This window comes from bacterium, assembly GCA_020444325.1.
Lineage (GTDB): Bacteria > Bacteroidota > Ignavibacteria > SZUA-365 > SZUA-365 > BM516.
Genome location: JAHLLD010000014.1, coordinates 1 through 115,343, shown reverse-complemented (window position 1 = coordinate 115,343; position 115,343 = coordinate 1). Strand labels below are relative to the sequence as shown.

Here is a 115,343-nt window from a genome sequence, read left to right as displayed (position 1 = left end):
GAAATTCTGTCCGAGAGTCATGTCTGACGGAGGTATAACTTCTCCACTGAACAACTTGCTTATTGCATGCGGTGCTGTGACAGTTGTTTGCGCTTCGGTCCAGTTGCCGCCGACGTCGACCGCACGATAGGTGATTGTGTATACACGCCCGCTTCCGGAACCGGAGCGCTCCGCTCGGAGTGCGAATGACAGATCGTAGGTTCCCGTCTCAGCGAGTTGAATATCATCCGGGGTGTCACCATCACCGATTCCGTTTTCCGCTTCGCTGCTGACAATCGAAACAAGCGTGACTTCCGGAGTTCCGCAATTGTCAGTCGCCGTGACTGTGACATTCACAGTCTGCATCTGGTGATTGCATGGCCAGAGGTATGTGGGCGAAGTGCTGATGCTGAGCTGTGGGGGAGTAATATCGTCAACGACGACGAGCTGAGTCTGGTAGGTAGGGGCACTGACACCGTCGTCGTACTTCCATGTGATAGTGTATGTCCCCTGCTCGGTGTAGGAGAGCGGATCATCCGTCGTGCCGTATATCGTGCCTGCAACCTCGCTGTTCGCTGTCGGAGTTGTGTTCACTGTTACGGAACATTCCCCGACCAGAGAGGGGAGATTATCCAGATCCGGGGTGGGGGATTGATAACAGCTGTTCAGGAAGATGGAAACTGTATTTGCACCGAAATTGCTGACCGCAAGGTCAAGCCCACCTGTCTCATTCAAATCCGCGGCCGCTATCCCGCGCGGGTCGTTTCCGACAGGAAGATTCGTCGCTGTACCGAAGCTGCCGTTACCGTTTCCAAGCAGGATGCTGATGTTGTCGGATTCCCCATTGGCGACGACGAGATCAAGCTCATCGTCACGGTTGACGTCGGCTGTGATTATAAAATAGGGGAATGTGCCGATGTCGTAGTAGGTAGGGGAGCCGAAATTTCCACCGCCGCTTCCCAGCATGACCACCGCCTTGCTGTTCACCGAAATTGCGGCGGCAATGTCGGTGATCCCATCGTTATTGAAATCTCCTGCGGTAACACAGTATGGCTTCTGATTGACAGTGTAAGAGACCGGGGAAGCGAACGCTCCTTCTCCATTTCCGAGGTGCACCGTTATACTCGGCGAGTCACCGTTCGAGACTATCAGGTCAAGCGTCCCGTTTCCATCGCAATCATTCAGTACGACAAAGTTCGGGTTTGATCCGGCCGCTATGAATACGGGGCTTGCGAAACTGGCCGGCCCGGTGCGTAACACGATGGCAATATTGTCCGTTCTCTCACAGGCAATAACCAGATCTGTCCAACCGTTTCCGTCGAGATCCCCTGAGACGATGGAGCGAGGGTAGCTTCCACTGCCGAGGGAGGTGTGTGTGGCGGTGCCGAAGGTGCCATCACCGTTGCCAAGTAAAATCGAAAATGTGCCCGCATACCAGTTCGCCGTGGCGACATCGGGTACATTGTCGCCGTTGTAGTCACCAGTTGCGATTGCCATGACCGGTCCGTTGCCGACTGCGAAAGATGCAGCACTTCCGAATGTCCCATCCCCATAACCAGGCAGAATGTAGATATTGTCTGAAGCGTAATTGGCGATCAAGAGATCAAGATGTGCATCTGCATCGAGATAGGCAGCGTTGACCGAGTAAGGATAGCTTGCAGTTGAGATCGTGGTTGGTGTGGATAGGTTTGGTGTTGAACATTGCGCTTGCAGCTTCGCCGTAAGGAACAACGCACAGGCTGCCATTACGAACAAGCTCCCAATTCTTAACCCCATTTTCATAAAGCCTCCAGAATATCAGGAAAATAAATCGGTCCGAATCTATGTGAACTCGGGTTGCGATCACAGTCCCCCTGTGCAAGAGAAACGAAACAACCAATCCCCCCCAGCTCATCTGAGGATGGCTGAAGATTGGGCGTTCAATCATGTGATGTCTGTAGAATGCTCATGTGAAAGATATGCATTGCACTTCAGAAAGGCAACGATCAGGATAGAATACTCCGAGATATAGTGCTTTCGCCCGATCGAAACCTGGTTTTTAGAGATGTATTTGCTCCACTGCATGGTCTGTATGACATCGGAAAGTCTGCTGATTTGATCAAAACTAACTATCACGCTTGGTACTCATCCCCCCCCGGTCTTCTCCAGCACCATCACGGACTGATGCACGAGTGAGTTTTCGTAGGTCAACTGAAATCCGGTGGCCATGTCGTCGTTGAATCGTGTTTCTTCTCCGAGTGCGACGCTCGGGTGGAGTTCGGACTCGATGTCGGAGAGGCGATCCATGAAGTCTACCGCGCGGAAGGATGCTTCTGTCGGTTTCGGCATGGGCACGTCGGGGTCGAGATGGACAGCTTCGATGGCGACGGCGCGAAGGACTTTGGGGAGATATGAGGCGCAGATGTTACGGCGGTTGAAGATGTCTATGCCGAGCAGCTGTTTCCCGATCAGGATGGCGAAGCCGTTGCTCTCGGGAACACCCTGGAACAGGCGTGTCAGGGCATCGATGTCTTTCTCAAGGTGCTCGTATGTGTCGGCGAGGGAGAGGGAAGGGGAGTTGACGTTATGCGCTCCGTCGATGGAGGAGACTTCATTCCATACGCGGGACTGGTTTGCCGTGTGTCGTCCGCTGGTGCGCAGCGAATATGCGACGCTTTCGGATTTCGCAGCGCGGACGCTGCGGGGCGCGACGCTGCGGGAACCGCGGAAGGTGCGGGATGTGTAGTGCCAGCGGCCCTGCTCGACGCAGCTTACCGGAACGACGGTACGGCTCCGCGGGGCGAGAAACACCGAGGTGTTCAATACCCGCGTCTGCTTCGCTCCTTCGAGCATGTCGCCATCCATCATGAATATGAATTGATCAGAGTTGTTAAGGACTTCAAGGCTGTTTACGTCGCCTGCATCGCTGACTTCCCTTACCTCCACACTCCCGGAAGCAATCGCCTCTTCGCATGCCAGGTATGTCAGCGTGTCCATCGTCGGTGTCGCAAGGTGCACGCAGCTGATGGCTCCGTGCTGTTCTACTCGCAGTGATTTCAGATAGTTCATTGGTGTACCTCCTTTGAGATACATAATGTAGACATGAATGGAGGTTACTTCCGTATCATCCGGTGATACTTCGGGCGCAGCGGTGCCGGGAGCAATGCACAGTTGGGGAAAGCTGTCCTCTGCAGATGATGTACGTCCCTGATTTGAAGTCACGCATTGTACTTTGTCCCTGTCATCCTCATATTATATCCGTATCGAATTCAGCGATTATTGCGGAGGCGAACGGGAACATGCTGGACATTCAAACGAAACTGAAACGGCAACTGGAGATCGTGGGACTCGCGGTAGAAAATGAACGGGAACTGCGGCCGGTGGACCTGGCGGAGATGTACGGCTGCGAAGAGCTTACCATCAAACGTGATTTGAGTGAACTACGCGGCAGTGGGATCGACGTTCATTCACATCGGAATGGAGGCGTGCGCATCGATACTCCGATTCCGCCGCGTCGACTCAGGGAACTCGTGGCGCAGTACCTCTCACTCTGCGTGGCGCAGAGGGGAGTGGACAATGCCGTCGGACTCATGGTGCGAAAGCGTGGCGTCCGTGCGCTGCATACTGCGGTGCTGCTGCAGCGCTGCATCGAACAGCGGCGTATCGCCGTGATCGACTACAGGAAGGAGGCAGGGGATAAGAACGGCTTACGGGAAATTGCACCGCTGCTGCTGTTCCAGAGCGACCGCTACTGGCGTGTGCTCGCCATGCACGATGACCGCATCAAGCAGTTCCATCTCAACAAGATTGCATCTGTCAACCCCGGCAGCAGGCGCTTTCGTCCAGTCCCCGCATCGGACATCGAGGCGCTGTTCCGGCATTCCTTCAAAAGCTGGATCGGCACCGAGGAATATCGTATCCGTCTGCACCTCTCACCGCTCTGGGCGCAGCGCCTGAAACCGCGTCAGTTGTTCGAATCGCAGCTTGTGACCGAAGAGTCCGACGGCGCCATCGTTCTCGAGGCGTCCGTGAATTCACTCGACGAAATTGCTTCCTGGGTCGTCAGTCGCGGCGAGGGTGTCACGGTTCTCGATCCTCCTGCACTGCGCGAGAAAGTCATCACGCTCGCGCAAGGTGTCCTGCGGAACTATCAAGTGTGATCTGCATGCAGTCAGTTTATGAAGATGAGTATCATACGATGATACTTATCGTCCTCTATGCTGATTTTTCTTGACATCGCTGCTCCGCGGATATATATTGGTCCCCCAATCATCACCAACATACCGCATCTGCCTCTGAATCCTCGCTACTGCCCGTTCATATTCCTTCCCCAGAACACAAAGGCAGAGGACAGAGGTAATACAAAACACATAACGAAACCGTTTTCACCATGAGAAGTCTGCATGGAATGCAGCATCATGGGTTGTATAGGGATGTATGTTCTTTGACATATGAAAAAGTGCCTTTTGTCATTGTAAAAATGGCAGGGACTGCAATAATCGAAAAATGAGAAAACGTTATTCCGCGAAAATTATCGAATCATATCATTATTAAATTCATTTCTTCGGGTGAGAATATCCGTCACGTTTTCGTGAACAAAACTCACAATCTGATAGCTGGGATTGTGCTTCCTGCATAATTCTACGCTCTGATCCCATCTGGCATGGTAGTTGCACTTTCCCATAGTGACACTTTCTACCCCATCAAATATTATCCCTTTTATCATCCTGTTGCACGGGGGAGTCGATTTATATCACTCAAACGACAGGAGGAGTCATGCGCTACATCATCAATCCCGCCATCATCATTCTCCTGACTTTTTTCCCCGCAGTTGTGCTTTTTGCGCAGGAGGAAAATTCCGATCTCGCCATGGCCGAATCGTTCTTTGATCGTGAGGACTGGGAAAACGCCGCCCGTTCTTATGACCGTGTGATTCAGGCCGAATCCGAAACACCGTTTGTTCTCCATCGCCTGGCGTATTCACTGCTCAAGTGCGATCACAACATGAAAGCACGCGTCGTGCTCGAGCGCCTGATCGCGCTGAATCCCGACGATGACCTCGCGCACTATAATCTCGGCATCCTGTACTGGTCCACCGATCGTCCGCTGCTCGCCATCCCTTGTTTCAAATCAGCAGTGCGCATCGACTCGGCCTGGGCGGACGCCTGGTACTGTCTCGGACTTATTTACGTGGATCTCGAGCGTCCCGACGACGCATGGCGCATGTGGGACAGGGTTCTGCCGCTTGACGCGGATATGGCCGCTGACCTACATGAGCGTGTCAGCTATCTCGAGCGGTATTTGAACGATCCTGTCCAGGAATGGTGACGATATGCTGAAAAACCGTGAAGCGTTCCGTGAAGCGACGGACCTGTGGATCGACAAGATAGCCTCTGCTCTCTTGAGTGAGGAGGAAGACCTTGAAACCATGAACGAACTCCGTCAGCAGATGAACCTGCGTCTGTCAGGGAAGCGCGCCACCGGTACCGGGGCATTGCACATGCTGATGCAGTGGCCGCAGCTTCCTTATATAAGGAAGAGCATGCAGCTGACCGCCATGCTCGATCTCAAGCCGAAGAATGCATGGGTCATGTACGGCTTCGTCTTAGAGCCGATTGAAAGCTGGGCGGATCATCATATCATCCTGAGCTGGAGGAAGTCCTTCAGGCGGAAAGAAAAATTCAGTGATGACTCGGCCAGGTACACGGAGACCAGGGGCTACGTAGAATATATTCCCGCAATGGCGGACTTGCAGCCAGTCGATGACGGTATAGATATCAGTCTGAAGGCGCAGCTTCCCGGGGGACGCCCGATCGACGTCTGGAAAAAATTCCCTCTGAAGCAGCGGGAAGAACCGATGTGGATGCGGCAAATGCACAGACGCCAGGAAGCGCTTGCCCAGACACATGCAATGTCAGAATATCTTGCCGTCCAGCGCGGAGACAAACCGTCGCGGTACAGAACATCGCCACCCGATGAATGCGACCTGTGTGGACGATCGTTCCGTGATCTCGACTATCTCGTCGATGGACGCGTGGGAAAGGGACTCCGCTGGGCGGACATGTGCGTCAATTGTTTTGCAGTGAACGGGGGTGTGGTCGGCTGGGGGAGTGGACAGATGTATCAAAAACAATCCGATGGGAAATGGCTGCTCGTCGGCGGCTACCCTCCCGATCGTGAGGAACTCTGACGACATTATGCGGCGTCCCGTGTCTGCGGGACGCCGCTTTTGTTTCACCGACTGTCAGGAAAGATGCGCTGCAGCAGGATATCCCGGTGCTCGATGGGGAATTCCGTGCTGCATACGTCCGGCGCCGTTGTGAGCTTGAATCTCGACTTCAATGTAAACAGTGCGCGGAGGAAGAAGAGCTGCTGCGCGGCGCGGCGGTCGAACACGGAGACGGGACAGCGCCAGACCGGCACCCATGCGTTTTCCGTTTCGATTTCCAGCCAGGATTGTCCCTGCGGTAGAACGCAGAGAAACTGATTCTCCGGGCCATAAATGATGCTGAGGTCGAGTGCCCGTGCAGTGCGCAGTTGCCCTTCTTTCAGCCAGACCATGCCGACAAAGTGAATGGGCTGCAATTCCGAGTGGTACATGCGCTCGATCATATCCAACGCCATGTTCTCCTCGAGTTCTTCCACATCGCGCAGATGATGACCGTCCCTCAGCGTGAACGCCCGCTGCAGCATCGCGCAGCCGGGACGCGATTCGGGATCACTGGAGCGTGCCAGTGTATTGTACGCCTGCACCGCGCTATCATATTGCCCGAGCCGGAAATGTGCCAGCGCGAGGTAATACATCGAACGGCAGTTCCCGGGATCGAATTTCAGGCTGTGCTGAAGCGAAGGGACCGCGGCGGCGTAGGCACCGACTTCAGTGAATACAATACCGTTGTGCTGTGTGACTTTCGGATCGTCGGGGAGGGGAATGTTGAGGGACATGGGGATACTCCTTTTTAGCTGTTCAAAAAATCGTGGCCGCAATAGGGATCAAATCGCCACGGGAGTCTTGGCTCCGTTGAGAAGGTGCTTATTTGGATTGAGGGACAAGATAGCACGCGTCGGCAGTCACTCGCGCTCGGGGAATCGAACCCGTGTCTCGGAAACAGCGCCACAGGTCGCGCATGTTTTCTATGTGATTGCGCAGCAGCAGCCAGTAGACGCTCCCGGTTTCCTCGTACTGTTCGTCGGCATGAAAGAACATCTGCTGATACGCCGCCTCGCTGTCGTAAGGGAGAAGCAGAACCGGGATGCTCTGCTTTTTACTCGGACGCGACGCGACAAGCAGGTAGAGTTTCTCTATCACCTCATCCGTCATCGCGATGCAGCCAACCGAGGCGCATTTCCCGTGAATGAAAATATCTCCGCCCTGTGACCAGCGTTCCCCCTTCGAAGCGCTGTGCTTCTTATACCGCGCATCATCAACCTGATTGGGATAATTGATCTTCATTGAAAGGTGATAGCTGCTGGCGGAATTGAGAAGAGAGATGTGATAGATGCCTTCCGGCGTGCGTCCATCACCCTCGCGTGCCTTGAATCCGGGCGTCACATCCATCGCACAGACCTCAAAGCTTGCGATCGTGTCCTGTCCGCCGTCCAGTCGGACCACATGGAGCATAGGGGGACGCTTGGTCACGACGAAGCCGATGTCTGCCTTATCCCAGCCCCCGGCGCCAAACACCGAATCCCAGAATGCAGCGTGTGATGCTCGAAGCTTGCTCAGCTGGGCAGGGGCGGGTGCCGTACTGATAAACAGCATCAGGGTAATGAGCGCAATACGTAGATGGGATTTCAATGTGGACTCCGTTTTAGCTGTTTGTGTCTGGCCGCAATAGGATCAAATCGCCAAGTAGTATGATATGTCATTCTCTAAACATGATCAATGCAAATATCCTGCCATCCTATTCAGGTTGTATTTTCAGTGGAATTGTCAAGACAGACGTGAGAAATCTGCACGCTGCAGTGACAACATTGCACACTGGCAGGGTGATGAGCAGTAGTCGAATAGTGAGATGATGGTTGCATCAATGCTGGCTTTGTGCAACCTTAGCAGAATGATTGAGGTATTTAATCCACCGGTCGTTTGTCCCGTCGGCAGCGGTGCGCTGCCTGCCAGTCGACTCATTGACGATCACGGGGAGAGACGACTCCGGGATGCCGTAGCCAAACCAATCCAATGGTACAGACGCACGTTATTCCCGCTATACCATACTGGCATGCTAGGCAGGATGGGGCCTTCACGAAGAACGGAATCGCAGCAGCGTGCGGCTTGGAGAGAGTTGAAGAGCATTCTTCCCTGATCTGTGGGTATGGCTTGCTACAGCATTTTCCACGCTCCCTGGAATATGCATGCGTCGTGCACGGAGCGGGGTGAAGGGGCTTTCGCCCCTTCACATTTTCTCGATGCATATCACTTCAGCAGAGTCATCCGGCGAGAAAGTACCTGTTCGTTCCACTGGAGGCGGTAGTAGTACACTCCTGACGCGAGATTCATTCCATCAAATATGATGTGGTGGTGACCTGGAGACCTCATCTCATCGACAAGCCGCCTGATTTCGCGACCGAAATGATCATATATTGTCAGTTTTACTTTGCCAGCCAGAGGAATTGTGTACGCGATTTCCGTGGTTGGGTTAAACGGATTCGGGAAGTTCTGAGAAAGCCAGAGCTGACCGGGAAGTGCATCGACGGGATGACTCTCCTTCGCTGGCAGGCATTGTCCGAGATAGTCGCCATGCTTGAGATGACCCTCCGCGGCACTTGGCCCGATACAAAGTGTGTTTCCGCCTGTGCACTTGTGGCAGACCAAAATACGTACAGGGTTGTTCCCGCAGACGATATTCTGTACGACTATGTTGATGTCCTGCTCGCCGGTGCAACCAAATGCGTTTGTCCCGATTGCTGTATACGTGGTTGAGGCGAGGGGACTTACTGTGATGGACTGCTGGTTCTGTGCAATGAGCGTTGATCCGTCATACCAATCATATGACATTGCAGGAGAGGCAGTCAGTGTCACAGATGAAGGACCATAGCCCAGGTACAGGGTGTTGACATCGCCACCGGGGTTCACGGGGACTGCAGGATCTGAGGTGATTGTGAATTCCGGAGGCTGACCGATGAGGGTCACTTGCGCATCGCAAGAGGCACTTTGCCCGAGCGCATCTCGCACGGTGAGCGTGATCATAGCCGGTGAGGCATCCGAGCAGGTGAACGCAGACTTTGAAATCTCCATACTGACAATACCATTGTCGTCCGAGCTGCCTCCATCCACCTCCACGGCTTGAAGAGTTGTTACCTCGCCACTCAGTGTGATCGTGATATCCCTGCACACTGCAACAGGCGGATCATCAGCATCAATGGTCAGATCTGCTCCGTTGTCTGATCCAAAAAGCACAGGACCAGTCGAGACAACACGAATGCGGTACCCCGATCCTGAGGGAATGTTCGAAGGTATTGTAGCGGTCAAGGGCCCTGCACTTCCACTACCGATAACTGTGGGATCCGAAAAATCACCGTTCGGATCGCTCAATTCAACCAGATACGAATTGTTGCAGTAGAAAAATCCGTCCGTGACAAATGCGATGCTGAGCGTAGACTGTGGTAACAGGGGAGCAGTGACTGCCGGAGTGATTACAGGAGCACTGATGCTGCTGCACGCTGTTGTCGTATTCATAAGGAGGGAGAGATTGTCAGTACTAAAATTTGTAGTAACAATATCGGGCTTCCCGTCTCCGTTGATATCGCCGGGGCACGTTAGTCGAGGATTAATGTCTGTCGGGACGGACACGGATAGCTGAAAACCGCACTGAGGATCGCCAAGCAGGATGCGGACACGATTCGATACGTTTTGTGACAGCGCAAAATCGCGGTATCCGTCCGCATTGAAATCCCCTTCGCCAATCGTAGTAATACTCCGGCCTGAGTTGGTTGTATAGGTGATGACGGACGCGAATCCTCCCAGCCCATTTGAAGGCAGGATGTGAAAATCAACCGATCCGACAAATGTACACGCGATATCGGGATACGAATCATTCGTGTATTCACCAACCAGGGAGGACTCAATTTCATCGGGCAAACTTATTGTGACAGGGGCTGTGAAGCCAGCCTGTCCGTCCCCGAGATAAAACAGAGCGCTTTTTGAACCTTTGAGCGGGATGAAGACATCAGGTGCTCCGTCACCATTGAAATCCGCGACTTCTAACCCGCGTGGCTCAGCGCCCAGTGCGTACGACGTTGCGGCGCCGAATGTTGCATCGCCGTTGTTAAGCAGAAGCGAGAAATCATTTGAAAATGTGTTGATGGCAATCAGGTCCGCATCAGCATCACCGTCAACGTCGGCTGCACGGATAACATGCGTATTCTGCCCGGCTGCATAGTGGACCGGTGCCGCAAATGAGCCAAGTCCATCACCCTTCATTACCGATATTCCGTCAATCCATCGATGTCCAGCGGCGATATCCAGGTCGCCGTCGCCATCGAGGTCCTTGAGAACAATTCCGCGGACATTTCCGTGTGCCGGGTACTGAACCGGTGTTTGGAAATCACCATTGCCAGTACCGAGGTAGACTGAGACATTCTTCGAGCTGTAGTTCCCTGTGATGACATCAGGGTTCCCGTCATCGTTCACATCGGCATTGAGGATGCTGGCCGGTGCGGCGATCCCTCCAAATGATATTTTGTCCCGATATGTGAACCCTCCAGTACCATCACCCTCGTAAATGTATACATCACTGGAATACATATGTGAGACGAGGAGGTCTGGCTTCCCGTCGTTCGTCACGTCACTGAATGCTGTTTCCGTGGGATAATCGCCTGCGGGTAGCTTTGTCTTAACGCTGAAGGTCCCACCAGATGCACCCAGGAAGACCGTGACATCATCGGAGTACGCGTTGCATACCGCCAAATCGATAATTCCATCGCCGTTGATGTCGGCGCTGCCGATTCCATTTGGAGCACTTCCGGTGGTAGAATAATCCGTGCGGTTCGAAAATCCCCCGTTGCCATCGTTTAGACGTATGGCGACGCTGTGCAGGCTCCAGCTAACGATGGCGAGATCGTCCATTGAGTCCCCATTGAAATCCCCCGTTGTTACCTGTTGGCAATATGTATGGCCGGGGTACTCAACTGCTGAAGCGAATTTTCCTGTCCCGTCATTCATCAGCACTGTCACGCTGTGGCCGTTCCAGTTTGAAACCACAACATCGAGATACGCATCGGAATTGAAATGACCCAGTGCCACACCGCTGGAGTGATGGTCGGTAAGGTACGAATCACTCAAGCTGAAAATCCCCGCTCCGTCTCCGAGGTATATTTCCGCGTTCTGTGCGTTGGTCGTGAGGTCTGCAACGACGACATCCAGCTTCCCATCATTGTTCATATCAGCTACGGCGACGTGTCCGCGTCCTGTTGAAGGCAATCCGGTAGGAACACCGAATGTCCCATCCCCATTGCCAAGATACGCTTTAAACGGTGCACCTATGACGAGGTCCGTATGTCCATCACCATCCAGGTCGGCAAGTTTCAATGAACTTGTAGGTCCACCAGTTTCTACGCATTCTTTTATGTCAAAATTACCACTCCCGTCTCCTTCGAGGAAAAAGAGATTGAATGATGTGGCGCATGCGACGATAAGATCTTGTTTTCCGTCCTCGTTGAAATCACCAAGTTCAAAATCAATGGCATTGTGTCCCCCGGGTGGGAACGTGTTGGTGACAGAGAAGCTCGCTCCTTCACATGTGGGCTGCGCTTGCAGCGATGAAGGAATGAAGAAAGCAACGAGAAAAAGTAGGGGTACGAGTTCTCTGAGTTGGTGAATGCAATGTTGTCGTATCATAACTACTCCTGATTCGGTGAGAGGTGCACATAGAGTCTACTTAAGCCGTGCCATTCTGCGAGTAAGCGTCTGTCCGTTCCATTCCAGTCGATATATATAGGTACCGGTTGGCAGGTCGGATCCATCGAATACTGCATGATGAATACCGGCGGGAGAGTAGTTGTCGACGAGACGGTATATTTCCTGGCCGAGCAGATTGTACACGACGAGGCGAACCATTCCCGCTTCGGGGAGGCTATACTCTATCCAGGTCGTTGGATTAAATGGATTGGGGCGGTTCTGAGCAAGTGAGAGAAACTCAGGTGAGATGCTGCGCTGCTTTTGCGTCTGACATGCTCCTATGTAATCACCGAGACCGAGATGGGCCTGTACCGCGTTCTCCGCAACACATATTGTTTTCCCCTCATGGCACATCATGATCTTGACTTGATTTGCATTGTTGTTGCAGCGCCAATCCAGCACCTCGATCGAGATAGAGGCCGAGCCAGTACAGCCGTACTCGTTGGTTACAGTCACCGACTCCGTATACGCCCCGGCTTCTGAAACAGCGAATGTCGGTGATTTGATATCAGTACTACTGAGTCGAGGAGAAGCGGCCCATTCGTATGTATCACTTTGAGAGCCGGAAGCGGTCAGCGTCACTGTTTGCGGCCCGAATCCCAGGTAAACAGTGTTCTCCGCGTGATTCAAAACAGTAGGGGACGGGGCAACCTCGATGACCGGATCGGGTACGGCGCCGATGACGTTGACCGTCGCTGTGGTTGTAGCGACGTTGTTGTGGGCGTCGACTGCGGTCAGCGTGACAGTGTTCGCACCGATGTTCAGGCATGTGAACGTGTTGGGGGAGACTGAGAGCGAAAAAGCGCTGCAGGCATCAATCGAGCCACCATCTACATCATCGGGCATGATTTCTGCAGCCCCATCCACGAGAGTGACAGACGCAGCCTTGCTGATTACAGCAGGTGCGGAATTGTCTATTACCGTGATATACCCGGTACAGGTGCTGGATACACCGTAGGTATCTGTCACAGTGAGATTGACTTCAGTTGTCCCAATCGGGTACGGCCCAGGTGGCGTTTGCGTGATGGTAGCGATGTTGTCGTCCGGATCACTGGAGCCATTGTCCATTGATGCGTATGCAGTGCAGGTACCTGTTGCCGCAACAGTCATGGAGGCATGGCAGTTCGCAACGGGAGGATGATTGAATACGAGAAGCGCCAGGAAGCCATCCCACAAGGAGGTCGGACTATTGTGAGGATTAATTGGGTCGCCCCAGCTAGCGTAACTGGTGCCGCAGACCACGAGATTATAATTGGAATCGAATGCTATCCCCCAGCCTCCGTCGTATATGTTTGAGCCGATGAAAGTGTTCCACAACCGCTGTCCTGCAGTATCTACTGCAGCAAGGAAGCAATCAGATCCACCGTCATATGAATCCAGTGGCGTTCCCCATGACACGCCGTATGTCTGTCCTACAATGTATAACGTGCCGTCAGGATGTCTGATTATTTCTCGCCCATCGTCTCTGGATCCACCTCCCAGAAACGTGTTCCAGACTACGTACCCTTCTTTGCTGACTTTGGCTGCAAATGCATCAGTCATTTCTTCCAAATATCCTTCGGTCCACGCTACGATAGGTGTGCCCCATGTTGCGGAACTATGACCAACAAGAAATATGTTATCATCGCCATCTACGGCCAGATGAATGCCCCTGTCATCTCCGGCACCTCCAACGAAGGTGTTCCAGACGAGACCTCCGCTGCTGTCCAGCGCAGCGACGAAGACATCCATGCTTGCAGAAAACGCCTGCACAGGATTCCCCCAGCTTGCATTTCCTGCGCCTGCCACGTAGAGCATCCCGTCCCCGGTTACGGAAATATCACTCTCGTTCGCATCAAAACCGTCGCCGCCAAGAAACGTATTCCACAGCATCTCTCCGTCACTATTGAGTTTTGCCACGAAGTGATCAGAGGAGCTCGAACTGTGCTCTCGAATCGGGGCACCCCATCCAGGATAACCCCAACAGTATCCCGTGATGTAAATATTCCCATCGGCGTCAAGCGCAACAGATTCACCGAAATCCTGATTGTAGCCCCCAGCAAACGTATTCCATATTAGTGAACCGCTACTGTTGAATTTCACAACTTGGATGTCAGCCATTCCCCCACTGGTGTATTGATTAACCGGATTGCCCCAGTTTGCGGTAGTGGATCCGATTGCGATAATGTTACCATTGTCGTCTATTGTGACATCATTGAGGCTGGCGCCTGCCGCCGGGATGTAAGTGTGCCATAGCAGGGCACCGCTGCTACTGAATTTCGCGAGGAAGCCATTTTTCGAGCCTCCTGAAAACGGGATGATTGAATTGTCCCATCCCTCTTGCGCGAGACCAACGACATAAATGTTGTCCTGGGCATCGACGACGGTAGCACGTGCGACATTTGTCCCCACGCCCCCGAAAAAAGTATTCCATTCCAACATCAGGTTCGTGGATGACTGGGCTGTCATAGTCGTGGGATATAGAAACACAGTTATCGCAGCAAGCAGAATGCAGATTCGTATCATGATTCCTCCAAGGGAAATGAAATGGTGGGCGTCGGAAATTATCCTCGGAGAACTTTACCGAGGAGATAGAGGATATCGTCTTGGCGAATATCAGGGATGCCGGTGCACACAGGTATTTTTCCGCGATCTAGCGCAGTACAGTTTTTGAGAATGAAGAGTGCGGTGCACACGGATGCAGCTACCGCTGCAATGTGACCATCCTGGTATGGACTTCGCCGGCAGCATCAAGTAGAAGGACGTACCTTCCTGCCGGGAGTCCGGTACCATCAAATTGGGTTGTGTAGCGTCCGGGATTCATGTTCTGGTCAATCAGCGTTCTTACTCGTCGTCCCAGAAGGTCATAGATGGTGAGATGGACCCAGCCAGAGCGCTGGAGGCGATATGGAATGGATGTCTGAGAGACGACTGGGTGTGGATAACAGCCGCCAAGCAGAGACACATCAGTCATGTTGGTTGCCGAGCCTGGATCGATGTCCAGAAGCCCAGAATGCCATGTTTGTATATAATTGTTTTTGTAGGATGGGTATGAGATACAGGACGTCCATCCGGTCATTGGATCAACGAACGAAACTCCGGTATGGTATTTGTCCATATCAAGGTAGCTCCAAGAAGCTCCATCGTCAGTGGTGTAAGCCGTTCCAGGCAAGTAGTCCCCGACCATCACAAAGGTGCTGGCGGTTCCGGGAACGTACGCGAGACAGGTCCCGGATACCTGAGAAATCGCAGGCTGAACAATCTCCCAGTTTACTCCTCCATCCGTCGTTCGTGCTACAGTCGTTGCAGCGAGCCCCGCAACATTGTCGAGACAGGAAATCGCCAATCCATGAAGTCCATCGCGGAATGCGAGGCTTGTAATGATTCTTGATTCCATTGAAGGAATGCTAACCACATCCCAGTGGTGCCCCCTGTCAGTACTCCGATGGACTCTCCCCATTGACGTTGGGACCCAGATGGTGTCTCCGACAGCTGCCATCGCATTGCTGCTCGACATGAGGATGTTCATTTCACCGCTTTTATACTGTGGTCGATTTTCCACAGGAATGCTTTCCCAGGTTTGACCACCATCATCGGTTACTTTCACAGACCACGAATTAACTTCTACTCCGACGAGCCCTGTAAAAAAATGAATGAACAGTGTCTGAATATTGTGAAGTTGCTCCGTCCATGTCTCTCCGCCGTCGGTGGTGTGTAATATCCCTCCCAGGTTATCACTGGATTGACACATGCAATTGGAAGTAATCCATGCAGTGAATTCATCTAGAGCGAATACGTCCATAAAAAACAGACCATCCGTTTCCGGAACCCGAATTGCCGTCCATGTCGTTCCTCCGTCTGTTGTCCGCAGTACTCTCGGGAAGCCCACAGCTGGGCCAAGTGCGTGCGTCGTATCTGCCAGCGCCCAGACCACATCTTTATTGACGGCCTTCATAGAATAGATCATGTATTGTTCTGGAAGAGAAGGAGTTTCCTGCGGTAGCCATTGTGATGATGCCTGTGCACCAAATAGGAGAACTAGCAGTATTATCATTGGAATTCGCTTCGTATACATTGGTGGATTCCCGGGATTATTTATGAAAATCATGAAACAGGGCGGTCGGAATGATTCTACCTTCGATCAGCTGACCATTCACTTTCTTTCGGCATCCAACAACTGGCGTATTACACCGTCCTCAGTTTGCCAGGTGAGTTCCCATAACATCTTGCCCTCATCAGGAATCGTGATGATCTGTTGAGCGCTGTGGCCCTCCGTAGACTCCAGATCAGAAAGTTCAAGTGTGGGTACCTGTTCCTGTCGCCAATTGCCTTTAAGCGCTGCTGTTTCGCCAGTGCTTGTTGCTTCGAAATACACCATTCGTTTTTGTGACGAGTCCCAACTGTACATTCCTATCCAGTCGACTGTGAAGTCACCCTGCGCATGGAGTACTCCTTTCATCTGTATGGTGTTGGTGTTAAGCACCGTACTACAGTCCATTTCAACGGGCCAGTCGAATTCCGTTCCGTCTCCCATGGTCTGATGAATGCGACCCTCCCAGTGACCCTTCAATAGTGCAAGCTTCGCAGCAACATCTTTCGGGGGACGCAGCATATCGGTTGGACTCCCGAGATCGGTTACCGGTACTTCTGCGCTAACTGCTGCTAATTCAAGGCTGCCTGTCCAGACTTTTCCGTTTCCCCCCAATATGGTGCCAAGGGCAATCTTTTCAGCTTCAACAGGGACGTCGAGTACGATGGTGTAGCTGCTCCAATCCGTTGTCCCTCTGATTGCGCGTCTCTGCATGTTGTCAAATGCAAGGATTTTATGATTCTTGCCATCCACTCTCATCCACAACATTGCTCCAGCATTCACGTCCTCAGTTTTGACATATGCAGAAAGTTGAATCCTCTTCGAGCGATAGTCCTCGGCATCGATAGTACACATCCATGTTCCAAATCCATTGGATTTAGCTCCATCACCGATCATGTACCCGACATCATCGCTGTCATACGGCGCGGTTGGATCTCCCCCACAATCATACGCACCAGATGAAACCCCTTCTGTATACAAATCCCAGTCTTCGAGTGCCTGTGCTGTCATCAGCGATGAGCACAGTGCGAAGACTACGGTTGAAGCAAGAACCCGGAAGCAGTTGGTTATTAGCTGCGTGCGCATGATGTTGTCTCCTCAATTCTCTATGATGTCTGTGAACTCGTGTTTCATAGGTTTCATTTTGATAGCGAACTCCATGATCGGCTTCTTTTACGCAATGAGATTATTTCACAACTGTCAGCTTCCGTGTGCAAATGACACCATCGCAGATCATTCGATAGAAATAGATTCCCGTTTTAAGGTGGTCAAGATTGGTTTTCAATGTGTGACATCCAGCTGCGTACACTCCGTTGGTCAAGAGTGAAATCCGCTGTCCGAGGATATCGTACATGGCGAGATAAACCGCCCCCCTGTGTGGTAGCGTGAATGAGATATTCGCAAGGGTGGAGGCTGGCTCTGGAAAATGATTGTCAAGGCTGGGCAGGTCTGGTGGATTTGGTACAGTCCGGGTCGTGGTGGACAGTGGACTCCCAGCCCACTTTTGGATGAAGCCGTTAGGGTGTTCCAGTGTAGTCTCACAACTGGTCCAGCCGGTAGCTGGATCGACGAACGCGATACTGTTGTGGTTATCATCATCCAGTTTATCCCATGTGCTACCGTCATCATTGCTGTAAGCTGCCCCGGGTGCGTTTGAGTCTATCGCTGATGCGACCATCATGTATGTCGATCGCGCACCCGGTATGTAGGCGATGCAGGCTCCGGAAGGACCGTCGAGCTGGTATACAATGGTCTCCCAGTTTTGTCCTCCATCGCTGGTTCGACTCATGCGTGTCTGAGCCGGATTGAATCCAACATTCTCCAGGCAGGACACGACAATGCCGTGCTGGGAATCTTTGAACGCTATGCTGGTGATCGCTGCATCTGAAGGCAGGGAGGTCTCCGACGCAGACCAGTGATGGCCTCTATCTGACGAGTGAAACACCCGGCCCCGTGATGTTCCGATCCAAACATTGTCACCGGTAATCGCCATCGCATTGTTGCTTGCGTAGAAGATCATGTACTCTCCTGTGAAGAACTCCGGATAGTCCTTCGCTGCAACGCGTACCCAGGTAGCTCCACCGTCCGTACTTGTATGTATGATATGGCGGTTGACTTGCAGACCATCATGCGCATTAAAAAAATGCAGATACACACAGGGGGTATGTGGCAGTTGCTCGATCCATGTCACGCCTCCGTCGATCGTTTTATAGATGCCGCCGTCTCCCGTCCTGAGGTCGTTGACTGCAACCCAGGCTATGTTGGCGTCAATCGCTGTGATGTCTGTGAAAAACATTCCATTCGCTTGCGGAATTGTCTGCATCTCCCATGTGTCTCCGCCATCAATTGTTCGGAGTATGCGGGGAGAACTGGCTGTTGGCCCTTGCAACACGATCGTATCGGCAACTGCCCACACCACATTCTGATCTAGGGGCTTCATGGATGCGACGTAGAAATTAGGTGGCAAGGATACAGCACCCTGTGAAAGCCATTGCGCGTCGAGTTGGGCTGATGTGAAGGAAATAATAATTGCAACGAGGAAACTGAGCTTCATTGACATGGAACCTCCGGGGAAAGTCAAATCTGAATGTTCAGTGGTATCGAGGCCGTGGATTCGATTGCTGCAGGGCATATAGCAGTTACATGCGGAGTGGGGTACTCCACTGGGTGAGGCGTGGGGGTGTGATCTGAAGCAAAAGCAGTAGAATGACATAATATTATCGGAAAAGCGGTTCCCAATGTCAATGGGTAGTACTACCCATTATTCGTGGCTGGATGGATCAATCCATACGCTTCGGCGAGATGGAGAGCTGGATATTGCGACCACAGGCCGCCAGCTAGCTGACGGCCTGTGTCCCAGAAGTTCAGGTTATGATCGCCCCTCCTCAATGGTCTTACGTTATCTCCCCCTCACCCACCCACCACCAGATACAACGCCACCACCCATAACAGCACACTGAGCACGAGCAGGGTGAGGGACAGTCTTCGATTCTTCCATTGCATGGCTGCCTCCTGCGATTAAAACGGCAGGCCGAATCCGAGCTGCAGGTAGTAGGGCAGCATGGCGTCTTCGTCGTCGAACTGGGCGTCGGTCAGGCCGAGGCGCAGGGTCAGCTCGGCCCAGTCGCCGATGGTTTTTCCGGCCTGGATGCCGTAGTAGAAATTCCCGCCGGTCGGGACGTACCAGCCGTCGCGGATTCCGACGTAGCCGTACTGCTTCATGACATCGGAATGCGTGAGCTGTGTCGCGACGGCTTTGTCGAAACCGAATTCGAGTGCGGCGTGCCAGGAGGGATCGTAGTATCCCACCAGGGCAGAGAAATCAGCTCCGAAGCTGACGATGCGCACCAGGTCGTTCTGGTAGCGGCGGAAGTTGGATGCGACTTTGACGGTGGCGGAGAAGCCTCGCCATTGGGCGACTTCCATTTGCGCACCGAGACGAAGGGTGAAATCGTCGACGGGCTGATTCCCCATGGGGAGGGAGGCGTGCAGGCCGACGACCAGGGGACGAGATACATCAAACGCGCGACTGTACGAAAACTGTGTCACGGCCCCGTAGTCGTATCCGATATTCAGCTGAAGGCGGTTCGGTTGCTCGGGACGCATGGACCTCCAGTTGACGTCCTGCGAGAGGGCGGACTGTGCCGTGACCACGAGGATGGCGAGTGTTATGAGTATGGTCTTCATGGGATTATCCTTCTATTAAAATTCTTATCGAACGGTATTGAGATAAGCTTTGGCGATCGGATAGAGGTTGTCCCAGCCGAAGGAGGGGATACTGTGTCCGGTGCCGAGGATTTCAACCAGCTGAACGTTGGGAAAGGCGGATGAAACGAGCTCTGCGTGTGATCTGCCGTAGGCCTGGTTCAGCTCGCTGTAGGCGAAGAGCACGGGTTTGTCGTACTTCTGCAGATTCGTGGTGAAATCAAACGAATGTTCGGTCGCGTACTCTGATGCAGCGATGGCGTACAATCCACCCATCCGCCAGAAAGGAGTTGGTCCTGCAATACCGAGCTTGTTGCCTTCCGCATATTCAGCGGCGCCCTGAATGGCGGCTTTGTAGTCGAGCTTTACGTGATCGCTTCCGGTGATGATTTGATCCACGAAGACGCGATCGTTGAGCGTCTCATCGAAGGGATCGATGATCTGCCAGCGCTCGAGATACTCCTTGGTATCCGGCCAGGTCAGTCCACCCGGTTCCATCAAAATGGCCCCGCTGATGTCCTCCGGGTAGTCGTTGATGTAGGCAGACGCCAGCATGGCTCCCCAGGACTGTCCCATGAGAAGTACTTTTTGTCCTGACGACCTGTAATGCCCGATCACCGCGCGGAGGTCGGCAACGGCCAGGTCTGGTCCCTGTGCATCATACATTTCCCTGCCGTGCCGCCTGGAAAGGCCGCATCCACGCTGATCATAGAACACGACGAAGAAGCCGTCGTCAGCAAACGCAGCGAGTTTGAGCATGCTGCGGTAGTCGCCTCCGGGACCTCCATGCAGAATGACGAGCATGGGGTCGGTCGGATTGCCAAACGTCTCTGCATGCAGCAGGGTGCCGTTGACCTCAATGGAAGGAAGTGAAGGATCTTCGTCCACCGTCAGCGGCACCAGTTGTCCCTGAGCTTCAGGCTCCAGAATGTCGCATGCGCTGAACGTGACCGCCGCGGCTGCCGCAACGATGAGGAGGATTGTGAGAATGAGTTGATTCATGATTGCTCCAGATTATCGGAAATGAGAGAGTTGACCGAGTGTCTGGGGCAAATGTACGCGGCGAGTGAGGGCGGATCGGTTCAGCGTGTAAGATGGAACCTGCCGGGGGAGTGCCATCCTGCAGGATGACACCCCGAAAGGCTTATCCTGGGGGAAGGCTCATCCTGGGGCTAGGTCAATCCTGGTCGTGGGAGCGTGAGGCGACGAACTGGGAGGGAGTCTGGCCGGTTTCGTTCTTGAAACAGCGGTTAAATGACGATTTTGAGCTGAAACCGCAATCGTATGCAATCGAGAGCAGCGTGAACTGCTGGTTTTTCCTGGCTGCGATCTGGCGCTTGAACGCCTCGATGCGATAGGAATTCACGAAATCGTAGAAATTCTTCTTTTCCCTCTGATTGATGACCTGCGAGAGGTGGTTGGGTGGCACTTCGAGGGTGGACGCAAGATCATTGATCGAGAGATCACTCTTCTGGTACATGTTCTTTTCCTCCATGAGAGCGATAAGTGCCGCATGGAGTCCCTCCGCCGCCTCGTCGCTGAGTCCGGATTTCGTGTATTTCTTCGGCTGTACTTCGGACTCTATTCCCGCCTTCACCTCTTCCGCTGTTTGACCTTCTGCTTCCTCCGTGGGTGCCGCGGGAGCAGATTTCATATCTGCGGGAGAAAATATGTTTCCCTGCCGGACGCCGAAAAATCCGATGAGGAAGATAAAGGTGACCACGCCGCTGAAGGTCAGCGGTTCATTGTGGAAGAGCAGCAGCAGAAGCCAGATTCCTCCCATCCCGTAGGTCAGGATCTCCAGCCAGCGAAGACTGATTTTGTCCAGGTCCGAGAAACTGTCCCGAATGGCGATTCTGTGTCGGCGGAGCAGCACCGCGGAAAGGATCACATACACTACGCCGGAAATCGTCGTGGCCCATAATCTGAGGATATTGAATAATTCGAAACCCGCTCCCCTGGCCTCGTATACCGCGATTTTCTGATCAGACGAGAGGGGGAGAATGAACACCGCCAGGAGGTAGCCGTACATCACTGCCGCGGGGAGCAGGTGCAGCAAAAGCAGCTTCCTGTTGCGTGGGAGTTGTCCTGTGACAAAGGAGACATAATAGAAGAGGAAAACCCCGTGCAGCATCGGAAGGGGAAGTTCGAATCCCAGCAGGAAAGGCACCCGGTAGCTGTCCCCGGTATAGTACAGGTTGAACAGGAAGAGGTGGACGATAATCAGGAACATCCACGCCGTCAGTATCCTGTCGGACAACGTTTGCTGTTTCTTGCTGATCAGCAGGAATTCGATGAGGACGGCGACGCCGATACCGGCGATGAAAAATAGGCTCATGATCCTGGATAGGGGATGTGGGATGCTGCACAGGACAAAGAACAGGGAAAGCGTATCGCATCGAAGCTACGTCATGGTGCTCTCTTTATCAAACTGGCGCATCCTGATCCAATTGCATTCTTCAGTCGAATTGCCGGTGACCGGACTACATTCGTGTTGGGGATTGGTGTATTTTGATTTCGTACGACCGGGATGTTGCCTGCGTTGACGAATACCAAAAACAGAAGGGTGCTGCCATGCAGTTGGAAAACGAGTTTGCAGAAGACCACGTGCACGAAGATATTCGCCTGGAGTACGCGATGACCGAGTTCCTCCATAAGGCGCTGCGCTATGAGGAAAAGCGTCTGGGATGGAGGATGCATCCCATAGAGGATCATCCTGAACTGTCATGGCTCGCGACCGATAGTTCGCAGCTGGAGGTGTATCGTCACACGTACAAATGGACGGGGAAGTTTCGGCAGTTTTTTGATGGACTCCTCCAGACATCCGGGGGGCAGGATGAGATTCAGCTCGGCGATATGAAGCACGGTTTGCTGCGTAAGCTCAAATCCATCGGACTGGCATACATCGGCTTCCTGAGAGAAGAACTGCAAACGTACGGTGAACAGCCATATCAGGCACCTCCGCTTTACAGGGATATCGAGGACAGGATCACTGAGCTCGAGAAATCCTTCAGCCAGCAGCCGTTCGAGGCGGTCTCTCCCGTAGAATTACTCCCGTAATGCCCTGAGCATCGGGAAGTTGCTATTCCCTGCGTGGTCGGATTCTATTATGAACGCGTTCTTTTTCCGGCAATTGAAATTTTTTGTGGAGTACCATGGGCAAATCGAGACGTTCCAGGCTTGCAGCGGGGGTGCTGCCAAGGGGCATTCGCCTTCTGCATGAGGACGATCATATCATTGTTGTGCATAAGCCGGCGGGATTGCTGACGATGGGAACGCAGTCGAACAAAACATCGACCGTCTATGCCGTGCTGACCGATTACGTGCGCAAGGGATATTCGAAATCCCGGAAACGCATTTTCATCGTGCATCGCCTGGACAAGGATACCTCAGGCGTCCTCGTGTTCGCAAAAAGTGGGGAAGTAAAGCGTCAGTTGCAGGAGGGGTGGCAGGATGTGGAGAAACGCTACGTGGCTGTCGTTCATGGCGTGCCGAAGAAAGTATCCGGAATCGAGGTGTCCTACCTCGCGGAAAACGCCGCGCATATCGTCTACGTCACCAACGATCGCGAATATGGGAAACTCTCGAAAACCAGCTGGCGCATACTCGAATCACATGGTGATCATTCGCTCCTGGAGCTGCGCCTGCTGACCGGCCGCAAGCATCAGATCCGCGTTCACCTCGCGGAGATGGGACACCCGGTTCTGGGAGACCGCATGTATGGACATCCCAAAGGCGGCAGGCGCGGACTGGCTTTGCATGCGCGGTCCCTCTCATTCATCCATCCCGCTACCGGCGAACGCGTGACCTTCGAAGCGGAAGCACCGCAGGATTTGCTGCAGCTGCGCTGAGGATTCCCCTGCGCTGAGGATTTCCCTCCCCCCTCGCATCATCAATTCGTTTCAGCGGTTTCGAGTGCGACGGCTTCTTCCGTCTGCTCGTCCTGTGCCTGCATCACGAACTGCACTTCGGCGCTGAGGCGGACGTCCTCGCTGACCATGACGCCTCCGGTTTCGAGGGCGGCGTTCCAGTTCAGTCCCCATTCCTTGCGGTTGAGCACTCCATTGAGCGAAAATCCTGCCTTCTTCTGTCCATAAGGATCAGTCGTCATTCCACCAAGCTCGACATCGAGCACGACTTCCTTCGACACGCCCTTCATGGTGAGCATGCCCTTGAGCTCGTAAACGTCCTCACTGCGCTTTGTCATCTCGCTGCTCTCGAAGCTCAGCTGGGGATGATTGTCGGTATCGAAGAAATCAGCACTGCGCAAATGCGCGTCGCGGTCCGGGTTATTGGTGAAGATGGAAGTGGCGTCGATCGTAAGCGTCACATGCGCACCCTCAAAGTCGCTGCCGTTCGATACGATACTGGCGTCGAAGTTGCGGAATTCGCCTTTGACATTCGTGATCATCAGATGCTTGACCTTGAACATCAGCTCGCTGTGTGCGGGATCGAGTTTCCAGGTTGTCTGCGCTTTCATGGTACACCTTCTATATATATGAGTTTGAGTTGCGTGCGTGTTACTGTCTCAATGACAACTGCAAACTACGTATAGATGCCTGCTCGTTTCATTCACATAGGTGAAGAAACGCTGCTGTGGTGGATAAAAGGGGAATACAGGATACGGGCGGAATGCAGGACGCTGTGAGGGCTGGATCAGAGCTCGTTCGCGAGCTTTTTGCGGATGCGGCTGAGGGACTGCGGTTTGATGCCGAGGTAGGATGCGATGAGGTATTGCGGGATGCGCTGGATGAAGTCCGGGTGGCGTCGGGAAAAGTCAAGATAACGCTGGGCGGCTTCTTCCGTATTCGTGCTGGCGAGACGGTGTTGGAGGGCAACGAAGGCGTTGGTGATGAGGACGCGGAAGAAATGTTCGAGAAGATGGCTGGACTTGCAGACATGGTCATATGCCGCGCGGTCAATCACCTGCACGTCGCAGTCTTCAAGCGTTTCGATGGTATAGATCCCCGGTTCGTCCTTGAAGAAGCTGTAGTGATCGGTGATCCAGTAGTTCTCCAGCGCAAATTGTACGGCGTAGAAATCTCCCTTCGGATCGATCATCGAGGAATACGCAGCCCCCTTCGTCAGGAAATACACGTAGCGGCAGTGTTCCCCGGGCTGGGCGAGCAGCGTCTTCTTTTTGAAGGACTGTGGCTGCATGTGCTCTGCGAGCAGCGCACACTCCTTGTCCGTCGGCTCGCGTCCGATAGTCCTGACGATATTTTGTCGCAGACGCTCTGTCATCGAGGCATTCCGTTCATGCTGTTATGGTTAACTGCAACGAGTAACACGTCGCTCATGGGATCACAATTCATCGTCAAAATCGGACTCCTCCAGCAACTTGAGCGCTTTGCGCGCTGTGTCCATCGCGAGGTACATGTGGTCTTTGTCATCGGCCAGACTGACAAAGCCATGTTTGATATAGAACGCGCGGGCCATTTCATTTTTTGCATGTGCCTCGATCGCTTGAGCGCCAATGTTGTTCGACAGGGAGAGGGACTTTTCAATAGCGGCCCACAGCAGCACACCGCCGTACCCCTTCTCCCGATGCGCAGCGGATACCGCCAGGCGTCCTATGCGTACCGCGGGAATGGGGTGGTGGGGGAGTCCCTTGATCAGATTTTTCTGGATGTCGATCGTCTTGATCTCCGCCATCGAGATCGCATAGAATCCCAGTATCCCGAAATCATTTTCCTTATGCAGCACATACGTGACGCTCATACCCTGCTTCATGTGCTTCCATGCTCTTTTTTGAAGGAAGTCATTGAGCTCGGGAACACCACAATCGAAGGACTTCCGGTTGAAGTCCGGCGACAGTTGTGAAACGCAGAGATCAGCTGCCATGGGATGATGTTGTTTTCCTGCGATGGCGCCTGGCGGCGTTCAGGAGAGCCTCCGTCGGTTCTTCAGGGTTTTCCAGCAGCCGCATGAAAATTTCAGAATCGGCAACGGAAAGCTCCGTGTCCCGGTACTCTCGCAAAACCCTCTGGGCGACGGTCAGGCTGTTGGAAACAATGAAGCTCATGAGGCTTTGTCCCGTCACCGCAGCAGCCGCCTCCAGCAGCGCCTTCTGCTTCGCATCCAGGCGAAGATCGATTCTGCGGTCCTTTGCAGGTTTCTTTTCTGTATCATCAGTCCGTACCGTTCGTTCTTCCATTATCATCTCCACTTCATTGCTGGTATTACGGAAATATTCCGTAATACGCTACTCGATAATTCAGATTACGGCATATTTCCGTATATGTCAAGTAGTTTTTTATCCCCGGATACCCAGGCGCATGTGGATTCCCGAATCCCGACACTACGAAAAAGGGCCGCGTGTGCGGCCCTTTTTTGGTGACACTGCTGAGATTGATCAGCGATTTTCGACGTACTTGGCGTTCTGGACACCGGTGTTATTCTTCGGGAGTCCGATCGCGGCACGGATGGCCTGGATTTCATTGCGCAGTTCGCGGTTTTCGGCTTCCAGCGCTTCCATGCGCGCATCGCCGGACTGCGCCACAGTGCGCTGCTGCCCGGATACCTGCGTTTCGAGACGCGCGATGCGCTCTTCCTGCGACTTGAAGATCTGTACCCATTCGTTCGTCTTCACGCCGATGAGCACGTTGACGACGTCGAGTTCGTCGTTGGTGGTAGCGCTCAGTGCGCGGCCGAGGATACGGGGCAGGTGTTCGATGGTCAGATCCTCGGCTTTGACGCCGACGCCGAAACCATTGTTGTTACCAGAGGCGACGATGTAATCTCCTGCATCGACCTTGCCACACACCATGACGGGCACCTGTCCGATGAATGCGACCTTTTCGTAATTCTTTTCCTCGCCCGACGGCGGGATGTTGCCGATGACCACGGGAGCCATGGAAATGGACATCACCTGGTCCGCGCCATCTGTGGTGAGGCTGATCTTGCCGTCCTTCACGCCCACAATCTGTCCGTACGCGAAATGGTCGTCCGTATTGGCTTTCGGCATCCACTCGGCGTAGTCGGCACCCTTGCTGCCGTACGTGACACCACCGTCCTTGCACTTGGCTTCCAGCTCCATGCGCGCCGCGAACGTGGCGAGCGAAGCGATATCCATCTGAAGCAGGGAGAGCCAGTCATCCTCGAGGGCCTGACAGACCAGCGGCTCGAACTTGCTTATCAGCTCGGAGACGTTGGGATTGAACCAGTTCTTCGGATTGGCGATGTCGAGGGGATTGACCGAGGGCCACTTGATGCTGGGCCAGGAGCCGCCGTCGAGGTGCACACTCGGCCATGTAAAGCTGCTGAAGCTGCCACCCGAGAGCCGTGGCGTCGGCCACGAACCGGGATCGAGACCGAAGTACTTCATATTGAAGCTGAGTCCGGCATTCGGATCGAAGCCGAGCAGTTTCCAGTAATCGATGACCGGCTTGAGGTTGCTCCAGTACTGTTGGTTGGCCTGTCCGGGAATGTACTTGAAGCCCTCGATGCGACCGGTGATCTGTGCGGAATTTGACGTGCCGCTGTAAAAGGTAATGAAGTTGTTCTGCTCGTCGGTCGCGCCGTTGCTGATCTTGATGCCGATGCCGTCGGCGTCGTTGCCGTTGGTGTTGCCGAACAGCGCCACGTGATTCAGTCCGTCGCTCGCCGTGGGATCGAAAGTGAGGTCACCGGCAGCGGACACTTCAAACAGTCCGAACGTGCTCTTCCCGCTCACATCCAGCGACCCATCAATCATCGTGTTGCCCTTGATGTAGGCATTGCCGCCGACATCGAGATCGTTGCCGATGCTTGCATCGTTCAACACGTCAAGGTCATGGCCGACATCGAGGTCGTTGCCGATTTCCGCATCGTGGTCCACGTCGAGGTCCGTGGCGATATGGACATCACCGTTGACATCCAGCTTGGCGGCAGGAGATGCCGTGCCAATGCCCACATCGCCGTCGGCGGTCAGGCGCATGCGCTCGACGTCGTTCGTACGGAAGACCAGCGCAGCGTTGTCAGTGGTGCCCACGAAATCCTGCGAAGGATCAGTGCCGCGGTTGCCGACCCGCTGCCAGACAGCGGAAGGGAGTCCGCTCGGCGCGACATTCAGTTCCGACGGGGCGAGTCCGCCTGCCGTGGCGGCATACATCGCGTAGGGAACGGAAAGCAGCTGCGAAGTGCCGAGCAGCGTGTAATCCGATCCGCCGCGCTCATCGATTTCGACGCGCAGCCAGTAGTTGTCGCGGAACCACTCGATGCGGGAGAACGACGATGTGGCATTCACGCCTTCGCCCAGATGAAGGGAGAACTGTCCCGCCGCGTCGGTCATGACGCGATGTGTTTCCGTGAAGACAGGTTCGCCTTCGGCGCTGCCACGCAGGATGCTCAGGCGAAGGGACAATTCGGCATTCGACAGCACCGAGCCGTTGGCGTCGCGTGCAACTCCCTGGTAATTCATGGCCGATGGTGATTGCGCCAGCGCGGTTGCGCCGAGCACGAGAAAGAGTGCTAAGGTGAGGGCTTTGTATTTCATGATGATTCGTTCTCTATATTAATGGACTTTCCTGATCTGATAACTTCCCGCGGGCCTGCCCTGGGCATCGCTGACGCGGAGGATGTACGTGCCTGACGGCAGTTCGTCGAGCTGCAGCTGCGCCTGTCTCGCGGCGGGTTCTACCGGGAGCGTGCGCAGCTCTCGTCCGCTGAGGTCATACAATGTCAGTGCCCGCACAGGATGCTGTGTGCCCAGGTCTACCGACAGTCCCGATTGCGTCGGATTCGGGTATACCTCGACATTCCATGCCTCCGGCAGGGCTTCCACCACCGTCACACGCAGGTGTGCGGACTGGAATCCTTCCCTGTACTGCATTGTGGGAGTACGATAATATCCTGTAGCGAGATCGCCGAGCGTCCACGATAGGGACAATCCCGGTGCGCGGGCCGTTTCTCCCGCTGGAGAAACAGTGCTGCGATGCTCCTGCTGCGCCGTCGCCGGAAGCACGCTCGCACAGAGGATCAGAAGAAGAAAGAACACGCTGTTCCGCGTCGCGGTGCGGATTGCGCCTGCGTATCCTTTCCGTGAAATGCGTTCTTTCACGGAACACCTCCTCGAAAAAATGTATGTGGAATACGACAAGTAACGGGAAATAATACGCAAACGGACAATATTTATCAAGATTAAGGAGAAATAAGAGAAAGAGCACAAATAAGACTAATAACTCTTGACATATACGTTGCGATTTTGTATTGTAGCTCTGTCGTTTACGCAAAGTAAGAGCTCTGTGTAGAACTCAACTGTTCGGCGTTGCACCCCGAGCGAGTTGTTTACACAACAATGGAAATGATAGAATCCGTTTAAAATGGAGGTCACATGCCAACGCCTCAAGGAAAGAAATATCTGGAACAACTCGGGTGGCTGAAAATTGGCATCGCTGTCATTATTGTCGCTCTGGGCTTGTACGTATCACTTTCTCCTACTATTGTTTATGCGCCTACCTCCAGAGTTGTATTGTTTTTGCTGATTGCGATACTGCCCGCTATACTGTTCGGGGCTGAGGCCGCATCGCGGTTTAAAATGGAGCTGAAAGGGTTTCTTTTTACCACAACCGGTTCCTTCGCTGCATGCCTTGGTCTCCTTTTTCTATTGAACTATCTCGCAAAACCCGAAGAAGCGATTGCTGTTTATAACATTTTTGATAAAAACGGCCAGGAAATTGCTATTGATTGGGACGGTGCCATCGAAATTGATCTAACAGAGCGGGGGCTGGCGGTTACAAAGTTTGTAGAGGAAAATACGGTTATTCTGGTGTTCCCAGAGCAGGTGGGTCGTGTCCAAGTTGCGATTAGAAGAGCGCTTCAGGACCAACCATACATTGGGTATCTTACATATGCAGGTTCCCGAACGGCAAGGTTGGTATTGGGTGAAGATCTTGTTCAGCAATCACCATGACTATTCACAATCGACGAGTAATAAAGATGTTAATACGCCTATGTTTGGTGCTTTCGCTTGTTGTTACGACAAGCTATGGTCAGGATCTGGAACAGGATTACCAGGCACTATTAACAAAGTATGAGTGGTCAAGTCTGTTCATGACATATATATCAGCTATCCAGGCCAAGCTCGTCCTTCAGGACACCGTACGTGTTCAGGAGATTGCCCCCGAAGTGGGCTACAATTCCATTATTCCTTTTCGAAGCTTTCTAGCAAACAAAACCGAGAATATTAGAACTGGTCTAGCTTACCTGCAGATTGACTTGAATCGGACCAAGGCTGCGTATGCCTTGGCAAATGGTTTTGGTGGGAATGCTACCGTACTGGCATGGGATTCTCTTCAAGTTTGTGGGATCGCCGTATTGTGTGATAGAATTCTAAATGGGATGATGATGTCAACCGCATACATGCGTATGATTGAATCAGATACCGCAACAACGGAAAATGCCTTTGCTGCATTGCAAACAGTTTCAATGAATCCGTATGTGTCACCGGATGCACTAGTGCGTGACTCCGTTATCTTCAGGGCGAGGGTTATTCGCGATTCGATGGAAGTCAAGCAACTAGAGGCTTCGAATCCAGAGATGTATCATTTGCTACGCAAATATGAGATGCAATTTGATTCAAGTTATTCGAACGAACGGTTGGAAAGAATTCAGCGCCGAGACGAGACTAAAGAATTTATTTCACCGAAGGAGGAGGATGTGAAGAGTATACTTAACAGTAGGAAAGAAGCCAAGTTTATTCCTTTCCATCCTAAATGAGAGCGCCCTTGGAGGAAGGCGTTCAGAGATAAATCCTTCATCTCATGCGACATATCGTAAGTAGGGTGGTGTTTCTACATATGTCCGACTGGCCTGACAAGCCGCTCTCGTCTTTTTGGTAGGGCACGATGCATTCGCGCTAGGGAATTTCCTCCCCCTTCATGTGTCTTCCCCCTGAATCGTCATTTCAACGGAGAGGATACCATGAAACTACTGGGTGTGGTTGGGCTGCTGCTTGTGCTTGCGATGCAGGGGGTGGCGCAGGATAAGGGGGTGGCGCAGGATAAGGGGATGGGGCGGAATAAGGGGATGTATGACATTGATGCCTCGGTGTGGGAGCGGCAGCAGCAGGGACAGCAGGAGGCATCGCTGGCGAAAACGACAAGGACGCCGGATCATGCGGTGCTGGGGAATCCGGTCAGCGGGGCGACGCTGCTGAGGGATGGATACTTTACTTTCGGCACGACCGGGGGCAGGTCGTCGATGATGCAGGACGATAACTGCCAGCTGACCTTCGGCCACCCGTACGCGCTTACTTCCTTCATTGAGTTTTTCTGGGACGGTGCCTGGCAACGGGTGGATCGCTTCTTTTCTGATGCGGAGTGCCGGTTGCAGACGCGTGTGGATACAATGGAAATGATCGCCGAGCGTCCGGACGTCTGCCGCCTCATACTGCGCGTACTTCAGGAGCCCACGACGGGTGTCCTCACGCTGGAGGCTTCGATCGAGAATCTCTCATCCAACGTGCAGAACGCTGCACTGGCGTTTCAGCTGGATGCGGCGCTCGGACGATGGGGCGATGCGGCGGTGTACTGCGATGATGTGCTTGTCGAGGATGCGCAGGTATTGAAGGGAATGGCGTCACAGAGTCCTGTCGTACTGCAGGAACGCGTGCAGCGGGAGAATGCGGGGATACGGGCGGAATTGGGGTATCCCGGCGAGGGACCCGATTCCCTCGAGATCATGAACTGGCAGCCGGCGCTGGGCGAGAATTTCGATCCCCGTCTGCAGCGTCCCACGCGTCTCTTCGACGTGGTGCTGCGTCCCGTCTGGCGGTTGCAGCCCCTCGCCACCGGCGAAGCCGCCATGGCTTCAGCGGAACTCGCCGTGCTGGAGCCGCGCTTCTCATCCCGCGCGTTCATGCGCTGGGATATGCCTACCGCGCTGACGCTCAGCGACGGCGTGCTTTTCCCGAACAGTTTCTCGGTTTCAATTGAAACCTTGAACGCCAGCGGTGCACGCATTTCTTCTGCCTGGTTCAATGCTTCCGGCAGTGAGGAAGATGCGCTGTATCCGACCTCCGAAGTGCAGAACACCGCTCTGGAAAAGGATGGTTACGGGTACTGCAGTTACACGTATAAATCGACCGAGAAATTTGAAGAGTCCATCACGCCCATGCAGGTGACACTCAGGGTCGGTGGTGAGATCATCGACAGCCTGACCCGCTGGGTGTACCTTCCCGCCGTCGCGCTGGTGGATACCGGACTCGCGGTGGACATCGACACGGTGCAAATGGATCCTGCCCCGAGAATCAGCATGTATTTCACGGTGAAGGATGAGAAAACCGATGTGTCGGTTCTTACTCTTCGTCCTGATCACGTCACGCTGTTCGAGAACGGTGTGCATATCAGCGAGTTCGATCTCGGGAAGGAGAATCGCGGGGAAGTGAATGCGGTGGACGTCGCCTTCGTGCTCGATGTGACCGGCAGCATGGCCGGTGAAATCGCCTCCGTGCGCGACAATGTGCAATCCTTCGCCGACCTTCTCGTGGAAAACGGCGTCAGTTATCGGCTGGGACTCGTTACGTTTTCCGATGCCATCAAACATGTCTACGGCATGACCGACAGCGTGGAAGTGTTTAAAAGCTGGGTGGCCGCACAGCAGGCGTATGGTGGTGGTGATAGCCCTGAAAATTCGCTCGACGCCCTGTGGGAAGCCACCCGGCTGGAATATCGTCCCACCGCCCAGCGCATTGTGATTTGGATTACCGATGCCGGCTATCATGAGAAGGATCACATAACGCCGCGTACGGTCGAAACCCTGCTGCCCGAACTCCTGAACAAGGCCATACTCGTACACTGCATCGGCAGTCGTGCGTCCCGCGGTGAGTACGAGCGCATCACGTATCCCACCGCCGGATCGTACTTCGATATCAACGGAAATTTCCGCGATATCCTGATGGAGATTGGTCGCTTCGACGTCGCTTCAGTCTTCCGGCTCAGCTATTTCACGCCAGACCCGGATGCGGATTCGCGTCAGATCGAACTGGAAGTGCATTATGGCGGAAAGGGGGGAAAAGCGAACTGGATCATGCAGGCTCCCCCGGGCGGTACTCCCGCCGAACCGCGTCTGCACTGCTATCCCAATCCCTTCAATCCCGCCGTCACCATTCACGTACAGGATGTACACGGTCCTTCCACGCTCACCGTGCACGACATCAGCGGCAGGGAAGTGTCGCGCTATCAGTTGGACGGCACGCGCAGTCAGTATGAGCTGCGGTGGAATGCGGAATCCGCAACACACGCGACAAACGGCAGCACTGCACCGGCGGCATCAGGTGTGTACTTCATTCAGCTGAATTCACGGACCCCGAACGGCGCACCGTCGCGCACTTCCACACGCATCGTTTACGCGAAATAGAGGAGGAGAGAGAAATGAAACAGCTATGGAAATGTATCGCACTCCTCCTGCTCCTGCAGGGCACGGCGCTGGCCAATGGCATCCTGGTCAGCAACAATAAGAACTATCCCGGCCAGCTGCTGCGCAACCGCATGACACGGGTGGAAGTGAATATCACCGGACTCGTGGCCGAAACCGTGGTATACCAGGAATTCACAAACGCATGGTCACAGACAACGGACGCCGTGTGGGCTTTCCCGCTGCCTGCGGATGCACGCGCGACGAAATTCCTTTACTGGCGGCACGACACACTGTTCCAGGCCGTGTTGAAGGAGCAGTTTCAATCCACCATTCCCGGCACCGGCGAAGGTGGCATTCCGGCCATCGTCAATCATTACGTGGGGGAGGATGGACTCAAAATCGAACTCAAGGGTATCGAGCCCTGGACGGTGCAACGCATCGAGCTGCATTACATCAACGTCTGCGATTACCATTCCGGCGAAGCCGTGTACACGTATCCCCTCGCGACCTCGGATCTCGTGCAGTGGCCGGTGGACGTGGTGGAATTCACCATCCATCTCGACGGCAACACTGCGCTGGAGGATTATCGGATGGATGTGGATGGGGATGTAACGGAGCTGGAGCGGAGTGAGCAGTCACTGACGCTCCGCAGCCGCGCGTCGAAAAGCTACATCGCCCGTGATATGGAATTCCGATGGACGGCTGACGACGACTCTCTCACCGTGGATTTCTTTTCCTCCAAGGCTGCGGGGGAGGATGGCTACTACGCGACTATTATTCGTCCCGCCGACACCGAAGCCGCCACCGTCAGCCTCCCCAAACGCGTGATTTTCTGCGTCGACCGTTCTTCGAACATGTACGGCTATCCCCTCGAACAAATGCGCAGTGCGGTGAAATCCGCCCTGCAGCTGCTGGACGAAGGAGACAGCTTTGAGATCGTCGCCTTCAATCACCAGGTGGAACCGCTGCATAACGGATTTGCTCCAGCCACCGAAGAGAACATCATTGCGGCCGGGGAGTGGCTGGATAATCATCCCGCTTCAGGCGGCACTGCGCTGGGAACCGCGCTGATGATCGCACTGTCGCTCGTGCCGGACGACAACCTGCAGAACATCATCATCACCATGAGTACCGGACGATCACCCGGCGATCCTGACGAAATCACGGGCTACAATACACATAATGCATCGCTGGTCATGCTGGGCATGGGCGCGTCGGCCGACCGTGCGCGGCTGGAAATGATTGCGGAGCAAAATGCAGGGTTCGCGCGCTTCTTTGATGTGGGCACCGTGGCTGCGGCGGCCATGGTGCGGACCCTGCACTCCGTCGTGCGTCCCGTCATGCGCGAAGTGCGGCTCGAATACCCCGAGGTGGATGTTCACAGCCTGCGGCCCGATCCCGTGCCCCCGCTGTTTGCCGGACTCCACACGCTCACTGCCGGACGCTACCGGAATCCCGGCAGCAGCAACATGACACTGTTCGGTGAAGGCGCAGGGGGACATGAGGAATACACCTTCAACCTGGACTTCAGCGGGGACACGACCGGACTCCATTCCATCGCCGGACTGCTCTGGGCCAAGCTCACCATCGACGGCATGGAGCGGGAGATCGTTGTGCACGGCGAGCGCCAGTCCCTCAAAGACAGCCTCGTCGCCATCAGTCTCGCTTCCGGCATCCGCTGCCGCTACACCGCTTACATCGCCGACTATACCACTGTTCTCACCGGTGTGGAGGAAAGCGCATCCAGCACAGCGCTGCCTGCGACAACCTGCATCCTCGGTAACTATCCCAATCCCTTCAACCCGCAGACGCAGATACTCATTCGCATCACCGACCGCGAGGCGGGGAGTGCATTGCAGCTGCGGATCTACGACATGCTCGGCCGCCTCGTGCGCGTGATCGACCTCTCCCATCTCGCACCCGGCACGCACAGCATCCTCTTCGACGGAAAAGACAGCAACGGCCTCGCGCTCCCCAGCGGCAGCTACACCGTGATCCTCACCGGTCCCACCGTCCACAGCGCGAGGAATATCATCCTGAGTAAATAGACTTTTCATTCGGGTCCCACAACCCGTCACAATAGCACAACCACCCCTCCAGCCCGGGAAATATGCACTTTCTGCATAATTTCCCGGGCTGTTTTTGTGGAGCGCCCGCTTCTTTTGACATCCCCGTGACATTCGTCCCCGCCATGGCGTGTAGATTCCAGCTGCATGTAACACAGACGGGATCATTGGAAATGACGCGAATAAGAGTGGTGGCGATACTGAGCGTTCTTCTGCTGTGTGCGGGGAATGCGTTTTCCCAGGTGGATGACGTGACAGTGGAGTTCTCGTCTGGGAAGGAGAAGGAGGTCGACATTGCTGGTTACGGGGATGGGATGCTGACCACTGTCGAGGCGCGCTATGTGGGGGAATGGAATAAAACACGCCTTGTCGACACGGTGAGAATCGGGATGGACTCCGTACGAGCGCTCACGTTCGACGAAGGATCAACGGTCTTCGGTACTTTTTTACCAGTTACTCTTGGCTCGGGATTGCTTGGGATAATTGCCGCTGGCTCGACGGGCGGATTGGGTGGAGGGATTGCGTTTATCATGGTTGCGGGATTGGGGACTATTGCAGGACTGATTGCCGGGCTCGCATCGGCTTCGGATCCTGAGATATACTCGCCTGCAGTCCCACACGACGCCGCTGCGCTGGAATATCGCCTCATGGAGGATGTCCCATCAGATGTGGACTGGAAACGCAAGTACGGATATGCCTCAGTGCGAGAGCTGGTTCCGCAACTGGAGTTTTCTCTCAGTGACGGAAGGGAATTTGAGGGGCGCCTTCTGGAGATTTCCGAAGAAAATGTCACGGTACTCGTTGAAGAATCGCCAGACACCCTTGTCGGACAGCCGAACGAGATTTCCATTGTCTCATTAACCGATCTCTCCCATGTTAGTTACTATGGCAATATCTCCACGGCGCCGTGGGGAACACTGCTGCTCGGGGGTGGCGGACTCCTTGCACTCACCCTCGCCACCAGCGCAAGCGATGGAGATCTTATGCAGAATATGCTGCTCACCGTTGGACCTGGTCTGCTTCTGGACATCGGTATGGGACTCAATGCTGCCTCACCGAGCTGGGAATGGGATGCTTCAACAGGCGAGTCGGCAGTGCTGGAGGAATACTCCCTGCAATTCGTACTCGAGCATACCGCCGTCGGAAGGCACAGGATGATCGTCAACGAATGAGCCATCCGTTCATAGCATCTCTCAAGTTCCATATGATACATCTATCTCCGCTTATCCCTATTTTTGCGGCAAAGTCACCGAGAACGGAGGATACGTGAAGCTACTGACTGGTAAATCCGCAAGGTATCTGCTGCTGTTATCGCTGGTGCCTGTCCTCACCCTTCAGGGATGCTTTACCTTTCTTGGATATTCGGGGGGAAGCTGGCTGGATCATAACAATGAAGGGACGCAGTCCTTTGCTCCCTCAGAGACCTGGCGGTACCTGCGGAGCGGGGAGACCGTGCAGTGCGTACTGAAGGACAGTACGCGTCTGGACGGTGCATATTTCGGGGCGGGACTCTGGAAGAGTGGGGACAGTCTCCTGACCCGTGATCAGGGCACGTTTGTACCAGCCGTCTGGCATCGTCAGGGTGAGAGACCTCCCGGGGGAGAGTTTTACGGATTGCGACTGCAAACTCCGGAAGGGATCAGCGTCGTCGATACCGTCGAGATTGCGGCCGTTCAGCGCTTGCACTTCCCTGTCTGGTGGAGGGTGGTGCTGACACCAATTGGCTTTGCGATGGACATGATTGGCCTGGCGCTTTTGATCGGACCGGGCCCAGGGATGTCGTTTTCCTTCCAATGATCGGATACGCATCGGCTTTTGCGGAGTCCCATGTATATTGGACAAGCCTCTCCGCTTGTTTTATCAGTGTACGGGAATGGGATCTGAAGAAAGCAAAGCAGAAGTCCACCTCGGCAGAGCGGTTGCGGGGATACTGATTGCTCGGAGTCGAAAAAATATGCAGAAACTGCATATTTCCTGATGTGCGAGGTTATGCCGGTAGGGTGATGACGAATTCCGTACCCTCGTCGCTGCTGTTGCAGTCGATACTTCCACCATGTCCCGCAACAATAATATCGTAGCTGATGGAGAGCCCGAGACCGGTTCTCTCGCTCGATTCCTTGGTACTGAAAAACGGCTGGAAGATCTTGCTTTTGATGCCTTCGGGGACACCGGGACCGTTGTCACGGACTCGTATCAGTATCTTGTCCCCTTGGATGGCTGTGCTTACCCAAACGGTGGGGAGACGCTCTCTCAGATGTGGATGTTCGGCAGGGCGAGTATCGTCACCATCCCGGTCCATGATATGTGCGAACTGCGGCGCTTCACGAACGGCGTCCATGGCATTGTTGAGAAGATTGAGCATGACACGGCTGAGATCCTGTGGTACGACTTTCGCCTCGATGGGACCTTCATGAAAACTGCGTTCAAAGTGGACATCGAATTCGGGATGATTTACCTGCATACCGTGGTACGCGAAGCGCACGGCTTCTTCCACCAGGGTGTTGATATCGATCTGAACCCAGTCTCCCGTACCGGTGCGTGCATGAAGCATCATGCCCTGTACGATATTGTTTGCACGCTTCCCGTGCTCGCGAATCTTATTCAGAGCCTCACGGATCTCCCCGGTGATATGCATGCGAGTATCGCTGCCCGGCAGACTTTCCAGGTCATCGATCAGCTCCACTGCAGAATCCGAGAAGTTCGTTACAAAGTTCAGCGGGTTTTTGATCTCGTGTGCAAGTCCTGCGGTCATCTCACCGAGCGTTACCATCTTTTCGACATGGATGAGCTGCGCCTGTGTCTGACGAAGCTGCACGAGAGTCTTGGTCAGCTTAACGCTCGCCCGCCTTCTATAGAGATAGCGGTGGAACAACAGGCCAGAGACGAGCAGAAGGACAATGACTCCGGCGATGGAGACGTTTCGTGTGATGGTTTCTCGCCCCAGTTGAAGATCCTGCAGTGTTTTGTCCTTTTCCAGGAGGGCAATTCTCTGGTCGCGACTTTCGGATTCATATTTCGCAGACATCTCGCTGATGGATTTGATATTCTGTACGTTCATCAGCGAATCGTTGAACGTGATAAAGGCGGACTGATACTTGTACGCCTTTTCGTAATCTTTCACTTTCTTATAAATATCACTCAACGTTTTTGCGGCTTCGCGCTGCCGCGTGATTTCGCCGATATCTCCTGAGATGGTATATGCTCGCAGCACCAGTGCTATCGCGGAATCTGTGCGGCCCAGTTTCTCGTTGATGATCCCAAGGTCCGTCAACACTTCAGCGATTCCTGCACGTTCCTGCAGCTCCTCCCTTATCACGAGGCTGCGGTTCAATGATGTGAGTGCCAGGGTGTAATCCCCCTGCAACAAACGAATTTTCCCGATTCGATGGAGCGTGACAGCGAGATATTGTCGATCACCGTCTTTCTCCAGTGTGCGCAATGCAAGTTTGTACTGCTTCAGGGCTGTCATGTTTTTCCCCTGGCGCATGTATACGTCGGCGATGTGATAACGGCTCACAGCGGCGGCGCCCTGGTCCCCGAGCTCCATAAACAGCTCCGTGCTGCGTCGAAATTTTTCCAGTGCCTTCGAATACCGGTCCAGATCCATTTCAATGCGTCCGATATGGATAAGGGCGGACGCCTGTAAGCCCTTCGCGCCAACCTCTTCACTGTATTTAAGGCCACGTTGAAACGCCTGCAGCGCCTGCGTGTAGCTGCTCTGCTGGAACAGGATATTGCCAATACTCAGGAGTGAACCGACAACCTGGACTTTATTGCCGAGTGAGTCGTTGAGTGCGAGCCCACGACGATAGATTTTCAATGCCTCGTTGTAGCGGCCCTGGATATTGTGAAGGTGGCCTATGTAGGTGAGAGCATTGGCAACAGCTGACGCGTCTCCAATATCCCGGTAGAGTTCAAGAGATTGCTGAAAGGAATCCATGGCCGGCGTAATCTCACCTCTGTTAAGGTCGATCGAGCCGAGCATGATGCGTGTATCGGCAATTCCTGTATAGTCCCCGAGGTCTTCGAACATCTGCAGCCCATCTCGCAAATCTGTCAGCGCGGTTTCATACTCCCCCTGTCGCCGGTATATGTTGCCGAGTTCGATGAGTGCACGGGCCTTGATGGAGGTATCGTGATACCTGTGCCCCAGGTCGCGGGCACGTTCATATACTGCGAGCGCATCGTCATACTTCCCCCTTGAACGATGGACTATGCCGATATTCATCAATGTTCGTGCGGTACCGGCGAAATCGCCGCTTTGCTCGAACAGTTGCAGCGCAGCTTTGAATTTCCGCATGGCGTCATCGGCCTTGCTCATATTGAGCGCCACGTTCCCGAGTCCCCTGAGCGCCGATGCAATGAGGCGTTTCTCATTTGCATTCTCGGCATTGTCACGCGCAGTATTGAAACATTTTTCCGCCCGCATATTCCGCCGCCTCGCCTCCAGGGTCCACCCGAGTGCTGCATATGCGGCTGCGTGCAGGGAAGCGGATTGTGATTTTTCCGCAAGGGCGACTGCGCGCTCGCCAAACTCCTCGGATGTCTGCAGCTGCTGCGTCCTGTACGCATTGCAGAGCGCAATCAACACATGCAGCCGTGCGTCCCCCTGATTCACACTTCGAAGCCTCAGATGCAAGCTGTCAATACGGCTCTGCTGAGCACTTGCAGGAGTGGTCAGAACAAAGGCACTGCAAAGCAAGAGCAAGAGATTCCTGTAAACCATGGACTCCTGTAGAGGGCTTGGGAGCGTGTTGTACTTCGCCGATACACCGCAACGTGCGTGCATGCGTCCGGCACGAATGCGAGGCGGCATCCCGGGCCACAGTTCTACACTGCCCTGGGAGTAACGCCTCAATTACATAGACAGAATGATAGGTAATGTAGGACGGTGGAAGCTGGCAATCAACAGTGACGATCCTGTCGTATCCATGTGCGGAGGCGAAACAAAAAAAGAAAACAACGATTTTATTTCTGTCCCGATTGTCGTATAATTCCCCTACGTCAATTCAATTCATGTTTCGGAGAGGGTGCCGCGTTTGAAAATGAGCGCCGGAGAAATCCGCAGCCCTGCGCCACGCCGTGGTGAATAACCCCGCCCGACTTGCCTGAGGTATATCAATGATAGAAGGAGAATCCATGAGACGTTCCCTGATACAATATATGTTGTCGATGGCGCTGTTGCTCTGCGCATCGGCTGGACTCGCGCCAGCTGCGTTTGCACAGGGTGCTGCGCCGTTTGATCTTGAGCGCTTCAGTTCACAGCGGCTGGTGCTCGATACGGAGGCCGGACGCTCACAGTTCGTGCTTTCCACCGCCTATGTCCTCATCCAGTTTCGTGAGGAAATTCCCATGGAGCAGCAGAGGGACATGCTGCAGCTCGACAATGCGATCGCGCCTCTGACGGGAAATGAGTTCCTTCCGTCCCCACGTGTCGTGCAGGTCAAACTGCGCAAAGGCATCTCCGAACAGGAAGTCGTCGAACTTCTGGCGCGCCTGAACGCGATGCCGGAAGTGCGCTATGCGAATCCTTTCCTCGCGTATGAGGACGGCACGCTCATGGGCGTGCAGGATCGCTTCCATGTGAAACTCCGCAGTGAGGCAGATCGTGACATGCTCGAGAGCATGGCACGGGAACATGGCGCAACCGTGGTTGAGAATTATTCCTTCGATCCGAAGGTGTACGTCCTGAGTGCGGATAAAAACGCTGACGGCAATGCCTTCGAACTCTCCCGGCTGTTCGAGGAAAGCGGTCGTTTTACGTATGCCGAACCGGACTTCCTCATGCTGCTCAAGCGTATGAACACAAATGACACCTACCTTGCGTACCAGTGGGCGCTGAACAATACCGGCTCCGCCATCCAGTACAACGGTACGGCAGGAGCCGACATGGAGGTGTTCAACGCGTGGTCGATCTCCACAGGATCACCCAATGTGAAAGTGGCCATCCTTGATGAAGGCACAGACCTTACGCATCCCGATCTGGCTGCGAATATGCTTTCAGGCTATGACGCAACCGGAAACGGGAGTGGCGGTGGTCCTTCAAACGATGACGCACACGGTACTGCCTGTGCCGGCATCGTCGCAGCCGTAGGCAACAACAATACCGGCATCGCCGGTGTTGCGTACAACTGTAAGATTATTCCGATCCGTATCGCGTACGACAACGGCAGCGGCCAATGGGTGACCTCGAATTCCTGGATCGCCACCGCCATCAACTGGGCGTGGAACAATGCGGGGGCGGACGTCCTGAGTAATTCCTGGGGAGGTGGCAGTCCATCATCCCTGATCAATACCGCGATCGACAACGCGATTACGCAGGGACGCGGCGGGCTCGGTGCTTCCGTTCTCTTCTCCGCCGGCAACGGCAACGGTACGGTGAGTTATCCCGCGAATTACAATTCCACCATCGCGGTGGCCGCCATGAGCATGTGCGAGGAACGCAAATCGCCGACCTCCTGCGACGGTGAAACCTGGTGGGGAAGTGACTATGGCACAAATCTCGATATCGCTGCACCGGGCGTGAAGATCTACACGACGGATATCAGTGGCGCCGCCGGCTACAACAGCGGCGACTACTATGCGACGTTTAACGGCACGTCGAGTGCCTGTCCGAATGCCGCCGGTGTCATGGCGCTCATTTACTCGGTCAATCCGCTGCTCAGCCATACGCAGGCCCGGCAGATTCTTGAAACAACGACAGAGAAAGTCGGGGGGTACACCTACACCGCCAACGTTGCCGGACAGCCGAACGGCACCTGGTCGAACGAACTCGGATACGGACGCATCAACGCATACAACGCCGTGCAGGCGGCAGTCTCATCGATATGCGTGACCGATACCACACATCCGACGATCACCGCTCCGGCTGCGGTTACCTACCCGAATGACCCTGGCGTGTGCGAGCGTAATGCTGCCAATGTCGTGCTCGGTACGCCGACGGTGGCGGACAATTGCCCCAACTACGTTGTCACAAACGATGCGCCGCTGGTCTTCCCGAATGGTGTGACCACGGTGACGTGGACAGTGACGGATGGAAACAACAACCAGGCCAGTGCAACGCAGACCGTGACGATTCAGGATGTCGTGGCACCTACCATTACCCCTAATCCTCTCACTACCCTGAACACGCTGCCGGGAACCTGTTCGGTTCCCCTGGCACAGGCGAACCTTGGGACACCGAGCACGACGGACGATTGTCCGCTCAGCGTCACCGTAACAAACGACGCACCGGCATCCTTCCCGCTGGGAGTTACGGTGGTGACGTGGACGGCTACCGATGGGGCAGGGAACAAGGGTACGAACATTCAGATCGTCATTGTGACGGATATCGAAGCGCCGAAGATCACCGCTCCTGCCAACGTGAAGTATCCCAACGATCCTGGCGTCTGTGAACGCAGTGCCTTGAACGTTAACCTCGGAACCCCGGTGGTGTCGGATAACTGTCCTGTTGGACTCATATACGGAAACGACGCTCCGGCGATATTCCCGAATGGCATCACGACGGTGACATGGACGGCGACGGACGGATCGGGCAACCAGGCGACCGCGCAGCAGATCGTGGAAATCGTGGACGTCGTGCCCCCGACCATCACGGCGCCGCTTGATATTACCGTGCCTGCATCCCCGGGCGTGTGTGAGATCGATGCGTCGCTGGTGAATCTCGGGACACCAATTACAACGGACGACTGTCCTGCAAGCGTCGTTGTGAGCAACAACGCTCCACCGGTGTATCCACTGGGCAACACCACCGTGACATGGACGGCGACAGACGGTGGAGGCAACAAGTCCACCGCCACGCAGATCGTGACCGTGATCGATATCGAACCGCCTACTATCACCGCACCGCCCGATGTCGTTGTCGCAACCGATCCGGGGCTGTGCTCCACCAGCGCGTCCTCGTTCAACCTCGGCAAGCCGCTTTATGGTGACAACTGTCCCAAGGGCATTTCCGTGACCAACAATGGTCCTTCGGTGTATCCCAAGGGCGTGACGACGGTGACGTGGACGGTGACCGATGGCTCAGGCAACCAGACAACGGACACGCAGATGGTGACCGTGGAAGATCGTGAGGCTCCGAAAATCATCACCTGCGCCTCAAACCAATCCGTCGAAGGCGACGCCAACAACGAAGCTGTCCTGCCGGATATGCGCGGACAGATCGTGGCAACGGATAACTGTACCCCGTCAGCGGCGTTGATTCTCTCACAGAGTCCCGCCCCCAGCTCCATTGTTGGTGTCGGGAAAACGACAGTCACCTACACCGTGGATGACGGCAACGGCAACAGCTCACAGTGCACCTCCGTATTCGAGGTGGTGCCGCGCGTTGAGTTCGATCCCGCCGCATCCTTCGTCGTCGTATCCGGCGCCTGCAAGCGTCCCACGGTAGTGACGAAGAGCATCCTCATCGAGAACAGCGGTGGCAACTTTGCGGGCGGAAAGCTGCAGTGGACCGCCAGCACGACAGCCGGCGAAATTACGCTCGTGAACGCCAGCGGTTATGAAGGCGACGAACTCGTCTTCGCGGTCGATCCGCGTTTCCTTCCCACGGGAACGGTAACTCGCATGATTACCCTTATCGGCTGGAACAGTGCCACGAATGTTCCGGCGTTCAATTCGCCCTACACCATCACGGTCAGCATCGAGATTCAGCCGATCGGCACCGTCACGGTGACGCGCTCGGTGGGTACGAGCTGGACGCCCTTCCTCAACAGCAGCGGTCAGAAGATCGCTGAGGTGAAGAGCAACGCTGGTCCCATCAGCAGCTTCACGGTCAACATGTATTCGTGCAGCGTGCCCCAGGGACTGACACGCATCCGCTATGTCAACCGTTATTTCACCATGAGCAGTGGATCGAGCGGCTCGAACGTGGATGTGCGACTGTACTACACTGACACCGAAGCGGCCGGGCTCATCACGAAGCCGTCCGCACTCACCGTATGGCAGCGTCCGCTCAACTTCTGGACAAGCCTCGGTGGCAGTTCCAATCCCTACGAGAACTATGTCGAGGCGAGTGGACTTACCAATTTCAATGGTCCCTTCGCCATTGCACACCCGTGGTTCCCGAAGTCTGATCGCGAGGAGGCAATCCCTGAACAGATCACGCTGTCGCAGAACTACCCCAACCCCTTCAATCCCACGACCGTCATCCGCTACACGCTTCCGGAGGCGGCTGCAGCGCGTGTTGTCGTCCATGATCTGTTCGGACGCCAGGTCGCTGTGCTCGCTGAAGGCATGCACTATGCGGGAACGCACGAAGTCGTTTTCAACGCCACGGGACTCCCAAGCGGCACCTACATGTGCACGCTGCAGTCCGGTGACGTACAGCTTCAGCGTCGCATGGTACTGATGAAATAATCAGTCCATCACGCGCATATGTACTGCGCCCCTGTCCATTTCTCCAGTGGACAGGGGCGCAATTTTTTTTACAGAGTTGAGTATATTTCAGCGATTTATCCCACGGTAACACAGCGATTGAGGTACTGTGATGAGAAAGGTGTCCGTCCCAATGCGGGCTGTCTGGCAGACTGCATTCTTCTCAACATCCATCCGAGCCGGCATGCTGATTCTCATCGGAATCGGTTTCATGGTGAGCGGCTGTTCGGAGCGGCGCTATACGATGTCGTCAGCATCAATGGAGCCTACCATTCCCGAAGGCGCCACCGTTATCGTTGATGAAGCGGTGTATGAGAATGCCGCCGTTGAGCGGAAAGACATTATCTGTTATCGTCCAAACGTGAATCCGAAATGGACGTTCGTATTCAGGGTGGCCGGACTTCCGAATGAAATGATCACACTGCGCGGCGACACCATTTACGCTGACGGACAGCCCACAGAGATCATCGGTATCAGCAGGGACAGCAGTATGACGTTGACCGTGAAGCTGAAAGATGATGAGTATTTCGTCATCGGCGACAATACGGCCGAAGCCGTCGACAGCCGGTATGATGGTCCCATCCACAAGTCGCAGATTATCGGCAAAGTCATCAAAATCAATGCGCCTGACGACCTCTAGCAGGCGTCGCATATTGATCAGATTCCAAAGGGAAAGGGTGGTGTGGGCTCAGGCGGCAGTATTTGCCGGCAGTGTGATAGTGAATTCCGCACCTTCAGCGGTGTTCTCGCAGTGAATGCTTCCGCCATGACCGTTGACGATAATGTCGTAGCTCATTGAGAGTCCGAGACCCGTTCCTTCGCCGGTGGGCTTGGTGGTGAAGAAAGGTTCGAAAATTTTCTGGCTTATGGTCTCAGGAATTCCTGGGCCGTTGTCGCGGATACGAATTTCTACGTCCGCACCCCTGCGCACCGTTGTGATCCAGATGCAACGGGATTCTTCTTCGACACCGGGATGTCCATTTCCCTCATGAAGTGGGGGATAGGTTTTCTGCAGGGCGTACATCGCATTGTTCAGCAGGTTCAGTACGACGCGGCTGATTTCCTGTGACACAATTCTGGCGTTGAGCGGGGAGGGATGATAATCCCGGATGATTTCACAATCGAAGGATGGGTGGGTTGCGCGCATGCCGTGGTACGCGAGCTGTACCGCGGATTCGACCACTTCGTTCATATCCGTATGTGTCCAGTCACCGGCGGTGCCGCGTGCGTGCAGCATCATGCCCTGTATGATGGTATCCGCCCTGCGTCCGTGCTCGCGAATCTTCTCCAGGTTGCCACGCAGTTCCCTGCTTATCGCCATCCGCGCCGTTCCATCTGCATTGTCGAGTTCGGTGAGCATCTCTCCGGCGACCTCCGAGAAATTGGTCACGAAATTCAACGGGTTCTTGATCTCATGTGCGAGTCCCGCTGTCATCTCGCCCAGCGTCACCATTTTCTCCGCATGAATGAGCTGGGCCTGCGTCTGTTTCAGTTGAGCGAGCGTGCTGCTGAGCTGTTCGCTGGTGCGTTTGCGATACAGGTAGCGGTGCAGCAGCAGTCCCGACAGCAGCAGCAGTACGACGACGCCGACGACGAAGACGTTCCTCGTGATCGTTTCTTTCTCGAGGAGGGAGGACTGCAGCAACTGATCCTTCTCGAGCAGGGCAATTTTCTGTTCTTTCTTTTCGTCCTCATACCGGGCTGTCATCTCATTGATGGACCTCATGTTCTCCACATTCAGCACGGAATCCTTGTGCGCCTGATATTTCAGCTGGTACTGGTAGGCGTTTGAAAAGTCTTTCTTTGCCGCGAATGCGGTGCTCAGTGTTTTCGAGGCATCCTTCATCTGGGCGATGGCGCCGATGCCTTCGGCAATGCGATAGGCACGTTCCGCCAGTGCAACCGCAGCATCAAAGCGTCCCATGGATGCCTGTATTTCCCCGAGATCCGTAAGCACCTCGGCGATGCCCGATTGTTCCTGCAGCGCCTCACGAATGCGCAGGCTCTTGTTGAGTGAGGTCAGTGCAGCCGTGACCTCGCCCCTGTTCGCCTGTATCATGCCGATCCTGTGGTACGTGGTGGCGACATACTGTCTGTCGTTACTTTCCTGGAACGCGCGCAGCGCCCGGGTATAGTATTCCAACGCCTCATCCTGCTTCCCCTCTTTGGTCAAGACATCGGCGTAGTGATAGAGTCCGACCGCGACAGCACCGTCGTCTTCCAGTTCCTCGAACAGCGCCGTGGCGAGATGGAACTTGTCCTTCGCGGCCTCATATCGCCCCATATCCATCTGGATGCGTCCGATATGAATCAGAGCGGAGGCACTCAACCCTTTGTTGTTGACCTTATCACTCATGGAGAGACCGCGCTGAAACGCTTCGAGCGCGCGTGAGTAATGACTCTGCTGATACAGAATATTTCCGATGCTGAGGAGGGATCCGACAATGAGGGAGGTGCTGCCCTGCGATTCGTTGATCGCCAGGCTGCGACGGTAGCATTCGAGCGCGCTGTCATAGCGCCCCTGGATGTTGTGCAGATGACCGATGTACGTGAGCAGGATTCCCTTTCCGCATACATCCCCGATTTGCACGTAGATACGTTTGCTGCGCTCGAAGAAGTTTCGTGCCCGCACGAAATTCCCCTGGTTGAGATTGATGGATCCGAGCATGGAAAGCGTAAGCGCGATTCCCGCTGAATCACCTTCCGCCCGGTAAAGGGAGAGTCCCTCCTGAAAGTGCTTCTCTGCTCCCGGGTAGCTGCTCTGTCTCCGCTGCACGTCACCCAGTTTGACGAGACAGCGTGCGATGGCGCTGTGGTCGTCGAGATCCCGGCTCAACGCGCGTGCCTCATTGAACATCACCTCTGCCGAGTCATACTTGCCACGGTAGGTGTGGATTGTGCCAATCCCCACCATGGCATGGACCACGCCCTCAGGGTTTCCCTCTCCACGAAACTGCCGGTAGGCCTGCCTGTACATCTGCATTGCAGCGGCGATATCACCACGGTAGTAAGCGATTTTGCCGAGGCCGCGCAATGCTGAGGCATCGGTGCTGCCGTCACCGGCTCTCCGGGCAAATGTTCGTGCCATTTCAAATTGCGCCGTGGCGGCCTCATTGTTGCGCACGATCTCCAGGGCCCAGCCCAGTGCTGCATGCGCCTGTCCGGAAACGCGGGGCGACTGCAGCTGTTCCGCCAGCTTCACCGCTTCGCGCGCATGCTGCTCCGCCCGGGCGAAATTCACCGCCCTGTATGCGATGCTGAGGGATATCAGCTGAGCGGCTCGTTGCTCCACATCCTTCGCCTGTGGCAGCTGGCGAAGACTGTCAACGATCCTCTGCTGAGACAGCATGAGCGTCTGTGGGAGAAGCAGAAGTATGGATATTGTAACAAGTCTTCGGATGGTCATCTTGGTCGCTCTGCACTGGGAGAGTATGACAACCGTACTGTCACCGTTCCGGGACGCGGTATGGTTGCAGATGTACCCTACGCAGGACGCGGTGTAGCACCGCACCTTGAGGGCTATTTAGAGAATGATGAGGCTAGATGTCGGAAATGTAATAGTTGGAATCGAGGTTGTCAATAGTCCGGGCCCGATGCATTGTGCAGTTTCTGCATATTGGAGCCGCCGCATGATGGAAAACGCAGCATTCAGCATCGCCTGGAATGTTTTTTTGACGCATTTGCGACCATGCTTGACATCCTGTCGAAGTTTGTCTATTGTTGTCCCCGTAAGCCCCCGAACAATCTTGATCTCGGCATTTCAGTACCAGCGTACTGCAACGCCGGCCAGTTTACCGATCGGAATCCGAGTCAGGCGAGTTCCCTTGGAACGATGTGAACGCAGCAAGCGAAAAGGAGGAAGTACGCGTTATGGCAGGCATCACACTTACATCAGCATTACGCGATGAGTACGTCGCACTGTTTAATTCCTGCAGCATCCGCTCGGCGCGGACCGCAGTAGTCGAGCGGCTGGTTACGAAGCTGCAATCGAACCGGTCCCGCTACGAAGCTGCCGCAGGCAGTGCCGGTGTCCCGTGGTATTTCATCGCGGTCATCCACAACATGGAAGCCGGACAGCGATTCTCCGGTCATCTCCACAACGGTGATCCACTTTCGGCGCGAACGACGCACGTCCCTGCGGGCAGGCCAAAGCAGGGGAATCCGCCTTTCACCTGGGAAGACAGTGCAGCGGACGCCATGTCTTTCAAGCGCCTGGGTCCTTCAACCGACTGGAGTCTCGGCGGCATGCTCTATCAGCTCGAGCGCTACAACGGCTGGGGATACAGGAAATACCATCCTCATGTCCTTTCCCCGTATCTCTGGAGTTTCTCGCATCACTACGAAAGCGGGAAGTATGTAGCCGACGGCCGGTGGTCCGACACCGCCGTTTCAAAGCAATGCGGTGCCGCGGTACTGCTTCGCCGCATGGCGGAAAATGGCATCATCGAATTTCCGGATCAGCCCGCTCCCGTAGCAACGGACGCTCCACTCATCGTATCCCTCGCGAAGCGCAAACCCATCAATGCAACTGTCCTTCAGCGCGCGAAGGACCTGCAGGCCTGGCTCAACACCTATCCCGGCATTTTCCTCAAAGTCGACGGCTGGCCGGGCAAGAAGACTTCGGATGCATATTACAAAGTGACGGGTTATTACTTGCCGGGTGATGCACGGGGTTGAGAGCCACATCAGTGTCGACGGTCCCGGGAGTATGCAGTTTCTGCATAATCCAAATCGAAGCTAGCGCGATACATAAAAGTTGAACAGCGGGATATCCACTGCGAGCATGATATTCCATTCCCGTCTATGGACGCGCTTGAGTGCTGTTTCCGTCGCGGATACGCGTTCGAGGTAAGGGGCTGAGCGGTATCCTGCTCCAATCGAAACAAACCAGGGTGTCCCGACCATGAGCGAGGCACCCGGAGAGAGCAGGTCTGAAAACTTCAGCTCCGGGATATCTCCGTCAGGGTACTGCAACCGGTAGTTCACGACGGGACCCAGGTCTATGGCGGAAGCGAAAACACCGATGGACTGAAATACGCCACCACTCCAGTTCCGAATACAATCCGAACTGATCTCCACACCGGTGGGTGAGAAGAAGCCGAAGGACATATCCTCACCCTCTTCGCCGTAGTACGCGGGTCCTGCATATGCATTCACCGCGATGGTCAGCTCCGCTTCACGCTTGATGCGATAGGAACCGGCAGGGAGGAAGAAGGCATCGAGTGCATCGGCCAGTTGCTCCGCATTTTCCGCGGTAGCTGCGTTGGCGGCGAAGGTCAGGACTTCATACACATTCTGATACGCTTGCTCATCGGGTATGCGGTCACGCAGAAGGATGAGCGCCTCCGCGACGGCGAGTCCGTATTCTCCCTGTTGCACATTTGCTGCGAGCGCGGTCAGATCCTCAATGGATGAGGCCGCTGCCATGATATCCTGCTGCTCCACCTTGAAGGTGCTCGCCATATCCAGGGATTGTATTGCCACACCGGCGAGTGGTTGGAGGATGCGAAGGTAATCCTCGGTGGTCAGTTGCCGCGAGGTTAGCGTCATCGTGAGATTCTTGATGCTGACCTGGACCCGAGCGATGGATTGCGCGATGCCCTGCAGCCTGGCAACGAACATCCGAGCCTGGTCAATGTCCTTCGCCCCTGCATTTATTGCGTCGAACATTGTCGTACCCACCTCATTCGCATCCCCGATATGTAATGTCTTCAGCGATGTACGATTTGTCTCCAGCCACAGCCCCACGGTGCTGAGAGTGAAGTACAGGTTGACGTTGGGATTATTGGAGGTATACAGCTTGGAGATACTGAGCAACTCACCCTGATGTGAAATCAGTTTCCAGCTGCTTCCCATAATGCGCATTGCAGACGCGAAGCCTTCGCCACTGCGCGGAAGCCACTCCGACTGCAGCAGCTGATCAAGGGCGTAGTCATAATCCTGCTCAACACGCAGGGCAACGACGAATGCCTGTACCGTTCGCAATGCGGCGATACGCTGCTTCAATGCGGGATCCTGTACGCTTTCATGAAGTATCTCGAGGCAGGGACCGAGGTTCTGCGGCATGTTTCGCAGATCCGCCTCGATGGCATCACGCAGGGAGACGAGAAACGAGCTGTACTTGCCAACGTCCATCGTATTCAGGAAACGCGTTGTACCCGGGAGCAGGGCCAGCAGGGGTTTCAGCGAAGGATCGTTGAGCAGCTCTTTGAGATGCTTCACCGCCTGTGTGGTGACTTCTTCTTTGAAACGCCGCGCAATCGTTGAAGCCAACGCGTCAATCATCGCAGTCTGTGAGATGAGGGGCACTGAGTGCGTCTCCGCAATTTTCGTGGAAAAGCTGTCGAGCAGATTCTGCGCTGCCTGTAGTTCATCGGGAGTGAGAGGAAGAGATTGCGCTTCCTGCAGAAAAAGATTGTCCGCCGGTACTTCGCTGCTCGTCCCATTTCCCGGAAGCAAAACTTGCAGCTCCTCGATCAGATTCCGGGGCTGTTCCTGTGCACGAAGCGGCATGACTGCCAGGCAGAGAAGGAGCAGCGGTACCCAAACGTACCGAAGGCGAGGAAAAATGAGACTATGCATGAATACTCCGAACCTATAGTGTGTATCCTTTTTCGTCGAGGTGATCCACAATGCCCTGGAAGGGAATGATGTAGCTCACGGAAGCGATGCCGCCGAGTATGATGCCGACGATCTCGTTGTTCTCATTGTAGACAGGACCTCCGGAATCTCCACCTGCAGTCGGTGTCTGTCCCGAATCATCTGGCAGGGAAATCTGCACCAGGTCTTCCATGCGCACTTCTTCACCGTCGTAGTCGAAGACACGTTCCGAATCCGTTGCCGTTACCACACAGCTCTGTTCGTTGTGCTCTGTGGCGCGGTAATAGCGCAGCGACTGTCCCACCGTGAACGGTGCCGATGCGGCAGGAATCCGCAGATGCGCCGAACTGCCGGTGAGGCGATTAGAGCTGCTCTCATCACACTCTACCAGTGCAATGTCGAGCGTGCGCGTTCGCGTGCCGTACTTGACGCGTCCCAGCATTTCTTCATCCGGTGCCATCACGAACCATGAGTGGGGAGGGAGTCCTTCATATTCCTCCCACGGAGCCGCGGACGGTTTCACACAGTGATAGCAGGTCAGGAACAGCGGTGCCGTTTGATCACGGCTCACGAGTGCAACGCTGCCTTGCTGCGCACTCGTTCGAATGTTCATCCCGGGATGCGCGCTTGCATGCAGCTGCGCTACTCCCGGGGATGTCTCGATGACAATGGAGTACGCCACGGTTTCGGCATCTTCCTCCAGCTCGATGGGACGATGTGCCGCAGGTGGAATGCTCACCCCTTCGCGAATAGTCATCACGATGGACTCTCCCCTGAAATTCACTGCGTGGATGTCATCGCGTTGTATTCCAAGTTTGGCAAAGTGCTGATGGACCTGATCCCTCCGTGTTGCTGCCTGGCCTTTCTTCGCCTGGGTGGAAGCCGGAGTCTGCGATGAGCCCGGTGCCTGCGAGGAAGCTGGCGCCTGCGTGGAGAAATATGCCTGGGAGAGTGAAGAAGCCTGTGAGGAACCCGGCACCTGTGAAGGTGGGGGAACATTCAAGCCGGAGAATGGATTCGTTACGCTTCGATTTCTCTTGCGACGTTCGATTTTTATCTCGACCATGAGGTCGAGGAGTTCCTGGAAAAACTTGGATCCGAATGTGAGAAGGAAACCCGTGGCGATACAGCCCAGCAGATAGTATCCCTCGAATGGTCCATTGAATGACTCCAAATAGAATCGATGCGTTTCGACATTTATTCCTGGAAGTGAGACGATACTCAAGTTGGAGAAATACGCCACGGCACTGCCGATGATGAAAGGGAGTGGGTCGGCGTGGATTTCGTCCCTGTTCCTATCGTATTCACTGCGGGCTGGTGCCTTCGCACTTCCTTGCAGGATTCCCCACTTGACGAGCAAATCGCAGATATCATTTCCGAGCAACCACTTCATCACCCTTCTAGCAGGCGATCCCGGCCTTGACCATCGCCGAATAAAATTCGTGATCTTCTCCGTCAGCAGGCTGTAGACCAGCAGCGTGGAGACAATAGTAATCAATGCTTCCATGTTTCCTCCTCCAGTTGAAAGCAACGCAACGCACAACCTCGCGGGGCAGAATTTCTGTTCCCGGATGTGCGGATTGTGAGAGCTGTTATAATGAGACGCGGGAATATCCCTATTATGGATGTAACATGCAAATCAGATCAGGATATCACCTACTGATGTGATATGCAGTTTCTGCATATTTCTCGTTGCTGCCTTATGCAGTTTCTGCATATTTCCGAGGGAAGCGGGAGGATTTCTCACACAGGCGTGAATCATCCTCACGAAAATGCCTTGTTTTCGGCCTGAAAAATGGGAATTAACAGGGAGAAGCCCGCTGGCATGGTAATTGCACTCTACTGATGTACACATTGATACCCCCTTACGTACTGAGCTGACAATCCCGTCCTGTTGCACGGGGCGTTTGTCGTTACACTCAAACAACAGGAGGAATCATGCGCCGTTTCATCATCCCGCTGCTGCTGCTCTTGCCATTTACCATGGCTGCGCAGTCGCAGACCGTCTCCGCCTCCTCACCGTCCGCTGCGTCCAATACCTCCACCGTGTCCAACACCTCGACAGCGACTGCACCCTCGACGTCGACTGTTCTATCCTCCGCAACCAATCCTTCTATGACAATGTCCGACGCCTCGCAGGCGCCAATCACTCTCGCGCAGTTGCAGAGCACGCTGGCCGCTGAGGGACGATCGATCAGCGGGGCGAGCTACAGGGAACTCGCGAGGCTGGAAGAGTCGCGGGGTGGACTCAGCGCCAATCTCTGGAACGCGGAATACGTCTTTCGCATTGGGGAATCCACATTCATCGTCGACATGCGTCTCATCTCCGCCATCACACTCGCATCGCTGATCATCGTGCTCGTGCTGTTTTCTCCTCTTGGCTTCACGGTGTTTCGTGGGGGAGTGCATGCGCTGCTGGGCAGCATCCTGCAGTTCCTCCACATCGCGCCCGAGTACGGCGAGCACCTTCGCACCGAGCCCCAGAAGTGGCTGCAGCGCGAGGACAGTGCACGCCGCGCCTTCCGCATGTACATGCGCAACGCCTTCATCCCACTTTACCGCAACAACATCACTGCAATCGCATTTCTGGGTACGGCCTTCCTCATCATGAGCATCGGCTTTCGGGGCATCAAGTTCATGGTCCCGCATCAACCTGAGATGATCATCATGGCCATCATCGTCGAGATTACCGTGCTGTGCATGCTCGGACTCTCTACATGGTATGAGCACAGCGAAGCACAGTCCGTCCCCGAACCGCTGCCCGAAACCGTGCGGCTGCCGAACGGCCAGTACCTTGAGCGCGATTTTGTCATGCGCGCGATTCATGACGTACTCGACGACCTGAGTACGGTCGCCACTGTTGAAAACACCGAACGTTCCTAACCGCACCACCGCAGCAACCGTCGACCCGCCGAATGAAACCGTCGACCCGAAGCATGTGCAATCATCAGAGGCAGGAGCGTTGTCATGGATCAGAAAAATGTTTTCAGGAAGTACCAGGTGTATTTCTTTCTTTATCTCGCCGTCATCTGTGAGCTGCTCATCATCATTGTCGAACGCGACGATGCTGAGCTGCGGCTGAGACAGGAACGCGATCAGCTGCTCGAGCTGACACAGAAAATCGTGCTTGAACTTATGGAAACCACTCCCGTGCAATCCCTCAACGGGAGCAACCAGATGGAAGTCGGCGAAACCCGCCGCTTCGTCATCATGCTGCAGGGGATGGGACCCGAAGACCAGGTTACCATACCCCCGCAGATCGTGGTGCGGAAAAACGGAAATGCCGTGCAGACACTGAAACTGGGACGTGACATCCTCCCGGTTTCGGAGGAAAGTCAGAACGGCAAGCGCGTCTTCGCGTTCAACTGGCGTGCGCCCGCTCCGGGGGAATACAGCTTCGAGGGGAAATCCAGCATCAATCGTATCGGAATTCTTCCGACCGGGGAGGTAAAGCTCGCGTCGCTGAGTTTCCCATACGAACTCATCGCTTCACTGGTGCCGGATCTGCCGGAGCGCATCGATCAGTTTGAGAATCTCGAAGCGGGACTCCGTGTCAAGGTCCTTGCCAAGGGTGATCAACTCGAACTGCACGGTGGCAGTCTCGTCACCGCCGCCGGCTATGCGGACCAGCGCTACATCGAAGTGCAGGGAACCGACGCGCGACGTGTGCGTGCGGCCGCGAATTTCGGCGAGGTGAAGCAGGAAGGCGAGCGCCTGCGATGGACGCACACCTTTGCAAAAGCGGATAAATACAACGTGGAAGTGCAGGCTGTGGATACGCGCGGGGCGGGAGCGCTCAGCCACTCGAAGACCTGCTTCGTGGCCGATGTGAAATGGCCGGTGTCGAAATCCACAGTCAGCGATGCGTTCGCAGGTGAACTGTTTCGGAAGAACATCATGGTTGATGGACTCGAAGTGCAGTCGGACTATTCGTGGCGTGCCCGTCTCGACGGTACCGTGATCGGGGAGGGACGCGGTGGGATGGCGGAAATCCCGTTGGACGAAAGTGCGGCAGGGAAAACCCTCACCCTCGAGGCGCAGTATCGCGGCAAGTCCTATCCCATAGCCCTGGATGAAAACACGCTCGGTGACAGCCGTTTCCGCTACAGCGTGCTCGAAGCCCCTGCGCGCATCCGCAACATTTCCTTTTCACGCGGAGGGGAGTATGCCATCACGCAGGAATTCCGTTTCGACGCCTTCGTATGCGGAAGCTGCATAAAGGGAAACTACCGTCCCGCTGACCGCATCCGCGTAGAGGTTGAATCCGAGTACGGACGCGACCTGCTCGACGACTACATCCTTGAACCCGTCACCGACAGCAACGGCGCACAGATAGGCACCCGCGTAAAGATCTACCTCCGCGGCAAGGTTGATCGCGACGGTGAAGAAGCCCTCTTCATCCTCCGCGCCGGCAACGCCACCGAACGCGTGCCAGTGGTGCTGTATCCGGATTAGGGAAGGTGCGTGACACGGAATGCGGCATGTGAGGAACTGGCGATGGAGGAGAGACAGAACGCCCCGGTCCTGCGGGGGACCGGGGCGTCTCGCATGCGTATGGGGCTTTTTTTACTTGGTGAGTATCATTCTCCGTGTTATCACTGCGTTGTCGGTGTGCATGCGATAGAAGTACATGCCGCTCGGAAGATCGGCTGCATTGAAGTGTACGGTATGCTGTCCTGCTGGAAGCATGCCATCCATCAGGGTGGCAATCCGTTTGCCGATGAGGTCGTACACTTCAAGGCTGACCTTTCCCGCATCAGCGACACGGAAGCGAATCGTCGTCGAAGGATTGAATGGATTCGGCGTGTTCTGATCAAGAGACGTGATGCCTGCGTCGGAATGGACGCAGTTGCCGGAAGCCACGGCACGGACCGGCAGATGAATCTCGCTGCAATCCGGTGCATCCGTGAGTATGATCAGGTCGGTCTGCATAGGTCCTTCCCGCGAAGAGGAGAAGCGAAGCCTGAGACGAGAGCATTCACCCGGCCGGATACGGTCCGGGAGAGGCTCAAGTATTTCAAAGCGCTCTGCTTCGAACGAAGACAGGCGCTGATCACGTATTCTCAGCGGAGTGCTCCCCTCATTTGCGATGGAGACCGACTGGTACCTGTTCGCACCGATTGGGACCTCCCCGAAATCTACTTCCTGCTGACTCACCTTGATGGACGGAGCCGGTGGCAGGCTGTTGTAGTGATAGCCGAGTACTCCGCCATCGCTCTTGAGGACATACACATTATTGTCCGCGCCTGAAGTGATATCTACTGCGTTATCTGCTTCGATGAAATGTGCTCTGATGGAAAACCGATCGTTTTCAAAGACACAGGCATACAGACCTGCGATGTCCATGCCCGGATAGGTCTCGTAGTGAAACAGGATGCTGCCATCCTCGGTTCGGTGTACACTGGTAGCCCCCGCGTAGTCACCCATGTACGGGAAGAAGTCGATGATGTCGAGCGGGGTCAGCGCTGTGCCGGTATTTCTGAAGGCCATCAGTCCGTCCCTGCTGCATGCGAGAAATACCGTCGCGTCGGGTCCGGCGGTGACGCTCAGGACTTTTCCGTTTACGGGATCCATCGGATGGTATTGTGCTGTACAGTGGAAATCCCCATCCAGCATGCGATACACGCGCAGTCCGTTCTCGCCCGTGGCGACATAGACGCTTCCATCTTCTCCAACAGACACATCGTACGCGAAGCTGCACTCATAGGCATGTGCGACGGGGAAGAGGGTCGCTCCATCGAACTGGAAGACCCTGAGGCCATTCTCCCCGCAGGCAACGTACACCCATCCCGTCGGGCTGACGGCGATGCTCCGGCATTCACCCACGATGCTGGTCGAAGCGATGTGGTTGAACTGCATGTACGACAGCGTGTAGACAGACAGGGAATTGTCATGCGCGAGAAACACCCGGTCGCGCTGATCCACCGTGACAGCACACGCGTGGATATCTTCGGATGCATCGTGGTTCGTCCACGCGACACACTCCAGGATAGGTTCCGTATCGCGATAGGCACGCAATCCATCCATGCCGTTGGCGAGAAGGACGATCCCATCGGAAGTGACGGCGACGCTTCTCGCGTCGGTGTTCTGATCACAATGCGCGAGACATGCGCTGCGTGTCGCGTCGCAGCAGATTAATCGAACGCCGTCGTTGCCATCTGCGATCAACACGGTGCCGTCTTCCCGCGTAGCCAGGTCGCGGGCGTCGGCGTTGCTGCAGCTCCAGGTTCCGTTGCTGTGAAACCGGGAGCCGTCGAAGATATATCCGCAAATGCCGGCATCCGCCTTTGCGATATAGATGCTGCGATTGTTGGCAACGGCGATACGCTGAGCTGTGCCGCCGTCGTTCAGCTCCGCGACCCTGATCAGTGCATGTTTGTCGAACGTATATGCACTGAGGCCACTCTCCGCATCAGCGAGAAACACCATCCCGTCGTCTCCGGCGACGAGGTCCGTCGGCGTAAACGCGTCGCTGTTGATCTCGCCGGCAGGTATCAGGTTGCGTCCGTTCAGCTCGTACGCCTTCAGCTCTCCCTGCGCGGCTCCGGCCACAAAGATGGTGTTGTCCGCACCCACCGCGACAGCACGGGCCTTCTCGATTCCCGCATCCTGTGCAATCAGTCGAAATGCCGCTCCTTCCCGGCGCAATGCCACGAGCCCCGCATATCCTGACGCCAGGTAGATTGTGCCGTCAGGACCGATTGCCATGTCGTTCTGCTCCACGCTGATCGCGGAACTTGCAATGCTCACGAATTCGTTTCCTGCAAAAATAAGTGCCGTGAGCTGGCCGTCCCGCCCTGAAAGGTAGATCACGCCATCCGGCGCAATTTCCAGGCGGTCAAACGCGCTGGCGGCAGGATAGAACCCCTGCACCTCGAACGCACCTCCGCTCACGCGGTACGCCCAGAGTCCCCCGTTGTCCCCGAGGATAAACAGCAGATCATTGCCCGCATATGCGAGCGCAGACGCTGAAGTCATGTGCGGATTGCTGCTTTTCAGTGTGAAGGTCTGCGGCAGCTGTGCGTTGCAGAAAGATCCTGGAATGCACATGCTGAAGAATATCCCTATCAAGCACGCGGTGATCGCAACACGTCCTGAAGCAAACTGTGGTTTCATCATAACCTCCTGTCAAGTGTGACTCGAGGAAACGATGCCGAATGTGAGGATGATGACAGTGGAAAGGTATCGGGTGCAGGAGGATATGTCAATGGGTAGTACCACCCATTTTGACCCGATACTCTGTTGATGGGAACGAATATCCGGGTGATATTACGCTTCCACGCTCGTGGCAATCATCCAATCCGTCGTGACGGATCGGCGTCACGAGTTCATCCTTGCCGATCAGAAGCAGGTACAGGAGTTGAGAGACTACCTGGGAGAACGACTGAGGGAATGATGGGACAATACGGATCGGGATCTGAAGAGATGAAAAAAAACGGCCGGACGTTCTTGTCCGGCCGAATGGGGAATGGGAAACGGGGAATGTTCCGCAGACTCTACTTGTAGAAGCTCACGTATAACCTGTCGCTGGGACCCCAGAGGGTTTCAACGTAGTCGAACTGTCCCTGTGAGGATCCTTCGTATTGACATTTGAAAAACTCGAGCATGTTCTGGCATTCCGGGTAGTAGCTGCCATAGTTGAACTCGCCGACAGGGACGAGGCTGTATGTCTCGTCGAGCGGGAGGTCACGCAGGCGCATTTCGTCGTTTTCGGTTGCTCCGCCAGACCATTGGGTAATGGAGGTGATGCGCATGTTCTCAATGGTTCTGCCATCGGCTGATACCGTTCCGCTGAGACTCCAGTCCGTAGAGAGCGTGGAGTTGCTGTACACAAGTGAAAAGCTGAATGATCTTCCGCTCCATGCGATAGGCTGCATCCCGATGCTTTCGTCCAGGTATGTCGCGCCGTATGCCGCAGTTTCATCGATTTCCTGTCCATTGGCATACTTGTTCACCGCAGAGAATTCGACGGCGACGGTGGTGCATGACTGCAGCTCGGCAAGGATGCCTGGATCGCCTGCGATCACAGGTTCCGATCTTACATATATACCGCCGATGCGGTACTCCGCGACAACTTCGTCATCCTTCTCAATGTTCACACCTTCGAGTTCGAAGCTGCCATCGGCTTTGAGCAGTCCTTCACCCACGATGCTGTTTTTCACGAGGATACGAACTGTGCCGCTGCAGGTGGCAGTGGAAGTATACTCCTTCGTCGATAGATGTGTGACACTGCCCTTCACCGATCCGTCAGCGGTAGCCTCGCTGATTTTCACCTTCAGGTGCGGCATGAACAGACGCATTACATTCGAGCCGGCTTCCATGATGTTCGGCATCAGCACGCTTGCCTGTGATTCCACACATTCGAGATCGATGTACGGCTGGCCCCGGAAATACCAGTACGAGCGGTCCTTGCACATCTTTACCTTTTGGCCGCCAGGGAATGTCTTGTAGAAAGTGAAATCTGTCGGATCATATGAAAGGTTCTCAAGTTTGGGGGAGGGGTAGGCCGGTCGTCCCTTGATAATCGGATCGAATTTTTTCACCCCCGTCCCGGAGATGGTCTGGTTTGTGAAGAAGTTTTCATTGGTGAACGTGGCGAGGGAATTGAAAATCTCTGTCGCAGACTCGGCTCCGCGGCATGCGGATTGCAGCGCAGGATCAACCTTCCCACCTGCGTACTTCGCAGCAAATGCGGGTGTAACCATGACTTCGTATGGATCCGGGTCGCCGAGTGCGCGGCGGTATTGCCATCCCGCGAGGTCGGCATGCGAATCGTTGCGTACGTGCACGGGACACCCCATATCCGCCACGAGGTGCAGCGTTTCACCCAGGCAGCGCCAGGCTTTCGCCATGAGTGCATCGCGCTGGGCATCGTCTTCCGCGGCAAGTGCCTGTCTGATGTATTGCTTGCCTTTCGCGAAAGACCACGGGTTGTCATCATGGGTAAGCGCCCAGTCCCGCGCATTGATCTGCGGATTGAACGCGCCGTTGTTTACGAGCCATTCCCAGTTCGTACCACGATCGGTAAGCCAGGTCTTTCCCCCGTCGATTCCCTTCGGATCATAGAAATGCCGAAGGGCCGCCGGGACCTCCGGGACGTCTGCTGAAAACCCACCGTGTGCGATCCACTCCTTCGGCTTCTTCGAGACGTCGCTTTCCGTCGTTGTCGATGCGAAGTAGCCGGCGGCTGTTACGGCGGGACCGACGTACTCATGGCTGCCATTGAGCACAAACGTATAGCCCTTAATCTCATCCGGTGGATTCAGTGCGTTGACCACTTTTTGAAGGAAGCGATCGACGATATTGTCATTGATTGCAGGATGCATTTCCGCATTGTCGTATGCCGAAAGGGTGAGTGCCAGCACGATATAGCAGGATGCCCCTGCCAACCATGCGATTGTGTTTTTTGTTTTCTTCATGCTTCGCTCCTAAAACCGCATCAGTTTCCAGTCGCCTTCCTCCTGTGCAGCGAGGGCGATAGTGAACGTATTGCCATCCTTTTCGTAGGAATACTCGGCGTAGAATTCGTTGTAGCCAGTGAGCCGGCGCGATTGTATTGCGTCCGCAAACGCCGGCATGTCACCGGTGATATCGTCGAGGCCCTCTCCGTACTGCTGCTGTGCTTCTTCCGTCAGCACTGCGAGCACGGCATCGGTTTTCGCCGTGCGGAATGCATCTTCGATGCCCTGCGCAGCTTCATGAATCTTTTCCACGTCCACTGTGGGGGGATTGTTGGGCTGTGTGCCCCCGTCGTCATCGCTGCAGGTTGCAAAAACGTGCAGCATGGCCAGCGTCAGAAAGCCAGCCAGAAAAACTCGAAAGGTGTTCATGCGCTCTCCCGTATGGTAAAAGAGTTTCCGGTATAATACGGAAGAAAAGGGAGTATTTCACATCTGCGGCTGACACTGCGCAGCTGCCTGCGCAGTTCTGCCTGCATCAACCTGTTCATATTGTAATACGCGGTTCAGTATTCTGTAGGATTTCGCTTCGTATTATGCATACAGCGTGGTGATAGAAAGCAGTACCTGTATGGGTGCTGCCTTTCCCTCATGTCGTCCTGCCGAGGAATCCACCATGAATCAGCTCTCCCATCCCCTCACACTCCCCGACCTGTTCTCGACTGCAATCAACGAATATGCATCCCGCACAGCCATGGCCATGGAGGGAAGCGATACTGTCACCTATGCACAATTCGGCTGCCGCATTGCTGAACTGCGCAAGTCAATGCATGGCATGGGTATTCGTCCCGGTGATCGTGTCGCCATACTGGCGGAGAACAGTCCGAACTGGACCATCGCATACGCCGCAATCGTAACCATGGGTGCGATCGCCGTGCCCATCCATACCGATCTTCAGCTCGAAGAAGTACGCAACATTGTGCTGCATGCCGGCTGCAAACTGATTTTTATTTCCCTCAATCAGGCGAGCCGCATCAAGACAGAGCAGCGCTGCGAGGCAGGAGTCATGGTGCTGCTCGACACCTTCGAAGTTTTGACGCCAGCATTCTGGGACAAAACGAAGCAACGCGGCGTTAGCCTGCTTCAGGCTGGGACTGATGGAATGAACACAGCCAGGGTCAGCGAGCATGACGTCGCTGTCATTATATATACGTCAGGAACGACCGGGACACCGAAAGGCGTGATGCTCACGCACGGCAATCTCACGCACAACGTTGTCATGGCGACGCGTATGCAGCCGGTGAAGGAAGATGATGTTTTTGTTTCGATTCTGCCGCTTTCTCACGCGTACCAGTGCACGCTGGGGTTCCTCCTGCCCTTCATGTCCGGTGCCGAGGTGCACTATGTCGCAAAGCAGGCTTCCATGCCAATGCTGTTGGAAACCTTCAAACGCGTGCATCCCACGATGATGCTCACCGTCCCGCTGGTCATGGAGTCGATTTTTCATAAACAGATTCGTCCACGACTCACGCCGAACAAGATGATGGATCTCGTGTCTGGGACGGATCTCGGAAAGCGCATCCTGTACCGTAAGGCGGGGGAGAAGCTGCTGGAAGTGTTCGGTGGCAGGCTGCGCTTCTTTGGAATCGGGGGCGCCCGTCTCAATGATCAGGTGGAAGAATTCCTTGTGGAAGCCGGTTTCCCGTATGCGGTCGGATACGGCATGACGGAAACCGCACCGTTGCTTACCGGTTGCGAACCGGCGCATACAAGGTTTCAGTCATCCGGGCGTGTGCTCGAAGGAATGCAACTCCGTGTTTCGGATCCAGATCCTGAAAGTGGGGAAGGGGAAATCCAGGTGAAGGGCCCCTGTGTCATGAAGGGGTATTACAACGAGCCGGAACTGACACAGAAAGCTTTTACCGAGGACGGCTGGTTGCGGACAGGGGATACCGGAATCGTCGATGACGAAGGATACATCTTTCTCAAAGGAAGATTGAAAAATGTGATCATTCGACCGAATGGAATCAATGTGCATCCGGAGGACATTGAGGCTGTGTTGAATCGTCACGATTATATCAACGAATCATTGGTAAAGCAGAAGGGAAATCAGCTGCTCGCATATGTTCACTTCGATCTTGAGAAAATCGCTGACGCCGAAAAGTTGCATGGAAAAAACGACGCGATGATGCTGCGCCTGCGCGTGGAAGAATTGCTGCCTGAAATCCAGACATGGATTAACAAACGCGTCAGCCGCTACAGCCGCATCGACCGTGTGCTCATACAGGCACAGCCCTTCCCCAAGTCGGCATCGCAGACCATTCGACGTCATCTGCACCAGGCTGCGTGAGAGTAACTGCCTCAGGTTTCACCGTCAAACCCCTGACACTTGCTCATGGGTAGTCGTGCCTGGTCTCTGCAACCTTGCTACTATTCACTCGCGGAATTACAACAGTCGAAGCGAGGCGGAAAAGGTGACTGCTGTCACACGGATTCCGTCGGCTGTGGATGTCCGCACAAACTCACCCCACATGTCCGGTCCTGAGTGGTCTGAAATGATGCGTGCGGAGGGAGAGAGCTGAGTCAGATATTGAAAGCGCAGTTGGAGACTGTAGATGTTGACTCCCACACCAAACGAGCTGTAGCACTCTCCCCAGATATTATCCGGATGGATCTCATGTTTCTCATACGAGGTGCCATAGTTGGGGTAATATATCGCGTTGGCGATGTGCATGTAGCGCAACCCCGCCGTCAGTTCAACTGGGCCCACTCTCCCTGCAATGTTTCCCTCGATGGATATGGAGCCCAGGAAGTTCATCCCACCCCGCAACACGGCTCCTCCTGCGACATAGTCATTTCTCACGGAAGCGGGCCAGATGCTGCTTTCAAGACTCAACAACAATCTGCTGTCGACAGCCTTGTTTGTCCTAAGGATGATCTGATCGAAGCCGATCTTGAGTGATGGCTGTGAAATGTCTGTTTCGTCCACCGTACCCTCTGCATACGGGAGAGCTGCACCGGTTTCATTAATTAGTGGTTCGGAGGGAGGGAGATTGAGGTATCGTAGCAGTTCTGGCGGCACTCCCCATCTCATACCTGTACTCTCGGATAGATCGTGATCCTCGAAGCTCACTTCATTTTCTGTGTCATGATCAAAACGCAGCGTGGTTTGGACAGGGATCAGGAAGGCAGGCAAACCCAGGAGCAGTGTGAAGACTTTTGCAACGATCAAGGACCCTCCATCCTTCAGATGATATCCCGTCATCGGCGTTGATGGCAGAATACTCCAGGCTGCGAGTGCAAACAGTCCCGCTGTCCAGTGTTCATAAGAGTCCAAGAGAATGCTACGAACGCTGTCGTGGGGAATAGTGAAGACGTTGCCATCGAAACTGTCACGATTGAATGGGCCGTTCGCAGTCCATAGTATCAGCCGTCGCGCTGTCGCACCGATGAGGGTGCCCTCAATGTATTCATCATTCCTGAGCGCGATTTTCATGTGCTCGCCGAACTGCAACGCTGTTTCCCATTGCCACGGCACAATATCCTGGGACCACAATTCGTTGTTTCTCGCATTAATTGAATCCGGTACCCAGTCTGATGCCCAGAATTCAAACGGTGAAGTGCAGCAGGCAATATTTTCGAAATTCTCCAGTAGTATGCGCAGCACGCTAGTCGCCTCCGCAGAGATTGTTCGGCGCGACCTGGCATCCTGCGGTACATCCTTTCCTGTCATGATGAAATTCACCGAATCCTTCCCGTTTCTCATTGCATTCACGCGGATGTCCAGCTTCACGTCATCGACCTCCAAATCGGGGAAGAGTTGGAAATACCTGATCTCATTCAGATCCAGCTCCGAGCCCACACGGGGGAGTTCGTAGGGCTCGTCTGCTTCCGTTTGTGCGCAAAGTGGTGAGCACAAGAACAGAAGTACAAATGGAAAAGCAGAGTTAAAAAATGTCAGCATATCAGAACGCGAAATATCGGTTGTCAAAATCGGGTTCAGAATCTTAGCTGTGTGGAAAACCCGATAGCTGTCAGCGGTTCCCCGGTTTCTGTCGTGCCGGAGAAGAATCGCCCTGGGCGCTGTTCGTCATACATGTAATGACTTCTTACAACGGAGGGTGTGAGTTGATACAGCGTGTGCAGCCGCAGCTGTACATGGTAGATTGTGTAGGAAACGCTGAACGATGAATAGAGCGTACCACTGAATCCATTGGCAGTGTTGAGGTGGACCTCGCTCCAGGACTCATCCATCACCTCCGGCATACTGATGTAGCGGATTCCAGCGCTGAATTCAAGCATGCCGCCCCGGCCAGCCAGTCCCGTTTCCGCATACGTCATGCCCCGGAAATCGAGACCGGAACGCAGGTACCCACCTGCTCCTGCAGTGCGTCGCTGCAGGAACTCGGGCCACCAGTTGTACTGCAAGGCAGCCAGCAGACGGAAAAAATAAAAATGCGTTCCGGTGAACCAGTTGGCTTCATATCCAATACTGAACGCGTGTGTGGGCCTCGTCATGCTGAATCGCAGCCGGTTTATGTATGGAAGCTTATCGGCAGGATGTGTAAGAAACAGCTCCGTATCACCAATGCTGAACATCCGGGGGATCTCCGGTGGGAAACCACGTCCAGGGTAGTGATGCTGAAGAAAAAGCAGTCCTGAAAGCTCTGTGCTGGAGTCCATGCTGAAATCCGAATGCAGAGGGTGCTCCATCGGTACAAGGAAGCCGAAGGCGCCCACCGTAGGTCCTGCGAGTATGCTCCAGAATTCCATGGACCCTCTGTAGTTATGGTCTCCGGCATGGGGGAGGAATGCACCGAGCAGCAAGCCGAACAATCCCACTGAAACTCTTTCCTCGCTATGCGCGGTAATGCTCAATATCCTTTCATGCGGGATCGCTTCGAGCGAGTCGCGGGTGCTTTCGGGATGCCACTGATTTATACCACGCCACAGCAAGAGGCGATGGTTGGTGATTCCCATCAGTTTTCCTGCAATGCGAGTTCCGTCATACAACGCGACGTCCAGAGTGGCTTCCTTGATTTCATAAGGCAGCTCCGACCAGAATGCAGGCAACACCTTTGCTGTCCATAATTCCAGTCCGGCCATGCGTAATGAATCCGGCACGAACTTCGAGGCGAAGAAGGTAGATGGTGTGTGTCCCATCAGGATGTCCTCAAAGTCCCGCAGCAATATCGCGAGCACCTCGGCAGCATCATGCGAGATAACTATTGATTTGCGATATCGCTCTGTTCCCTCCGTCGCATCCAGCTGGAAACGAACGGAATCCAATCCAGCCGAAGTCAACAGCACGGCGGCTTCGTCCATCAAGTCATCCTGTTCCAGCTGCGGGAATAACTGGAAATACCGAATCTCATTCAGATCCAGCTCCGAGCCCACGCGGGGGAGGTCGTAGGGGGCGCCGGCCTTATCCTGAGCGTGCACGTGAACAAAGGGGAGGAGTGAGATGATTGCTATCAGAATTTTACAGTTCATGTTCTTCCATGGAGCACTGTGCAGCAGCCCTTATAGTTGAAGTGCCGCGGATATTGAATATGCGGTCAGCTGGATTCCGGTGCGCTCGTCCGTCCAGGTAGACGTTGGTTGCGAGGTACTGCTTTGCGTCGACGTAGTTTTAATGTGGACAGAGGGAGTCAGCTGCTGCAGGAATCGCAGGCGAACCTGCAGACGGTGGTGTGTGAATCCGAAACCAAATGAGGTATAGAGCTTCCCACCGATGTCATCGGGACGGTTTTCCTGAAATTCATTATGTGACCCGGAACTCGAAAAACTTCGCCAGTCTCTGCGTTCCTTAAGAAGTGGATTGGTGAAATGCAGAAAACGCATTCCAGCGGAGAATTCGAGAGGACCGAGTTTGCTTGCCAGGCTTGCCTCCGCTGAAACGGAGCCGGAAAAAGCCACGCCTCCACGCAGTACACTGCCCAGGGAAATAGCTTCGCTATGAAGGTATTCAGGCCACCAGCCATAGTCCAGGCTCACGAAACCGGAGCTGCAGCAAGCTCCATCCGTATGAATGATGAGGTGATCAAATCCCAGGTGAAGTACGTCCGTTGATACATCGGTCTCTGCAGGAACTCCTTTCGCATATGGCAGCCACGAGTCTCCTGATGTGAGCAAACGCTCCTGAGCTTCGAATCCCAGATAATCAAGCAACTCCGGTGGGAAGCCTTGCATGAGTCCCGGTTGTTCAGCGAATGACAGTTCACTCACGTGGGTGGCAGAATTTTCCGTATGGTCGAAGCGAAAATCTCGCTCAGTCGCAATTGCGAAAGCCGTCAATCCAAGTCCCACGAGCAATACGCGGGCGATAATACTTCCTGCATAACCATCCGTTTGAGCTTCTCTCGTGAATTCAGGTGCGAAAGACAATGAGAGTCCCAAAGTCAGTCCGAACAATCCCGCTGTATTATGATCATCTTCGCCGTACAGTATGTATCGCACATTATCGTGCATTACACTGAAGACCTTTTCCTGAATACTGTCCGGATCGAACTTCGTTTTGTCTCCCCACAAGATCAATCGACGATTCGTGAATCCCAGGACCACTCCCTCTCGCTGTTCATCGTTACGAAGAACGATTCGAAGCTTTTTCAAATCCCGTGTTTCAAGCACCGCCTTCCACCGAGAACCGACGATGCCCTTTTGCCGTAACTCAGTGGTATAAGGTCGGAGAGAGTCCGCAAGCATATCGGAGTAGTAAAACAAATATGGCGACATGCAGCAGGCGAATTCTTCAAACTTCTTGATCAGCGTATGAAGTACCTCTCCAGCGCGCACAGAAATAGTACGACGCGTTGCGGCATCCTCCGGCAAATCCGTTCCTGCTACGATGAAATCAACCGAATCCTTCCCATTCCACATTGCATTCACGTGGACATCCCTCTTCCCATCCTCAACATAAAGATACGGGAACAGTTGGAAATACCTGATCTCATTCAGATCCAGCTCCGAGCCCACGCGGGGGAGGTCGTAGGGGGCGCCGGTTTCATCCTGTGCGTGCAGGTGGATGCTCTGCAAGGCGATCATGAGCACGAGAGTTGGTAGAATTCTCGGGGGGCGATATGGTCGGCGCTGTTGACTCAAAAAATGATTCCCGCGGATATGGAGATGGCTGTCAGGCGGATACCGTCCGTGATACTTCCATATGGATCGGTTGGGGGATACTGATTGCCGGATCGATGTGATTCGATATGAACGGAAGGCGCGATCTGTCGAAGAAGTTGGACGCGCAACTGTACGCGCTGCATTCTGAAGCCAATACCGAACGAAGAGTAGAGATCGCCGCGGATGTCGGCAGGACGGTTCTCCTGCAACTCGGATGTCGTTGTATAATGAGTGCTGAACTGGCTTTCCCGGAATGTCGATTCTTCATCCACGAGGGGAAAGGGGAAGTGCATGAATCGCAATCCGCCTGCCAGGTGAAAGCTGCCCATTCGCGCAGCAGCAAGGCTCTCGAGAGTCAACGTCCCATTGTAGCCAACACCAGCGCTCACGGCGCCTCCGATCCCCAGACTCCCATGCTGAAGCAACGCTGGCCACCAATCGTATTCCAGACTGAGCAGCGTATGTCCACCAACGTATGAATCGGTGCGAATCAGTACCTGATCAAATGCCATATGGAGTCCGCTTTGGGGCACACTTTCGGTGCTGTCTCGCGTGAGCACGTAAGGAAAGACGGGGTCTTCTACGGACAGCAGGTCCTCCGTCGATCCCAGTCCGAGCTGGCGCATCGCTTCCGGCGGGAGCGTCTGCTCAAAATTCATGACCTGGAAGAGTGGGTGCTCTCCAAATTCCGCGCGATATCCTGCGCGGTAGTGAAGCTCTGCCGTAGATTTTGAACTGAGTCCAGAAGTGCTGGACACCATTCCTGCGACAGCCCCGACGCTAAGAGCAGACACAATCAATCTCACAGCGCTCCATTCCTCTGTAAGCGATGGATCCAATGCCACTGCTGCCACTCCCGCGATCCAGTACAACCCGGTTTCTGATTTCCCGGGTATCGGAAGCAGGATCTTATTTACTTGCTCGTGGGGTATCCCCAGGAGCTTTGCGTTGATTTCATCTGCGCGAAAGACACCCTCATCCTGCCAGACTATCAGCTTCTCCGCAGTAGCTGCAACGATCCTTCCATATATCCACTCCCCTCGATCAAGTTCAATTGCAACCCTGGGGTTGTTGTCTGACAGACGCCGTCTGTCCCAACTGAATCCAGCGCCATCCTGTGCGTGCAGCGGGATGCAGAGGAGCATAACGAACGCAATGATGGACGTAGTACGGAGCATGAACGGAAATATACGTTTTGGAAGCAGACCGATTCCTTCAATGGACACAAGTCCATAGTAATCATTCCCATATCACCATGCTTGAATTATGCACTTCCTGCATAATTCTGCTTTGCTGATGCGTAGTGGAATTGGTTCTTTCTGGATTAGATACTACCATTCATATACTTGCTCGTTTATTTGTATTCAAGTGGAGGGTTGCCATGAAACAGAGTACCATCCTGCAGACGGTTCTGTGCGTGATGTGTATGTTGATGCTGCCTGTTGCAGCATCGGCGATGTTGGGGAATGATGAGACGAGGGCTGATTCCCTGAAGAAGACAGATGTCGAAAATGCCGTACAGACTCCGGTCGGAACGGCGGCCGCGGTGGAGTTGGACTTCAAACGCGTCAGCGTAATCTGGCCGATGGTCGAACTGTACTTCAATGTCCGCTGCAACGGGACACTCCAGAACAATATCCCGAAATCCTCTTTCAAGGTCGTCGAAGACAATCTGGAGGTGCCGGATTTTACGCTCTCATGCCCGGATACATCCGTCCGCTGTCCCATGTCGACCGCGATTGTGCTGGATGCCAGCGGCAGTATGTCCGGTGCCGGGAATGCAGGCACGAAGGCTGCGGGCAGGGCGTTCATCGATCGTATGGACGGCGTGCTCGACGAGGCTACTATCATTTGGTTCAATACGACAGTGAACATTGCCCAGCAGATGACCACGCTAAAACCACTGCTGCTCTCGGCGGTGGATGGTCTGCCCGCGGGTGGCGGGACAGCGGTGTGGGACGGTGCCTATGCCGGCGTTATTGAGATTATCAATAACGGGGTGAACCAGTGTCGGAGTGTTGTTGTGCTGACTGATGGGGCGGACAACCAGTCCACAAGAACACCGGACGAAATCATCAGGCTTGCATCCAGGAATCACATCCGGGTGTTCACCGTGGCACTGACCCAGTTCATGGATACATCCGATCTCCAGAGGATTGCACAGGAGACAGGGGGACGCTTTTATCAGACATCCGACCCGGGAGACCTCACCGCAATGTTCGAGGAGATATGCACAATCATTTTCGAGGGTTTTCACGAGTGCGTGATTACGTATGAGAGGGATTGTGCGGACGGCGCAACACATTCCACCCACCTGTCGGTGGACGGTGTCTGTGGCGGCTCCGATGCCAGACTCAGAGAATACCAGGCGCCGATGGATACGACGACGTTCGAGACTATTCCCATCAGGCTGGATCATGTAGTGGGGGCGCAGCAGTCATCTGTCCTCGTGCCGCTTCGCATAGATCAGCTGCCATCAAATCCTCTGCATCCTGTGGAGTTCACGGTGGATTATGATTCCAGCAAACTCACGTTCAATGGCTTCCGTACCGATGGCTACCTGCTTGATGGAAAAATGGTGGTGGAAACGCGCCACGGAAACAGGGTGCTGCTCCATCTTTTTGTCCCGGTTGAACTCCCCATGTCCGGCGTCCTCGGCGCATTGAGTTTCACCACTGCAGCAGTGACGCAGGAAGTGACGACGGATGTCACGCTTTCCGATATAGATTTTTCCATGGGCTGTATCAAGGGAATCCCTATCTCCGGTTCCGTACGCATCATGTTGGGAGCAGGACCATATATCGAGTACAGCGGTTCGACCGAGTTGTGCGAAGGCGAGACAAGGCAGCTCACCGCACCGGATGGCTATGCAGGATACCTGTGGTCAACCAGCGAAACCACGCGCTCTATCACTGTCAGCACAACCGGGGATTACTGGGTGGAAGTGACCGATGCACAGGGCAAGAAGGATACCTCGAATACGGTATCCATCATCGTGTACCCCATTCCGCAGCCGGATATCTACAGCGCTTCAGGGGGATATCAGTTCTGTGCAGGGGATTCGCTGCTGCTTGAGGTCGCCGGGGGACCGTTCGCATCGTATCGCTGGTCAAACGGAAAGATGACGCAGAGCATACTTGTCGCGGAGTCAGGCAGCTACTTTGTTACCGTCACAGGCGCTGGCGGCTGCCGTGCGGTTTCCGATACTATTACTATTGAGGGACTGGAAGAACCCCACCCGGTGATTTCGTATACCGGCAGTCTCCCGATCTGTGAGGGTGATACCGTTGTGCTCGACGCCGGAGCGTTTGCAGCGTACCGCTGGTCGAATAACGCTCAATCACGCATGATTACCGTGACGCAGGAAGGCAGTTATTTTGCACGGGTATGGACACAGGAAGGTTGTCTTGGACTCACCGATACCGTGCAGGTACGGGTGGAAGAGCGTCCCCCGAAACCTGTGATCGAACAATACGGTCCCGTACTTGTTTCATCCAAAGCGGTACGGTATCAGTGGATAAAAGATGGCAGATGGCTTTCCGGCAAGACCAATCAGTACCTTGACGAGCTGGAAGTAGGCGTGTACCAGGTGCTCGTGCAGGGACCCAATGGCTGTTCCTCAATCTCCGATCCGTTCGAAATCAAATCCCTCGGTATCGACCGTCCCGCCTACATTACCGCGCTCGATGTGTATCCCGATCCCAATAATGGCTTTGTGCATGTTGCGATCACTTCGGAAAAAGCCGTGCAATGGACGCTCACGGTGAGCAACCTGCTGGGCGAGCAGCTTTACGAGCATCGACAGTCTCAGCCTTCCACACAGCTGCAGCAGCAAATCGACATGAGTAGTTTCGTGCCGGGCATGTATCTCCTGCGTGTGCAGAGCGGAGAAGACAGCTGGACACGACGCATCATGCGGCAGTAGCAACTTTTACAACAGAAAACCCCCGGACCCTGACGCAGTGCGTGAAGGATCCGGGGGTTTGCCGGGTTTGCTGAGGAACCGTCTGCGCGCTCAGTGCGTCCCGGCTATGGAGAGAGAAGGGTGCTGCGTTTCAATGATTTCAATGTCTGCGCCGTCGAAGCGGAGCATGGGGATGCGTCCCGTGCGTATCATGTATTCCTCCACCTCTTTCCATCGCTGACATGAACGCTGAACGTCTTCCAGCGTCTGTCCTTCGCGTACGTTCCGTGCTCTGGCGAGTTTCTCCGCGACTTCCTCTTCCAACGTCCCCGGCAGAATGACGAGTGCCAGATTGCGGTGTCCCGCATCGCGCATCTGCAGCGCAGCTTCCTTCACCTGCTCCCAGATATCCTCATGCATGGGCAGGGTGTTGTAGTCAAGGGAGGGACCCGCGAGGTGATAGGTCTCAAACATTTCGGGAATGACCTGAACGTAAAAGCGTATGCTCCCGTCCTCCTGGATCCACCCACGGTGAATACCCTCAGGGATGCGGGCGTCACCGTATGCAATCTTCGGTCCCGTCGGAAACGTCCGGTACAGCTTCCCCCTCGCTGCAACGTCGAACGGCGCGTCCGGCGCGGGACGAGACCAGATGTTTACAGTGCTGTTGTATTTGAACACGACGATGGCATAATCGTCATGCGCGGGAGGTGCCTGCGCGTTCACTTCTGGGGTGAACAACGCAAGCAGCAGGACAATGGGAATGAGTGTTGCAGGGGCGTGGAAAAGGCGTTTCATGGGGTCCTCCTTCTGCCGTCGTTCCAGGATCGCAGCATGACGCATGACTTCCATGCTTCAGCGGTGCGTTAATTATTATCCTGGTAACAATGGTGTTTCGAGAGGCGCCTTCTCTGGTGAATGGGTTCTACATGTACAGTCGCAAGAACAATGCCAAGATGTGGAATCCCCGGATTCGGCCCGGAATCGGTAATCAGGAGCTTTTATCTCGTGAATGATCCTCACACACCCCAAAGATTATTCACACCCCTGTTTTCAGGGGTGGAAATATGCAGAAAGTGCATATTTCCCTGAAGTCATGGATTACCAGATATGAAAGGGAAGTGTGCGGATGTCATATCCCGAATCCCTGTTTTGTTACAGCGCTAAAGCCACCTGTAAGCCTGCAGGAGTACCTTATGCCTCTATGCCATAGCGGGTATAAAATGCGTCTCTGATATAAAATTATACTGGAACAGGTATAATATATTGTAAATCCCTTGCTATTATACCCGAAATGATATATTATTGTACGTGCACTTACAGGAAAGCCAATGACATTGCGAGAATATGTAAAAGCGCAGCGAAAACGGTACGGACTTACGCAGGTCGAAGCTGCGAGGAAGGCCGGGGTGGGACTGCGATTTGTCAGGGATCTCGAGCAGGGGAAGGAGAGTCTTCAGATGGACAAGGTGAATCAGCTGCTCGAGCTTTTCGGCGCGGAACTGGGTCCCGTTCCATTGCGCAGGGAGATGATGGATGCGGATACCTCGCTCATGCAGTCGCGTGCGGAACGGCTGGGATGACAGCCGTCGCTTTTGACCTTCCACATGGACGGAAATATTGCGATATTTCGCACTGATTCTTCCTGTTGAAGAATTCTGGCTGAATTGCACACGAAATCGCTCTCATGCTTCCTTACAAACATCTTCGTATCGGTATTCTTCTGACCGCGCTTCTGCTGCAGACGGCGGGACCGTTGCTTTTCCTCCAGCTGCAGCTCCTGCAGGTGCGACGCGAAGTCAAGCATGCCATCATGCGGGGACTCCCCGACGCCGACCTCGTGCAGGTTTTGATTCGTGACGATGGCCGGCGTGTCGATGGCCGCGCCGTCGAATGGGAGCATGATCGCGAGTTTCGCTGCGACGGGGTGATGTACGATGTTGTTCGCTCGGCAAGCGAAGGGGATATGACGCGGTATTTCTGTGTGCGCGATGATGAGGAAACTGCGGTGTTCGCACAGCTCGATCAGCTTTCGCATGAAGAAAGCAGCAGCAATCCCGCCCGGCAGGGCAGCCGTGAACGCGTGCTGCATCAGCTGCTCACACCTTTTCTGCAGTCACCCGCAGCCTCGCTGCGGTCCCCCGAGCACTCGGCGACTTATGCGCAGTTGCATTCCCGCATGACAATTTCCCGACCCCAACTCCCTCCCGATCCCCCTCCAAGAGGCTGATCCTCTCACATCTTTTCAGGGAGCAGCGACGTGGTGCCGGATGGTATCGCGCGTCGCCTGCTGCTTTCCATGATCATTATTTCATTACGAGGATCAGCAAGAATGAAGTATTTGCTCTTATTCACGGTGCTGTCTTTCGTCGCTCCGGCGGCGATGGGACAGACACTTACCATTATCGACGAAGAGACCGGAAACCCGGTGGTCGGTGTGGCTGCAACGTCCCGCGATCCGGTCGCGCGTGCGCGAAGCGACGTGCACGGACAGCTCGATCTCTCCAGGTTCCGCGGCAGCAAGGCTATCACTTTCAGACGTCTGGGATATCAGGCGGTGGAGCGCAGCTATGCATCCTTCGGCGCGGAGCCCACCCTCAACATGCGCGAGACACTGTTTCACACTGATGAGGTCGTCGTTTCGGCCACGCGATGGAGACAGACCAAGCGTGAGGTGCCGGAACGCACTGTCACCATCTATCCCCGCGACATGTATCTCGAGAACCCCCAGACAGCGGCGGATCTGCTGACACTTTCAGGTGAGGTGTACGTGCAGAAAAGCCAGATGGGAGGTGGATCGCCCATGCTGCGCGGCTTCGCCACCAACCGTGTGCTGATTACCGTCGACGGCGTGCGTATGAACACCGCCATCTTCCGCAGCGGGAATCTGCAGAATGTCATATCACTGGATCCCAACGCGATTGAACGCACGGAAGTGCTGTTCGGTCCCGGTTCTGTGATGTACGGCAGCGACGCCATCGGCGGCGTCATGAGCTTCACCACGCGTGAAGCGCGCTATGCGGACAACGGCAGTATGCTGCTTGCGGGACACGCCATGCTGCGCGGGTCAAGCGCGAACGCGGAGAAGACAGGACATGTAGACGTCAACCTCGGCTGGCACAACCTGGCGCTGCTCACCAGCGTCAGCTATGCTGACTACGGCGATCTGCGCATGGGCAGCGACGGTCCGGACGAATATCTGCGTACACGGTATGTGGAACAGGGTCCCGCCGGCGACATGCTCGTTGCCAACGATGATCCCGAGTTGCAGGTGCCGACCGGTTACGGTCAGCTGAACTTTATGCAGAAAGTGCATATTCGTCCTTCAACCGACTGGGACCTGAGTTACGGACTGCAATACTCACGCAGCACGGATTACGCGCGCTACGACAGGCTGCAGCGTCCGAAGGGTGACGGACTCCGTTCTGCCGAATGGTACTACGGTCCCCAGCGCTGGACCATGCACTCGCTGCATGTGCTGCACAACGCTGCGACGGCCGCGTACGATCATCTGCGCATTACGCTGGCGGGACAATTTTTCGAGGAGAGTCGGCACGATCGTGATTTCGGGAAAGTGACGCTCTACAATCGCACCGAGCAGGTGGATGCCTGGTCGGCGAACGTGGATGCCGAGCTTGCACTGACTACCCGGCAGCGGCTCAGCTACGGAGTGGAAGCGATTTACAACGAGGTGCATTCCAGTGGAACGGACCTGGACATCAGCACCGGGGAGACGATACCCGGCGCATCGCGCTATCCCGACGGCAGCACCTGGTCGTCCCTCGGCGCCTATGCACACTACCGGAATACGCTCAGTGATGCTCTCACGCTGCAGGCCGGCCTCCGCTATTCGGCCGTGGCGCTCGACGCAACATTCGACAACGCTTTCTATGACTTCCCCTTCTCCGCACTGCGCATGCGGAATAATGCCCTCAACGGCAGCCTTGGTGCTGTGTTTGCAGTAAGCACCAGTACGCTGCTGTCCACACAGGTTTCCACCGGTTTCCGTGCACCGAATGTGGACGATGCCGCCAAGGTGTTTGATTCCTCCCCGGGATCCGTCGTCATTCCGAATCCAGACCTGGGTCCCGAATACGCGACCAGCGTCGAGGCGAGTATCGACCAGCAGGTGGACGGCATCCTTCGCCTGCAGCTTACAGGATACTACACCTGGCTGCGTGACGCTCTCGTGCGCCGCAACTCCACGCTCAACGAACAGGACAGCATCATGTACGACGGTACGCTCAGCCAGGTGCAGAGCGTGCAGAATGCGGCGGAAGCCTGGGTTGAGGGAATACAGGCCTCGGTGGAGGTGCATTTCGGAAAAGGCCTGCGCCTGCTTTCGCATTTCAACTGGCAGGAGGGTGAGGAGCAGCTCGACGACGGCAGCACCGCGCCGCTGCGTCACGCCGCACCCTGGTTCGGGACGACCACGCTCAGCTACCGGCTGCGCAGTCTCGAACTCGCACTCTCCATTCAGTACAACGGGGAAGTGGCCTACGAAGACCTCGGCACGCACGTGGTGTCAGGGACGGAGTATCTCTACGCGACGGACGGTGAAGGACGACCGTACAGTCCTTCATGGACCATCATCAACCTCAAGGCACAATACCGCCTGACCGATCTCGTGACCCTGCATGCCGGTGTCGAGAATATCGCCGACCTCCGCTACCGCCCGTATTCCTCGGGCATCTCAGCTCCGGGACGCAATTTCATCGGTTCGGTCACACTCGATTTCTAGTATATTCCCACCCGTTCGCCCCATCACCGGGAGGCGCCGCCCAGGCGTCTCCCGGTTGTTTTTAAATTTCATAGCAAGAAGTCACGGCGCCTGTATGTTCGCACTTTCGCACGTATGCACACAGGCGGGTTCTACTTTCGTTTCAGCGTCACGTATGAATTGTTTTCCTTCCCCTCCTTATCGGTGTACTCGAGCTTAATTTTCATCACATCAGGTTCAGGGAATTCGAAGGAGTGGTCAATGGATATGGTGCCGTCTTCGAACGTACGCTCTCCTTTGAGTTCCAGATACCTGCCATTGTCCCGCCAGTTCCCGCGGGCTTCCATCATCTGTGCCTGGTTTGAGGCCTCGTACATCACAAAACACTGCAGACCCCTGCTCCATCCTATGAGCGCGCGCGTTTGGTATCGTGTTGCATTATCGATAACCAGCTTGAAATCCAGCTGAATCACATTGCTGTCAAGTATGAACGTCCCTTCTGTTTTTGTCGGAATTTTCGCAGTGAAACCGTTTTCGTGGTTTTGCTCGAGAGTCCCGTCCCACACTCCGGTGAATTGCTGGAGATTCTCTTTCAGATTGTCTGGTACTTCTCCCGGCTGCGCGTGGAGGCAGCAGGGAAGCGCAGCGAAAATCAGCAGCAGAGACATTGCTAAATGTTTCATCATGAACTCCTCGGAATTGTGTGATCGTCAGTTCCTGTGCAGCTGAATCGTCTGCGTTACCAGATCCTCTCCGCCCAGTTTCATCACAATCTTGTACTGCAGCGCCCCCTCGTTCTGCATATGCATCACCGTTGTACCGGTGAGTTCTTTGCTCTCGTAAATTATTGGTGTCAGGACCAGTTCTATTGGTCCGTTTGCAGTTACCGGCACAGGGCCGGCGGAGTGTGTCACTTCACCACGGCCCGAAGTCCCGAACATTATTACCTGATTCGTTAAGGCAGACCATGAGTACACCTCTATCGCGTTGACAACATAGTTGCCCATCACCATTTTCAGTGTACAGATCACGGAGGTCGTATCAAGAAGGGGTTCGAAATCATACGTCATCGGAATATCCATCTCCATCCCGCCTGGCCGTTGCATATGCATGCTCCCTTCCCATGATCCCAGCAGCGATGCAAACAGCGTGTTCACGGCTTCGGGTCGCGGGGCCTCCTGTGCATTCCCCTGCAGGCCTGGCAGCATGAGCACAAGCACAAACAGGGGAGCGATCAATTTTTTCATGATGCTCTCCGTGGATGGGTAATATGATGAAGACGGCGCTGGCCGTCGGACTGAGCTTTGTGGAGAGGGGAGAGTCGACTACTTCTGAATAACGATAATATTATCCGAATAGTCAATAGGTGGCAACCCCCGATTCTGTCTGGGTGGTACCGCCTATCAGGAGGGAAGCAGAGAGGGAATGTCGTAAAAAGGAAGAATGCCTGGCAGATCGGGGCGGCGCGTTGTCAAGCTGGAGTCCGGCAACCTTGCATCTCACCGCCTCCCGCAGGTCACTTTTTTCGCCCCATGTCGTCGATTTCTCGAGGGTAAAAGCGGGCTGTTTTTGCGAATTTCAGGGGTGGAAGGGATTCCATGAATTATTACAACATGGAGCTGCGTGTTAATAGCGAAAAAAACACTTGCTTTTAGTGAATCGCATCCCTATACTCTGCTCGAAGTCAAAATCACATTCTTTTTCACGCATCTGCGATCTCACCCGCTGCTACGGCAGCAGGAGGTTATGGGTTTGATTGACAAGGCTCTTCTTTTCCTCGCAAAGAAAGTGAATCAGTATTTCGATGCTGAGTATGGTCCTGTGACCGAAGACCGGTTGACGGTCGGGAACATCACGAAGTACGTCGAGAGCGATGGCGGAAACGATGAGGACGGTACGCATGCATTGCTGACGCTGGTCAACCTTGAAGAGGACAGGATGGCGAAGAACCCGGAGAATTTCCATAGGACGGTGGATGGTATCGTGTATCGAAATCCAAAAATCCTCCTCAACGTTTACGCGCTGTTCACTGCCATTGGAAATACGTACACGACTTCGCTGGAGACAATCAGCCTCATCATCAGATGCTTTCAAGGCTCGCATGTTTTCGAGAGTTCGACGGAGCCCGACCTCGATGCGAGCCTTGAAAAACTTTCGCTTGAACTTTGCACGCTCAATTTTGAGCAGGTCAATCATTTATGGAGCACGCTGGGCGGAAAGTATCTGCCTTCCGTGCTGTACAAGGTCCGCGTCGTGGGTATCGAGGATACAGGACGCGATGTCGAGGGTGATCTCATTCGTGAAGTGGTGCTGCGTGACAGGGTAACACAACCGAAATGAGAAAGAAGCAGTGATCTCTATCGCCTGGAGACGCTGCTGTGGCCCGATCGTCTGAAATAGTGAATGAGTGTAACAGGTAGGTATCATGAGGTACACCGATCTGTGCAGTATAGAAATACTGCACGATTACCATGCTGATGGCAGGGCGCGGGACTGCATGCTGTTTCCGACGGCGGAATGCCTTGCCCGGCTCGCGGGCAGCGGACTGCTGACGAAGCAGCACGGGAACATCTTCTACGTGCTTGCCCCGACGGAAGACGATAGTTTTCCTTTCCTCCCTATTCCATCCAACATCGATTTTACGTTTCGGCTGCAGACGCTGGCTTCGCGTTTCTATGCGATGAGCAATCTGCCGCTGGATCCGCGTGGACGCAAACGATATCTCTTCGGCAACCGCCTTGGTACCGAACTTGGCGGCAAGGCGTACCTGCATCCGTCCCAGCCGCTGTTCAATGCCGCCAGCGATTATCCCGTCGGCAGCTTCGTCCGTGACGGTGCCGATCTCTGCTATGAGAGCCTCGTGGATCTTTCCGCATCGACACCGCAGAACCAGCTGTCGGAAACGGGGAGCTGGCGTGAGGTCGGGACGGTGTGTTATGCCGTGGAAGAAAACCAGTGCCTGTTTACCGGACCGGAATTCCTCGTCGACGTGCAGCCCGCAGCCGATGTGGTGACCGTGGAACTGTTCGCGCTTGATGCGGGAACGGGTCTCTACGATCGCAGCGTGTTCCTCGAGAGCACGCGTCACGAAGCGCCGGTATCCCGGCAGCGCGTTTCCCTCCAGCATGTTCCCGAAGGCGTCTACCGTATTTCTGTCAATGCCGTCGAGGAAATGATCTGCCTGCGACCCGACGACGACTGGTATGATGCCATCGGTTTTGTGCGTATCGCGGAAGGGGATGCAATTCCCTCCACGCACAGACTGCTGCACAACGACGGCACTTTTGCGCACCCGCGATTCACCATTCGCATTGCGCCGCTGAGCGTGCTCTGGCAGTACCGCGCAAAAACCGAACGCGTGAAAAACGTGCTCGACAGCAGCGGCAGCATCAGCTTCACGTCGCCTGAGTCCGGCATTTTCCGCAGCACACTCCCGCAGCCGCTGCGTGAAACAGCCTACGGCAGCATTGTGATCGAATTCAACGACACCAATCCTGTCGACCCGCTCAAGACCATCCAGATTGAAAACATGGAAGTACCCGGACTCCGCGACCGGGGCAGTGCCATGCAGAACGGCACATCCTATATCACTAGTCAAGTCACTCTCAATTACTAACAACAGTGTGGTGCCATGGCAACATCGTATAAGACCCCGGGCGTGTACATAGAGGAAATTCCCAAGCTACCGCCATCCATCGCGCAAGTGGAAACCGCCATTCCGGCCTTTGTCGGCTATACCGAGATCGCGGTCAAAAACGGCGAAAGCCTCACCCTGAAACCGACACGTATCAGTTCACTCCTGGAGTTCGAAGAGTACTTCGGCGGAGAACATGTTCCGGCGTCCGTAACTGTGGTGGTGGACGATGCCAACAATTACGCTGTTGACAGCGTCACCCTCGCGAATTCAGAACGTTTTTATCTCTACGACAGCATGCGGCTCTTCTTCGATAACGGGGGTGGAGACTGCTACATCGTCTCCGTCGGCAACTTCGACAATGCACCTGAACTGGACGGTGCGAATTCGAGTATGCTTGACGGACTCCGTGCACTGGAGAAAGAGGATGAACCGACAATCCTGCTGTTCCCGGATGCGTGCAACATTTCGGTGGACGATCCGACGGATACCGACCTGTACTCGCTGCAGCAGCAGGCACTCGCGCAATGCGCGAAACTGCAGGACCGCGTTGCCGTCTTCGATCTGCATGAACATACCATTGACGATCACGACCAGGCAGTCGCTTCATTCCGAAACAACATCGGCATCAACAGCCTCAAGTATGGTGCCGCCTACACACCCTGGCTCATTACGTCATATCCGCGTACGGTGGATTTCCCGATGTTCCGCACCGGTGTGACGCGGCTGAGTGACAGCGGCGCGGTGGATCTCGGAAGCATCACCTCCGACAGCACGCTGAATGCACTCGTGACCACGTTCAACAGCGCCGAAGCGGAATCTGCCGCGGTCGAAGCCGTTATCACGAACATTCGCTCGGCGGATGCGACGGACGGCTCACTCGGTGGCGGCACGACGCTGCCGACAATGAAAGACAAGTTCATGCAGATGAAACTGCAGGTGGATGCATCGGGTGATGAGACCGCGGCAACGGCGAATCTCAACATCCTTCTCAATTTCTGCAGACTCGCACTGCTCGATTTTCAATCCCTTCTCGGCACGCTGACCACCGCGAACATGCTCAACGATCTCGCGACGTATGCGAAATCGAACACGCTCTGGCGCGGCGCGGCTACGGCCATGATCGGACTCGATCGCAATGCCGACGTGGATGCCCTGAGCACTATCGGGGACGTCAATACTGCCTACAGCGGCATCGACCTCACCTGGCTCGGGGCAGCTGCTCCAGCTTCGGTAACTGCCACGGGCACGGATTACGGTGACCCCGGCACGGCATCGGAAGTGCCCGGTATCGCGCGCATGATCGCACTCGACCTGCAGTCGGCGTTCAATATGCTCTCCGCATTCGCGGATGCGCTGCGCGAGGCCGCGAGTGAGTATCAGACCAGCGCGCAGGAAGCGCTGTATGAGAAACACAGCATCATCGGCAACATCGTCAGCGCCATTGAGCGCGAATGGAGCAAGCTGCCGCCCAGCGGTGCCGTTGCGGGGATTTACGCCCGTGTCGATGGTACGCGCGGTGTATGGAAAGCACCGGCCAACGAGAGCATCGCTTCCGTCTCGGGTCCGCTAGCCCGCATCACGCATGAAGAGCAGGCCTCATTGAACGTGGATTCCGTGGCTGGAAAATCCATCAACGCCATACGGAATTTCACCGGACGTGGTACGCTGGTCTGGGGTGCGCGCACGCTTAAGGGCAATGACAACGAGTGGCGCTATGTCAACGTCAGACGCTTTTTCAACATGGTGGAAGAGAGCACGAAAAACGCCACTGCCGGTTTCGTCTTCGAGCCCAATGACGCCAATACCTGGGTCAAGGTTCAGGCGATGATCGAGAACTTCCTGACCGTGCTCTGGCGACAGGGTGCACTGCAGGGTGCCAAGCCCGAGCATGCGTTCTACGTCTCGGTCGGACTCGGCAAGACCATGACGGCGCTCGACATTCTCGAAGGACGCATGATCGTGGAAATCGGCATGGCCGTTGTGCGTCCCGCCGAATTCATCATCCTGCGCTTCTCGCACAAGATGGCGGAATCCTGACCGCGCCGTACGCGCGCTCTGCCGGCGACCCGTTTCTCATGATGTCTCAAACCACACATACGGAAGTCTGATACCATGGCCAATTATCCTCTCCCCAAATTCCATTTCAGCATAGAATGGAGCGGAAGCAAGATCGGTTTCACCGAGGTCACGGGGCTCGACATGCAGGTCGAAGCCATCGAGTACCGTGAAGGCAGCTCCCCTGAATATTCGAAAATCAAGATGCCGGGACTGCAGAAGTACAGCAACATCACGCTCAAGCGTGGGACGTTCTCCGGTGACATCGATTTCTACAACTGGATGAAAACCGTGAGCCTCAATACCGTTGAGCGCCGCGATGTGACCATCAGTCTGCTCAACGAGAGCCACGAGCCCGTCATGACCTGGAAAGTGCGGAACGCCTTCCCGGTTAAAGTGCAGGCGAGCGACCTGAAATCCGATGGCAATGAGGTCGCCGTCGAGACGCTCGAGCTCGCGCATGAAGGATTGTCCATCGTCGATTAACAAGCGCAGCGGAGACCGGTATGGCGACGACAGGCAAGCCTGTTGCAGGCGGATACTATCCCCCCGTGGGCTTCCACTTCAAGGTGGAAGTGCTCGGCATCGGGAATGACAACGACTCCCGCTTCCAGAGTGTGAGTGGGCTCACACTTGAATTCGATGTCGAGAGCATCAAGGAAGGCGGCGAAAATCGCTACGAGCACAAGCTGCCGGGGCGGACAAAATACCCGGACCTCTCGCTCAAGCGCGGACTGCTCACGGATTCCTCCGTCATCGAATGGTGCACCGACGCATTGCAGAACCGGGAAATCAAACCCGCGATCCTGCGCATCAGCCTGCTGAACGAAAGCCATGAGCCGGTCATGAGCTGGAAACTGCACAATGCATGGCCGCGCAAGTGGAGCGTCTCCGATTTCAACGCGACGGACAATTCCATCGCCGTCGAAACCATCGACATATCCTATAACTACTTCGAAGTGGAGACCTGATGCCGCTGGAAATTCGTGAACTGCAGATCAAGGTGACAGTCAATCAACCCGGTCAGGGCGCAGACGGCGAAGACCGCACGGCTGCTTCAAAACAGAACGGTGAGGGCGCCTCTTCCCCCGAGCGCATCATCGCCGATGCTGTCGAACAGGTCATGCACATTCTTCGCAACAAGGAAGAACGCTGATGGCTGAAGGACAACTGGAAAAACTCAAAATCATCGCTTTCAAGGAAGCGGATTACAGTGATCCTCCCTCAGAGCAGGAAAGCTTCACCGCCATGCTCAATCCTGAAAACTACACCCTCGATTACAAGGTGGAGTACCAGGACGGACAGGGCCAGGGCACGAGCGCTTCGCAGCAGCGTTTCACTGTCAAGAAGCCGGAAGAGTTCGCCTTTGAATTGCTGATTGACAGTACCGGTGTGGCCGATGGCAATCCGCGTGATTCCATCGAAGACGATCTGACCGCGCTGCGTGATCTGCTGCTCAAGTATGAGGGTGACATTCACGAGCCCAGGCATTTTCAGGTCGTCTGGGGCAGCCTGCTGTTCAAGGGACGCTGCACGGGACTGAACATTGCCATGAAGCTGTTCAATCCCGACGGCAAACCGATTCGCGCAGTGTGCAAAGTCAGCTTCAAGGGCAGCGTCGAAGACAATCTCCGCACGGCCGAGGAGCGCAATGAATCGCCCGACCTCACGCATTACCATACGGTCAAGGAGGGTGAGACTCTGCCGATGCTCTGTTATCAGGTCTATGGACAGTCTCGCTATTACCTCCAGGTCGCACGACACAACCGCCTGGCGCAATTCCGGGCGCTGGTCCCCGGCACTGAAATCGCATTTCCTCCACTCGAAAAGAATACCCCGGTCTCATGAGTCCTCAGCGCGTCATAGCGAGTGGCGAAGCCAAGTCCGTCGCCACCTTTTCCATTCTCAGCAACGGAACCGCATTGCCCGCGAGTTTGAATGTGCTGTCCATCGTCGTCGATCGCGAGGTCAACCGTATTCCATCGGCGACCATTATGCTCCGCGACGGTGCGGCATCGGACGAAACCTTCACGGTGAGCAACGGCGAGGAATTCGTACCGGGCAGCGATATCGAAATACACGCAGGCTACCGCAACGATGAAGAGCGCGTCTTCAAGGGCATCGTCGTGCGGCACTCGGTCAAGGTGCGGAAAAACGTTTCCGTACTCATCATCGAATGCCGTCACGTCTGCGTGAACATGACCACGCGCATTGCCAACGCCTATTTCCACGAGGTGACGGACCATGATGTCGCGGATCAGCTTTTTTCAGCGCATGGCATTTCCGTCGAAACAGGTGGGGATACGGTCGATCATAAAGAACTCGTGCAGTACGATGCGACGGACTGGGACTTTTTGCTCTGCCGCGCCGAAGCAAATGGATGGTGGGTGATCCCGGATGATGATTCCGTGCGTTTCTCTCCGCCGGATTTTGAAGCCGATCCCGCTCTGAACCTGCAGTACGGAGCAACCATTCACGAGCTCGATCTGGAAATCGACGCCCGCCTGCAGTATCAGAAATACAAAACACTCGGCTGGGATCCCGCCACACAGGAAGTACTTTCGCAGGTCGAAGGTGAGGACCCCGGGGCTCCCCCGGCAGGCAATATCACTGTTGACACACTCTCGGAGAGTACTGCAAACGAGGCACTCGAATACCGGCACAGTCCCATACCGGAAACCGAACTGCAGTCGTGGGCCAATGCTGCGCGCATGCGCAATCGTCTCGGCAAGATTCGCGGCAGCGCGAAAACCGACGGTACAGCCGCCGTGCGTCCCGGAGATGTGGTCGAGATTCTCGGCGCCGGTGAGCGCTTTGAAGGAAAACTCATGATCACTGGTGTGCGGCATCAGATCGAGAAAGGGAACTGGCAGACTGTGCTGCAGGTGGGGATGTCCCCGGAGCGTTTCGCCGAACACTTTCGCGTGCATCAGCCCGCCGCCGCCGCGCTGCTTCCTCCCGTGCATGGACTGCAGATTGGCATCGTTACGAACCTGGAGGATCCTGACGGAGAGGATCGCATCCAGGTGCGTCTGCCGCTCGTGCAGTCCGCGGACGATGGGGCATGGATGCGGCTGGCAAGTCTCGATGCGGGTGATCAGCGCGGCATGGTGTTCAGGCCGGAGCTGGGAGACGAAGTGGTCGTGGGCTTTTTCAACAACGATCCTCGCCACGGTGTCGTCCTCGGCATGCTGCACAGCAGCAGTCATCCCGCACCGATCCAGGGCAGCAACGACAACCATGAAAAAGGATATGTCTCACGCAGTGACATCCGGATTCATGTGGATGACGATAAGAAGGTGCTGACACTGTCCACTCCAGGGGGACACGAGATTGTGATGGATGACGACGGGACGAGCATTACGATGAAAGACAGCAACGGTAACAGCATTGTGATGGACAGCAGCGGCATTACGATTGAAAGCGCGCAGGATATATCCATCACGGCGGGCGCGAATTTCAAGACTGAAGCGGGTTCGAATCTCGAGCTTTCGGGCGGAAGCAACAGCAAGGTCAGCGGCGGTGCCGCAGCGGAAATATCCTCCGGAGGAAACACCTCCGTCAAGGGTTCCATGGTGCAGATCAACTAACGAGGTCACAGATGGGTTTACCGGCAGCGAGAGTTGGAGATATGCATGTGTGTCCCCTGGTCAACGGGACGGTGCCGCATGTGGGGGGACCCGTGATCGTCGGGGCACCGACGGTTTTGATCGGTGGTGTGCCTGCAGCGCGTGTCGGCGATCCCTGCACCTGCGTGGGTCCACCAGACTCGATCGCGATGGGCTCGGCAACGGTGTTCATCGCGGGAATGCCCGCAGCGCGTGTCGGTGACACGACAGCGCACGGCGGAAGCATCATCCTCGGCAGTCCAAACGTCATGATAGGCTGATTCAGAAACAGGGTAAGAAAACAGATATGGGCACACGCAGCGACAGTTTTATCGGACGCGGTTGGAGTTTTGCTCCGGCTTTCGACATCCCTTCGGCTTCCGTGGTAATGGAAGAGGGAGTGGAGGATATCAGGCAGAGCCTGGAAATACTCCTTACCACCACACCGGGTGAACGCGTGATGCAGCCGAAGTACGGTTGTCATCTGGGTGAACTGCTGTTCGAAAGTCTTGACACGGGGATGAAGACCCTGATCATCGATCGCATTAAAACGTCCATTCTCTATTTCGAATCGCGCATCGAAGTCGAACGCATTGAGCTCGACGATTCGCGGCAGAATGAGGGCGTGGTTCTTGTCGAGATAGACTACGTGGTCAGTTCCACGAATTCGCGCTTCAACTTCGTGTATCCGTTCTACCGCAATGAAGGTACGGAACTGAATCTGCTCACCACCAATCATCCTCTGGCGAGATAACCTATGTCCGATTGCAGCAAAAACCGCACACCGCTCACACGATCCGGCAGCAGCCAGGATGGTCGAAGCATCGCTGCACTCTCGCCCTCCTCGGTCGAGATTATCGACAAGAGGCCTGAAGACTGGATGGTTTGGGCAGGACGCCTGGCGGAGCACCTGCGCTATTTCGACGCATCGAATCAGGCATCGGGAAGCATTGATGCGCTGTTTACGCGTGACCTCGTCGCCCGTCTCGCGGCCATCGCCACGCATCCCGCCTCGTCACTGCCCGCATTTTTCCGTGAACGATTGACCGTACTGATCGACACATCCACGACGGATGCAGATCTGATGTCTGCCTTCACCGAGTTGTTCGATGTCCTCTTTTCCTATCTGTCAATCGTCGACCGACACTACGTGCTGGCATTGCGGACATGCGATACGTTGCAGCGCAACATGGACACGGAAGATGAAGACGCCGTACTCGCACCGGTCGAGGAGTATGCGCGACAGCTCGAGAATCATATCCGACGCAGGTTGTTTTCCGTACTCCATGCGGCCGTGGGATATTTCAAATCCGCCACAGCGAACGGACTCCTCTCATCTGCGGCAGTGCCGCTTCCTCGTATCTTCCATGCACCATCGGAGTCGGCTTCACTTCAGGTACAGTCGGGGCTTTCGGAGCTGTGGTGGCAGGGGCTCGCTTCATTCTCAGCGTGGGAAGCCACGGTCGATCCGGATGACACGGTGCTCGGACTGCAGCCAGCCACGGTCGGTGAGGCTATCCCTCACGCGGCGCGTCATCATTTCTTCACCGGTCTGCTCGACGAAGTCACCGCCTCATCCGCGTACCTTGTTTCCCTCGCGCAGCGCAGCATTGACACCCTGCTGGCGAATTGGCCGTATCATCCTCCCCAGTACGCACTGTATCTCACCTGGCTGCAGCTGATGGAATACGCGCGTGAGGAAATGAACACCCTTCCCGCGCGGCATCTCGATTTTTATTACCGCCGCGTCCTGCGCATTGATCCAGCTCCCGCAATCGCCGATTCCGCATACCTGTCCCTGGAACTGTCCCGTGCTGCTGAAACTTTTCTGCTTCGCTCCGGATCCGCGTTCACAGCAGGGAAGGATGTCGATGGCAATGTCATCACCTATGAAACGGTCAAGGACGTCGTTCTCAATCACTCGGCGGTCGCAGCACTGAAATCACTCTACGTCGAAGGCAGCGGGAGCAGCAAGGGAATGTATGCCGCTCCGGTCGTGAACAGCGCGGATGGTGAAGGCGCCGAGATAACGACGGAGCTCGGCGAGTGGCATCCATTCCGTGTCGAAGGTGATGATGCATCCGGCACGGATAGCATTGCCATGTCCCGTGCCGACATCGGCTTTGCCATCTCATCGCGCTTTCTTCTTCTCAGTGAGGGCGACAGGACCATTCAACTCTACCTGCACTGTGACGATGTGAGCAGTATTCCCGCCGGTATTGGGTTCGATGCCTGGATCACCACGGAAAAGGAATGGCATGCCTGCGCGGTGACGGCAGCAGTGGCGACAGGAACGCCGTCCAGCGCTACGAAGCAGACCCTGCGTCTGACCGTATCGCTCGATAGCGCGGTGGAGGCAGTCATGCCATACGTGCAGGATGTGCATGGGCACGGTTTCGAGACCACGGATCCCGTGCTGAAAGTTCTGCTCAGGCAGGATAATGGGGAAGTGGATGCGTATGCGGGACTCGTCGGACAGCAACTATTGGATGTGGAACTCAGGGTGGGTGCGGGACATAACGGAAGCGCGTTTGCAGGCGCAGGACTCGCGACACTGGAGCTGCACAACGACTTCGGCCAATTGAATGCCGCGAAACCCTTCATGCCCTTCGGTGCGGAACCGACCGTGGGGAATGCGCTGTACATCGGCTGCGAAGAACTGGCGCGGAAAGACAATGCCGAGGTGCGGCTGGCACTGCAATGGAAAGACCTGCCGGAGAGTGCCGGCGATCTCGACTATGACTATTCCGCGTCAGCGGACTATCATTCCATTCCCTCGACGAATGGACCAAACAGTCCCGACGCCACACTCGCAAAGCTGGACAGCGGGAGGTGGACAAATGTGCTGGCCGGGGAGACGCTGATCGAAGACAGCGGGGGAACGCCGCTGATCGAACGCAGCTTCGAGATAACACTGCCGGGGAACGACGGCTTTTTCCTGCAGCCGAAACAGGATTACAGGCAGTACTCCGACAGTGCGAAACACGGCTTCCTGCGCCTCAGTCTCGATCAGGATTTCGGTCACCGCAACTACCGGAAATCGCTTGTCAATTATCTGCTGAAGAAGGGCAATAATCCCAACATCACGACAGCGGAACCCGCCGAACCCTATCAACCCGTACTCGCATCCCTTCGCCTCAGTTACACAGCAACTTGTGCGGCGGACATCCCGACCGCGGATGAGGCAAATACCGGCGCGCAGAATATGCAGTTTCTGCATATCGCGCCGTTCGGAGATGCACGTCCCGAGGCCGACAGCAGTGGTGCCGGGGTCCCTCTGCTCGCACCGATGGCGGTCAAGGACGGTTCGACGCTCCCATCACAGGGCGAATGGTATATCGGCTTTGAAAACCTGCAGCCCGGCGCATCACTCTCCATGCTTATCCAGGTGATGGAAGGCAGCGAGGATCCGCTCATCGACAAGCCTGACGCGCACGTGTCGTGGTGGTATCTCTCCGACAATGTGTGGAAGGAGCTTGATGACGAGATGCAGGACGGCACGCTGCAGTTGCTGCAGTCGGGACTTGTCGAATGTGCTATTCCGCGTGATGCCACGACGGACAATACGCTGCTGCCCACTGGCATGCTCTGGCTCAAGGCGAAAGTAGAATCCTATCCCGATGCCGTGTGTAAAATCCTTGGCGTGTACTGCAATGCCGCTGAAGCGCGGCGGGCGAGCACGACCAGCATTGCATCCGGGGGCGCAGTCATGCCCGCCGGCAGCATCGCGAAGCTTGTCACTCCGGATGCCGCGGTGAAAAAAGTGCAGCAACCCTACGCGAGTAGTGGTGGAAGGGGAGAGGAATCTGCCGATGCATATCGGCAGCGCGTGTCGGAGCGTCTGCGGCACAAGGACCGCGCCATCACGATCTGGGATTACGAGCGCCTGGTGCTCGAGGAATTTCCCGAGATCTACAAGGTGAAATGCCTCAACCACACGAAGATCACGGGAAGCGAAGGCGACGGCACGCTGCATTACAACGAGGTCGCTCCCGGGTACGTGACTATCATCACCGTCCCTGATCTGAAAAACCGCAACGACGGTGATCCGCTGCGTCCCTACACCAAGCTCAGCACACTCGAGCGCATCGCCGCATTTCTGACGGCGCGTACGTCATGTCATGTCACGCTGTGCACCGCGCAGCCGTTGTTCGAGGAAATTCAGCTGTCTGCAAAGGTCGTGCTGCGTCCGGGCTACACTGATCTCCTCTATTACGAAGAACAGCTTGCGCGTGAAATCACCGAGTTTCTCAGTCCCTGGGCCTTCGGCAATGGGAAGTCCATCGCGTTCGGTGGAGAAATGCATAAATCGGTGGTGATCGACTTTATCGAGGAACGGTCTTACGTCGATTATCTGACCGACGTGAAGATGTTTCATATCACGGATGATGCCGCGGCTTCCGGCGTAGACCGCGACATCATCACGGCCTCAACGGCGAGAAGCATCCTCGTGTCCGCCCATGCGGATGCACATGTCTTCGATGTCTCTCTCGCGCAACCCGAAGATGCCTTACATGAGCAATGCGATGAATGATGCGACGACCATAAAGAAACTGGCGGCACTCGGCGCGAGCGAAGACTATACGGCGCTTCGCAAAGAGGGCATCGATCTGATCGAACAGCTGGGGCGGGCATTGTGGACGGACTTCAACATCCATGATCCCGGTATCACGCTTCTCGAACTGCTCTGCTATGCGGAAACGGAGATCGGGTACAAGCTCGGTTTCTCCGTCGAAGACCTGCTCGCGCGGCATCCCGCTGCGCCACAGGATCCCGCGGATGATGCTGCCAGCCAGTGCTTTTACACGGCACGCGAAATCCTGACCTGCAATCCGTGGACGCCAGGCGATTTTCGCAAGCTCTGCATCGATCTCGAAGGCGTACGCAACGCCTGGCTGTTGTGCAAGGACTGCCGCTGCGGGGTACCGATCTATGCCAGTTGCAAAGACAGCGTACTGCAGTATGCGCGGACAGAGCACCCGGTGCGGATTCGCGGTTTCAATGATGTGCTGGTCGAGCTGGATGTCAACCAGGTGTACGGCGATCTGAACAGCGGGAAGGTCATCAGCAATCTGCAGTTCGCCTCCGCCGGCAGGTTCAGCAAGGCGACCATGGAGATGCGGTTTCCGCCGTATCACCGTGCCGAGGATGCCATTCCTGCCTTCGATGATCTCCTGCCTGCGGAAACCACCATTGAACAGGTGACTGCTTCGAGTATCGCAGCCAGTAAGAATCAGGTCGTCGATGTTCCTGAGACAGACCTGTACCGTGCGTTGCATCGCGTGCTTTACGCGACCCTCGTCGTGGAATATCGCATCGCGCCCGCTGCGCCCATTCAGCAGTTCACACTGACCGACGTTCCGTTGCGCGTGTGGTATCGCAGTGATGACGACCGGAGGTCCATCACCATCGCAGACCTGCGGCAGCTGCTCGAGGATACGGGAAGCGGTGGAGTCATTCCGCGCTATACGGCACAGCTCCGGGAAGCGGACAGCATCATGCATGATGTCACGGCAGCGGTGCATGCGCATCGCAATCTTGCGGAGGATTTCTGCAGCATCACTACCGTACCTGTCGAAGACATCGGCATCTGCGCCGACATCACCATGACCGGGGACGCGGACATTGAGGAAGTTCTTGGCGAAGCGTACCGGCAGATCAGCCAGTACTTCAATCCCCCTGTTCCGATGTACTCTCTTCGTGAGATGCTCGCGATGGGCGAAGTCACAGAGGATATTTTCAACGGTCCCGAACTCGATCATGGCTTCATCCGCAACGAAGAGCTGGATGCCTCCTCACTACGCAGTCATCTGTACGCTTCAGACGTGATCAATATCCTCATGGATATCGAAGGCGTTACCGCGGTCGCAAACCTCACACTGGTACGGTACGACGATGAGGGCACGCTGGTAGAATCGCAGCCCTGGGAGCTGGCGGTGACAGCGGGACATCTTCCACGCCTGTATATCCACGGGTCGAAAGTCCTGGTCTACAAGAACGAACTGCCTTTCCTTCCGGACCCGGACGAACTCAACGACGCGCTGCAGCTGCAGAATGGCAAGGACGCCACGGGTAAGCAGAGTCAGCAGGACAATGATTTTCCGGTTCCCACCGGCAGCTGGGTGGACAACAGTTCCATGCTCGCATTGCAGGAATCCCTGCCCGAGACCTACGGAATCAGCAGTGCAGGACTCCCGGAGCACGCGTCCGATGCGCGTCGCGGCAAAGCGAAACAGCTCCGCGCCTACCTGATGGTATTCGAACATGTTCTGTCGGTGTATCTCCGGCAGCTCAGCCATTTTCGTGACATGCTCACGATCGACGTACCACTTACCGCGGCTGGTGATCACCAGACCTATTTCCCGCAGGTACTGACGGATACGAGACTGAAGGGCGCGGGTGAAATCTACGACAGCATGTCTGATGTCCTGCTGCACTCGTTCCTCGAAACCCCGGCATCGGCCGTACAGCGACGCAATCTCTTCCTCGACCATCTGCTGGCGCGTTTTGCCGAGAGCTTTGCAGACTATGCGCTGATGCTGCACACCGCGATCGGCAGCGAGATGAAAACCGGTGAGCAGCTGATTGCGGACAAGGTGCATTTCCTCGAGCAGTTTTCCCTCATGTCACATGACCGCGGCAAGGCGTTCAACTACCGTAATGGTGGCAAAGGATGTGAGAGCGATGAGATTGCCGGACTCGAGCGGCGCATCCGCGTGCTGCTCGGATTGAAGGGGGAAAACAACATGGCGGACGACGCGGATAACGTGTTTGTGGTCGAGCATATCCTGCTGCGTCCGAGAAACGCGCCCTCCGCGCTGCTGCCCGACGGCGATCCGCTGCTCACGATCTGCATTCCGCCCGACTGCAGTTTCTGTGGTGAGCAGGACCCGTACTCGTTCCGCCTTACGATTGTGATCAACGGGGAAGGAGGATTCGCAAATTCGGGAATGGAATTCCGGCGTTTCGCCGAGCGCAGTATTCGCGAGGAGGTGCCCGCACATCTGGCTGTAAAAATCTGCTGGGTGTCGAAGGAGCAGCTTACGGCGTTTGAGTCCGTCTACTGCGCCTGGCTGAAAGAGTTGAGCAGGGAGGAAGTCAAGCCCCTGCAGCTGCATGCGCGACTGGTAGAGCTACTTGAGGAATTCGTGAAGCTGAAAAGCGTATACCCCACCGCGACACTGCATGACTGTGTAGACGGTGACGACGAGAACAGAATTTACTTGAATAATACGAGCATATAGAGCCGAGGAAGCATGTTACCAATCATTCCTACCCGCTATCCGGAGTTTGTCTCCGACCAGGTGCTGACGGCGACAAATCTCAATGACATGTTCGGTTACCTGGATCGACAGGTCCGCATGACACGCACCAACCTGATCGGTATTGGTATCGTGTGCGGACTCCATGTCCGGGTGTCCGATAGCGGTGATGCCATCACCATCACGAAAGGCTGCGGCGTGACATCCTCGGGCTACCTTGTCACCCTGCCGACAACGACGTATACCTTCTACAATGATGAGTTCACCGCCGAGCGTGAAGAGTATTATGACCGTTTCGTTGATCTGTCAACGAAGAAACAGCGTTTCCCACTCTGGGAACTGGCTGAGGCGGGGAGTACGGCGGCGAAAAAAGAACTGACCACGGAGTTCCTTGAAGACAAGGTTGTGCTCGTATTTGTCGAATTGCTTCAGCAGGGAAACAAGAACTGCGATCCCGACTCCTGTGACGACAAGGGGAGAACGGTCACGGTCACCTTCCGTCCCCTGCTCGTCGAGCGGAAAAACGCCGACGCGCTGCTCGGAGGAGAGGCCTCTGAGGGCTTTTCACGCACGGGTTTCCGCTGTGCGGAATGGCCGCAGCTGCGTATGCCGAGGTACGACGTACCCGCAACCTCGCTGCCTGACACCGCAAAGATCCTGCAGCAGTTCCTGCGTCCCCTGGGCAGTGGTTTCCTCTCGGATATACAGACGACGTTTTCCCAGGCCTATGCCGCCATGCAGCTGCTGGTGAATGACATTCTGCCCTCGAATCCTTTTCAGTCACTGAAAAGCGATTACGCCTTTCTCAACGATGGCAGCATTCGCGTCGATCAGCTCATCCACGCACAGTACTACTACGATCATTTCAGCGATCTGCTGCAGGCGTATGACGAGCTGCGTGATGTATGCAACGATGCGCTGGCCGTGTGCTGTCCCGATGAAGAAGCCTTCCCACGGCATCTCCTTCTCGGACGCGCCACGGGTGCGGATTCGAAATACCGGCACCGCTTCATTCCTTCACCCGCAGTCTGCTGTGGCGGGAACGCCTCCGATCGGCTGCGCATGCTGCTCCTGCGTCTCGCGCGCCTCGTCCGTCAATTGCAGCTCCCGGTCCAGCTTCAGGAACGCAGGCGGAAGCGTCTGCCGATCCGTTACACACCGAGTACGCTGGGACCCGAAGCGCTTTCCGTGAAAGCCATCCCGTACTACTACGACGTACTGGCGGGCTCTCCGGCACTGTACGAACTGTGGAATGAGCAGAAGCTGCGTATCGGAACGGGCAAGACGAACCTCTCATATCATGCATCGCTGTATAACAGCAGCGACGACTGGGTGCGCACACCTCTGCAGTTCGACCTCGAACCCTACAACTTCCTCCGCGTGGAAGGACATATCGGCACGCACTGGCGTTCGGCGCTTGGCGAACTTCTGGCGCTCAAGGCCCGCAACCGTCTCCCGGTAGACGTGGTAGCGATGAACGGGGATTTTGCAACGCTTGCCGCCATGCTGCGAGACAGTCTGCGCGATATGAGCCGGTCGCTGAAAGAACGTCCCGAAGACTGGAAGGAAATCATCTGTCTCTTCGGCGACCTTGAGACGCAATACGACGCACAGGTGGCCGAGCTGCGCTGCAGCCTCGGCACGGTTATGCGCTTTCTGCATGAAATGCCGATTCAGCAGTTGCCTGACAGTATCGGACAGAGTACAAAGCTCGCTTCGAGGCTGGTGAAGGATTTCGATTCGACGTATCAGGTTCGGGAGCAGAGCTACGGTGCGGTATTCAGCGCCTGGTATCCACGGGTGAAGGACCAGCCGTACAGCTCGATGATGCAGCTCGGCTTCACCGCGTCTTTCAATGAGAGTGCATTTACGGCTGCTCCCACCTGGCAGTACCCGCTCCTGTTGATGTACCGGCTGGAAAAGATTTACGAGGCGCTGCCGGAAGAGATGCTGCAGCTGCAGCTCACGGATGTCACGTTGCGCATGCGTGACGCTGCTGGTCTTGCCACAGTATTATTGCGGCTGGCGGGTTTTGCCAATGACGACAATGCGGCGATCGCTGAAGAGTATCGTCTGCATCTGGATGCAGTGATCAGGCTCTGCAAAGCGGGATTGCTGCGCGAACTCTATGCTTCTCTCATCGAGCGCTTCAAGCGCTACATGCAGAGTCAGACCTTTGCCATGTACGCGTACATGCACAGCGGCATACAGCACAAGGCAGGCGTGCCCATGGGCGGTACGTTTGTTATCGTGTATCACCAGAAAGGCCGGGCGCGGCAAAGCGTGACCATCGGGGAAGCGGCAAACACGATTACTGCCGAGGCCCGGGAAGAACCAACGACGGCAAGCGCAAACGACAGTGCTGAACGAATTCTCGGCGAAGTCGCTGTTGAGTCCTTCACAGAACATAGTTCAGGTATGCGGCGCGTGGGCAGCACGGAATCCATCGCCCGCGGTATTTCCTCCTCGCGACACATCAGTGATCTGCTGCTTCGAGAGGTCGCTGAACGTGCAAAAGAAGACAGCATCACCGATAAGGAAATGCTGGAGCTTGTAGCGGAGATCCCCGACGGAACCGTCATCGCGGACTTCTATCTGCCTTACATCTGTGCGTCGAGCTGTCCACCGATCAATTTCATCTGCCTCGGTTCCGATGAAAAGCCTGAGCCTTCCATCAAAATCGACGGAACGGATTTCTGTGCCGCGGACAAAGGCTCGTATGCCATTGATGTCACTCCGCAGGGTGGGACACTGACAAGCGATGGCGGGGGACTGAAACCGAATGAGGACGGTTCGTTCTCTTTCGTGCCGACGGGTGTGGATCTTGCCGATGGCGACACAACCACGGTGACGCTGAAGTATACCGTTGACGATGTGTCGGTTACCACACAGCTGCGTGTTCACCGCGCGCCTCGGGCATCGTTCCGCGTTGAACCTTCACCTGCCGCACGCAACGGCTTCCATTTCATCAATACATCCACGTTTGCGACGTCGTACAGGTGGGAGTTCGGCGATGGCTCGACCGATACCGCGGAGAGTCCCCTGCACACCTATGACGAGTTCGGTACCTTTACGGTGCAGCTCACGGCGAGTAACGACTTTTGTCCCGACCATGCAGCGACGCAGACCGTAACACTTGCGCAGGAAGGGGAACAGGCCAACTGCACGAAGCTGGAAGAACTGCATGACATGTTCGTCAAGCTCGATGACGGCATCTCGGATACGGCGCGCGAGCAGTTTGCGCCCTACAAGACTGCAGCAAATATCTTCCTGAAACAGCTACCCAAACTGTTCCCGCTTCCACCGCAGGAGCAGGCACTCAAGCTTGTGGGAATGCTGCCACCGGATCTCATCCTCACGTGGATGGAACAATTACATGCCGTGATTCTGCGTCTGACCAGGGGACGCAGTCCCTTCATCGAGCTTTACCGCATCCTCAATGCGGTGCTGATGTTCTATGCCTGTGTGCAGGAGGGAGACTTTGATCAGGATCCCATCCCGACACAGAAAGCATTCGAACGTCACCTGAAGGCGTTCCTCGGAACCTGGCGGCAGAACGCGCCGAAGTTCAACAATGCGGAACAGGGTTCCATCAGCAATATCGCGACGGATGTCGAGAAGGAAGCCGAGCGCATTTCCACGACAGCCAGAAACAAGAAAAAGTATCTGCGTTTTCTCAAAGGACTGCTTGAAACACTCGGTGCCCTGCGCGGATGACGGAGCAGCTGCATATCGTCCATCGCGCTGAAGTCGATATTCATCTCACGGCGGCGGCGGAGCATGTTCATGAGGCGGATATTCGCGCGTGGTGTGAACGCGTAGTACTCGAAGAAGTGGACCGTGCCGCTCACGACCTCTGTCCGCAGGACACCTACATTCGGCTTCCCCGTCTTTCCCTTCATCTTGCGTTCGATAATTTCCCATGGACGGACGAGGGGCGCGGTAGGCATCAGATGTATCTGCGAGAGCAGGTATGGCAGGCGCTCCGCGATGCGCTCCAGAGCGCAACTCCCGCCCTCTCAGTTGAGGATTATCACTTCATTGTGCTGCGTGAATACCTCGAAAGCGGCGTCGTAGCTGCGGGTCAGGATACACGGCAGCTGCACTGGATTGCCGGAGACATTCTGCAGCGTGCGGCCGGGGAGGTACAGGAATCGATGCGGCTCCTGCAGACGCTGCGTCCCCCTGCGGTGTTTCATCGTTGGATTCAGCTCGCGGGAATGTCTTCCATCGATACGCTGCTCGCCGCTGCCACCGGGAGTACGAGCCAGCAGTGGCGCGATTGGACGACACGCACTGTGCGATTGCTCGAAAGGAATGTGCAGCGTTTCTACGCCATCGATCGCAGCACTATGCTGCAGCGCATTCTCGTGCTCCTGGATGCGGAAAGCCAACAGCCGGAGACGCTTTTTCAGTTGCTGCTCGCGACGCTGTACAGGGGGAATGCCGCGATAGCGCGCAGTGACGATGCAGCTTCCGGCGACGAAGTGGTCATTGGAGAATTGCTCAGCGCCATCGATCAGTCGTGGACGATCCGCTTCACCATTCAGAGCACGCAGATTGATTCTGATACTGCGCAGCCACAAGAGGCCGAAGAGCTTCACGACAGGAAAGATGCTCCGGCTGCGGTGCATGTTGCGAATGCCGGACTCGTTCTTCTTGCCAATTTCCTCCCGCGTTTATTTGAAAACATCGGCGCACTGAACAGCGAACAGACACTTTTATCCACGCAGCGGCTTCCCATGCTGCTGCATGCGCTCGCCACCGGTGAAACCGCCGCGGATGAGTGGGATCTCCTGTTGCCGAAGATGCTTTGTGGACTGCAGTCTGAAGAACTGTGCGACACGGAAATCACGCTATCCGCTATCGAAAAGACGGAGATTGATGACCTGCTGCATGCGGTCATACAACACTGGGACCGTTTAAAGAATGTATCGGTCGAAGGACTCCGCGTGGCGTTTCTCAAACGGGAAGGGAAGCTCTACGATGAGGAAGGGGGGCTGCAACTGACCGTTCGTCCGGAGGGACAGGATGTCCTTCTCAGCTATCTCCCGTGGCAGTACACCTACGTGCGTCTTCCGTGGATGAAGCGCATGCTGGTCGTCGACTGGTAATGTCTTTTCCCAACAACCCTGTCTCCCATGTTTTCCAGCGTCGAAAAAACGAGCAAGCCTGCGGTCAACGTGCACACACGCACGGAGAGCGGGAGTGCGACATTTTTTCGTGCAGCGCTGGAATCCGTCTCCGAAGTTGCATCCCCTGAACGTGCGTTTTTCCCTTCCACCGTACAGCCGCGGCTGCGCGTCAGTACGCCAGGCGATCCGTATGAGCTTGAAGCAGATGCCGTAGCCGAACAGGTGGTGAACACTCCTGACGCCGCAGTGCAGACGGCGGAGCAGATGTCGCAGGATGCGGTTGGGAGGGAAGATGATCCTGTGCGGGAAGAGGAGGAGGAACAGGATGACAGGGGCGCGGGCATGGGACAAGCCATGGTCGCGCGTATGGGGGACCCGGAAACGGAGGAGGAAGAAGACTTGCAGGCGCGGTTTATGCAGCTTCCGCATAATGATGGGCGAGAAAATATGCAGAAACTGCATAATATTCCCGCCTCATCTACAGGAGGGCTTTCCGCGGGCCTTCAGCGCATGAGTATTGGTATGCATCCATCCGATGTCGTACAGCGCAGTGGCCGGGGGCCGCCTCGCGCAGACAGGACATTTGAACATCGGCTGCAGAGCAGCACCGGTGGTGGCAATCCGCTGCCGGGTTCAACCAGGGAGTACATGGAGTCGCGATTCGGAGCGGATTTCTCAGGCGTACGCGTACACACGGATGCGCGCGCCCAGGAAATGAATCGTGATATCCATGCGCATGCGTTTACGCATGGCGGAAACATTTATTTCAACAGTGGGAAATACGATCCCGATTCCTCCGCGGGAAAGACCCTCCTCGCACACGAGCTGACACATACGATTCAACAGGGAGCGAGTCCGGTGCAGAACAGCAGTTCCGCGGCCGTGGTGCAGCGACGCGTGCAGCGAAGCGCCGTTACAGGGGAGTTGCAGCGCAGTGCATCTCCTCCGCATCTCGAGCATGCCGTCAAGCTGGCGCAACAGGAAGAGGGCAAGGTCATTGCGAATGATGTGGGTCCTGATGGTTTCCGCGTGGGTTGGGAACGGCTGATCGAATACTTTGAAACGTCCTTCGGAAAAGACAAGATCGTGGATGCGCCGACCGGGGTACCCGGCACGGTCTGGCGTGGACATATCAAGAAGAAGGCTGAGGTGCAGGGACAGATCCCGAACCAGTCGGATCCCAACGAGACGGAACTGCGGGACGCCATGCCCAGCTGGTGCGGCATCTTCGTGTTCTGGAGCCTGAACAAATCCGGCATTCCCATGCCGAAGTGGACACTCGGCGAATCCATGATTCCACCGGAAGCGGCCTATCCACCGGGATATATGCCCAGGGCCGGTGACATTGCCTACCGCAAACGGCGTTCACACTTCGGTATTGTCGTGCGCACCGAAGGGGGTCGCATCGTGTCGGTCAACGGCAACACCGCAGGCAGCGACAACCTCGGTGGTGAAGTCCAGGAGCAGACGCACACGCCGGAGCAATGGGACGGCTTCTTCAATCCGCTCGCCGTCATGGAAGGAAATCTGCGAGCCCCGGAGAACGGAGATGCCGAGACCGAGCCGCGCTCGCTGCGCGACCTCCGTCGTGAGAAATTCGGTGCGCAGCGCAAGGCCGATGGCGAGGAAGAGCATGAAGCTGAGCAGAGTACTTCCGTCGATTATGTCGAATCCGGCATGTTTGTCAATGCGGACGGCTGCCTTCAGTGCAGTGAAGAGCAGGAACAGGAGGAGGAAGAAGAATTGCAGCGCGATGCTCTGTCGCCTGTTGTGGAATATGTGGCCGTGCCTGACGACGAGGAAGACGACATTCAGCGGCAGGCAGAGGAGGAGGAAGAGGAACAGCTCCAGACGAAATCAGTACAGCGCAGCGAAGTCGCGTCGCGTATCCGTCGCGTCATGCCTTCCCGTCCTTCACACGTGCAGGCGTCCTGGTTCGGTGATGCATGGGATGCGGTGTCGGGTGTTGTCAGTGAGGCAGCGGCTTATATAGAAGAGGGAATCGATGCGGCGAAGGACTGGCTGCTCGGGAAGGTGCGCGACTTTGTCGTTGAAATCCCCGGTTACAAGCTGCTTCGCGTCATCCTTGAATACGATCCCATCACCGGGGAGTCTTTCCCCCGCACGGGTCCGGCTCTGCTCACTGCAGTACTCGATCTGATCCCGGCCGGCGAAAGTATCGTGCGTCCCGTCCTTGAATATTTCCAGGCCATCACACCTGTCTCGATTTTCCTCCTCAGCGCGGTGAACAGCTTCATCGGGATGATTGCATCGGTCAGTTCCCGTTTCGAGCGATTCTGGGACGACCTGAGCATCGACGATGTCGCAGATCCCGATGCCGTCATCGACCGTATCGCCAACCTCTTCCGTTCTGTGGTGACGAGCATCGTCGATTTCGCGGTGGGGACAGGCGAAGACTTCCTCACCATGGTGAAGGACATCGCGATCACCAATGTGGTGCGTTTCGTCCGTGAGTACTTCCCGAATGCATTTGAACTGCTCTGCGTCATCCTGGGAGAGAATCCGGTGACGAAGGAGCCGGTCGCCAGGAACGGCACCAACATACTCAATGCAGGACTCGCCGTCCTCGGAGAGTACGGCGCACAGATCCGCCGGCAGATGATGGAGAACGGGATATTCCAGCAATGCGTCGCATGGATCGACCGCAGTATCAGTGTTGTTACGGACAGTGTCGCCGATATCGCGCAGGCGTTCACCAACATCTGGGAAGAGCTGTCATTCGATTCCCTTTTCCACCCGGTGGATACGTTCGTGATGATCGTGGACAATTTCCGCCGTCCCGTGACGCGTGTGACCACATTCATCCGCGACGCGGTCGTTGCGCTGGCGGGCATACTCCGCGATGCGTTGCTCGACCGGCTTTCCCGCTTTGCGGGTGATGCGCGGGGGTACTTCCTGATTACGGTGATCCTGGGACGTGATGTATTCACGGGCCGCGGCGTACCGCGCAACGCGGAGAACCTGATACACGGTTTCATGAGCCTGATGGAGGGCGGGGAAGAACAGTTCCAGCAGATGAAACAGAGTGGTGCGATCGACCGCACCCTGCAGAAAATCAATGCTGCGGTTCGTCGACTGAATTTCACCCTGGAGTATATCGTCGGACTGTTTACCGGACTGTGGGAATCAATGAGCTGGAACGATTTCCTGCGTCCTTTCACCGTATTCGGCCGCATTGTCGCCACTTTTGGTCGACCGGTACGCCGGCTGATCAGCTTTATCGGTACCATCGTCGGTATCGTTGTCGAGACGCTGCTCGCGGTTATGAATTTCCCGATCGACCTCATTCGCCGCATTATTTCGAAGGTCATGGAGGTCATCGATTCCGTCAAGCGTGATCCCATCGGTTTCCTGAAGAACCTGCTGCGCGCAATCAAGCAGGGCTTCGTACAGTTCTTCGACAACATCCTGTCGCATCTTCTGACGGGACTCTCAGACTGGTTCTTCCATCAGCTCGGGGAACTCGGCATCGAGAAGCCCGAAGACCTCAGCTTCCGGAGCATCCTGAAGCTCATCATGCAGATACTTGGCATCACACTCGAACAGATCATGGAGAAGGTCTGGACGAAGCTCGCGGAGAAAATCGGGCAGGAGAAGGTCGACAGGATTCGATCCATGATCGACCGGCTCGAAGGCATCTGGAGTTTCATCAAGGATGTCATGGAGCGCGGTCCCATTGCAATCTGGGAATACATCCAGGAAAAACTCAGCAACCTCTGGACCATGGTTCTCGACGCCGCGAAGGGTTGGATCATGGAAAAAATTATCGGTGCCGTCGTGACGAAGCTGCTGAGCATGCTCGATCCGACCGGTATCATGGCCGTGATAAACAGCGCCATCGCGCTGTACCGCGCCATACAGTCCTTCATCGAATACCTCCGCCAGATGCTCGAGATCGTCAACTCCTTCGTTACCGGCATTGCCGAAATCGCCGCGGGGAACATACGCTCCGCTGCGGATTTCCTGGAGCGCACCATGGCGCGCGGTATTCCCATCGTGATCGGTTTCCTTGCAAACCAGGTGGGACTCGGACGCATTGGACGCAAGATGGCGGAAATCATTGGTGTTATCCGGGAGAAGGTCGATTCCGCCATCGACTGGCTCATCGACAAGGCCATCAATCTTGGTGCGCGCTTCCTGCAGAACCTGCGGCGCATCGGCAGCAATGTCGTCGGTGCGATACGGCGCTGGCTGGGAGTCGAGAAACGGTTTACCGCGGCGGACGGCAGCAACCACCGGCTGTACCTGGGCGGTACGGAAGATCATCCCACCCTCATGATGCAGAGCACGCCGACGACCTATCACGCATTCATCAGTGCTGTGCAGATCGGTGAAGGGGAAGATGCGGCTGCGAAGCAGGCGGCGAAAGAGCGGGCCATGACCATTGCGGCGAATGTCGACACCGTGCTTCAGGCTCCGCTGGAAGGAAGTACGGATGAGGAGAAGAAAGCCAGCAAGGCAGCCAAGGTCGAGGAGGTCGAACGCCTGCTCACGCAGCTCGGGCAGCATACCGGAATTCTATTCGGCGGTGGACCGGCGGCGGTTGAGGAATCCGTGATAGAGCATCAACCCGCCACGGCAGGACCGGATACTTTCGGACGTTTCGCGCGGGGATACAAGCTCGCGCGCGGCAAGTTTGAAGCGGGATCGGTGCCCACCCAGGCCCGTCACACGACCTACGACATCCTCAACCTCCGCAGGCAGTCGGGCGGAGCAAGTTTTTACATCCGTGGACACCTCCTGAATCACAATCTTGGAGGGAAGGGGCTGTGGTACAATATGACACCGCTCTCGAGAGCAGGAAATCATCAGCATGAAGCGCAGGTGGAGTCTGCCGTGAAGGCTGCGGTGGATTCCGGCGCCATCGTCGAGTACACCGTGCGACCGGACTATTCCGCACGGGGCACGGCCGCGGGACTCAAGCAGGCATTCGCCGCCCGCGGGGATCCGCATGCGGAAGTGAAAGGCCGCATCGTCGACGCGGAAGAGCGCGTGCCGACGGCAATGCAATGCGATGCGCATATTCTCGAACGTGACGGCGAATCGTTCCGGCAAACGCAGCTCATTGTGTCGAAGAGCGTGCCCAATCCCATCGAGCAGGATGCCGGGGCGTATTATCTCGCAGGCGATCCGCCGCCCGATCCGGTGTTCCTCGATTCCTCTACCCGCGCGGTACTGGCTGCGACAACCGGTATCGGAGACACGCTCGCCGGCAGGATCGAGGAAGCCCGAGGCGGTCCCGGAGCCGTACGGCGTTTCGGCAGCTATGTCGCATTGAGCGAGGCCAGGAAAGAAGATGACACCGCGGTGTTTTCTCCCGCGCAGAAACAGGCGGTCCTCAGACTTCAGCAGATCGAGCATGTGCGGTTGTTCAGAAGTAATTAATGCATCCCATACGATTGGAGAAAGGATAGATCATGGCAAAATCCAATGGACGCAAGCGCGTGCGACGTGTCCGCAAGAAAAGCAGCACGACGCGCGGCGGTCCCTTTTTCAGGGGACTCATGAAGAGCATGCATGCGAAAGGTGAACCGTTGAAGGAAAGCACGCGCCGTTTCTTCGAGCAGAGGATGGGTACGCGTTTCGGAAACGTGCGCCTCCACCGTGACCAGGAAGCTTCCTCGGCGGCACAGGAACTCGGGGCCCGCGCATTCACGTACGGTGACCATGTTGTGCTGAACAAGAAGTACCTGACAGGTGACGGTAGTCCCGACCGTGCCTTGCTTGCGCACGAACTCAGACATGTCCAGCAGCAGCGCAGTGGGTCACCCGTATTGCAGATGGCTCCCGAATCGAGTACCACCGAACAGGAAGCGGTAAAAAGCGGGACAGCGGACAAAGCTGCTCCCGGAAAAGCGGCGGAGGCGCAGGCACGGCAGGAAGAAGAGGATGTCATGCAGCCTGTCGTCCTGCCGGATTTCATGACGAAGCGCGCCCCTTCGCATATGGCAGTTGCGGGGAAGACCATCAGTGTGACCGGGAAGACAGACGCTGATTTTGATGGTGGCGTCGGGCGGACGAAAAACCTGAAGGGCGTTCCGAACAAATCGTGCAAGGAATGCGCTGATGACTGCTATACGATCACGGGGACGCTGGTGATTACGTACAGTGTCAATACGACGGTAAGTTTGCCCGCGGTGCCTGGCGGACTCACACCGTGTCAGCAGGACAGGGTGAAGGCAGTGATAGACGGGAAAATCGCGCCGCACGAACAGCAGCACGTCGCCGCGTTCAGTACATACAACGGCGTCGTCTCTCTGCCCATCAATTACACCGGCTGTAAAACCGGACTGGAAGCGCATGTGCAGGCCATGCACGACGCCAATGCCGCAGCAAGGGAAACGGCGGCGAAGAAGAAAAGTGACGCACTCGATCCCTTCAACGTCCCGATCGATCTCGATTGTGAAGATGACGATGGAAAGAAATAGTCATACAATGGAATGACAGGCCGTGTCCATCGCGGGCACATTGCAATGTTGCACCTGTGAGTCAGGAATCGTATTGTTTACCTGTCGAACACGCAACACGTATCCCGACAACACACCCTCGAACCAGCAGTGTCATGCAGTGATTGATCGTCCACGCCCGGGCGCTCCCGCATGGCTGCAGGCAGAACGCTGATATCCCATGCAAGGAGGTACCTACCAATGTTCACGTATACGACGCAGGTGAGCCGGCTCGAATCATACATCAAAAAAGAGATTGTTCTCGAAGCCAAACTGACACGGGGCAAACGCGGCAATGCCGTACGCCGCGTGCAGGAGTGGCTGACGTTCAATGGATATGGTCTGGTGATGGACGGTGCATACGGTCCCATCACTGAATCCGTTGTCGCCCGCTTTCAGCGGGAACACAGCCTGGCGGTGACCGGACGAGTGGACAGGAAAACCTGGGAAGCGCTGGTCCATGCCATGAAGACGGTGCTGCAGCGCAATCCCGATGCAGGGAACAACATCAACAGCGCCGTCGTCAATTATGCGAAGCAGCATCTGGCCGAACATCCGATCGAGCTGCGGGCGGACAACTGCGGTCCCTGGGTTCGTCTGTATATGAGCGGGAAGGAAGGGCCGTCCCAGTACTGGTGCGCAGGCTTCGCGCGCTTCATCCTGCGTCAGGCGACCGAAACCCTTGGTATCCCCATGCCTGTGACCGGCTCTGTTTCATGCGACCGTTTTGCGGCACAGGCGAAGAGTGCCGGACTCTTTCTCCCAGAGTCGGAAGCCAGAAGCCGCGGGGTGCCGCCAGGCAGCCTGTTCCTGGTACGCAAGCACAGCAGCGACTGGACGCATATCGGTATCGTCATTGAAGCGACGGGCTCACACATCCGCACGATTGAAGGAAACACCAATGACGACGGGGAACGCAACGGATACGAAGTCTGCGAGCGCACGCGTTCCTATCGGAAAAAAGATTTTATTCGACTGACAGTCTGAGCCGAGCCCATGACCACCTACCAGATGCCGTTACCAAAGACGCAGGGCGCTGCGCAGCCGGGATCATTGACCGCGGCTATGGAGCTTCTGCGCGACATGCTGTTGTACCGACTCGAAATGCATTTCAAGGGGGTGCAGGTCAGTCTCGACTCTTTCAAAGGCGACGAAAGGTGGACGGCGGCTGAAGCATGTCTGCAGGTCCCGGACGCGCTCACGCAGGCAGAAATGACGGTGCTGCTGCTCGCGCTTGCTCCGCGACTGCAGCCGGGTTTCTATGAGGATGTTATGCGGGCAGCGATGCCCGAAGGCGGGGAATTTCCCGAGTTTGGCGGGGTCAAGGGACAGCAGCATCGCGCCATGCTTCCCACCGGGGAAACGGCGTTATTCCTTCTTGCAGGAATGGATATCGAACAACGGCTCGAAGTGCAGCGCCTGTTCAGTGAGGATGGTGCCTGCTCCAGGCTGGGATTATTGCATCTCGAATACCTGAGTGAAGGCGAGCCCGCGATGAGCGGGCGACTGCAGCCGGATGAGGACTGGCTGGAGAAAATCCTTATCGGACAGGACGCGTCCCCGGTGTACAGCAGCGAATTCCCCGCCCGGCGCATTACGACGTTGATGGACTGGGAGGACCTCGTCCTTCACCCGCGCACCATGGAACAGGTGCTCGACATCAGGCTCTGGATGGAATACAATGCGCGCGTGCTGGAAGACGCCGTGCTGCAGCGGAAGATTACGCCCGGGTATCGCGTGCTTTTCTATGGTCCCTCTGGCACCGGCAAGACCTTTACAGCGACGCTTCTGGGCAAGCATTTCGATCTCCCCGTTTATCGCATCGATCTTTCCCAGGTCGTCTCCAAGTATATCGGTGAGACGGAGAAGCATATCGAGTGGGTATTCTCGCGCGCGGCCAGAAAGGGGTGGATACTGTTCTTCGATGAGGCCGACGCCCTGTTCGGAAAGCGTACCTCTGTGCAGAGCGCGCACGACAAGTATGCAAACCAGGAGGTGGCTTACCTCCTTCAGCGCATCGAGGAATATGACGGACTGCTCATCCTCGCATCGAATTACAAGAACAACATTGACGACGCGTTTCTCCGGCGTTTCCAGACCATTATTCATTTCCCGATGCCGAAGGCGGCGGAGAGGCAGAAACTCTGGGAGGGCACCGTGCCGGCGTCACTTCCTCCCGAAGAAGCGCTCGATTGGAAACAGATCGCAGTGGAGCATGAGATAACAGGCGCGGGCATCGTCAACGTCATGCATTATGCAGCGCTGCGTGCATTTGCCAGAGAGGATGACTGTCTTCGCCGCCACGACGTGATCGAAGGCCTGCGCAGGGAGTTTCGGAAAGAAGAAAAAACGATGTGACGGATCCGACGCTGCAAAACGGATTTCCCGGTGTTGCGTCGCGCATTCGGATGGATTAGTTTACCACTGTCGGAAACCAGGCTGCCTCAGCCTGTTCCACAGGAATTTGCCATCCAATGCCTGACTATCAAGGAGTACGTATGTACCGCTTTTATCGCATGCACAAGGACGAGCAGGATAACGATATTCTTACTGTCGTGGATACCTGCGCCATTCAGGGAGATCGTATTCCCGCACTGGAAGAATCCTACCCGAACAAACTCTTCTACCTCGGCGTCGACACGGACAATCGCATCGTGGTCACGAATGAGTTTACTGGCAAAGTTCCGAAAGAACATTATGCGGAAGTGGAAGCATTCATCAACAGTGCCGATGACATGCGCGCACTTCCGACCTATCATTACGGACATATTCTGCTTAACCAGGTCGACCGCGTGCCGCACCTGGATCTCGTGTACATCGCGGAGAGCGAGCAGGAAGTGTGGGACTTTGTGAACGAGTAGGTCTTCCCACGGTTGCATGTTGAAACGTCCCGCTCTGCGGGACGTTTCTCTTTTCAGGCATGAGGATGGAATACCGGTTTATCACCCCCCGGAACGGGGGAAGGGAGATCGGATTGCGCGGCCTCCCGCTCCGCCCGTGAAAATTTTACGCGTATCAGGAGCAGGAAACCCACGATAAAGTATGCGGAGATAGCCAGCACCGCGAGACGGTAACTGCCCGTATGCTGCAGGGCCAGGCCGAAGAGCAGGGGACCCAGCCAGCTGGTTCCGCGTTCACTGATCTCATAGATTCCGAAATACTCCGCTTCACGTCCGGGAGGGATCATTCGGGAAAACGCGGCCCGGCTGAGTGCCTGGCTGCCGACCAACACGAGTGCTGTTACCGAGGCCATGAGATAGAAATCCGTTTTCGTCTGCAGCAGTCCATACGCATACAGCGTGATGAGGATGTATACCACGAGGGAGAAGAGGATGGTGCGTTTTGTACCAAAGCGGCGCGCAATTCTTTCGAACAGCCAGGCACCGATGACACCCACGAACTGCACGATCAGGATGATCTCGGCGAGGTCCTCCATACGCAATCCGATTTCTTCCTGTCCGAACTGCGTCGAGACCGTAGTCACGGTCTGAATTCCGTCACTGTAGAGCAGGAAGGCGACAAGAAAGAGCAGAGTCTGGGGGTAGCGGCGCAGTCCGCGAAATGTCTGCGTCAACTCGCGAAATCCTGCGGTGATGAGCAGTCCTTTCCCGCTGCGCGTACGCTGCGCTGCGCGTGATTTCAAATGCAGCAGTCCCACACCACCGAACAGCAGCCACCAGACGCCACAGCTTGCCAGAACGATACGGGCGGCATGCAGTTCCTGCATACCCATTGCGGCGCTCTGATCGAAAAACAGGTACTGCAGCAGCAGCAGGATTCCGCCACCGAGATAGCCGAGACCCCAGCCGGCCGAACTGACGCGGTTCCTCTCGTCGGGACTGCAGATCTCTGGCAGAAAGGCATTGTACAGTACATCGGAACACCCGAAGAAGACATTGATCAGGAGGAAGAGTCCACCCCCGAGCAGCACATCGATTTCTCCTACCTGTGACAGCGCCATGGTAGCGGCACTGCCTCCGGTGAGACTGACAGTCAGCAGGGTTTTCTTGAGTCGTGTGTAATCGGCCAGGGCGCCGATGAGTGGGAGCAGAATTATCTGCAGAAGGACGGAGATCGAAATGAGATAGGGATAGTACGCTCCGGGATGCATTGATAATCCGAACAAGACCAGGGCACCATCGTTTCCTGCGGCATTCACTGCAATCGAAGTGATGAAGGGACCAAAGAATACAGTGATCAGTGAGGTCGGAATTGCGGCGGCGCCAAAATCGTAGATTTTCCAGCCGCGGACTTCATCAGCGAAGTGACGGTTGCCGGAATTCCTGTTTGCGAGAGCGAAGGGCATGGCTGCCACCTGTGCGGTAGTGTGAGGAGGGAAAGCAGGGATGGACTGTGCCATCCCTGCCGATTATGGACTTACGTTTCCAGCGCGGTGTACATGTCGTTCGTTCAGAACCGAATCTGCATTTTCGCGGTGAGGAGCCGTCCGATTTCGCCGCCACCGACATACTGCACATGCTTGTGGTCGAGCGCATTGCGCACGCCAAGTACGAAGTGCGGATGCAGGGGAAGAGGAACAGGAATACGGACGCCGAGATCGATCAAACCATAGCTGTTGATGTATCCTTCATACACGCCGGATTTCACACGATGTCCGTTGACGAAGCGATATCGTGCCGTACCCTGAATGCCCGTGGAGGGTTCGGTGTAGAGCAGGGACAATGACGCTTTATGCTGTGGCACATTGAGGGAGAGCGGACCTTGTCCATCGACGTCATCGAAATACACCTGGCTGATATAGCTGTACGTTCCACCAATGCTGAAAGTGCGTGAGAGCTCAGCTTTTACCGTTACATCGGTACCCCAGTAATTGATGTTGCCGTAGTTGACCGGGATCATCAGGAGTTCTGTCCGATCGTATGCCTGCTCAGGTGTCACGGTGCCGAGTGGGACCTGTGCCATTCCCTCTGCGAGCTGAGCCGCGATCTGCTGCGCTTGATCAGGGGGGATGCCCTGTGAGAGATATTGATACAGGTAGGCGGCAGTCTGTTCCCCGTTGAGAAAGACGTTCGGTGTTGCAACCCGGGCCGGGGTAATGAAGTTTTCGTATTCGGAATAGTACAGGTCTACTCCGAGCTGAATGCGTTCATTGACCATGCCTTTGTACCCAAGCTCCCATGACTGGTGATCCGTCGGTGTCAGCCGATCGATATCGCGGATGCTGGACGCGGCGACAGGATCGAAGCCCTGCGTTTCAAGATTGAGCATGGCGAGTGCACCTCCGACCTGTGTAGGATCGGGATTGGGAATGCTCCTGATTGCTTCTATGAGATCCGGAGGGAGTTCGACCTCAGCGAGAACCGCCTCTCGAGACAGTTCCCAGTATGCGCCTGCCTGCCCAACGGGTAATCCCATTCCGGGATTGCTGGCAGAGTAAAAAACGAGATCCCCATTCTGCCGCTGGAAACTGTACCCACTCTCCGGCACACCCACATTTCTCAGGTTGTACATCATCGGGTCGAAATTTGTATCGAAAATATCTTCCGCGACGAGCAGGTCGAGGAAAAGGTCACTGATCGCTGGAGTGAGATACGCCTGGTTGTAAGTGGCGCGAATGCTGTGATTTTCTGCAGGAGTATAGCGCAGTCCTGCACGGGGAGAGAACACCGGGTTCTCGAGCGCGCTGTGGTAATCCACGCGTCCCGCAAGCAGCAGGCTCAGCGAGCCTTCGATCAGCCTGGTGTCAGACTGGAGGTAGGCGCCGAACTCATTGACATCATCGTTGTTCTCGTTCCGCCCCATGATGGTACCGTCGGTCTCGGGGCGTGTGAGATACATGTCGGCACCGTACGTGAATCGCTGCCAGTCTGCAATGCGGGACCCATTCTGAAGTTCCGCTACGATTTTCTTCGAATTGTCGACGATGGGCTGATCGGCGCGAAGCAGGTAGGTGCTTCCGGCATCATTCATATTGATATATACCTGACCGAAGAAATCACCGCTGGTAAACCGCGATTGCACATGCGAGAAGCTGAAGTCTTTTGCGAGCACGGCACCGTTGTCCGTGAGGTCGAGCCCGCGCATGATCGAGCTGCGCCCGGCATTCACAGTGATGGTGGAATGATCCCCCGCAAGATAATCCATACGTGCATCGACACTGTAGCGCTCCGTGCTGCGGTCTTCAGGATACGGTTCGACCGGATCGGTGAACTGCCAGTCTTCAGCCGAGAGATAACCGGCGGAGACCTTGTACCCGAAGCGTCCCCCCACGGTGCCCGCATGACGGCCGCTGAAGGAAGCGAGCGACTGTGATCCGCCCATGATACTGACATCCGTTCCGCGGGAAGCGAACGGGGATTTCGTGATGATGTTTGTGACACCGTTCGTGACATTCGGTCCGTAGAGCGCGGAACCCGGTCCGAGGACTACTTCAATGCGATCGATATCGGCGTCATCGATGCTCTGCAGATACGAAATGTTCGCACGCAGGGAAGGCAGATTGGTCAGACGATTATCCACAAGCGTGCGCATTGTACCGTTGAAGACATTGTTCAACCCACGGGCGACATACTCACGCTGCATCACTCCTTTTTCCGCAACATCGACACCCTGGACCCCCTGCACATGGTCCATCACCGTGAGGGCGTTGCGCTGTTCCATTTCGCGGGTCGTCAGCACAGCGACCGATGCAGGGGCATCGAGCACCTTCTCCTTTCGACGCGATGCGGTGACGACAACCTGCTGCATGTCGAGTACTTCTTCATTCAGTGTCACATTGAGTTTCAAAGGTGTATTGCCGTTGACATCGATATTGCGTGTATCGGTTTCGAAACCAATGCAGGATATAACGCATGTATAGCGTCCATCCTCAAGTGTCGTGATCTGAAAGTCCCCTTCAGTATCCGTGTACGCCCCGGCAACGAAGCTGTGTTCTGTGCCGTGGAGGATGCGGACGTGTACTCCCGGCAAAGTCTCTCCAGTGAGTGCGTTCGAAACCTTCCCCTGCACTGCCGGAGTCTGGGCAAGGAGTGGGATGTACAGTGCTGTTATCAGGAACAGTGTGATCGGGATGATGTGTCGTCGCATGGTGGCCTCCGTTATTGATAGTGTGGTTCTGCCTGTATTGATGGTGTTACCATTCCTTGCGAAAGACACCCATGCTGCGCCAGGGCTGCAGGCCAAGGCGTGCACAGATGCGCTCCGATCCCTGATTCCCCTGTGTAATCCATGTCGTGTACATGGCATCGTAATTCCGTGCGATGGACGTGAAGTGACGAAGCAGTTCAAGCACGGCACCTGAATTCTGGTACCGTGGGAGCAGACCGATGGCGAAGCCGACGAGCGTGCGGCTGTATTTCGCATACTGTCGCTGCCAGTACGTCGTAAGGGGATGCGGGAGACGATAGGACAGCTTTAGCGCAGGATTGCAGTCGGCAAGAAAGACCATGGCACCGATGGGCACGTCGCCGCGGTAGGCAAGCGTAAGACTGCGGTCGAGCACCGCTGGGATGTAGGAAGCCGCCGTGAACGCATATTGATCGGTTGTCAGGTCGTCCCTGCTCCAGTTGTTGCGGAAGGCTTCATTGAAGACCACAGCGAGGTCGCCGAGTCCTTTCCTGAGTTCCGCCAGCGAATAGGATCTTAGCGCATAGCCGGTTTCGCGTTTCGGAAGTGACGCGCGGAGGGCCGCGACGTCCTCTCGCAGCGTCAGGCTTCGCCAGGTGCGGCCACGCTGCTCGATCGCAAACCCCGCGTGCTCGAGAAGTCCGGGATAATATGGAAGCGAACATGGTTCGCCGAGGACATTTGACTGCGAGCAATTGTCGAGATGCACACCGGTGAGTCCTGACGTATCGGGATTGAACGGACCATGCAGCGCACGCACGCCATGCTGTGCACAGAGATCACTGGCCGTGGCGAAGAGGCGGTACGCAGCTTCCCGGTCATTCACAGATTCGAAAAACCCGAAGAGCGCTTCACCATGCTGTCCTTCGCCAGGGAGAAGAACAGAGCATCTCCCGATGACCTGCGCCCCACGCTGTACCGTGAGCAGGATGAGACGGCGTCCGTGGAGCGAAGGGTTGCTCTCCCTGTCCAGCAGTCGACGCACTTCGTACACCGGCTGTCTGACGGCATGCCGCTGTCCGCGATACACGAGAGCGGGGACATCGAGAAACTCTTTCCACTGGCGCTTCGATGCGACGATATTGACGGTGTACATGATGATCTCCTGTCGACTCATACTTGCAACTGCTGGAAACATAGGGAGTTGCATGGCACGAGCGGTCACTGTGCCGTCAATCTTTTGTCACAATTCTGTCATCGGTCGGGGAAATGCAGCAGGAATCGCATTCCATTATTGCGATTTGTATGTCTGCTTTTGATATTTCCGCATCGAGGCGACAGTATTACCGCAGTGCGTTCCTCGTCGGGACGTGTGCACTTCAGCAGGAGACAGCAATGAAACATTCGCTACCGTCCTTCCTTACCCTGTTTCTTTCGCTTACTATTATTATGTGTACCGGCAGCCTTCAGGCTCAGCGGGTGCTGGTGGATTTCGGCGCGAACGCGGGAGGCAACAGCTTCGAGGTCTCCGGATGGAATACGCTGATCAAAAGTGATGCAGTCGACTATACTGCGGATGGTCCCGGGGGACTGGTTTCAGACGTCTCGGCGGATGAATACAGTGATTACATGGGTGTGAGCGGCATAAGCAGGGCGTTCACGGTTGCGGACTGTATCGTGGTCACCTGGTACAACCGTTCCGACGAGACGGTACGCTTCACCGCGCGCATCAGTTTCACCGACACCGACCAGCCGGATGGGGGGAATTCCGATGGTGCGTGGTTCACCATGCGAAGTGCGGAGGATTACCGGGAAACATGGACTGAGCTCGCACCCGGGGAAACCGGGCAGACGATGTTCGCCATTGCGCCCGCTGGGGTCCATGCAACCATGGGAAGCTTCAATCTCGTGAATGTGAATTGCGCCATTGAATGGGGAGCCAGCGACCAGAAAAGCTTTCTGGTTTGCGATAAAATTGAGCTTGCGAGGGCGGATGTGCGTGCCCCGAGCATACCCAGCGGACTCCGAACGGTGCAGGTGACAGATTCTCAGGTGCAGTTGCAATGGAATGATGCGGCAGACAATGTTGGTGTTGTCGAGTATTTCGTCTATGCAGACGGACTGGTGGAGGGATATACGAGAGAGAACAGTCATACCTGTGTGTTCCTCGAGCCGGAAACCGACTACCGCTTTACCGTGACAGCACGGGATATGATGGGGAATGAAAGTGCGCATTCCGAGGAATTGACCGTCACGACAGAGAGCTTTGCGGGTGACGCCACGCAGCTACAACCCGCGGGAATGGAGTATCGCGGGGCGTTCCGCTTGCCGGAGGACTTCAACTGGGGCGGCGAAGCGATTGCGTATGGCCAGGACGGAGATGGGGGACAGAGCGGAGCGGGATCGGGCGACGGATACCCGGGTTCATTGTTCGTGAGTAATCTCAACCAGCCGGAAAACGGTCTCGTGGGAGAGATCAGTATTCCCGCGCCGCTGCAGGCGACGACCGGTATCGAAGCTCTTCCCGTCGCCGCAGTGCTTCAGCAGCCGGTCAACATCCGTCCCTCAGATATCAACAACTGGGACTATGTCGATATCTGGCGTACGGGTCTGGAGTACCTTCCTTCAGACCAACGGCTCTACAGTGCCTGGAGCATTCACTATACAGTGACCGGAGAGAAGCACGCGAGCATCAGCTGTTGTCCCGCCGATAATCTTTCCGGTGGTCCCTACGCGGGTGCCTGGTACGTGGGCGATGCCGGTACGCCGCCGATCGACGCGCAGATGAGCGACTGGCTGTTTGCTGTACCGGATGCCTGGGCGCAGGACCATACGGACGGCAGGCAGCTCGTTGTTGGCCGATTCCGGGATGGTGGACTCAGCGGGCTCGGTCCCACCATGTATGCCATACCCTCCGCAGGAGCGTCACCGCCGGGACAGGGCAGTGAGCTCGACTTTACGCGGCTGTTGGAGTACGGTCCCGTACAGAACAGCGATAACTACCATTTTCCCGATGCCATCGACGGATACAAGCACAGCGACGAATGGCGTGAGGCCTGCTGGCTGGAGGCCGGGGAGCAGTCTGCCATCGCCGTTGTCGGACGCAAGGCCTTCGGGGATAACTGGTACGGCTATCACGGTGAGCAGATGCGGCACGACTGGGTGATCGCCGATGTCCCTTACCCCGAATTTTACGAAACGGACCCTGATGGCAAGGGCTGGCGTGCGCATCTCATGCGTCCCATGATCGTGTTTTACAACGCGGACGATCTTGCGGACGTCGCCGATGGCGTCTCCTCACCACATGAGCCGCAGCCCTATGCCGCGCTGCGCATCGATGGCAGAATCTTCTTCGGAAGCGAGCAGGAAATATTTTCCGCAGCATACGATCCCATCAATCATTTCCTGTACGTGCTCGAGTTCGTCCGTTCGTCCGAGGGAAGCCTGGTTGCCCATGTGTTCGAGACGAAGGAAGTCGCAGTCAATGATGCTGCGCGGGATATGCGACATCCATCGGATATTCAACTCGACGTCTATCCACAGCCCGCAGGCGACATCCTGAATATCGTTTGCAGCGGGGAAGCGGGTGCCGCTATGCATATCACGTTGAGCGATGCACTTGGCCGCACGCGCATATTGTATGATGGACGCATGCCGCAGGGCGGACTCCGCATTTCCCGCGATATTGCATCGCTCTCTGCCGGCCCTGTCTTCGTCGTTCTGCGCACATCTGAGGGCATACGCTGCAGGCGTCTGATGAAGTTGTAAATGGAAAAATGGAACGATCTAAAGATGGAAACATACCGTCGATGTCATATTTCCATCTTTCGATTCTTCCATTTTTCCATGCTTCACAGATCCCTCCGGGTCCGGCGGCTCAGGGATTGCTTCCACAAAGCCAATAGGCATCCGGGGACACGCCGCGGGAAGCAATCCCCCTCCAGCCGAGTTTGCAATCTGCAATCTGCAATCTGCAATCTGCAATCTGCAATCTGCAATCTG

76 protein-coding genes (1 of these 76 running past the window's edge) are annotated in these 115,343 nt (G+C 55.5%); 41 read left to right on the top strand and 35 right to left on the bottom strand.

The genetic code is table 11. The annotated features are described in order from the left end of the window. Both KQI65_15920 and KQI65_15915 read right to left on the bottom strand, forming a co-directional pair. A protein-coding gene (locus KQI65_15920) for a T9SS type A sorting domain-containing protein (protein MCB2206231.1) crosses the window boundary here: on the bottom strand, positions 1-1,725 show its 5' portion. 237 nt of this gene lie to the left of the window's left edge; the window shows 1,725 of its 1,962 coding nt (coding positions 1-1,725); its start codon is at positions 1,723-1,725; its stop codon lies beyond the left edge, outside the window. Between the two features lie 378 nt (positions 1,726-2,103). Further along, complete coding sequence (locus tag KQI65_15915) at positions 2,104-3,027, bottom strand: hypothetical protein (protein ID MCB2206230.1); 924 nt, start codon at positions 3,025-3,027, stop codon at positions 2,104-2,106. A 230-nt stretch (positions 3,028-3,257) separates the two neighbouring features. Between KQI65_15915 and KQI65_15910 the strand changes: the two genes are divergently transcribed. From KQI65_15910 to KQI65_15900, 3 genes are all read left to right on the top strand, one after another. Next, a complete protein-coding gene (locus KQI65_15910) occupies positions 3,258-4,118 on the top strand; it encodes a WYL domain-containing protein (protein MCB2206229.1) in 861 nt (286 codons plus the stop codon). Positions 4,119-4,734: 616 nt separating this feature from the next. Further along, on the top strand, positions 4,735-5,286 hold the full coding sequence (locus KQI65_15905; protein MCB2206228.1) for a tetratricopeptide repeat protein: 552 nt from the start codon (positions 4,735-4,737) through the stop codon (positions 5,284-5,286). Between the two features lie 4 nt (positions 5,287-5,290). Next, on the top strand, positions 5,291-6,148 hold the full coding sequence (locus tag KQI65_15900; protein MCB2206227.1) for a hypothetical protein: 858 nt from the start codon (positions 5,291-5,293) through the stop codon (positions 6,146-6,148). A gap of 44 nt (positions 6,149-6,192) precedes the next feature. Here the strand turns inward: KQI65_15900 and KQI65_15895 are convergent, their stop codons facing one another. From KQI65_15895 to KQI65_15850, 10 genes are all read right to left on the bottom strand, one after another. After that, a complete protein-coding gene (locus KQI65_15895) occupies positions 6,193-6,903 on the bottom strand; it encodes a CDC27 family protein (protein MCB2206226.1) in 711 nt (236 codons plus the stop codon). Between the two features lie 88 nt (positions 6,904-6,991). Then, a complete protein-coding gene (locus KQI65_15890) occupies positions 6,992-7,756 on the bottom strand; it encodes a L,D-transpeptidase family protein (GenBank protein ID MCB2206225.1) in 765 nt (254 codons plus the stop codon). 615 nt (positions 7,757-8,371) lie between these two features. Beyond that, the gene (locus KQI65_15885) at positions 8,372-11,794 is read right to left on the bottom strand and encodes a T9SS type A sorting domain-containing protein (GenBank protein MCB2206224.1); all 3,423 of its coding nucleotides are present in this window, start codon (positions 11,792-11,794) and stop codon (positions 8,372-8,374) included. A 36-nt stretch (positions 11,795-11,830) separates the two neighbouring features. Further along, positions 11,831-14,323, bottom strand: coding sequence for a T9SS type A sorting domain-containing protein (locus KQI65_15880; GenBank protein MCB2206223.1), 2,493 nt, complete (start codon positions 14,321-14,323; stop codon positions 11,831-11,833). 214 nt (positions 14,324-14,537) lie between these two features. Continuing rightward, complete coding sequence (locus tag KQI65_15875; protein MCB2206222.1) at positions 14,538-15,908, bottom strand: hypothetical protein; 1,371 nt, start codon at positions 15,906-15,908, stop codon at positions 14,538-14,540. A 78-nt stretch (positions 15,909-15,986) separates the two neighbouring features. Next, complete coding sequence (locus KQI65_15870) at positions 15,987-17,009, bottom strand: hypothetical protein (GenBank protein ID MCB2206221.1); 1,023 nt, start codon at positions 17,007-17,009, stop codon at positions 15,987-15,989. A gap of 100 nt (positions 17,010-17,109) precedes the next feature. Then, a complete protein-coding gene (locus KQI65_15865; protein MCB2206220.1) occupies positions 17,110-18,483 on the bottom strand; it encodes a hypothetical protein in 1,374 nt (457 codons plus the stop codon). A 458-nt stretch (positions 18,484-18,941) separates the two neighbouring features. Beyond that, positions 18,942-19,610, bottom strand: coding sequence for a hypothetical protein (locus KQI65_15860; GenBank protein MCB2206219.1), 669 nt, complete (start codon positions 19,608-19,610; stop codon positions 18,942-18,944). A 24-nt stretch (positions 19,611-19,634) separates the two neighbouring features. Then, complete coding sequence (locus tag KQI65_15855) at positions 19,635-20,630, bottom strand: alpha/beta hydrolase (GenBank protein ID MCB2206218.1); 996 nt, start codon at positions 20,628-20,630, stop codon at positions 19,635-19,637. A gap of 175 nt (positions 20,631-20,805) precedes the next feature. Next, on the bottom strand, positions 20,806-21,966 hold the full coding sequence (locus tag KQI65_15850; protein ID MCB2206217.1) for an AraC family transcriptional regulator: 1,161 nt from the start codon (positions 21,964-21,966) through the stop codon (positions 20,806-20,808). Between the two features lie 236 nt (positions 21,967-22,202). On the opposite strand from KQI65_15850, the gene KQI65_15845 reads away from it, so the two are divergent. Together KQI65_15845 and KQI65_15840 are read left to right on the top strand one after the other, a co-directional pair. Beyond that, positions 22,203-22,688: a hypothetical protein gene (locus tag KQI65_15845; GenBank protein ID MCB2206216.1), complete on the top strand. Its 486-nt coding sequence runs from the start codon at positions 22,203-22,205 to the stop codon at positions 22,686-22,688. A gap of 95 nt (positions 22,689-22,783) precedes the next feature. After that, on the top strand, positions 22,784-23,479 hold the full coding sequence (locus tag KQI65_15840) for an RluA family pseudouridine synthase (protein MCB2206215.1): 696 nt from the start codon (positions 22,784-22,786) through the stop codon (positions 23,477-23,479). Between the two features lie 41 nt (positions 23,480-23,520). Here KQI65_15840 and KQI65_15835 read toward each other — a convergent pair whose 3' ends face one another. The 6 genes from KQI65_15835 to KQI65_15810 form a co-directional block, all read right to left on the bottom strand. Continuing rightward, positions 23,521-24,108 (bottom strand): YceI family protein, encoded by a 588-nt coding sequence (locus tag KQI65_15835; GenBank protein ID MCB2206214.1) that lies wholly within the window; start codon positions 24,106-24,108, stop codon positions 23,521-23,523. Between the two features lie 176 nt (positions 24,109-24,284). Continuing rightward, positions 24,285-24,872, bottom strand: a complete 588-nt coding sequence (locus KQI65_15830) for a Crp/Fnr family transcriptional regulator (protein ID MCB2206213.1) — start codon at positions 24,870-24,872, stop codon at positions 24,285-24,287. Between the two features lie 60 nt (positions 24,873-24,932). Further along, positions 24,933-25,361 carry a GNAT family N-acetyltransferase gene (locus KQI65_15825; GenBank protein MCB2206212.1) on the bottom strand — a complete coding sequence of 143 codons (429 nt, stop codon included), beginning with the start codon at positions 25,359-25,361 and terminating at the stop codon, positions 24,933-24,935. Positions 25,362-25,461: 100 nt separating this feature from the next. Then, on the bottom strand, positions 25,462-25,785 hold the full coding sequence (locus tag KQI65_15820) for a DUF1778 domain-containing protein (GenBank protein ID MCB2206211.1): 324 nt from the start codon (positions 25,783-25,785) through the stop codon (positions 25,462-25,464). A gap of 198 nt (positions 25,786-25,983) precedes the next feature. Then, on the bottom strand, positions 25,984-28,104 hold the full coding sequence (locus KQI65_15815; GenBank protein ID MCB2206210.1) for a SlyX family protein: 2,121 nt from the start codon (positions 28,102-28,104) through the stop codon (positions 25,984-25,986). Between the two features lie 18 nt (positions 28,105-28,122). Beyond that, positions 28,123-28,668, bottom strand: coding sequence for a T9SS type A sorting domain-containing protein (locus KQI65_15810; GenBank protein ID MCB2206209.1), 546 nt, complete (start codon positions 28,666-28,668; stop codon positions 28,123-28,125). Between the two features lie 273 nt (positions 28,669-28,941). Here KQI65_15810 and KQI65_15805 point away from each other — a divergent pair, with 273 nt between their 5' ends. From KQI65_15805 to KQI65_15780, 6 genes are all read left to right on the top strand, one after another. Beyond that, entirely contained in the window at positions 28,942-29,520 is a 579-nt protein-coding gene (locus KQI65_15805; GenBank protein ID MCB2206208.1) for a hypothetical protein, read from the top strand. Positions 29,521-29,546: 26 nt separating this feature from the next. Continuing rightward, on the top strand, positions 29,547-30,326 hold the full coding sequence (locus KQI65_15800) for a hypothetical protein (GenBank protein MCB2206207.1): 780 nt from the start codon (positions 29,547-29,549) through the stop codon (positions 30,324-30,326). 204 nt (positions 30,327-30,530) lie between these two features. Further along, on the top strand, positions 30,531-32,966 hold the full coding sequence (locus tag KQI65_15795) for a VWA domain-containing protein (protein ID MCB2206206.1): 2,436 nt from the start codon (positions 30,531-30,533) through the stop codon (positions 32,964-32,966). Between the two features lie 14 nt (positions 32,967-32,980). After that, on the top strand, positions 32,981-35,014 hold the full coding sequence (locus tag KQI65_15790; protein MCB2206205.1) for a VWA domain-containing protein: 2,034 nt from the start codon (positions 32,981-32,983) through the stop codon (positions 35,012-35,014). Between the two features lie 191 nt (positions 35,015-35,205). Next, complete coding sequence (locus KQI65_15785; GenBank protein MCB2206204.1) at positions 35,206-36,204, top strand: hypothetical protein; 999 nt, start codon at positions 35,206-35,208, stop codon at positions 36,202-36,204. Between the two features lie 94 nt (positions 36,205-36,298). Continuing rightward, a complete protein-coding gene (locus KQI65_15780; protein MCB2206203.1) occupies positions 36,299-36,829 on the top strand; it encodes a hypothetical protein in 531 nt (176 codons plus the stop codon). Positions 36,830-37,019: 190 nt separating this feature from the next. On the opposite strand, the gene KQI65_15775 is transcribed toward KQI65_15780, so the two are convergent. Next, entirely contained in the window at positions 37,020-39,650 is a 2,631-nt protein-coding gene (locus tag KQI65_15775) for a tetratricopeptide repeat protein (GenBank protein ID MCB2206202.1), read from the bottom strand. A 521-nt stretch (positions 39,651-40,171) separates the two neighbouring features. Here KQI65_15775 and KQI65_15770 point away from each other — a divergent pair. Both KQI65_15770 and lepB read left to right on the top strand, forming a co-directional pair. Then, positions 40,172-44,389: a S8 family serine peptidase gene (locus KQI65_15770; GenBank protein ID MCB2206201.1), complete on the top strand. Its 4,218-nt coding sequence runs from the start codon at positions 40,172-40,174 to the stop codon at positions 44,387-44,389. Positions 44,390-44,591: 202 nt separating this feature from the next. Further along, positions 44,592-45,047: a signal peptidase I gene (gene lepB / locus KQI65_15765; protein ID MCB2206200.1), complete on the top strand. Its 456-nt coding sequence runs from the start codon at positions 44,592-44,594 to the stop codon at positions 45,045-45,047. A gap of 48 nt (positions 45,048-45,095) precedes the next feature. On the opposite strand, the gene KQI65_15760 is transcribed toward lepB, so the two are convergent. Then, positions 45,096-47,813, bottom strand: coding sequence for a tetratricopeptide repeat protein (locus tag KQI65_15760; protein MCB2206199.1), 2,718 nt, complete (start codon positions 47,811-47,813; stop codon positions 45,096-45,098). Between the two features lie 464 nt (positions 47,814-48,277). Here KQI65_15760 and KQI65_15755 point away from each other — a divergent pair, with 464 nt between their 5' ends. Further along, a complete protein-coding gene (locus KQI65_15755; protein ID MCB2206198.1) occupies positions 48,278-49,084 on the top strand; it encodes a hypothetical protein in 807 nt (268 codons plus the stop codon). Between the two features lie 60 nt (positions 49,085-49,144). Here KQI65_15755 and KQI65_15750 read toward each other — a convergent pair whose 3' ends face one another. Further along, positions 49,145-50,989 (bottom strand): hypothetical protein, encoded by a 1,845-nt coding sequence (locus tag KQI65_15750; protein MCB2206197.1) that lies wholly within the window; start codon positions 50,987-50,989, stop codon positions 49,145-49,147. Between the two features lie 13 nt (positions 50,990-51,002). Continuing rightward, complete coding sequence (locus KQI65_15745) at positions 51,003-52,514, bottom strand: serine protease (GenBank protein MCB2206196.1); 1,512 nt, start codon at positions 52,512-52,514, stop codon at positions 51,003-51,005. 431 nt (positions 52,515-52,945) lie between these two features. Here KQI65_15745 and KQI65_15740 point away from each other — a divergent pair, with 431 nt between their 5' ends. Both KQI65_15740 and KQI65_15735 read left to right on the top strand, forming a co-directional pair. After that, positions 52,946-53,890: a hypothetical protein gene (locus KQI65_15740; GenBank protein MCB2206195.1), complete on the top strand. Its 945-nt coding sequence runs from the start codon at positions 52,946-52,948 to the stop codon at positions 53,888-53,890. Between the two features lie 84 nt (positions 53,891-53,974). Continuing rightward, a complete protein-coding gene (locus tag KQI65_15735; protein MCB2206194.1) occupies positions 53,975-55,462 on the top strand; it encodes a hypothetical protein in 1,488 nt (495 codons plus the stop codon). A gap of 111 nt (positions 55,463-55,573) precedes the next feature. Here KQI65_15735 and KQI65_15730 read toward each other — a convergent pair whose 3' ends face one another. The 3 genes from KQI65_15730 to KQI65_15720 all read right to left on the bottom strand — a co-directional run bounded on the left by KQI65_15730 (position 55,574) and on the right by KQI65_15720 (position 60,837). Further along, the gene (locus KQI65_15730; protein MCB2206193.1) at positions 55,574-58,123 is read right to left on the bottom strand and encodes a T9SS type A sorting domain-containing protein; all 2,550 of its coding nucleotides are present in this window, start codon (positions 58,121-58,123) and stop codon (positions 55,574-55,576) included. Positions 58,124-58,503: 380 nt separating this feature from the next. After that, positions 58,504-60,426 (bottom strand): hypothetical protein, encoded by a 1,923-nt coding sequence (locus KQI65_15725; GenBank protein ID MCB2206192.1) that lies wholly within the window; start codon positions 60,424-60,426, stop codon positions 58,504-58,506. Between the two features lie 9 nt (positions 60,427-60,435). Beyond that, the gene (locus tag KQI65_15720) at positions 60,436-60,837 is read right to left on the bottom strand and encodes a hypothetical protein (protein MCB2206191.1); all 402 of its coding nucleotides are present in this window, start codon (positions 60,835-60,837) and stop codon (positions 60,436-60,438) included. 244 nt (positions 60,838-61,081) lie between these two features. Here KQI65_15720 and KQI65_15715 point away from each other — a divergent pair, with 244 nt between their 5' ends. Then, positions 61,082-62,755, top strand: a complete 1,674-nt coding sequence (locus tag KQI65_15715) for an AMP-binding protein (protein MCB2206190.1) — start codon at positions 61,082-61,084, stop codon at positions 62,753-62,755. Positions 62,756-62,851: 96 nt separating this feature from the next. Here KQI65_15715 and KQI65_15710 read toward each other — a convergent pair whose 3' ends face one another. The 4 genes from KQI65_15710 to KQI65_15695 form a co-directional block, all read right to left on the bottom strand. After that, positions 62,852-64,198, bottom strand: a complete 1,347-nt coding sequence (locus KQI65_15710) for a hypothetical protein (protein MCB2206189.1) — start codon at positions 64,196-64,198, stop codon at positions 62,852-62,854. Positions 64,199-64,404: 206 nt separating this feature from the next. Beyond that, the gene (locus tag KQI65_15705) at positions 64,405-65,898 is read right to left on the bottom strand and encodes a hypothetical protein (GenBank protein MCB2206188.1); all 1,494 of its coding nucleotides are present in this window, start codon (positions 65,896-65,898) and stop codon (positions 64,405-64,407) included. A 30-nt stretch (positions 65,899-65,928) separates the two neighbouring features. Continuing rightward, on the bottom strand, positions 65,929-67,449 hold the full coding sequence (locus KQI65_15700) for a hypothetical protein (GenBank protein ID MCB2206187.1): 1,521 nt from the start codon (positions 67,447-67,449) through the stop codon (positions 65,929-65,931). A 53-nt stretch (positions 67,450-67,502) separates the two neighbouring features. Then, positions 67,503-68,285 (bottom strand): hypothetical protein, encoded by a 783-nt coding sequence (locus KQI65_15695; GenBank protein ID MCB2206186.1) that lies wholly within the window; start codon positions 68,283-68,285, stop codon positions 67,503-67,505. Between the two features lie 623 nt (positions 68,286-68,908). On the opposite strand from KQI65_15695, the gene KQI65_15690 reads away from it, so the two are divergent. Next, entirely contained in the window at positions 68,909-71,452 is a 2,544-nt protein-coding gene (locus KQI65_15690) for a VWA domain-containing protein (GenBank protein ID MCB2206185.1), read from the top strand. Between the two features lie 90 nt (positions 71,453-71,542). Here KQI65_15690 and KQI65_15685 read toward each other — a convergent pair whose 3' ends face one another. After that, the gene (locus KQI65_15685) at positions 71,543-72,229 is read right to left on the bottom strand and encodes a hypothetical protein (GenBank protein ID MCB2206184.1); all 687 of its coding nucleotides are present in this window, start codon (positions 72,227-72,229) and stop codon (positions 71,543-71,545) included. A 533-nt stretch (positions 72,230-72,762) separates the two neighbouring features. Between KQI65_15685 and KQI65_15680 the strand changes: the two genes are divergently transcribed. The 3 genes from KQI65_15680 to KQI65_15670 all read left to right on the top strand — a co-directional run bounded on the left by KQI65_15680 (position 72,763) and on the right by KQI65_15670 (position 76,172). Further along, entirely contained in the window at positions 72,763-73,014 is a 252-nt protein-coding gene (locus KQI65_15680) for a helix-turn-helix transcriptional regulator (GenBank protein MCB2206183.1), read from the top strand. A 104-nt stretch (positions 73,015-73,118) separates the two neighbouring features. Beyond that, positions 73,119-73,661 carry a hypothetical protein gene (locus KQI65_15675; GenBank protein MCB2206182.1) on the top strand — a complete coding sequence of 181 codons (543 nt, stop codon included), beginning with the start codon at positions 73,119-73,121 and terminating at the stop codon, positions 73,659-73,661. Between the two features lie 102 nt (positions 73,662-73,763). Next, positions 73,764-76,172 carry a TonB-dependent receptor gene (locus KQI65_15670; protein ID MCB2206181.1) on the top strand — a complete coding sequence of 803 codons (2,409 nt, stop codon included), beginning with the start codon at positions 73,764-73,766 and terminating at the stop codon, positions 76,170-76,172. 131 nt (positions 76,173-76,303) lie between these two features. Here KQI65_15670 and KQI65_15665 read toward each other — a convergent pair whose 3' ends face one another. Both KQI65_15665 and KQI65_15660 read right to left on the bottom strand, forming a co-directional pair. Continuing rightward, positions 76,304-76,834, bottom strand: a complete 531-nt coding sequence (locus tag KQI65_15665) for a DUF1579 family protein (protein MCB2206180.1) — start codon at positions 76,832-76,834, stop codon at positions 76,304-76,306. Positions 76,835-76,861: 27 nt separating this feature from the next. After that, positions 76,862-77,398: a hypothetical protein gene (locus tag KQI65_15660; protein MCB2206179.1), complete on the bottom strand. Its 537-nt coding sequence runs from the start codon at positions 77,396-77,398 to the stop codon at positions 76,862-76,864. A 505-nt stretch (positions 77,399-77,903) separates the two neighbouring features. Here KQI65_15660 and KQI65_15655 point away from each other — a divergent pair. From KQI65_15655 to KQI65_15565, 19 genes are all read left to right on the top strand, one after another. Further along, positions 77,904-78,491, top strand: coding sequence for a DUF4255 domain-containing protein (locus tag KQI65_15655; GenBank protein ID MCB2206178.1), 588 nt, complete (start codon positions 77,904-77,906; stop codon positions 78,489-78,491). A gap of 85 nt (positions 78,492-78,576) precedes the next feature. Beyond that, positions 78,577-79,767 carry a hypothetical protein gene (locus tag KQI65_15650; GenBank protein ID MCB2206177.1) on the top strand — a complete coding sequence of 397 codons (1,191 nt, stop codon included), beginning with the start codon at positions 78,577-78,579 and terminating at the stop codon, positions 79,765-79,767. 15 nt (positions 79,768-79,782) lie between these two features. After that, positions 79,783-81,825, top strand: a complete 2,043-nt coding sequence (locus tag KQI65_15645; protein MCB2206176.1) for a phage tail sheath subtilisin-like domain-containing protein — start codon at positions 79,783-79,785, stop codon at positions 81,823-81,825. A 75-nt stretch (positions 81,826-81,900) separates the two neighbouring features. Beyond that, entirely contained in the window at positions 81,901-82,329 is a 429-nt protein-coding gene (locus KQI65_15640; protein MCB2206175.1) for a phage tail protein, read from the top strand. A 20-nt stretch (positions 82,330-82,349) separates the two neighbouring features. Continuing rightward, positions 82,350-82,814: a phage tail protein gene (locus KQI65_15635; GenBank protein MCB2206174.1), complete on the top strand. Its 465-nt coding sequence runs from the start codon at positions 82,350-82,352 to the stop codon at positions 82,812-82,814. Continuing rightward, positions 82,814-82,999, top strand: a complete 186-nt coding sequence (locus KQI65_15630) for a hypothetical protein (protein MCB2206173.1) — start codon at positions 82,814-82,816, stop codon at positions 82,997-82,999. The genes KQI65_15635 and KQI65_15630 overlap by 1 nt, the downstream gene beginning before the upstream one ends. Further along, entirely contained in the window at positions 82,999-83,691 is a 693-nt protein-coding gene (locus KQI65_15625; GenBank protein MCB2206172.1) for a LysM peptidoglycan-binding domain-containing protein, read from the top strand. Before KQI65_15630 ends, KQI65_15625 begins: the two co-directional genes overlap by 1 nt. Next, the gene (gene vgrG / locus KQI65_15620; GenBank protein ID MCB2206171.1) at positions 83,688-85,433 is read left to right on the top strand and encodes a type VI secretion system tip protein VgrG; all 1,746 of its coding nucleotides are present in this window, start codon (positions 83,688-83,690) and stop codon (positions 85,431-85,433) included. Before KQI65_15625 ends, vgrG begins: the two co-directional genes overlap by 4 nt. 11 nt (positions 85,434-85,444) lie before the next feature. Then, positions 85,445-85,732, top strand: a complete 288-nt coding sequence (locus KQI65_15615; GenBank protein MCB2206170.1) for a PAAR domain-containing protein — start codon at positions 85,445-85,447, stop codon at positions 85,730-85,732. A gap of 26 nt (positions 85,733-85,758) precedes the next feature. Beyond that, a complete protein-coding gene (locus KQI65_15610; GenBank protein MCB2206169.1) occupies positions 85,759-86,205 on the top strand; it encodes a GPW/gp25 family protein in 447 nt (148 codons plus the stop codon). Positions 86,206-86,208: 3 nt separating this feature from the next. After that, the gene (locus KQI65_15605) at positions 86,209-89,985 is read left to right on the top strand and encodes a baseplate J/gp47 family protein (GenBank protein MCB2206168.1); all 3,777 of its coding nucleotides are present in this window, start codon (positions 86,209-86,211) and stop codon (positions 89,983-89,985) included. Further along, positions 89,924-92,695 (top strand): hypothetical protein, encoded by a 2,772-nt coding sequence (locus KQI65_15600; GenBank protein MCB2206167.1) that lies wholly within the window; start codon positions 89,924-89,926, stop codon positions 92,693-92,695. The genes KQI65_15605 and KQI65_15600 overlap by 62 nt, the downstream gene beginning before the upstream one ends. Positions 92,696-92,707: 12 nt before the next feature. Continuing rightward, on the top strand, positions 92,708-96,430 hold the full coding sequence (locus KQI65_15595) for a PKD domain-containing protein (GenBank protein ID MCB2206166.1): 3,723 nt from the start codon (positions 92,708-92,710) through the stop codon (positions 96,428-96,430). After that, positions 96,427-97,827: a hypothetical protein gene (locus KQI65_15590; GenBank protein MCB2206165.1), complete on the top strand. Its 1,401-nt coding sequence runs from the start codon at positions 96,427-96,429 to the stop codon at positions 97,825-97,827. Before KQI65_15595 ends, KQI65_15590 begins: the two co-directional genes overlap by 4 nt. A gap of 285 nt (positions 97,828-98,112) precedes the next feature. Beyond that, a complete protein-coding gene (locus tag KQI65_15585; GenBank protein ID MCB2206164.1) occupies positions 98,113-103,254 on the top strand; it encodes a DUF4157 domain-containing protein in 5,142 nt (1,713 codons plus the stop codon). Positions 103,255-103,286: 32 nt separating this feature from the next. Beyond that, positions 103,287-104,297: a DUF4157 domain-containing protein gene (locus KQI65_15580; protein MCB2206163.1), complete on the top strand. Its 1,011-nt coding sequence runs from the start codon at positions 103,287-103,289 to the stop codon at positions 104,295-104,297. A gap of 219 nt (positions 104,298-104,516) precedes the next feature. Continuing rightward, positions 104,517-105,302 (top strand): peptidoglycan-binding protein, encoded by a 786-nt coding sequence (locus tag KQI65_15575; GenBank protein MCB2206162.1) that lies wholly within the window; start codon positions 104,517-104,519, stop codon positions 105,300-105,302. A 24-nt stretch (positions 105,303-105,326) separates the two neighbouring features. Then, positions 105,327-106,673 carry an ATP-binding protein gene (locus tag KQI65_15570; protein MCB2206161.1) on the top strand — a complete coding sequence of 449 codons (1,347 nt, stop codon included), beginning with the start codon at positions 105,327-105,329 and terminating at the stop codon, positions 106,671-106,673. Between the two features lie 140 nt (positions 106,674-106,813). Next, a complete protein-coding gene (locus KQI65_15565) occupies positions 106,814-107,176 on the top strand; it encodes a hypothetical protein (protein MCB2206160.1) in 363 nt (120 codons plus the stop codon). 53 nt (positions 107,177-107,229) lie between these two features. Here the strand turns inward: KQI65_15565 and KQI65_15560 are convergent, their stop codons facing one another. From KQI65_15560 to KQI65_15550, 3 genes are all read right to left on the bottom strand, one after another. Next, a complete protein-coding gene (locus tag KQI65_15560) occupies positions 107,230-108,621 on the bottom strand; it encodes an MFS transporter (protein ID MCB2206159.1) in 1,392 nt (463 codons plus the stop codon). Positions 108,622-108,725: 104 nt separating this feature from the next. Beyond that, complete coding sequence (locus KQI65_15555) at positions 108,726-111,362, bottom strand: TonB-dependent receptor (GenBank protein MCB2206158.1); 2,637 nt, start codon at positions 111,360-111,362, stop codon at positions 108,726-108,728. 46 nt (positions 111,363-111,408) lie between these two features. Next, the gene (locus KQI65_15550; protein ID MCB2206157.1) at positions 111,409-112,518 is read right to left on the bottom strand and encodes a hypothetical protein; all 1,110 of its coding nucleotides are present in this window, start codon (positions 112,516-112,518) and stop codon (positions 111,409-111,411) included. 218 nt (positions 112,519-112,736) lie between these two features. On the opposite strand from KQI65_15550, the gene KQI65_15545 reads away from it, so the two are divergent. Beyond that, positions 112,737-115,109 (top strand): fibronectin type III domain-containing protein, encoded by a 2,373-nt coding sequence (locus KQI65_15545; GenBank protein MCB2206156.1) that lies wholly within the window; start codon positions 112,737-112,739, stop codon positions 115,107-115,109. Positions 115,110-115,343: the final 234 nt, after the last annotated feature.

What these genes read in the sequence shown, in the direction of transcription:
- KQI65_15885 (MCB2206224.1), bottom strand. Translation starts at nt 11,794, where the DNA reads ATGATACGACAACATTGCATTCACCAACTCAGAGAACTCGTACCCCTA.
- KQI65_15750 (MCB2206197.1), bottom strand. Translation starts at nt 50,989, where the DNA reads ATGCATAGTCTCATTTTTCCTCGCCTTCGGTACGTTTGGGTACCGCTG.
- KQI65_15665 (MCB2206180.1), bottom strand. Translation starts at nt 76,834, where the DNA reads ATGAAACATTTAGCAATGTCTCTGCTGCTGATTTTCGCTGCGCTTCCC.
- KQI65_15630 (MCB2206173.1), top strand. Translation starts at nt 82,814, where the DNA reads ATGCCGCTGGAAATTCGTGAACTGCAGATCAAGGTGACAGTCAATCAA.
- KQI65_15785 (MCB2206204.1), top strand. Translation starts at nt 35,206, where the DNA reads ATGACGCGAATAAGAGTGGTGGCGATACTGAGCGTTCTTCTGCTGTGT.
- KQI65_15900 (MCB2206227.1), top strand. Translation starts at nt 5,291, where the DNA reads ATGCTGAAAAACCGTGAAGCGTTCCGTGAAGCGACGGACCTGTGGATC.
- KQI65_15820 (MCB2206211.1), bottom strand. Translation starts at nt 25,785, where the DNA reads ATGGAAGAACGAACGGTACGGACTGATGATACAGAAAAGAAACCTGCA.
- KQI65_15635 (MCB2206174.1), top strand. Translation starts at nt 82,350, where the DNA reads ATGGCGACGACAGGCAAGCCTGTTGCAGGCGGATACTATCCCCCCGTG.
- KQI65_15735 (MCB2206194.1), top strand. Translation starts at nt 53,975, where the DNA reads ATGGATCAGAAAAATGTTTTCAGGAAGTACCAGGTGTATTTCTTTCTT.
- KQI65_15570 (MCB2206161.1), top strand. Translation starts at nt 105,327, where the DNA reads ATGCCGTTACCAAAGACGCAGGGCGCTGCGCAGCCGGGATCATTGACC.
- KQI65_15760 (MCB2206199.1), bottom strand. Translation starts at nt 47,813, where the DNA reads ATGACCATCCGAAGACTTGTTACAATATCCATACTTCTGCTTCTCCCA.
- KQI65_15755 (MCB2206198.1), top strand. Translation starts at nt 48,278, where the DNA reads ATGGCAGGCATCACACTTACATCAGCATTACGCGATGAGTACGTCGCA.
- KQI65_15670 (MCB2206181.1), top strand. Translation starts at nt 73,764, where the DNA reads ATGAAGTATTTGCTCTTATTCACGGTGCTGTCTTTCGTCGCTCCGGCG.
- KQI65_15550 (MCB2206157.1), bottom strand. Translation starts at nt 112,518, where the DNA reads ATGAGTCGACAGGAGATCATCATGTACACCGTCAATATCGTCGCATCG.
- KQI65_15825 (MCB2206212.1), bottom strand. Translation starts at nt 25,361, where the DNA reads ATGAAGCAGGGTATGAGCGTCACGTATGTGCTGCATAAGGAAAATGAT.
- KQI65_15860 (MCB2206219.1), bottom strand. Translation starts at nt 19,610, where the DNA reads ATGAAGACCATACTCATAACACTCGCCATCCTCGTGGTCACGGCACAG.
- KQI65_15640 (MCB2206175.1), top strand. Translation starts at nt 81,901, where the DNA reads ATGGCCAATTATCCTCTCCCCAAATTCCATTTCAGCATAGAATGGAGC.
- KQI65_15625 (MCB2206172.1), top strand. Translation starts at nt 82,999, where the DNA reads ATGGCTGAAGGACAACTGGAAAAACTCAAAATCATCGCTTTCAAGGAA.
- KQI65_15595 (MCB2206166.1), top strand. Translation starts at nt 92,708, where the DNA reads ATGTTACCAATCATTCCTACCCGCTATCCGGAGTTTGTCTCCGACCAG.
- KQI65_15805 (MCB2206208.1), top strand. Translation starts at nt 28,942, where the DNA reads ATGCCAACGCCTCAAGGAAAGAAATATCTGGAACAACTCGGGTGGCTG.
- KQI65_15585 (MCB2206164.1), top strand. Translation starts at nt 98,113, where the DNA reads ATGTCGCAGGATGCGGTTGGGAGGGAAGATGATCCTGTGCGGGAAGAG.
- KQI65_15675 (MCB2206182.1), top strand. Translation starts at nt 73,119, where the DNA reads ATGCTTCCTTACAAACATCTTCGTATCGGTATTCTTCTGACCGCGCTT.
- KQI65_15790 (MCB2206205.1), top strand. Translation starts at nt 32,981, where the DNA reads ATGAAACAGCTATGGAAATGTATCGCACTCCTCCTGCTCCTGCAGGGC.
- KQI65_15845 (MCB2206216.1), top strand. Translation starts at nt 22,203, where the DNA reads ATGCAGTTGGAAAACGAGTTTGCAGAAGACCACGTGCACGAAGATATT.
- KQI65_15830 (MCB2206213.1), bottom strand. Translation starts at nt 24,872, where the DNA reads ATGACAGAGCGTCTGCGACAAAATATCGTCAGGACTATCGGACGCGAG.
- KQI65_15580 (MCB2206163.1), top strand. Translation starts at nt 103,287, where the DNA reads ATGGCAAAATCCAATGGACGCAAGCGCGTGCGACGTGTCCGCAAGAAA.
- KQI65_15605 (MCB2206168.1), top strand. Translation starts at nt 86,209, where the DNA reads ATGTCCGATTGCAGCAAAAACCGCACACCGCTCACACGATCCGGCAGC.
- KQI65_15770 (MCB2206201.1), top strand. Translation starts at nt 40,172, where the DNA reads ATGAGACGTTCCCTGATACAATATATGTTGTCGATGGCGCTGTTGCTC.
- KQI65_15850 (MCB2206217.1), bottom strand. Translation starts at nt 21,966, where the DNA reads ATGAGCCTATTTTTCATCGCCGGTATCGGCGTCGCCGTCCTCATCGAA.
- KQI65_15690 (MCB2206185.1), top strand. Translation starts at nt 68,909, where the DNA reads ATGAAACAGAGTACCATCCTGCAGACGGTTCTGTGCGTGATGTGTATG.
- KQI65_15740 (MCB2206195.1), top strand. Translation starts at nt 52,946, where the DNA reads ATGCGCCGTTTCATCATCCCGCTGCTGCTGCTCTTGCCATTTACCATG.
- KQI65_15685 (MCB2206184.1), bottom strand. Translation starts at nt 72,229, where the DNA reads ATGAAACGCCTTTTCCACGCCCCTGCAACACTCATTCCCATTGTCCTG.
- KQI65_15600 (MCB2206167.1), top strand. Translation starts at nt 89,924, where the DNA reads ATGTCTTCGATGTCTCTCTCGCGCAACCCGAAGATGCCTTACATGAGC.
- KQI65_15870 (MCB2206221.1), bottom strand. Translation starts at nt 17,009, where the DNA reads ATGCGCACGCAGCTAATAACCAACTGCTTCCGGGTTCTTGCTTCAACC.
- KQI65_15705 (MCB2206188.1), bottom strand. Translation starts at nt 65,898, where the DNA reads ATGAACTGTAAAATTCTGATAGCAATCATCTCACTCCTCCCCTTTGTT.
- vgrG (MCB2206171.1), top strand. Translation starts at nt 83,688, where the DNA reads ATGAGTCCTCAGCGCGTCATAGCGAGTGGCGAAGCCAAGTCCGTCGCC.
- KQI65_15745 (MCB2206196.1), bottom strand. Translation starts at nt 52,514, where the DNA reads ATGGAAGCATTGATTACTATTGTCTCCACGCTGCTGGTCTACAGCCTG.
- KQI65_15680 (MCB2206183.1), top strand. Translation starts at nt 72,763, where the DNA reads ATGACATTGCGAGAATATGTAAAAGCGCAGCGAAAACGGTACGGACTT.
- KQI65_15730 (MCB2206193.1), bottom strand. Translation starts at nt 58,123, where the DNA reads ATGAAACCACAGTTTGCTTCAGGACGTGTTGCGATCACCGCGTGCTTG.
- KQI65_15905 (MCB2206228.1), top strand. Translation starts at nt 4,735, where the DNA reads ATGCGCTACATCATCAATCCCGCCATCATCATTCTCCTGACTTTTTTC.
- KQI65_15700 (MCB2206187.1), bottom strand. Translation starts at nt 67,449, where the DNA reads ATGATCGCCTTGCAGAGCATCCACCTGCACGCACAGGATGAAACCGGC.
- KQI65_15660 (MCB2206179.1), bottom strand. Translation starts at nt 77,398, where the DNA reads ATGAAAAAATTGATCGCTCCCCTGTTTGTGCTTGTGCTCATGCTGCCA.
- KQI65_15800 (MCB2206207.1), top strand. Translation starts at nt 29,547, where the DNA reads ATGTTAATACGCCTATGTTTGGTGCTTTCGCTTGTTGTTACGACAAGC.
- KQI65_15725 (MCB2206192.1), bottom strand. Translation starts at nt 60,426, where the DNA reads ATGAAGAAAACAAAAAACACAATCGCATGGTTGGCAGGGGCATCCTGC.
- KQI65_15545 (MCB2206156.1), top strand. Translation starts at nt 112,737, where the DNA reads ATGAAACATTCGCTACCGTCCTTCCTTACCCTGTTTCTTTCGCTTACT.
- KQI65_15560 (MCB2206159.1), bottom strand. Translation starts at nt 108,621, where the DNA reads ATGCCCTTCGCTCTCGCAAACAGGAATTCCGGCAACCGTCACTTCGCT.
- KQI65_15875 (MCB2206222.1), bottom strand. Translation starts at nt 15,908, where the DNA reads ATGTATACGAAGCGAATTCCAATGATAATACTGCTAGTTCTCCTATTT.
- KQI65_15590 (MCB2206165.1), top strand. Translation starts at nt 96,427, where the DNA reads ATGACGGAGCAGCTGCATATCGTCCATCGCGCTGAAGTCGATATTCAT.
- KQI65_15895 (MCB2206226.1), bottom strand. Translation starts at nt 6,903, where the DNA reads ATGTCCCTCAACATTCCCCTCCCCGACGATCCGAAAGTCACACAGCAC.
- lepB (MCB2206200.1), top strand. Translation starts at nt 44,592, where the DNA reads ATGCTGATTCTCATCGGAATCGGTTTCATGGTGAGCGGCTGTTCGGAG.
- KQI65_15865 (MCB2206220.1), bottom strand. Translation starts at nt 18,483, where the DNA reads ATGTCAATGAAGCTCAGTTTCCTCGTTGCAATTATTATTTCCTTCACA.
- KQI65_15575 (MCB2206162.1), top strand. Translation starts at nt 104,517, where the DNA reads ATGTTCACGTATACGACGCAGGTGAGCCGGCTCGAATCATACATCAAA.
- KQI65_15650 (MCB2206177.1), top strand. Translation starts at nt 78,577, where the DNA reads ATGAGGTACACCGATCTGTGCAGTATAGAAATACTGCACGATTACCAT.
- KQI65_15565 (MCB2206160.1), top strand. Translation starts at nt 106,814, where the DNA reads ATGTACCGCTTTTATCGCATGCACAAGGACGAGCAGGATAACGATATT.
- KQI65_15910 (MCB2206229.1), top strand. Translation starts at nt 3,258, where the DNA reads ATGCTGGACATTCAAACGAAACTGAAACGGCAACTGGAGATCGTGGGA.
- KQI65_15715 (MCB2206190.1), top strand. Translation starts at nt 61,082, where the DNA reads ATGAATCAGCTCTCCCATCCCCTCACACTCCCCGACCTGTTCTCGACT.
- KQI65_15610 (MCB2206169.1), top strand. Translation starts at nt 85,759, where the DNA reads ATGGGCACACGCAGCGACAGTTTTATCGGACGCGGTTGGAGTTTTGCT.
- KQI65_15915 (MCB2206230.1), bottom strand. Translation starts at nt 3,027, where the DNA reads ATGAACTATCTGAAATCACTGCGAGTAGAACAGCACGGAGCCATCAGC.
- KQI65_15720 (MCB2206191.1), bottom strand. Translation starts at nt 60,837, where the DNA reads ATGAACACCTTTCGAGTTTTTCTGGCTGGCTTTCTGACGCTGGCCATG.
- KQI65_15840 (MCB2206215.1), top strand. Translation starts at nt 22,784, where the DNA reads ATGGGCAAATCGAGACGTTCCAGGCTTGCAGCGGGGGTGCTGCCAAGG.
- KQI65_15555 (MCB2206158.1), bottom strand. Translation starts at nt 111,362, where the DNA reads ATGCGACGACACATCATCCCGATCACACTGTTCCTGATAACAGCACTG.
- KQI65_15855 (MCB2206218.1), bottom strand. Translation starts at nt 20,630, where the DNA reads ATGAATCAACTCATTCTCACAATCCTCCTCATCGTTGCGGCAGCCGCG.
- KQI65_15615 (MCB2206170.1), top strand. Translation starts at nt 85,445, where the DNA reads ATGGGTTTACCGGCAGCGAGAGTTGGAGATATGCATGTGTGTCCCCTG.
- KQI65_15835 (MCB2206214.1), bottom strand. Translation starts at nt 24,108, where the DNA reads ATGAAAGCGCAGACAACCTGGAAACTCGATCCCGCACACAGCGAGCTG.
- KQI65_15645 (MCB2206176.1), top strand. Translation starts at nt 79,783, where the DNA reads ATGGCAACATCGTATAAGACCCCGGGCGTGTACATAGAGGAAATTCCC.
- KQI65_15815 (MCB2206210.1), bottom strand. Translation starts at nt 28,104, where the DNA reads ATGAAATACAAAGCCCTCACCTTAGCACTCTTTCTCGTGCTCGGCGCA.
- KQI65_15795 (MCB2206206.1), top strand. Translation starts at nt 30,531, where the DNA reads ATGAAACTACTGGGTGTGGTTGGGCTGCTGCTTGTGCTTGCGATGCAG.